Annotated in this window: 108 protein-coding genes, 6 tRNA genes and 1 pseudogene (1 of these 115 running past the window's edge); 87 read left to right on the forward strand and 28 right to left on the reverse strand. The window is 59.5% G+C overall.

Annotated elements, in window-relative coordinates:
* Positions 1 to 380 precede the first annotated feature (380 nt).
* The 3 genes from xopAW to F8N44_RS16915 form a co-directional block, all read right to left on the reverse strand.
* Entirely contained in the window at positions 381 to 1,238 is an 858-nt protein-coding gene (gene xopAW / locus F8N44_RS16900) for an EF-hand domain-containing protein (RefSeq protein WP_150651092.1), read from the reverse strand.
* A gap of 235 nt (positions 1,239 to 1,473) precedes the next feature.
* On the reverse strand, positions 1,474 to 2,523 hold the full coding sequence (locus tag F8N44_RS16910; RefSeq protein WP_150651093.1) for a sensor histidine kinase: 1,050 nt from the start codon (positions 2,521 to 2,523) through the stop codon (positions 1,474 to 1,476).
* Positions 2,523 to 3,284 (reverse strand): response regulator, encoded by a 762-nt coding sequence (locus F8N44_RS16915; protein WP_150651094.1) that lies wholly within the window; start codon positions 3,282 to 3,284, stop codon positions 2,523 to 2,525. The genes F8N44_RS16910 and F8N44_RS16915 overlap by 1 nt, the downstream gene beginning before the upstream one ends.
* 284 nt (positions 3,285 to 3,568) lie before the next feature.
* Between F8N44_RS16915 and pyrF the strand changes: the two genes are divergently transcribed.
* Positions 3,569 to 4,267 carry an orotidine-5'-phosphate decarboxylase gene (pyrF, locus tag F8N44_RS16920; protein ID WP_191630912.1) on the forward strand — a complete coding sequence of 233 codons (699 nt, stop codon included), beginning with the start codon at positions 3,569 to 3,571 and terminating at the stop codon, positions 4,265 to 4,267.
* Positions 4,268 to 4,394: 127 nt separating this feature from the next.
* On the opposite strand, the gene F8N44_RS16925 is transcribed toward pyrF, so the two are convergent.
* Complete coding sequence (locus tag F8N44_RS16925) at positions 4,395 to 5,399, reverse strand: NADP-dependent oxidoreductase (RefSeq protein ID WP_150651096.1); 1,005 nt, start codon at positions 5,397 to 5,399, stop codon at positions 4,395 to 4,397.
* 237 nt (positions 5,400 to 5,636) lie between these two features.
* Here F8N44_RS16925 and F8N44_RS16930 point away from each other — a divergent pair, with 237 nt between their 5' ends.
* The 4 genes and pseudogenes from F8N44_RS16930 to F8N44_RS32225 all read left to right on the forward strand — a co-directional run bounded on the left by F8N44_RS16930 (position 5,637) and on the right by F8N44_RS32225 (position 10,066).
* A complete protein-coding gene (locus F8N44_RS16930) occupies positions 5,637 to 6,398 on the forward strand; it encodes an SDR family oxidoreductase (RefSeq protein WP_016983635.1) in 762 nt (253 codons plus the stop codon).
* Between the two features lie 190 nt (positions 6,399 to 6,588).
* Positions 6,589 to 7,989 carry a PLP-dependent aminotransferase family protein gene (locus F8N44_RS16935; RefSeq protein ID WP_150651097.1) on the forward strand — a complete coding sequence of 467 codons (1,401 nt, stop codon included), beginning with the start codon at positions 6,589 to 6,591 and terminating at the stop codon, positions 7,987 to 7,989.
* Between the two features lie 148 nt (positions 7,990 to 8,137).
* Positions 8,138 to 9,205: pseudogene (locus F8N44_RS32220) on the forward strand (HAMP domain-containing protein); the annotation flags it as partial.
* Positions 9,203 to 10,066, forward strand: a complete 864-nt coding sequence (locus tag F8N44_RS32225; RefSeq protein ID WP_412071518.1) for a methyl-accepting chemotaxis protein — start codon at positions 9,203 to 9,205, stop codon at positions 10,064 to 10,066. The pseudogene F8N44_RS32220 and the gene F8N44_RS32225, both read left to right, overlap by 3 nt.
* A gap of 759 nt (positions 10,067 to 10,825) precedes the next feature.
* Here the strand turns inward: F8N44_RS32225 and F8N44_RS16945 are convergent.
* On the reverse strand, positions 10,826 to 11,584 hold the full coding sequence (locus F8N44_RS16945; RefSeq protein ID WP_191630905.1) for a hypothetical protein: 759 nt from the start codon (positions 11,582 to 11,584) through the stop codon (positions 10,826 to 10,828).
* 384 nt (positions 11,585 to 11,968) lie between these two features.
* On the opposite strand from F8N44_RS16945, the gene F8N44_RS16950 reads away from it, so the two are divergent.
* From F8N44_RS16950 to F8N44_RS16975, 6 genes are all read left to right on the forward strand, one after another.
* A tRNA-Glu gene (locus tag F8N44_RS16950) sits at positions 11,969 to 12,044 on the forward strand.
* Between the two features lie 2 nt (positions 12,045 to 12,046).
* Positions 12,047 to 12,122, forward strand: a tRNA-Gly gene (locus F8N44_RS16955).
* A 104-nt stretch (positions 12,123 to 12,226) separates the two neighbouring features.
* Positions 12,227 to 12,302 (forward strand) — tRNA-Glu (locus F8N44_RS16960).
* 3 nt (positions 12,303 to 12,305) lie between these two features.
* A tRNA-Gly gene (locus F8N44_RS16965) sits at positions 12,306 to 12,381 on the forward strand.
* A gap of 57 nt (positions 12,382 to 12,438) precedes the next feature.
* Positions 12,439 to 12,514: transfer RNA gene (locus F8N44_RS16970), tRNA-Glu, on the forward strand.
* 2 nt (positions 12,515 to 12,516) lie between these two features.
* Positions 12,517 to 12,592, forward strand: a tRNA-Gly gene (locus F8N44_RS16975).
* A gap of 127 nt (positions 12,593 to 12,719) precedes the next feature.
* On the opposite strand, the gene F8N44_RS16980 is transcribed toward F8N44_RS16975, so the two are convergent.
* From F8N44_RS16980 to F8N44_RS16990, 3 genes are all read right to left on the reverse strand, one after another.
* Positions 12,720 to 13,358 carry a LysE family translocator gene (locus F8N44_RS16980; RefSeq protein WP_150651100.1) on the reverse strand — a complete coding sequence of 213 codons (639 nt, stop codon included), beginning with the start codon at positions 13,356 to 13,358 and terminating at the stop codon, positions 12,720 to 12,722.
* Position 13,359: 1 nt separating this feature from the next.
* Entirely contained in the window at positions 13,360 to 14,130 is a 771-nt protein-coding gene (locus tag F8N44_RS16985) for a 2OG-Fe(II) oxygenase (protein WP_150651101.1), read from the reverse strand.
* Positions 14,131 to 14,218: 88 nt separating this feature from the next.
* Positions 14,219 to 14,845: an alanyl-tRNA editing protein gene (locus F8N44_RS16990; RefSeq protein WP_150651102.1), complete on the reverse strand. Its 627-nt coding sequence runs from the start codon at positions 14,843 to 14,845 to the stop codon at positions 14,219 to 14,221.
* Positions 14,846 to 14,935: 90 nt separating this feature from the next.
* Here F8N44_RS16990 and F8N44_RS16995 point away from each other — a divergent pair, with 90 nt between their 5' ends.
* The gene (locus F8N44_RS16995) at positions 14,936 to 15,934 is read left to right on the forward strand and encodes a LysR family transcriptional regulator (protein WP_134178203.1); all 999 of its coding nucleotides are present in this window, start codon (positions 14,936 to 14,938) and stop codon (positions 15,932 to 15,934) included.
* A gap of 109 nt (positions 15,935 to 16,043) precedes the next feature.
* On the opposite strand, the gene F8N44_RS17000 is transcribed toward F8N44_RS16995, so the two are convergent.
* Entirely contained in the window at positions 16,044 to 16,451 is a 408-nt protein-coding gene (locus tag F8N44_RS17000) for a PA2817 family protein (protein ID WP_008087850.1), read from the reverse strand.
* Positions 16,452 to 16,525: 74 nt separating this feature from the next.
* On the reverse strand, positions 16,526 to 18,973 hold the full coding sequence (locus F8N44_RS17005) for an acyl-CoA dehydrogenase (protein ID WP_150651103.1): 2,448 nt from the start codon (positions 18,971 to 18,973) through the stop codon (positions 16,526 to 16,528).
* A 248-nt stretch (positions 18,974 to 19,221) separates the two neighbouring features.
* On the opposite strand from F8N44_RS17005, the gene F8N44_RS17010 reads away from it, so the two are divergent.
* From F8N44_RS17010 to F8N44_RS17025, 4 genes are all read left to right on the forward strand, one after another.
* A complete protein-coding gene (locus tag F8N44_RS17010; RefSeq protein ID WP_127929349.1) occupies positions 19,222 to 19,881 on the forward strand; it encodes a transglutaminase-like domain-containing protein in 660 nt (219 codons plus the stop codon).
* Positions 19,882 to 19,924: 43 nt separating this feature from the next.
* Positions 19,925 to 20,548, forward strand: coding sequence for a glutathione S-transferase family protein (locus F8N44_RS17015; protein ID WP_150651104.1), 624 nt, complete (start codon positions 19,925 to 19,927; stop codon positions 20,546 to 20,548).
* 123 nt (positions 20,549 to 20,671) lie between these two features.
* Entirely contained in the window at positions 20,672 to 21,604 is a 933-nt protein-coding gene (locus F8N44_RS17020; RefSeq protein ID WP_150651105.1) for an ABC transporter ATP-binding protein, read from the forward strand.
* Positions 21,601 to 22,380 carry an ABC transporter permease gene (locus F8N44_RS17025; protein WP_007908200.1) on the forward strand — a complete coding sequence of 260 codons (780 nt, stop codon included), beginning with the start codon at positions 21,601 to 21,603 and terminating at the stop codon, positions 22,378 to 22,380. The genes F8N44_RS17020 and F8N44_RS17025 overlap by 4 nt, the downstream gene beginning before the upstream one ends.
* Positions 22,381 to 22,523: 143 nt before the next feature.
* Here the strand turns inward: F8N44_RS17025 and F8N44_RS17030 are convergent, their stop codons facing one another.
* Positions 22,524 to 23,042: a DUF2062 domain-containing protein gene (locus F8N44_RS17030; RefSeq protein WP_007908202.1), complete on the reverse strand. Its 519-nt coding sequence runs from the start codon at positions 23,040 to 23,042 to the stop codon at positions 22,524 to 22,526.
* Between the two features lie 136 nt (positions 23,043 to 23,178).
* Here F8N44_RS17030 and F8N44_RS17035 point away from each other — a divergent pair, with 136 nt between their 5' ends.
* From F8N44_RS17035 to F8N44_RS17090, 12 genes are all read left to right on the forward strand, one after another.
* On the forward strand, positions 23,179 to 25,413 hold the full coding sequence (locus F8N44_RS17035; protein ID WP_150651106.1) for a DNA internalization-related competence protein ComEC/Rec2: 2,235 nt from the start codon (positions 23,179 to 23,181) through the stop codon (positions 25,411 to 25,413).
* 100 nt (positions 25,414 to 25,513) lie between these two features.
* The gene (locus F8N44_RS17040; RefSeq protein WP_007908216.1) at positions 25,514 to 26,149 is read left to right on the forward strand and encodes a MotA/TolQ/ExbB proton channel family protein; all 636 of its coding nucleotides are present in this window, start codon (positions 25,514 to 25,516) and stop codon (positions 26,147 to 26,149) included.
* Positions 26,146 to 26,574, forward strand: coding sequence for an ExbD/TolR family protein (locus tag F8N44_RS17045; protein WP_127929345.1), 429 nt, complete (start codon positions 26,146 to 26,148; stop codon positions 26,572 to 26,574). Before F8N44_RS17040 ends, F8N44_RS17045 begins: the two co-directional genes overlap by 4 nt.
* Positions 26,574 to 27,584, forward strand: coding sequence for a tetraacyldisaccharide 4'-kinase (gene lpxK / locus F8N44_RS17050; RefSeq protein ID WP_150651107.1), 1,011 nt, complete (start codon positions 26,574 to 26,576; stop codon positions 27,582 to 27,584). Before F8N44_RS17045 ends, lpxK begins: the two co-directional genes overlap by 1 nt.
* A gap of 21 nt (positions 27,585 to 27,605) precedes the next feature.
* Positions 27,606 to 27,791 (forward strand): Trm112 family protein, encoded by a 186-nt coding sequence (locus tag F8N44_RS17055; protein ID WP_003174668.1) that lies wholly within the window; start codon positions 27,606 to 27,608, stop codon positions 27,789 to 27,791.
* Positions 27,788 to 28,552, forward strand: a complete 765-nt coding sequence (kdsB, locus tag F8N44_RS17060) for a 3-deoxy-manno-octulosonate cytidylyltransferase (RefSeq protein WP_150651108.1) — start codon at positions 27,788 to 27,790, stop codon at positions 28,550 to 28,552. Before F8N44_RS17055 ends, kdsB begins: the two co-directional genes overlap by 4 nt.
* On the forward strand, positions 28,552 to 29,016 hold the full coding sequence (locus F8N44_RS17065) for a low molecular weight protein-tyrosine-phosphatase (RefSeq protein WP_007967581.1): 465 nt from the start codon (positions 28,552 to 28,554) through the stop codon (positions 29,014 to 29,016). Before kdsB ends, F8N44_RS17065 begins: the two co-directional genes overlap by 1 nt.
* On the forward strand, positions 29,013 to 30,032 hold the full coding sequence (gene murB, locus F8N44_RS17070; protein ID WP_150651109.1) for a UDP-N-acetylmuramate dehydrogenase: 1,020 nt from the start codon (positions 29,013 to 29,015) through the stop codon (positions 30,030 to 30,032). The genes F8N44_RS17065 and murB overlap by 4 nt, the downstream gene beginning before the upstream one ends.
* Before the next feature lie 246 nt (positions 30,033 to 30,278).
* Complete coding sequence (locus tag F8N44_RS17075; RefSeq protein ID WP_008086294.1) at positions 30,279 to 30,749, forward strand: (2Fe-2S)-binding protein; 471 nt, start codon at positions 30,279 to 30,281, stop codon at positions 30,747 to 30,749.
* Positions 30,746 to 33,067 carry a xanthine dehydrogenase family protein molybdopterin-binding subunit gene (locus tag F8N44_RS17080; protein WP_150651110.1) on the forward strand — a complete coding sequence of 774 codons (2,322 nt, stop codon included), beginning with the start codon at positions 30,746 to 30,748 and terminating at the stop codon, positions 33,065 to 33,067. Before F8N44_RS17075 ends, F8N44_RS17080 begins: the two co-directional genes overlap by 4 nt.
* Positions 33,067 to 34,047 (forward strand): XdhC family protein, encoded by a 981-nt coding sequence (locus F8N44_RS17085; RefSeq protein ID WP_150651111.1) that lies wholly within the window; start codon positions 33,067 to 33,069, stop codon positions 34,045 to 34,047. The genes F8N44_RS17080 and F8N44_RS17085 overlap by 1 nt, the downstream gene beginning before the upstream one ends.
* Positions 34,044 to 34,640, forward strand: coding sequence for a nucleotidyltransferase family protein (locus F8N44_RS17090; RefSeq protein ID WP_150651112.1), 597 nt, complete (start codon positions 34,044 to 34,046; stop codon positions 34,638 to 34,640). Before F8N44_RS17085 ends, F8N44_RS17090 begins: the two co-directional genes overlap by 4 nt.
* 282 nt (positions 34,641 to 34,922) lie before the next feature.
* On the opposite strand, the gene rne is transcribed toward F8N44_RS17090, so the two are convergent.
* A complete protein-coding gene (rne, locus tag F8N44_RS17095; RefSeq protein WP_150651113.1) occupies positions 34,923 to 38,174 on the reverse strand; it encodes a ribonuclease E in 3,252 nt (1,083 codons plus the stop codon).
* Between the two features lie 699 nt (positions 38,175 to 38,873).
* Here rne and rluC point away from each other — a divergent pair.
* From rluC to sppA, 3 genes are read left to right on the forward strand one after another with little or no spacing between them, the layout of a single operon-like run.
* A complete protein-coding gene (rluC, locus tag F8N44_RS17105; RefSeq protein WP_038364486.1) occupies positions 38,874 to 39,833 on the forward strand; it encodes a 23S rRNA pseudouridine(955/2504/2580) synthase RluC in 960 nt (319 codons plus the stop codon).
* Positions 39,820 to 40,482 (forward strand): HAD-IA family hydrolase, encoded by a 663-nt coding sequence (locus F8N44_RS17110; RefSeq protein ID WP_064391511.1) that lies wholly within the window; start codon positions 39,820 to 39,822, stop codon positions 40,480 to 40,482. The genes rluC and F8N44_RS17110 overlap by 14 nt, the downstream gene beginning before the upstream one ends.
* A 24-nt stretch (positions 40,483 to 40,506) precedes the next feature.
* Positions 40,507 to 41,496, forward strand: coding sequence for a signal peptide peptidase SppA (gene sppA / locus F8N44_RS17115; protein WP_150651114.1), 990 nt, complete (start codon positions 40,507 to 40,509; stop codon positions 41,494 to 41,496).
* A gap of 86 nt (positions 41,497 to 41,582) precedes the next feature.
* On the opposite strand, the gene F8N44_RS17120 is transcribed toward sppA, so the two are convergent.
* Complete coding sequence (locus F8N44_RS17120; RefSeq protein WP_150651115.1) at positions 41,583 to 42,161, reverse strand: Maf family protein; 579 nt, start codon at positions 42,159 to 42,161, stop codon at positions 41,583 to 41,585.
* 105 nt (positions 42,162 to 42,266) lie between these two features.
* Between F8N44_RS17120 and F8N44_RS17125 the strand changes: the two genes are divergently transcribed.
* The 27 genes from F8N44_RS17125 (at position 42,267) to F8N44_RS17255 (ending at position 67,183) form a co-directional block, all read left to right on the forward strand.
* Positions 42,267 to 42,794: a YceD family protein gene (locus F8N44_RS17125; RefSeq protein ID WP_038364482.1), complete on the forward strand. Its 528-nt coding sequence runs from the start codon at positions 42,267 to 42,269 to the stop codon at positions 42,792 to 42,794.
* A gap of 13 nt (positions 42,795 to 42,807) precedes the next feature.
* Complete coding sequence (gene rpmF / locus F8N44_RS17130) at positions 42,808 to 42,990, forward strand: 50S ribosomal protein L32 (RefSeq protein WP_003179396.1); 183 nt, start codon at positions 42,808 to 42,810, stop codon at positions 42,988 to 42,990.
* A 4-nt stretch (positions 42,991 to 42,994) separates the two neighbouring features.
* Complete coding sequence (gene plsX / locus F8N44_RS17135; RefSeq protein ID WP_122597224.1) at positions 42,995 to 44,005, forward strand: phosphate acyltransferase PlsX; 1,011 nt, start codon at positions 42,995 to 42,997, stop codon at positions 44,003 to 44,005.
* Positions 44,006 to 44,128: 123 nt separating this feature from the next.
* Positions 44,129 to 45,067 (forward strand): ACP S-malonyltransferase, encoded by a 939-nt coding sequence (fabD, locus tag F8N44_RS17140; protein WP_038364480.1) that lies wholly within the window; start codon positions 44,129 to 44,131, stop codon positions 45,065 to 45,067.
* A 16-nt stretch (positions 45,068 to 45,083) separates the two neighbouring features.
* On the forward strand, positions 45,084 to 45,827 hold the full coding sequence (gene fabG, locus F8N44_RS17145) for a 3-oxoacyl-ACP reductase FabG (protein WP_038364479.1): 744 nt from the start codon (positions 45,084 to 45,086) through the stop codon (positions 45,825 to 45,827).
* Positions 45,828 to 46,023: 196 nt separating this feature from the next.
* Entirely contained in the window at positions 46,024 to 46,260 is a 237-nt protein-coding gene (gene acpP, locus F8N44_RS17150; protein WP_003175607.1) for an acyl carrier protein, read from the forward strand.
* Between the two features lie 108 nt (positions 46,261 to 46,368).
* Positions 46,369 to 47,613: a beta-ketoacyl-ACP synthase II gene (fabF, locus tag F8N44_RS17155; RefSeq protein WP_064120373.1), complete on the forward strand. Its 1,245-nt coding sequence runs from the start codon at positions 46,369 to 46,371 to the stop codon at positions 47,611 to 47,613.
* Positions 47,613 to 48,428 (forward strand): aminodeoxychorismate lyase, encoded by an 816-nt coding sequence (pabC, locus tag F8N44_RS17160; protein WP_150651116.1) that lies wholly within the window; start codon positions 47,613 to 47,615, stop codon positions 48,426 to 48,428. Before fabF ends, pabC begins: the two co-directional genes overlap by 1 nt.
* 2 nt (positions 48,429 to 48,430) lie before the next feature.
* Positions 48,431 to 49,612 (forward strand): endolytic transglycosylase MltG, encoded by a 1,182-nt coding sequence (mltG, locus tag F8N44_RS17165; RefSeq protein ID WP_150651117.1) that lies wholly within the window; start codon positions 48,431 to 48,433, stop codon positions 49,610 to 49,612.
* A 19-nt stretch (positions 49,613 to 49,631) separates the two neighbouring features.
* Positions 49,632 to 50,264: a dTMP kinase gene (gene tmk / locus F8N44_RS17170; protein WP_127929331.1), complete on the forward strand. Its 633-nt coding sequence runs from the start codon at positions 49,632 to 49,634 to the stop codon at positions 50,262 to 50,264.
* Positions 50,257 to 51,240 carry a DNA polymerase III subunit delta' gene (locus F8N44_RS17175; RefSeq protein ID WP_150651118.1) on the forward strand — a complete coding sequence of 328 codons (984 nt, stop codon included), beginning with the start codon at positions 50,257 to 50,259 and terminating at the stop codon, positions 51,238 to 51,240. Before tmk ends, F8N44_RS17175 begins: the two co-directional genes overlap by 8 nt.
* Positions 51,241 to 51,282: 42 nt before the next feature.
* Positions 51,283 to 51,639 (forward strand): PilZ domain-containing protein, encoded by a 357-nt coding sequence (locus F8N44_RS17180; protein ID WP_150651119.1) that lies wholly within the window; start codon positions 51,283 to 51,285, stop codon positions 51,637 to 51,639.
* 14 nt (positions 51,640 to 51,653) lie between these two features.
* Positions 51,654 to 52,445 (forward strand): TatD family hydrolase, encoded by a 792-nt coding sequence (locus F8N44_RS17185; protein WP_150651120.1) that lies wholly within the window; start codon positions 51,654 to 51,656, stop codon positions 52,443 to 52,445.
* A 351-nt stretch (positions 52,446 to 52,796) separates the two neighbouring features.
* Positions 52,797 to 53,435 (forward strand): TetR/AcrR family transcriptional regulator, encoded by a 639-nt coding sequence (locus F8N44_RS17190; protein ID WP_007908276.1) that lies wholly within the window; start codon positions 52,797 to 52,799, stop codon positions 53,433 to 53,435.
* A 137-nt stretch (positions 53,436 to 53,572) separates the two neighbouring features.
* A complete protein-coding gene (locus tag F8N44_RS17195; protein WP_150651121.1) occupies positions 53,573 to 54,541 on the forward strand; it encodes a GTP 3',8-cyclase MoaA in 969 nt (322 codons plus the stop codon).
* Between the two features lie 168 nt (positions 54,542 to 54,709).
* Positions 54,710 to 55,315, forward strand: a complete 606-nt coding sequence (locus tag F8N44_RS17200) for a DUF4823 domain-containing protein (RefSeq protein ID WP_007908280.1) — start codon at positions 54,710 to 54,712, stop codon at positions 55,313 to 55,315.
* A gap of 15 nt (positions 55,316 to 55,330) precedes the next feature.
* Positions 55,331 to 55,891 (forward strand): DUF1285 domain-containing protein, encoded by a 561-nt coding sequence (locus tag F8N44_RS17205; RefSeq protein WP_150651122.1) that lies wholly within the window; start codon positions 55,331 to 55,333, stop codon positions 55,889 to 55,891.
* Positions 55,892 to 56,027: 136 nt separating this feature from the next.
* A complete protein-coding gene (locus F8N44_RS17210; protein WP_127929329.1) occupies positions 56,028 to 56,744 on the forward strand; it encodes a FadR/GntR family transcriptional regulator in 717 nt (238 codons plus the stop codon).
* Positions 56,745 to 56,876: 132 nt separating this feature from the next.
* Positions 56,877 to 57,752, forward strand: a complete 876-nt coding sequence (locus F8N44_RS17215) for an SMP-30/gluconolactonase/LRE family protein (RefSeq protein WP_150651123.1) — start codon at positions 56,877 to 56,879, stop codon at positions 57,750 to 57,752.
* A 271-nt stretch (positions 57,753 to 58,023) separates the two neighbouring features.
* Entirely contained in the window at positions 58,024 to 58,842 is an 819-nt protein-coding gene (locus F8N44_RS17220) for an SDR family oxidoreductase (protein WP_150651124.1), read from the forward strand.
* A gap of 136 nt (positions 58,843 to 58,978) precedes the next feature.
* The gene (locus F8N44_RS17225) at positions 58,979 to 59,983 is read left to right on the forward strand and encodes a substrate-binding domain-containing protein (RefSeq protein ID WP_150651125.1); all 1,005 of its coding nucleotides are present in this window, start codon (positions 58,979 to 58,981) and stop codon (positions 59,981 to 59,983) included.
* Between the two features lie 52 nt (positions 59,984 to 60,035).
* Positions 60,036 to 61,580: an L-arabinose ABC transporter ATP-binding protein AraG gene (gene araG / locus F8N44_RS17230; RefSeq protein WP_150651126.1), complete on the forward strand. Its 1,545-nt coding sequence runs from the start codon at positions 60,036 to 60,038 to the stop codon at positions 61,578 to 61,580.
* A 12-nt stretch (positions 61,581 to 61,592) separates the two neighbouring features.
* Positions 61,593 to 62,561, forward strand: a complete 969-nt coding sequence (araH, locus tag F8N44_RS17235; RefSeq protein ID WP_026000669.1) for an L-arabinose ABC transporter permease AraH — start codon at positions 61,593 to 61,595, stop codon at positions 62,559 to 62,561.
* 310 nt (positions 62,562 to 62,871) lie between these two features.
* Complete coding sequence (locus F8N44_RS17240) at positions 62,872 to 63,585, forward strand: GntR family transcriptional regulator (protein ID WP_150651127.1); 714 nt, start codon at positions 62,872 to 62,874, stop codon at positions 63,583 to 63,585.
* Positions 63,582 to 64,580: an ADP-ribosylglycohydrolase family protein gene (locus tag F8N44_RS17245; RefSeq protein WP_150651128.1), complete on the forward strand. Its 999-nt coding sequence runs from the start codon at positions 63,582 to 63,584 to the stop codon at positions 64,578 to 64,580. Before F8N44_RS17240 ends, F8N44_RS17245 begins: the two co-directional genes overlap by 4 nt.
* A 214-nt stretch (positions 64,581 to 64,794) precedes the next feature.
* The gene (locus F8N44_RS17250) at positions 64,795 to 66,261 is read left to right on the forward strand and encodes a purine-cytosine permease family protein (protein ID WP_150651129.1); all 1,467 of its coding nucleotides are present in this window, start codon (positions 64,795 to 64,797) and stop codon (positions 66,259 to 66,261) included.
* Entirely contained in the window at positions 66,254 to 67,183 is a 930-nt protein-coding gene (locus F8N44_RS17255) for a PfkB family carbohydrate kinase (RefSeq protein ID WP_150651130.1), read from the forward strand. Before F8N44_RS17250 ends, F8N44_RS17255 begins: the two co-directional genes overlap by 8 nt.
* Before the next feature lie 108 nt (positions 67,184 to 67,291).
* Here F8N44_RS17255 and F8N44_RS17260 read toward each other — a convergent pair whose 3' ends face one another.
* The 5 genes from F8N44_RS17260 to F8N44_RS17280 form a co-directional block, all read right to left on the reverse strand.
* On the reverse strand, positions 67,292 to 67,672 hold the full coding sequence (locus tag F8N44_RS17260) for a Rho termination factor N-terminal domain-containing protein (RefSeq protein ID WP_150651131.1): 381 nt from the start codon (positions 67,670 to 67,672) through the stop codon (positions 67,292 to 67,294).
* A 64-nt stretch (positions 67,673 to 67,736) separates the two neighbouring features.
* A complete protein-coding gene (locus tag F8N44_RS17265) occupies positions 67,737 to 67,994 on the reverse strand; it encodes a hypothetical protein (RefSeq protein WP_016986009.1) in 258 nt (85 codons plus the stop codon).
* A gap of 44 nt (positions 67,995 to 68,038) precedes the next feature.
* A complete protein-coding gene (locus F8N44_RS17270; protein ID WP_150651132.1) occupies positions 68,039 to 68,380 on the reverse strand; it encodes a hypothetical protein in 342 nt (113 codons plus the stop codon).
* Positions 68,381 to 68,405: 25 nt separating this feature from the next.
* On the reverse strand, positions 68,406 to 69,659 hold the full coding sequence (locus F8N44_RS17275) for an MFS transporter (RefSeq protein ID WP_150651133.1): 1,254 nt from the start codon (positions 69,657 to 69,659) through the stop codon (positions 68,406 to 68,408).
* A gap of 109 nt (positions 69,660 to 69,768) precedes the next feature.
* Positions 69,769 to 70,422 (reverse strand): HD domain-containing protein, encoded by a 654-nt coding sequence (locus tag F8N44_RS17280; RefSeq protein WP_150651134.1) that lies wholly within the window; start codon positions 70,420 to 70,422, stop codon positions 69,769 to 69,771.
* 227 nt (positions 70,423 to 70,649) lie between these two features.
* Between F8N44_RS17280 and F8N44_RS17285 the strand changes: the two genes are divergently transcribed.
* From F8N44_RS17285 to F8N44_RS17330, 10 genes are all read left to right on the forward strand, one after another.
* Positions 70,650 to 71,129 carry a GNAT family N-acetyltransferase gene (locus F8N44_RS17285; protein ID WP_007908312.1) on the forward strand — a complete coding sequence of 160 codons (480 nt, stop codon included), beginning with the start codon at positions 70,650 to 70,652 and terminating at the stop codon, positions 71,127 to 71,129.
* Positions 71,130 to 71,288: 159 nt separating this feature from the next.
* Positions 71,289 to 71,951: a hypothetical protein gene (locus F8N44_RS17290; RefSeq protein WP_150651135.1), complete on the forward strand. Its 663-nt coding sequence runs from the start codon at positions 71,289 to 71,291 to the stop codon at positions 71,949 to 71,951.
* Complete coding sequence (locus F8N44_RS17295) at positions 71,948 to 72,442, forward strand: PAAR domain-containing protein (RefSeq protein WP_224794780.1); 495 nt, start codon at positions 71,948 to 71,950, stop codon at positions 72,440 to 72,442. The genes F8N44_RS17290 and F8N44_RS17295 overlap by 4 nt, the downstream gene beginning before the upstream one ends.
* 5 nt (positions 72,443 to 72,447) lie before the next feature.
* Positions 72,448 to 73,188: an alpha/beta hydrolase gene (locus tag F8N44_RS17300; RefSeq protein WP_150651136.1), complete on the forward strand. Its 741-nt coding sequence runs from the start codon at positions 72,448 to 72,450 to the stop codon at positions 73,186 to 73,188.
* The gene (locus F8N44_RS17305) at positions 73,181 to 73,675 is read left to right on the forward strand and encodes a hypothetical protein (protein ID WP_095188562.1); all 495 of its coding nucleotides are present in this window, start codon (positions 73,181 to 73,183) and stop codon (positions 73,673 to 73,675) included. The genes F8N44_RS17300 and F8N44_RS17305 overlap by 8 nt, the downstream gene beginning before the upstream one ends.
* Before the next feature lie 292 nt (positions 73,676 to 73,967).
* Positions 73,968 to 74,957: a 2-dehydro-3-deoxygalactonokinase gene (locus F8N44_RS17310; protein ID WP_150651137.1), complete on the forward strand. Its 990-nt coding sequence runs from the start codon at positions 73,968 to 73,970 to the stop codon at positions 74,955 to 74,957.
* Positions 74,958 to 74,976: 19 nt separating this feature from the next.
* The gene (locus F8N44_RS17315) at positions 74,977 to 75,597 is read left to right on the forward strand and encodes a 2-dehydro-3-deoxy-6-phosphogalactonate aldolase (RefSeq protein WP_150651138.1); all 621 of its coding nucleotides are present in this window, start codon (positions 74,977 to 74,979) and stop codon (positions 75,595 to 75,597) included.
* A gap of 61 nt (positions 75,598 to 75,658) precedes the next feature.
* Positions 75,659 to 76,807: a galactonate dehydratase gene (dgoD, locus tag F8N44_RS17320; RefSeq protein WP_150651139.1), complete on the forward strand. Its 1,149-nt coding sequence runs from the start codon at positions 75,659 to 75,661 to the stop codon at positions 76,805 to 76,807.
* A 170-nt stretch (positions 76,808 to 76,977) separates the two neighbouring features.
* Entirely contained in the window at positions 76,978 to 78,288 is a 1,311-nt protein-coding gene (locus tag F8N44_RS17325; RefSeq protein WP_150651140.1) for an MFS transporter, read from the forward strand.
* Between the two features lie 60 nt (positions 78,289 to 78,348).
* Positions 78,349 to 79,152, forward strand: coding sequence for an IclR family transcriptional regulator (locus F8N44_RS17330; protein WP_007908330.1), 804 nt, complete (start codon positions 78,349 to 78,351; stop codon positions 79,150 to 79,152).
* Here the strand turns inward: F8N44_RS17330 and F8N44_RS17335 are convergent.
* Positions 79,149 to 80,201, reverse strand: a complete 1,053-nt coding sequence (locus tag F8N44_RS17335) for an NAD(P)-dependent alcohol dehydrogenase (protein WP_007908332.1) — start codon at positions 80,199 to 80,201, stop codon at positions 79,149 to 79,151. The two genes, F8N44_RS17330 and F8N44_RS17335, sit on opposite strands and share 4 nt — an antisense overlap.
* A gap of 192 nt (positions 80,202 to 80,393) precedes the next feature.
* On the opposite strand from F8N44_RS17335, the gene F8N44_RS17340 reads away from it, so the two are divergent.
* Entirely contained in the window at positions 80,394 to 81,284 is an 891-nt protein-coding gene (locus tag F8N44_RS17340; RefSeq protein ID WP_150651141.1) for an AraC family transcriptional regulator, read from the forward strand.
* 184 nt (positions 81,285 to 81,468) lie between these two features.
* Here F8N44_RS17340 and F8N44_RS17350 read toward each other — a convergent pair whose 3' ends face one another.
* Positions 81,469 to 83,133: an electron transfer flavoprotein-ubiquinone oxidoreductase gene (locus F8N44_RS17350; RefSeq protein ID WP_016985998.1), complete on the reverse strand. Its 1,665-nt coding sequence runs from the start codon at positions 83,131 to 83,133 to the stop codon at positions 81,469 to 81,471.
* A 552-nt stretch (positions 83,134 to 83,685) separates the two neighbouring features.
* On the opposite strand from F8N44_RS17350, the gene F8N44_RS17355 reads away from it, so the two are divergent.
* From F8N44_RS17355 to F8N44_RS17400, 10 genes are all read left to right on the forward strand, one after another.
* Positions 83,686 to 84,435: an electron transfer flavoprotein subunit beta/FixA family protein gene (locus tag F8N44_RS17355; protein WP_007908338.1), complete on the forward strand. Its 750-nt coding sequence runs from the start codon at positions 83,686 to 83,688 to the stop codon at positions 84,433 to 84,435.
* Between the two features lie 2 nt (positions 84,436 to 84,437).
* The gene (locus F8N44_RS17360) at positions 84,438 to 85,367 is read left to right on the forward strand and encodes an electron transfer flavoprotein subunit alpha/FixB family protein (protein ID WP_034155324.1); all 930 of its coding nucleotides are present in this window, start codon (positions 84,438 to 84,440) and stop codon (positions 85,365 to 85,367) included.
* A gap of 80 nt (positions 85,368 to 85,447) precedes the next feature.
* Complete coding sequence (locus tag F8N44_RS17365) at positions 85,448 to 86,269, forward strand: substrate-binding periplasmic protein (RefSeq protein ID WP_150651142.1); 822 nt, start codon at positions 85,448 to 85,450, stop codon at positions 86,267 to 86,269.
* A gap of 9 nt (positions 86,270 to 86,278) precedes the next feature.
* Positions 86,279 to 86,635, forward strand: coding sequence for a DUF4398 domain-containing protein (locus F8N44_RS17370; RefSeq protein ID WP_150651143.1), 357 nt, complete (start codon positions 86,279 to 86,281; stop codon positions 86,633 to 86,635).
* A complete protein-coding gene (locus F8N44_RS17375; RefSeq protein ID WP_150651144.1) occupies positions 86,632 to 87,444 on the forward strand; it encodes an OmpA family protein in 813 nt (270 codons plus the stop codon). The genes F8N44_RS17370 and F8N44_RS17375 overlap by 4 nt, the downstream gene beginning before the upstream one ends.
* Positions 87,445 to 87,646: 202 nt before the next feature.
* Positions 87,647 to 89,086, forward strand: coding sequence for a PLP-dependent aminotransferase family protein (locus F8N44_RS17380; RefSeq protein ID WP_016985994.1), 1,440 nt, complete (start codon positions 87,647 to 87,649; stop codon positions 89,084 to 89,086).
* 78 nt (positions 89,087 to 89,164) lie between these two features.
* Entirely contained in the window at positions 89,165 to 89,635 is a 471-nt protein-coding gene (locus F8N44_RS17385) for a translation initiation factor 2 (RefSeq protein WP_150651145.1), read from the forward strand.
* 166 nt (positions 89,636 to 89,801) lie between these two features.
* Positions 89,802 to 90,056: a YkgJ family cysteine cluster protein gene (locus F8N44_RS17390; RefSeq protein WP_150651146.1), complete on the forward strand. Its 255-nt coding sequence runs from the start codon at positions 89,802 to 89,804 to the stop codon at positions 90,054 to 90,056.
* Positions 90,057 to 90,097: 41 nt separating this feature from the next.
* Entirely contained in the window at positions 90,098 to 90,703 is a 606-nt protein-coding gene (locus tag F8N44_RS17395; RefSeq protein WP_122597194.1) for an START domain-containing protein, read from the forward strand.
* A 300-nt stretch (positions 90,704 to 91,003) separates the two neighbouring features.
* Complete coding sequence (locus F8N44_RS17400; RefSeq protein WP_150651147.1) at positions 91,004 to 93,097, forward strand: LTA synthase family protein; 2,094 nt, start codon at positions 91,004 to 91,006, stop codon at positions 93,095 to 93,097.
* Between the two features lie 74 nt (positions 93,098 to 93,171).
* Here F8N44_RS17400 and F8N44_RS17405 read toward each other — a convergent pair whose 3' ends face one another.
* On the reverse strand, positions 93,172 to 93,330 hold the full coding sequence (locus F8N44_RS17405) for a DUF3309 family protein (RefSeq protein WP_169432680.1): 159 nt from the start codon (positions 93,328 to 93,330) through the stop codon (positions 93,172 to 93,174).
* Between the two features lie 300 nt (positions 93,331 to 93,630).
* Between F8N44_RS17405 and F8N44_RS17410 the strand changes: the two genes are divergently transcribed.
* The 3 genes from F8N44_RS17410 (at position 93,631) to csrA (ending at position 95,165) form a co-directional block, all read left to right on the forward strand.
* Positions 93,631 to 94,446: an SDR family oxidoreductase gene (locus tag F8N44_RS17410; protein WP_095120542.1), complete on the forward strand. Its 816-nt coding sequence runs from the start codon at positions 93,631 to 93,633 to the stop codon at positions 94,444 to 94,446.
* A 63-nt stretch (positions 94,447 to 94,509) separates the two neighbouring features.
* A complete protein-coding gene (locus F8N44_RS17415; RefSeq protein ID WP_008088571.1) occupies positions 94,510 to 94,842 on the forward strand; it encodes a YnfA family protein in 333 nt (110 codons plus the stop codon).
* Between the two features lie 137 nt (positions 94,843 to 94,979).
* Positions 94,980 to 95,165 (forward strand): carbon storage regulator CsrA, encoded by a 186-nt coding sequence (csrA, locus tag F8N44_RS17420; RefSeq protein WP_007908359.1) that lies wholly within the window; start codon positions 94,980 to 94,982, stop codon positions 95,163 to 95,165.
* Positions 95,166 to 95,171: 6 nt separating this feature from the next.
* Here the strand turns inward: csrA and F8N44_RS17425 are convergent, their stop codons facing one another.
* The 5 genes from F8N44_RS17425 to F8N44_RS17450 form a co-directional block, all read right to left on the reverse strand.
* Entirely contained in the window at positions 95,172 to 95,399 is a 228-nt protein-coding gene (locus tag F8N44_RS17425) for a YheU family protein (protein WP_003199186.1), read from the reverse strand.
* A 170-nt stretch (positions 95,400 to 95,569) separates the two neighbouring features.
* A complete protein-coding gene (locus tag F8N44_RS17430) occupies positions 95,570 to 96,760 on the reverse strand; it encodes an osmoprotectant NAGGN system M42 family peptidase (protein WP_038364408.1) in 1,191 nt (396 codons plus the stop codon).
* Between the two features lie 156 nt (positions 96,761 to 96,916).
* Complete coding sequence (gene ngg / locus F8N44_RS17440; protein WP_150651149.1) at positions 96,917 to 98,662, reverse strand: N-acetylglutaminylglutamine synthetase; 1,746 nt, start codon at positions 98,660 to 98,662, stop codon at positions 96,917 to 96,919.
* Positions 98,663 to 98,665: 3 nt separating this feature from the next.
* Positions 98,666 to 100,438 carry an N-acetylglutaminylglutamine amidotransferase gene (locus tag F8N44_RS17445; protein ID WP_150651150.1) on the reverse strand — a complete coding sequence of 591 codons (1,773 nt, stop codon included), beginning with the start codon at positions 100,436 to 100,438 and terminating at the stop codon, positions 98,666 to 98,668.
* A gap of 109 nt (positions 100,439 to 100,547) precedes the next feature.
* Entirely contained in the window at positions 100,548 to 102,032 is a 1,485-nt protein-coding gene (locus F8N44_RS17450; protein ID WP_150651151.1) for a dermonecrotic toxin domain-containing protein, read from the reverse strand.
* Positions 102,033 to 102,251: 219 nt separating this feature from the next.
* On the opposite strand from F8N44_RS17450, the gene F8N44_RS31785 reads away from it, so the two are divergent.
* Both F8N44_RS31785 and F8N44_RS17460 read left to right on the forward strand, forming a co-directional pair.
* Entirely contained in the window at positions 102,252 to 102,482 is a 231-nt protein-coding gene (locus F8N44_RS31785) for a hypothetical protein (RefSeq protein WP_224794781.1), read from the forward strand.
* 8 nt (positions 102,483 to 102,490) lie between these two features.
* Positions 102,491 to 107,179 (forward strand): NEL-type E3 ubiquitin ligase domain-containing protein, encoded by a 4,689-nt coding sequence (locus tag F8N44_RS17460; protein ID WP_224794782.1) that lies wholly within the window; start codon positions 102,491 to 102,493, stop codon positions 107,177 to 107,179.
* Positions 107,180 to 107,182: 3 nt separating this feature from the next.
* Here the strand turns inward: F8N44_RS17460 and mnmC are convergent, their stop codons facing one another.
* Positions 107,183 to 109,162, reverse strand: a complete 1,980-nt coding sequence (mnmC, locus tag F8N44_RS17465; RefSeq protein WP_150651153.1) for a bifunctional tRNA (5-methylaminomethyl-2-thiouridine)(34)-methyltransferase MnmD/FAD-dependent 5-carboxymethylaminomethyl-2-thiouridine(34) oxidoreductase MnmC — start codon at positions 109,160 to 109,162, stop codon at positions 107,183 to 107,185.
* Positions 109,163 to 109,334: 172 nt separating this feature from the next.
* Here mnmC and pap point away from each other — a divergent pair, with 172 nt between their 5' ends.
* Both pap and F8N44_RS17475 read left to right on the forward strand, forming a co-directional pair.
* Positions 109,335 to 110,849, forward strand: a complete 1,515-nt coding sequence (gene pap, locus F8N44_RS17470; RefSeq protein WP_150651154.1) for a polyphosphate:AMP phosphotransferase — start codon at positions 109,335 to 109,337, stop codon at positions 110,847 to 110,849.
* Positions 110,850 to 110,952: 103 nt separating this feature from the next.
* Positions 110,953 to 112,137 carry a thiolase family protein gene (locus F8N44_RS17475; RefSeq protein WP_150651155.1) on the forward strand — a complete coding sequence of 395 codons (1,185 nt, stop codon included), beginning with the start codon at positions 110,953 to 110,955 and terminating at the stop codon, positions 112,135 to 112,137.
* Positions 112,138 to 112,276: 139 nt separating this feature from the next.
* On the opposite strand, the gene F8N44_RS17480 is transcribed toward F8N44_RS17475, so the two are convergent.
* A complete protein-coding gene (locus F8N44_RS17480; RefSeq protein ID WP_150651156.1) occupies positions 112,277 to 112,471 on the reverse strand; it encodes a DUF6316 family protein in 195 nt (64 codons plus the stop codon).
* 210 nt (positions 112,472 to 112,681) lie between these two features.
* Between F8N44_RS17480 and F8N44_RS17485 the strand changes: the two genes are divergently transcribed.
* A protein-coding gene (locus tag F8N44_RS17485) for a DMT family transporter (protein WP_127929297.1) crosses the window boundary here: on the forward strand, positions 112,682 to 113,127 show its 5' end (the start). It continues 514 nt past the right edge of the window; 446 of the gene's 960 nt are visible here — the first part of the coding sequence; it begins with the start codon at positions 112,682 to 112,684; its stop codon lies off the right edge, out of view.

Raw genomic sequence — 113,127 nt, forward strand, 5'->3', positions numbered from 1 at the left:
TCGCTGCACCTCCTCTCGCTGTGTTTGGCTTCGCCAAACGGTCGCTGCGCTCCCACGCCCGGATCAATCCCTCCACTCAGCCTTCCGACGTCGCCTTACAGATCAAGAGCTGCAGCCGAGCTAACGCTCATCCTGTTGAGTGGTGAAGAGCATGCGGTCGGCTTTTGTTCGGTGTTGGATTCGCCCCTCATCGGAACGCTGCCCGCCCAGCCCTCTCCCGAGGGAGAGGGAGCCGATTTTCGGGCTTTTCATGATCTGAGTTCAACGCGGTATTGCACGCCGGCGTAGCTCTCCCAAACACCTCGATCAGTCCCCTCTCCCTCGGGGAGAGGGCTAGGGTGAGGGGCTTTTGATTGTCCGCGGCAAATAATGGCGTCGACTCAAGTCGCGACATTCAAATACTTGCCAACCGACGCCGTTTTTTCCAGCGAGTACTGCTTGCTCAGATTGGCAATCATGCGGTTCAGCGCTTCAGTGGTGCTCTGGGTCGAAGCGGTCTGTTCTTCGTCAGGTCGTTCACGGCCGGCCTGTAATGCCGCTTTCAGCTCATCACTGCTCACGTCGCCACTGCTGTCGCTGTCGAGTACTTTGAGCAGTGCTGCGCTGGTGTCGGTGCTGGTCGTTGCGGTGCTGTTGTTGCTGGTTTGCAATGCGCTGCTGAGTTCTGTAGCGGTCACGCTGCCGTCGCCATCGGCGTCGAGTTGGCTGAACAGTTTGTCGCTGTTGATTTGAGGTGGTGGAGGCGGTGGCGGGGTCAGGCTGGCGGTGAGTTCGTCCTGGCTGACGGTGCCGTCCTTGTTTTTGTCGAGGGCGGAGAAGAGTTCGTTGCTGTCGGCGCTGCTGCCGGCGCTGGTCAGGCCGCTGCTCAGTTCGTCGCTGCTGATGGCGCCGTCGCCGTCGGTGTCGAGGGCGCTGATCAGAGCGTCGGCGAGGTCGGTGTCCGGTGCTTGATCGCGTGGCGGTGGCGGCGGGGGCGCCATGGCGGTCATTTCTTCGGCGCTGAGGCTGCCGCTGTCGTCGCTGTCCAAGTCGCCGAACTGTTTGCTCAGGTTGACCAGCAGGCCGTCGTCGGATTTCTGTGACAGGGCGCTTTTCAGTTCGTCCTGATCCACCGCACCGTCGCTGTTGCTGTCGAGTTTGGCGAACAGTTCTTTTTGTAGTTGCTGGCTGCGCGCGTTTTGCGTGGAGGTACTGCTGGTGCTGGTATAGCTCGTGTAGTTGCTGACGCTACCGATCATCGGACTCACTCCCTGGAATGGAAAACCGGTGGGTGTACCGGCTTATGCAGGGTCAGGGCGCAAGTTGTCGGGGGTATGTGGGGTTTGTACCGGATGGTACACACGGCAGAATGAACACCGCCAAACCCTGTGGGAGCGAGCCTGCTCGCGAAGAGGCCGGTACATCCAAAAAAGATGTTGGATCAGATGACGCCTTCGCGAGCAGGCTCGCTCCCACAGTGAGTCGGCGGCGTTCTCAGGGGCGTGGCAGGCGAATGATGGCGGTAAGGCCGCCGCCCGGGGTTTCTTCAAGGTTGAGCTGGCCGCCCAAACGTTGCGCCGCCTCGCGAGCAATGGTCATCCCTAGCCCCACACCGCCGGAATTGCGATTACGCGAGCCTTCCAGCCGATAAAACGGTTCAAACACCGCTTCACGCTTGTCTTCGGCAATTCCCGGGCCGTGGTCGATCACGTGAATCAGCAGTTGTTCGCGCTGATCCTGCAGTTCAATCCGCGCTTGCCCGGCGTAACGCAGGGCGTTGTCCATGAGGTTATTGATGCACGAACGCAACGCCATCGGTTGTACCGGCAGCGGTGCGCAATGGCCGCTGACCTGCACATTGGCGCCTTGGTCTTGAGCGTTTTCACACAGTGATTCGACCAGCGCCTGCACATCCATCAACTGCAAGGCTTCGCTGGTGCGTTGTTCGTGCAGGTAGGTGAGGGTGGCGTCGAGCATGCCGATCATGTCGTCCAGGTCCTGACGCATCTGGCCTTGCAGCTTTTCGTCGCTGATATTTTCCAGGCGCAGTTTCAGCCGAGACAGCGGCGTGCGCAGATCGTGGGATACGGCACCGAGCATGCGTGCGCGTTGCTGCACCTGTTCGCGAATGCGCCGCTGCATCAGGTTGAAGGTGTGCGCCGCTTGCCGTGCTTCGCGCGGGCCAGACTCATCAAGTGGCGGGCTGTCGAGGTCTTCGCTGAGACGTTCGGCGGCGTCGCTCAGGCGCTGAATCGGGCGACTGAGCAGTTTGGCGCCGTACCACGCCGCGATCATCAGAGTGATGAACTGGAAGGTTAGCGGCACCACCGGCCCACCGAACCATGGGCGCGGGGGCCGTGGCGGGTAGCGCGGGTCCTGCGCCATCGGTTGGCCGTCGGCGCCTTGGGAGAACTCCGGAGGTGGCGGAGGCGGGGGCGGGCCGTAGAGACGGAACCAAGTGAAAGCCAGCAGGTGCGCGAGGACGATCGCCACGAACAGCACGCCAAACAGGCGCCCGAACAGCGTGTCGAAGCGCGCCCGCATCAGCCGATGTCTCGCGCGTCGAACAGATAACCCTCACCGCGCACGGTTTTGATCAACTGCGGGGCTTTCGGATCGTCGCCGAGTTTCTGTCGCAGGCGCGACACCAGCAAATCGATGCTGCGGTCGAAGGCTTCGATTGAGCGACCGCGCGCGGCGTCGAGCAATTGTTCGCGGCTGAGCACTCGACGCGGTTTTTCGATAAATACCCAGAGCAGGCGGAATTCGGCGTTGGACAGCGGCACTACGAGACCATCGTCGGCGATCAATTGGCGCAGAACGCTGTTCAGGCGCCAGTTGTCGAAACGGATGTTGGCCCGTTGTTCGGTGCGGTCATCGCGCACCCGACGCAGAATCGTTTGAATGCGGGCGACCAGTTCACGCGGTTCGAACGGCTTGGCCATGTAGTCATCGGCGCCCAGTTCCAGGCCGATGATACGGTCGGTCGGTTCACAGCGGGCGGTGAGCATCAGGATCGGGATGTCCGATTCGGCGCGCAGCCAGCGGCACAGCGACAAGCCGTCTTCGCCGGGCAGCATCAGATCCAGCACGACGACGTCGAAATGCTCGGCCAGCAGCGCCTGGCGCATGGCTGCGCCGTCGGTGACGCCGCTGGCGTGGATGTTGAAGCGCGCAAGGTAATCGATCATCAGCTCGCGGATCGGCACGTCGTCATCGACGATCAGCGCACGAATGCTCCAGCGCTTGTCGTCTTTAGGCTCATCAGTCGCGGTCATTTGGTTGTTGTGCATGAGGCTGTTCATCTGCCAGTAGGCCGCCAACCACAAAAGATGGGCTGCGAGGTGGTGGTTTCAGCATAGGCGTCCGGCCGTGAGGCGGGAAGTGCTGATGTAAGGACGTGTTGCGGCTGGCGAGGCTAGCGCGGGTGCTTGTTGCTGGCGTGTCGGTTGTGTATCGGAGTCGACACAATAGCAGCGAGCGCTATGCTGATCACGGCCGGCGCGACGATTTACCGATCATCGGGTGCCGCGCTGCCGCCGGTTCCGCTACAATGCGCGCCGATTTCGACCTGCCTGAGAGCCCATTCATGTTTGCCTGCCAGACTCCTATCATCGTCGCCCTGGATTTCCCTACCCGTGACGCCGCACTGAAGCTGGCCGACCAGTTGGACCCGAAACTGTGCCGGGTCAAAGTGGGCAAGGAACTGTTCACCAGTTGCGCCGCAGAAATTGTCGGCACCCTGCGTGACAAGGGTTTTGAAGTATTCCTCGACCTGAAATTCCATGACATTCCCAACACCACCGCGATGGCCGTGAAAGCCGCTGCCGAGATGGGCGTGTGGATGGTCAACGTGCATTGCTCCGGTGGTATGCGCATGATGGCCGCTTGCCGTGAAGAGCTGGACAAGCGCAGCGGCCCGCAGCCGTTGCTGATCGGCGTGACCGTGCTGACCAGCATGGAGCGTGAAGACCTCGCTGGTATCGGTCTGGATATCGAACCGCAGGAACAAGTGCTGCGTCTGGCTGCACTGGCCGAGAAGGCTGGCATGGACGGTCTGGTGTGCTCGGCGCTGGAAGCCACGGCACTGAAAACCGCGCATCCGTCGCTGCAACTGGTGACCCCGGGGATTCGTCCGGCTGGCAGCGCGCAGGACGATCAGCGCCGCATTCTGACCCCGCGTCAGGCACTGGATGCCGGTTCCGACTATCTGGTGATTGGCCGTCCGATCAGCCAGGCGGCTGATCCGGCGCAGGCGCTGGCGTCGGTTGTCGCCGAAATCGCCTAAGGCACACTGAAGATCCAAATGTGGGAGCGAGCCTGCTCGCGAAGAGGGTGTATCAGTCGAAGTCAATATTGACTGAACCACCGCTTTCGCGAGCAGGCTCGCTCCCACATTGGTTTTTGTGCTGGCCTTAAACCTTCAACACCAACTTGCCGAAGTTCTCACCGCTGAACAATTTCATCAGCGTCTCCGGGAACGTCTCCAGGCCTTCGACGATATCTTCCTTGCTCTTGAGCTGCCCCTTGGCCATCCAGCCGGCCATTTCCTGCGCGGCGCTGGCGTATTGCGCGGCATAGTCCATCACCACAAAACCTTCCATCCGCGCGCGATTGACCAGCAGCGACAGATAGTTGGCCGGGCCTTTGACCGCTTCCTTGTTGTTGTACTGGCTGATCGCGCCGCAGATCACTACACGCGCCTTCATGTTCAAGCGGCTCAACACCGCATCAAGGATGTCGCCACCGACGTTGTCGAAATACACGTCTACGCCTTTCGGGCATTCGCGTTTAAGTCCCGCCACGACATCTTCGGACTTGTAGTCGATGGCGCCGTCAAAGCCCAGTTCATCGATGAGGAATCTGCACTTATCGGCGCCGCCGGCAATGCCAACCACACGGCAACCTTTGATCTTGGCAATCTGCCCGGCAATGCTGCCCACCGCGCCCGCCGCACCGGACAACACCACGGTGTCGCCAGCCTTGGGTGCACCAACATCCAGCAGAGCAAAGTAAGCGGTCATGCCGGTCATGCCCAGTGCCGACAAATACACCGGCAGCGGTGCCAGTTTCGGATCGACTTTGTAGAAGCCTCTTGGCTCACCGAGGAAATAATCCTGTACGCCGATGGCGCCGTTGACGTAGTCGCCGACGGCAAAGCCCGGATTGTTCGAGGCGATGACTTTTCCTACGCCCAGTGCGCGCATGACCTCACCGATACCGACTGGCGGGATGTAGGACTTGCCTTCGTTCATCCAGCCACGCATGGCCGGGTCGAGGGACAGGTATTCGTTCTTGACCAGAATCTGGTTCGCTGCCGGTTCGCCCACCGGTACTTCCTGATAGGTGAAGGTCTCACGGTTGGCCGCACCCACCGGGCGTTTGGCGAGCAGGAACTGGCGATTGGTCTGGTTGGTCATGGCAGGCACTCGAACGGAATGAAGCCTTGTTGATAGACCCTCAGCGGTATTGGCGCAAGGTTGGCTGATGCGGCGAATGCACGCCGATCCAGTGCAGTGATGATCACCGGGACAGTTTTATCACTGCGGTGCATGGGTACATAAACAGCCATTGGATAGTGCTGACGTGCGGCAGACCTCAATGACTATGCTGCGAATCTACAAATCCCCTGCATTTATCCCTTCGAGGACATAACAATGAGCATGACGTTTTCCGGTCAGGTTGCCGTAGTCACCGGCGCGGCCAACGGCATCGGCCGTGCGACCGCGCAGGCGTTCGCCGCCGAGGGCCTGAAAGTGGTGGTCGCCGACCTGGATGCGGCAGGGGGTGAGGGCACAGTCGCGTTGATTCGTACCGCCGGTGGCGAAGCGACGTTCGTGCGTTGCAACGTGACCGTCGAAAGCGAAGTGAAAAATCTGATGGACGAGGTCATCAATACCTACGGCCGTCTCGACTATGCCTTCAACAATGCCGGCATCGAAATCGAAAAAGGCAAACTGGCCGACGGCTCGATGGATGAGTTCGACGCGATCATGGGCGTCAACGTAAAGGGCGTCTGGCTGTGCATGAAGTATCAACTGCCACTGTTGCTGGCGCAGGGCGGCGGGGCGATCGTCAATACCGCCTCGGTAGCGGGACTGGGCGCGGCGCCGAAGATGAGCATCTATGCGGCGTCGAAGCACGCGGTGATCGGTCTGACCAAATCGGCAGCCATCGAATACGCCAAGAAGAAAATCCGCGTCAACGCGGTGTGTCCGGCGGTGATCGATACCGACATGTTCCGCCGTGCCTATGAGGCCGATCCGAAGAAGGGCGAGTTCGCCAACGCCATGCACCCGGTCGGCCGTATCGGCAAAGTCGAGGAAATCGCCAGTGCCGTGTTGTATCTGTGCAGCGACGGTGCAGCATTCACCACCGGTCACTCGCTGGCCGTGGACGGCGGAGTCACCGCATTCTGAACTGAACTCAGGAAAAACAGCCCGCATTCCTTGCGGGCTTTTTTTTGAATCACGGTCAGTTCCGTGAAGCCCCTTAAACAATGTGTATCAAACCGTTAGAACGGTCGCTTTTGGCGGCGTTGTCGCACAGCCTGTCCGGCGCGGCTGTGATTTACTGCCGCCAGCAAAACGGACAGGAGTTTGCTTGCTCATGGAATTGAGAATTGATCGACAGGCAATGGTGCCGGTCGTGCAGCAGATTGTTGACGGACTGACGGAGTGGATCCTGCAAAGTGGTGTGCCGCCGGCTACTCGTTTGCCCTCGGTTCGGCAAATTGCTCGAGGCAATCTGCTCAGCCAGTCGTGTGTGGTCGAGGCGTGTGAACGGCTGGTATCGCAGGGTGTTTTGAGTTCATGCCAAGGCACCGGGTTCATTGTCGCTGCCGCGCCAGCGATGCTGGGTGCAGAGGATGAACTGGCGCCATTCGAGGGCCGGTTTGCCTGGTGCGATGCAGTCTGCGAGGCCGCAGGCGGCTTGAAACTGGGGGCCGGAGGCCTGCCGCAAAGCTGGCGCGAGCCTGACGACCTCAGCTATGCGCTGCGCGAGGTGGCTCGCACCGACATGGCCAGCCTGTTCAACTACAGCACGCCATTGGGGCTTCCAGCGTTGCGCGAGCAGATCGTCAAACGCCTCAAACTGTTCAGTATCGAGGCCCGCAGTTCGCAGTTGCTGAGTACCTGTGGCGCCAGCCATGCGCTGGACCTGATCGTGCGCACCTTGTTCAAGGCCGGTGACTGCGTGGTGGTCGAAACGCCCGGGTATGCGCCGCTGTTCGACCTGTTGCGCCTGCATGGCGTGCGCATGCTTGAGGTGCGCCGCACCCCGACCGGGCCGGACATCGAAGCGCTGGAGGCTTTGCTGCAACAGTTTCGGCCAAGTGCGTTGTTCATCAACAGCCATCATCACAACCCCACCGGCAGTTGCCTGTCGCCAAGCGTGGCGCAACGCATCCTGCAACTGAGCAAAGTCTATGATGTGCGCTTGATCGAAGACGATGTCTACGCGGACTTGCACACCGGTAACGGTACACGACTGGCGGCGCTGGACGATGAGGGGCGGGTCATCTACGTGGGCAGTTTTTCCAAGACCCTGAGCAGCTCGTTGCGGGTCGGGTTCGTCTTCGCCGACAGCGAAATTGTCAGGCGGCTGGCGCAGGTCAAGATGATCAGCGGCTTGGGCGCATCAAGGTTTTCCGAGGCGGTCCTGGCCAGCCTGATGGGCTGTGGCGCTTACCGCAAACTGGTACAGCGCCAGCGTCAACGCCTGAATGCTGATCGGGCTGCCGCGTTGCAGGCCCTGGAGGACGCCGATTGGGAGGTATTCGGCAAACCTGCAGGCGGACTGTTTATCTGGGCGCGTTCGCGTATGTCCGATCATTCTCGAATACGCCGACAGGCGCAGCGCTGTGGCGTGTTGTTGTCAGCGCCGGATGCGTTCAGCCCCAGTGGCGAGGCGGGCGACTGGCTGCGGATCAACGTCGCGTACGCCTGCGACCCGCGCGCTCGGCAGTTTTTCCGCAACACCGGTGCGGATCGACCTCCAGTGTTCTGAAAACGACGCGGGCGTAGCTTTTTGCCATTATTCCGACGCCAGAGACTTGTGCGGCTGAGTGGCCGTTGCGACTCTTCGCTCTACTGACAATGGCAGGGGACTACGCGCAATGATTTCGGCCATGCAAGGACGTTTTGCCAACCTCGGTATGGCAAAAAAACTGGGAATCGGGTTTGTACTGGTTTTGCTTCTGACCGCGCTGGTGGCGGCCATTGGCGTCTGGTCCCTGCAAACCATCAGTCATCGTTTCGATGGTCTGAAACAGATGTCCTCGCTTAACAGTGGCCTGCTCAACGTGCGCCTGCTCGAGCAGGAATATGCCTTGCGGGGCGATCCGAAGACGGCCGATGCACTGCGTAAGGGCGTCGACGAACTGGTTGCTCTGGCTGATCAGCTCAAAGCGCAGTCGGCGGCCAATGTGCCGGTCATGAATGATGTGCAACAGTCGCTCGGCGCTTATCGCAAGGCGTTCGACGAGTTTGTGTCGTTGACTCAGGCCAAGGATCTCGCGCTGGAAATGGCCAGTTGGTCGGTGTCCAGTGTGGCCAATAATCTTGATGTCTTGCAGGCCGGGCTCGCCGATGACGGTGCATATACCTTGAAGGACACCGAGGGCAAGGACGGGGCGCAGTTCATCGAACAGGCCAGTCAGGTCAGTCAGGTTTCGCGGTTGATGCTGCAGGCGATGAACGAAGCGCGGATTCGTCTGGATCAAAGCCGCAAGGGCGATGCCGACAGCGCCGGCAAGGGCAACATCGAACAGGCCGCGCAGGCCCAGACGCAGGCCGAAGAGCTGAAAACCACGGTCAAGGACGAGGGCTATCTGACCGTCCTCAATGAAGTGTCCGGGCATATCGCCGGCTTCAACGACAAACTGGCCGAATACACCGGATTGCTCGCGCAGGAAAAGACCGTCTACGAGCAATTGCACCAGCGTGCCGACCAGGTGGTCGAGCGGGTGAATCAGGCGTATGTCGCTGAAGACGGCGCGATGCAGGCCGAACTGCAGAAAAACTCGCTGTTGATCATTGGTTCATCGGCGCTGGCGTTGTTGGTCGGCTTGCTCGCGGCGTGGTTGATAACCCGACTGATCGTCGCGCCATTGCGCAGCGTGATTCAGGTCGCCCAGCAGATTGCCGCTGGTGACTTGAGTGCAACGGTGGAAGTGACCCGGCGCGACGAGATCGGTCAGTTGATGCTGGCGATGCAACAGATGGGCGCGGGTCTGAGCACCATCGTCAGTGGTTTGCAGGCGGGGATCGAGCAGTTGGCCAGTTCGGCGCAATCGTTGTCGACGGTCACTGAGCAGACCAACCTCGAGGTCAGCAGCCAGAAGGAGGAAACCGAGCAGGTCGCCACGGCGATGAACCAGATGACCGCCACCGTGCATGACGTTGCGCGCAACGCCGAAGAAGCGGCGCTGGCCGCGCAGACGGCGGATGACAAGGTCGAGAGTGGTCAGCAGGTGGTGCGCCAGAGCATGGCACGCATCGAACAGCTGGCCGACTCGGCGACATCGGCCAGTTCCAGCATCGAAAGCCTCAGTGCGGAAATCCAGAATATCGGCACGGTGCTGGGGGTGATCAAAAGTGTTGCCGAGCAGACCAATCTTTTGGCGCTAAATGCAGCGATCGAGGCGGCTCGGGCCGGGGAGCAGGGCAGGGGCTTTGCGGTGGTGGCCGATGAGGTGCGTGCATTGGCTCGGCGCACGCAGCAGTCGACTGAAGAGATTGAGCGGCTGGTCAGTGCTTTGCGCTCGGCGGCGCATTCCTCGGTGCAGCAGATTCAGAGCAGTGGGGAGTTGGTGAAGCTGGCGGTCAGTGATGCGTTGCAGACCGAGAGTGCGCTGGGGAGTATTGCGGCGGCGGTGTCGTTGATTCAGCAGATGAATCAGCAGATTGCGGCGGCGGCGGAGGAGCAGAGTTCGGTGGCGGAGGAGATCAATCGCAGTGTGACGAGTATTCGTGCGAGTGCGGATCAGTCGTCGATCGCGATGCGCGGGAATGCGGCTTCGAGTGTTGAGCTGGCGCAGTTGGGGAGTGAGTTGCGTGGGATGGTTGGGCATTTTCGGCTTTGACGCTTTGACGCTTTGACGCTTTGACGCTTTGGGCTTGGCGGCCTTTGGGCCGGCCATGCTCTTGGGGTTTGGGTGTATATCCGTTTTTTCGGGTGCTGCTGCTGGCGGTTCCGCTCTTACAGCGGGTCACTTTTGGCAAACGCCCCAAAAGTAACCAAAAGGTCTGCGCCCTGACGTTCGGCCCGCTCGCTGGGGCTCGGGGTTCCTTCGCTCCGGGATCGATCCGGGGGCATCGCCTACGGTTTGCTTCGCTGCACCTCCTCTCGATGTGTTCGACTTCGTCGAACGGTCGCTGCGCTCCCACCCCCGGATCAATCCCTCCACTCAGCCTGCCGACGGGCCTTAAGATCAAGAGCTGCAGCCGAGCTAACGCTCATCCTGTTGAGTGGTGAAAAGCGGAAGCGGTTGTGAGGTGGGCGTTGCTTTTGCTTTTCTGTGGGAGCGAGCTTGCTCCGGGCGGCGATCCGACGAAGGCGGCCTGACAGATGACCAATCTCTGCCGGATGTACTCAAACCATGTGGGAGCGAGCCTGACAGCCAACCCATCTCTGCCGGATGTACTCAATCCCATTGTAGGAGTGAGCCTGCTCGCGATGGCGGCCGGATAGCCGACCAACCTATGTCAGATGTACTCAGCCCCCTTGTGGGAGCGAGCTTGCTCGCGAAAGCGGCCTCACATTCACCGGTTTTCTATCAGGTTCACTCCCGCGAGCCCACAGAAAAGCCACCTTTCGGTGGCTTCTCTTTCAGCCTCTGCAATCAGTCGTAAATCACTTTCTTTTTCCAGTCCGCATCGGCCTCTACATCTTTGAGGCCGGCGGTCAGTTGGTTTTCTTCACCTTCAACCGGTGCAATCTTGTCCATGACCTGCGCGTTGGCGCGGGCCAGCAGTTTTTCCAGGTATTGCAGTTGTTCTGCGTAGATCTGTGGATCCTGCTGTTTGCGCAGGTATTGCACGCCGCGTTCGAAGGCGAGGCGGGCCTGGCCGGGCTGGTTTTGTTGCAGGGACTGTTGGCCGAGGTTGTTGAAGAATTCGATGTGCAACAGCACCAGAATGTGGCGGACTTCGCGAATCCAGTGTTTGGCTTCGTTCGGCGGCAGGAAGCCGTCGTGGGCAGCGCGGGTGATCTGGCCGTGGAGGGCTTCGAGCAGGAAGCGCACGTCTTTGGCTTTGGCTTCGGTCAGAATCGGCGACGGCGGGTTGTTGACCGGGATCGATTCGCCTTGGGCGACCAGGGCGCTCAGTTCGGTGATCCGCGCTTTGGTGGTGGCGCTGGTTTTTTCCAGGTTCAGCAGGCGCTGGCAGACGTTCAATTCCAGGCGCGTCAGCAGCAGCTTGAGTGCCGGGGTCATGAACTGGCCCGGGAAGGTTTCGGTCAGTTCGCCGCAGCGACGCAGGCGGTCGTTGAGTTCGACCTTGGTGCGGGCCTTCTCCAGTTTGTTGTTTTCCACCACATGGTTCATGTAGCCAATGGCGATCAGAATTGCGATCCCGGCTATGACTAGCAGGGTGATCATGAGTGGTGTCACCGGTAAGACCTCTTTATAGGGTTCGCATGCGAGTGTAGTGGCTGGGCATTTAACCGCCTAGCGCCGCTCGACTGGTTGGTTCGGCAGGTTCAATCTGTATCGGCCGCACGCTGCTTATATGAATGCTGGCGCTGCGGGTGCAGATTGCCATCACTGTGCGGTGGACTATAGCGTCTTGGCGAGTGGCGGAATATAGGCGTCAATCGTCGGGCGACGGAAAAGCCCGGTTGGCGCCGTAAAGCGGGTCGAAGTCATTGATTTAAATAAATTTATATCAAGGGGTTGACGACCTCTCAATCCATCCATAGAATGCGCGCCACTTGCAGCGTAAAGCACACAGCGAAGCGCGGCAGGGAGTGAATGTTGTAGTGTGTCCCCTTCGTCTAGTGGCCTAGGACACCGCCCTTTCACGGCGGTAACAGGGGTTCGAGTCCCCTAGGGGACGCCAATGCGGGAATAGCTCAGTTGGTAGAGCACGACCTTGCCAAGGTCGGGGTCGCGAGTTCGAGTCTCGTTTCCCGCTCCAATTTTAAACAGCAGTGCTTTCGGGCGGTGCTGAGTGAAACCAGAACCAAGTCTTCGGATGCGGATCTGGACACCGAAACACACACCATGTGTTCCGGGTAGCGTGTCCCCTTCGTCTAGTGGCCTAGGACACCGCCCTTTCACGGCGGTAACAGGGGTTCGAGTCCCCTAGGGGACGCCATTTGCGGGAATAGCTCAGTTGGTAGAGCACGACCTTGCCAAGGTCGGGGTCGCGAGTTCGAGTCTCGTTTCCCGCTCCAAATTCTAAAAACGCCGCTCAGTGAGCGGCGTTTTTATTAGTGAAAGTTGTAGCCTGTGTCCCCTTCGTCTAGTGGCCTAGGACACCGCCCTTTCACGGCGGTAACAGGGGTTCGAGTCCCCTAGGGGACGCCATTGCGGGAATAGCTCAGTTGGTAGAGCACGACCTTGCCAAGGTCGGGGTCGCGAGTTCGAGTCTCGTTTCCCGCTCCATATTCACAAAAACGCCGCTCACTAGAGCGGCGTTTTTGTATGCGCACGATTTGTGGTTGAGTTATCAGTCATAAAGAAAAAGGCCCGCCGGAGCGATTCGGCGGGCCTTTTTGCGTTTTGCGTCTGCTTACCAAGAGAGCATCAAGCGGCCGGCAAACAGAATCAGCACCACGCCCATGGTGCGCTCGAACCAATGTCCCATGCGCATGAACAGCAAGCGCACCCGATTGCTTGAGAAAAACAGCGCGACCACAACAAACCACAGCGCATTCACGAAGCACATCCACAAACCGTAAAAGGCCTGGATTTGCAGGGGTGTGCTGGCGCTGATGATCGTTGTGAAAATGGCCAGGAAAAACAGCGTGGCCTTGGGGTTGGTCGCATTGGTCAGAAACCCGGTGCTGAAGGCTTTGAACAAGGTTTGTTCAACTACCGGTTCCTCGCTGGTTTTCTCACCTTCAATGGCCGATTTGGGTTTACTGCGCAGCAGGCTGACACCCAGATACAGGATGTAGGCACCGCCAACCACTTTGGCCACGGTCAGCAACCAAGGGGTGGTGTGCATCAATGCCCCGACCCCCAGCAGTGTGTACAGCACGTGCACGGAAATCCCTGCACCGATACCCAGCGCCGTGCAGATCCCCACCAGTCGGCCGAATCGAACGCTTTGGCGAATCGTGACTGCGAAGTCCGGGCCGGGAGCCACCACGGCCAGAAAGTGAATGGTTGCCAGCGCCAGAAACTCGCCCAGATAATTCGAATACATCTCAGCTCCAGTAGGTCAGGGGTGAGGCATTGCCGCGATAGCCGACAAAAAAGGAAAGGCTCAAACGCGGATCGGCCACCCCCGGGGTCACCGAGTGCATGCGCCGCGAATTGAACATGATGAAATCGCCGGGTTGCGGTCTCACTTCGAGGGCGGGAGGGCCGAGCAGCGCCGGTTCGATGCCGTAACTGTCGCCACGCATTTCATCGAATTGATCCGGACTGATGTCGTCGTCCCACATCTGCAACGCGCCGCCCTCGGTCGGCATGTTCAGATAGACGTTGCAGGCAAACTGCGCCTCGAGACTGCGGGCCTGGAAACTGTCCGGGGCGTCCTTGGCGAAAATGTCGTGATGGGCGAGGAAGCACACCCCCGGTTTCACTACTCGTGAAAGGCCGACATACATTTTCCGGCCATAAAGATTTTCCAGATGCGCGCCGGCCGGCCAGGATTCGTCGAGCATGCAGCGCAAGGTGTCGATCGGTGAGGAGTAGGGCGCACAGCGATTGCGCAGTTCAGCGATGTTGCTGGTAGCGCGTTCGAAGTAATCCTCGATCAGCAGCGGCTGGTTTTCCGCCTCATAAAAAGCCATGCCGATGCGGCCGATACTGGGCGCGTTGATGTAACCCTCAAAGCCTGGAGCGAGAATCTTGTCGCCAATCTGAATGGCCAGCGACTCAGGCAAAAAGCCTCTGACGCGGATGGCGAGGACTTCTTCGTTGGCCAGTTTTTTTATGCACGTCTCATCGAGACGCTCGACGTCTAGCATCATTTTTTTAGGTCCATCTATCGATAGTCAACGGAACCTGCGAATGCGGTTCCCCGGCGTCGGACGTTGCGTTAGGCCGCGTCCGAAATGCTCAATCCACGCTGTAGTGGACGGACAACGTGCCTTTCTTCTGCGAAAGGGACGCGATCGTGACTGTGCCCAGATCCTTCAGGCTGCGTACATGGGTGCCGCCGCAGCCATAGGCGGGCAGTTCACCAAAACCGATTTCCCGCGCGCCTTCGCGCAGCGACGTCAGGCGCGGCAGGTCGGACTCGATCCACTGCTCGATACCGGTTTGAACGGTCTCGACGTCGACTTCCTGCGCGGCATCGCCGGGTTTGAATTGCACTCGACCTTCGTCCGGCCAGTGGTGTGCCTTGATCGGCGTCCAGCCCAGAGCTTGCACGAAATGCCCGATCAGATGCCCGGCCGAATGCATGCGTGTGTTGAAGCGACGGCGCTCTTCGTCGATGCGGATGCAGGTCATGCCGAGCGCCACCGGCCGATCGACAAAATGAACGATCCGATCCGGCTCCTGCACAACACGCAGTACCTGACTCTCGCCGATCCAGCCGGTATCACACGGCTGACCGCCACCTTGCGGATGAAACAATGTGGCGCGCAGCACCACGGAAAATTCGTTCTCTTGGGGCGTGCAGTCGAGGACTTCCACATTAGCCTTGAGGTCATCACTATGGAAAAAGAGGCGAAGCGTCATATTCCATGCCCTTATTAAAGTTTCTGTTTTTATTATATGAATCGTGCAATAACGTGATAATCCGTTCAAACATCAAAGGACTTGTGCGCTGTGAGCATCAATCTGCCGCTACCGTTACTCGGTGAAATGGCGATTTTCGTCAAGGTCGTGGAGACCGGCAGCTTCTCTGAAGCGGCTCGCCAACTGGGTTCATCGCCGTCAGCGGTGAGCCGCAGTATTTCGCGGCTGGAAAAAGCCTTGGCCACGCGGCTGTTGCAACGCACCACGCGCAAACTGCGCCTGAGTGACGGCGGCGAGGAGGTGTTCAAGCGCTGTCAGGAAATGGTCAGCGCAGCCAAGTCCGTCATGGAAATCAGCGGTCAGTTCACCCATGAAGCCGAAGGCCTGGTGCGGGTCAGCGTGCCGAAAGCGGTGGGGCGCTTTGTGATTCATCCGCACATGCCCGAGTTTCTGCGGCGTTATCCCAAGGTCGATGTCGAATTGCTGCTGGAAGATCGCCAGGTCGATTTGATCGACGATCATGTTGACCTGGCCATTCGCATCACGGATCGACCACCGGCCGGGCTGGTCGGGCGGCAGTTACTGACCATCGACCACTTGCTCTGTGCTACGCCGCAATACCTGGCCGAACACGGCACACCGACTCACCCGCATGATTTGCTCAATCACAGTTGTATCTATCTGGGTGAAACCCCGAGCGATGCACGCTGGAAATTCAAGAAGGGCAGCAAAGCGGTGACGGTGGGTGTGCGCGGTCGCTATGCCGCCAATCACACCGGTGTGCGCCTTGGCGCGGTGTTGCAGCACATCGGCATCGGCAGCCTGCCGTACTTCACCGCCCGTTACGCACTTGAGCAAAAGTTGGTGGTACAGGTGTTGCCGGACTGGACCTTCCTCGCGTCCTATCACGGCGGACTGTGGCTGCTGCATTCGCCGACGCGCTATCTACCTCCCAAGTTGCGGGTGTTTATCGATTATCTGGTGGAATGCCTGCAGAAAGAGCCGACTTTGAGCAAGCCGGGCAAATCAGTGGGGGAAAGCAACGCCGCGATGGCGTATGAGTTGCCCGAAAGCGAAGGGTTGTTGTAACGCAAAGCAAAAGATCGCAGCCTTCGGCAGCTCCTACAGAGGATTGCGTGAGTCCACTGTAGGAGCTGCCGAAGGCTGCGATCTTTTGATTTTCAACCAAACAGTTAAATCAGTGCTTGCTGTCCTGAGCGGACATCGCCAGCAGCTGTTTTTCCTGATTCCAGTCGAACGGTTCGTCGTTCTGTTCTGCTTCGTAGCGACGTTCTTCGAGGGCCTGATACATGTCGATCTCTTCATCGGACAGGTAGTGCAGGCAGTCGCCGGCGAAGAACCACAGCAGATCGCGCGGGATCAGGTGGGCGATTTGCGGGTAACGGGTAATCACTTGAGTCAGGATGTCCTGGCCCAGATATTGGCTTTCGATCGGATCGATCGGCAGCGATGCCAGCAGTTCGTCGAAGCGCTCCAGAAACAAGGCATGGCTTTCTTCGGGAACCTGTTCGGCCTCACCTACGGCGACCAGGATACTGCGCAGGTGGTCGAGCAAAACAAGATGGTCGGCAACGACGTTGGACACGAGATAAGTCCTCAAGAGCAAAACGGGCGCGGGAGTATAAAGCCCCTGCGCCCTCTTGGACATGCTTGTCAGGATCAGCGGACTTTGCCCTCTGCCTGTTTCAGTTCTTCTTTGTCGAAATCATCGACATCGATCACCTTGCGTCGCGCCGCTTCGGCATCACGCAAGCTCTGTGCTTCCACCGGTTGCAACACCCCGGCCTCCAGCGCCGCATCGATGGCGTGTTCGCCCGCGACCGGTTTCACCTGACCGCTTTTCAGCGAGGTGTGCAGTTTTTTGTGCAGCGGCTGTGCGGCGCTCAGCAAATCGCTGGCATGTTGCAATGCCCCGACGGCATCGTCTGCCGACTGTGGGCGATAGCAACCGGCAAGCAGCTCCTCCAGCGCCGGATCGCCCTTGGCGCGACCAATGACGCCAGCCACTTCGGCACCGAGTTTGTCCGACGGGCCTTTGTGACGACGACCAAACGGGAAGACGATGGCGCGCAACAGACAGCCAAACACTTTGTTCGGGAAGTTGCGCAGTAATTCATCCAGCGCCCGTTCCGATTGGCCGAGGCTTTCTTCCATCGCCCAACGGAACAGCGGCTCCATGTAGGCCGGCGAATCCAGATCGTGGTAACGCTTGAGTGCGGCAGAGGCCAGATACAGATTGCTCAGCACATCACCCAAGCGCGCCGACAGACGTTCGCGACGCTTCAGCTCGCCGCCGAGCAACATCATGCTGAAGTCGGCGAGCATGGCGAACGCCGCTGCCTGACGGTTGAGTGCGCGGAAGTATCCCTGACTGATCTTGTCGCCCGGCGCATGTTCGAAGTGGCCGAAACCGAGGTTCAACACCAGCGTACTGGCCGCATTGCTCACAGCGAAACCGATGTGTTTGAGCAGCAGGCCGTCGAACTCTTTCAGCGCCTGATCCTTGTCCTCACGACCGGCCAGAGCCATTTCCTTGAGTACGAACGGATGGCAACGAATCGCGCCCTGACCGAAGATCATCAGGTTGCGCGACAGGATGTTCGCACCCTCCACGGTGATGAAGATCGGTGCACCGTTCCAGCTGCGCCCGAGGTAGTTGTTCCGCCCCATGATGATCGCCTTGCCACCGTGCACATCCATCGCGTGGCTGATGCACTCGCGGCCGCGTTCGGTGAGGTGGTACTTGAGGATTGCCGACAGCACCGAGGGTTTTTCGCCGAGGTCCACCGCGTTGGCGGTGAGCATCCGCGCGGCATCCATCATCCACGCGTTGCCGCCGATGCGCGCCATGGCCTCCTGAATACCTTCGAACGCCGATAGCGGCACGTTGAACTGTTCACGAATCTGCGCGTATTGCCCGGTGACCAGACTGGTGAACTTGGCTGCGCCGGTACCGACTGCCGGCAACGAAATCGAACGGCCGACCGACAGGCAGTTCATCAGCATCATCCAGCCCTTGCCGAGCATTTCCTGACCGCCGATAAGGAAGTCGAGCGGAATGAACACATCCTTGCCGGAGTTCGGGCCGTTCATGAACGCCGCGCCCAGTGGCAGGTGACGACGCCCGATTTCTACGCCGGCGGTATCGGTCGGGATCAGCGCAAGGCTGATGCCAAGGTCTTCCTTGTCACCCAGCAGATGCTCCGGGTCGTAGGCCTTGAAGGCCAGGCCGAGCAGGGTCGCGACCGGGCCGAGGGTGATGTAGCGTTTTTCCCAGTTCAGGCGCAGACCAATGACTTCCTGACCATCCCATTGGCCTTTGCAGATGATCCCGGTGTCGGGCATCGCTCCTGCATCGGAACCGGCGAGCGGACCGGTGAGGGCGAAGCACGGGATGTCATCGCCACGGGCCAGGCGTGGCAGGTAGTGATTGCGTTGTTCGTCGGTGCCGTAATGCAGCAGCAGTTCGGCCGGGCCGAGGGAGTTCGGCACCATGACGGTGGAGGCGAGGTCACCGCTGCGGGTGGCCAGTTTCATTGCCACTTGCGAGTGGGCGTAGGCCGAGAACCCTTTACCGCCAAATTCTTTCGGAATGATCAGGGCAAAAAAGCCATGTTCCTTGATGTGCGTCCAGGCTTCGGCCGGCAGGTCCATCGACTGGCCGATCTGCCAGTCGGTGACCATGGCGCAGAGTTCCTCGGTCGGGCCGTCAATGAACGCTTGCTCTTCTTCGCTCAGTTGCACCTTCGGATAGGCCAGCAGTTTGTCCCAGTCCGGACGACCGCTGAACAGCTCGCCATCCCACCACACGGTGCCGGCGTCGATCGCGTCGCGTTCGGTCTGCGACATCGGCGGCAGGGTTTTCTGGAACCAGTTGAACAGCGGCGCAGTGAAATGTTTGCGGCGCAGGTCAGGTAACAGCAGCGGTGCAGCGACCACCGCCAGCAGTACCCAGAACACCAGCAACAGCCAGCCCGGTGCGTGGCTGAATATCCCCATCGCCAAGAGGTAGACGGCAACGATGCCCAGCGCTGGCAGCGGGGCGATGCGCCGGTGGGCGAGATACGCCACGCCAACGATCAAAACCAGTATCCACAACAACAGCATATTCAGTCCTCCGTGAACCAAGGCAAATCGACCCTCCAGAGCTTAGACCGCATCTGTAAAACCGGGTGGTCAGACCAAGGTGATTGAAATCGTGGGAAACCCCGGATGATTTTCGTAGGTTCGGTGGGCAACACGTGTGGGAAATCGTTCGATCAATCCGCGTCTTTGCGTCCAAGTTTGGCCGAAACGTCGTTATCTCTGTGCTGAAGCTGTCGCTAGACTCGGGACTCATCCAGGAGATTGTCGTCATGCACGAGTATCTGAGCCCCGGCCGCTTCATCGATAGTGACCATCCGGCGGTGGTGGAGTTCGCCGAACAACACCGTGGTGCCAGCCGCGATCCGCTCGCGCAGGCGATCAGTCTTTATTACGCCGTGCGTGAGGCCGTGCGCTACAACCCCTATACCTTCAGCCGTGATCCGCAGACCTTGCGCGGCAGTTATGCGCTGGCGACGGGGGAGAGTTATTGCGTACCGAAAGCCACGCTGCTGGCGGGCTGCGCGCGGCATTGCGGAATCGCGGCGCGGATCGGTCTGGCCGATGTGAAAAATCATCTGTCGACCCCGCGTCTGCTCGAGTTATTGAAAAGCGATATGTTCGCCATGCACGGCTATACCGAGTTTTTTCTAGAGGGTCGCTGGGTCAAAGCAACGCCGGCGTTCAACCAGAAGCTCTGCGAGTTGTTCAATGTCGCGCCGCTGGAGTTCGACGGTATCAACGACAGCGTTTTCCACCCGTTCAACCGCGATGGTGCACAGTTGATGGAGTATCTGGTCGATCACGGCCAATTCGCCGATGTCCCGGAAACCTTTTTCTTCGAGCATCTGCAAAAGTGCTATCCGCACCTGTTCACCGATCAGCAGCCGCCATTGCTGGGCGATATGCAGAGTGATTTGAGCCGCGTCTGATCCGGCGTATGCTGCCTGCCCACGCATTTGAAAAGAGGCGGTCATGCTGAAGATCTGGGGACGGAAAAACTCATCGAATGTCAGGAAACCATTATGGGCCGCCGAGGAACTCGGTCTGGCCTACGAGGCGATCGATGCCGGTGGCGCATTCGGCGTAGTCGACACACCCGAGTACCGGGCGATGAACCCGAACGGTCGGGTGCCGGTGATCGAGGACGACGGTTTTGTGCTGTGGGAATCCAACGCCATCGTTCGCTATCTGCTGGCCAGACATGCGCCCGACAGCCACTGGTATTCGGCGGATCCGCAAGCCCGCGCCGTCGCTGACAAGTGGATGGACTGGACCACGTCAAGTTTTGCCGGTCCCTTCCGCACGGTGTTCTGGGGCGTGTTGCGCACACCGGCGGACAAACAGGATTGGCCTGCTATCAACGCCGCGATCAAGGAATGCAACGAGTTGCTGAGCATGGCTGACCATGCCTTGGCCAGTCAGCCATACCTCTCCGGACAAGACATCGGCATGGGCGATATCCCGCTCGGCAGTTTCATTTATGCCTGGTTCGAGATGCCCATCGAACGCGCCCCGCAACCCCATCTGCAAGCCTGGTACGAGCGCCTGAAGCAGCGTCCGGCCTACCAGAAAGCGGTTATGACCGCGTTGACTTAATACCTACTATCGACACACTTGACTGTACTTGTACGGCGGCGGCAAGCACCATTGCGCACTTGCGCTGCGGTTCGATCCTTCGCCGCCGTCTCCTTTTTTCCTTCAATGGTGCGTAAATCAGATATGAGTTCCGCTCTGTCCATCCGGCAGCTAACCAAAACCTACGGCAACGGGTTCCAGGCCTTGAGTGGTATCGATCTGGACGTCGCCGAAGGTGACTTTTTCGCCTTGCTCGGCCCCAACGGTGCTGGCAAATCCACGACCATCGGCATTCTCTCGACCCTGGTGAACAAAACCAGCGGCACGGTGAATATTTTCGGTCATGACCTGGACAAAAATCCTGCGCAGCTCAAGCGCTCGATCGGCGTAGTGCCGCAGGAATTCAACTTCAACCAGTTCGAAAAGACCTTCGACATCGTCGTGACGCAGGCCGGTTACTACGGCATTCCGGCGAAGGTCGCCAAGGAACGCGCCGAGCAGTACCTCACCCAACTGGGCCTGTGGGACAAGCGCGATGTGCCGTCGCGTTCGTTGTCCGGCGGCATGAAGCGGCGCTTGATGATCGCTCGTGCGCTGGTACACGAACCACGTCTGCTGATCCTTGATGAACCGACCGCAGGCGTCGATATCGAGTTGCGTCGTTCGATGTGGACGTTCCTCACCGAGCTGAACCAGAAAGGCATCACCATCATCCTCACCACGCACTATCTGGAAGAGGCTGAGCAGTTGTGCCGCAACATCGGCATCATCGACCACGGCACCATCGTCGAGAACACCAGCATGAAACAATTGCTGGGCCAGTTGCACGTGGAAACCTTCCTGCTGGACCTGAAAAACGACTTGCACGCCGCGCCGCAATTGCTCGGCTACCCCGCCCGGTTGATCGACGGTCACACCCTCGAAGTCCAGGTCGACAAATCCATGGGCATCACGGCGTTGTTCACCCAGTTGGCGCAGCAGAACATCGAAGTGCTGAGCCTGCGTAACAAAACCAATCGCCTCGAGGAGCTGTTCGTGTCTCTGGTGGAGAAAAATCTGTCGAAGGTGGCGGTATGAGTTCCGAATTCCGTCCCAACCTTGTCGCCCTGCAGACCATTGTTTACCGCGAGGTCAAACGCTTCACGCGGATCTGGCCGCAAACGCTGCTGCCGCCGGCGATCACCATGGTTCTGTACTTTGTGATCTTCGGCAATCTGATCGGTCGGCAGATCGGCGACATGGGTGGCTTCACTTACATGGAGTACATCGTGCCGGGGCTGATCATGATGTCGGTGATCACCAACTCTTACGGCAACGTGGTGTCGAGTTTCTTCGGCAGCAAGTTCCAGCGCTCTATCGAAGAGCTGATGGTGTCGCCGGTGTCGCCGCACACGATTCTGATTGGCTTCACCATTGGCGGCGTGTTGCGTGGTCTGATGGTCGGCGTGATCGTGACGATTCTGTCGCTGTTCTTTACCCATCTGCAGGTGCACCACTTGGGCGTGACCATTTTGGTGGTGGTGCTGACGGCGACGATCTTCTCGCTGCTGGGCTTCATCAACGCGGTGTTTGCGCGCAACTTCGATGATATTTCGATCATCCCGACCTTTGTGTTGACGCCGCTGACCTATCTGGGTGGGGTATTCTACTCGATCACGTTGCTGCCACCGTTCTGGCAGACCGTGTCGCTGGCCAACCCGGTGCTGCACATGGTCAATGCCTTCCGTTACGGCATTCTGGGTGTGTCGGATATCCGCATCGGCATCGCGATCACCTTCATGCTTGTCGCGACCGTTGTGCTGTATCTCGGTTGCGCACGGTTGCTGGTGAGTGGGCGCGGGATGCGTACCTGATTCCAGACCGAGTCGTGGCCATCGCGAGCAGGCTCACTCCTACAGGGGAACGCATTCCAATGTAGGAGTGAGCCTGCTCGCGATGGGGCCAATCCAGACGCCACAAATCAAATCGGCCTCCCACTGCGGAGGCCGTTTTGCATTCAGCGCATGCGGCTTTTCTTGCGCCGCGCCCATTGCCGCGCGACCCACCAGCGCCAATACATCATCACCAGGCAATAGGCGAGGGCGCCCAGCACCAGCCCTACCACTACCGAACCGAGCAGAAACGGCTGCCACAGTGTCGACAACTCGCCGCTGATCCACTCCCAGGTCAGTTCATCCGGCAGATGCCGGGCGGGCACGTCCATCAAAAACGCCCCGGCCTGATAAGTGCAGAAGAACACCGCCGGCATGGTGATCGGGTTGGTCAGCCACACCAGGCTGACCGCAATCGGCATGTTCCCCCGCACCATGACGGCAAGGGCGGCGGCCACCAGCATTTGCGCCGGAATCGGCAGGAATGCGGCGAACAGACCGACCGCCATCGCCCGCGCGACCGAGTGGCGATTGAGGTGCCAGAGGTTCGGGTCATGCAGCAACTTGCCGAGAAAGCGTAAGGATTTGTGTTCCCTGATGCTCGTCGGATCGGGCATGTAACGTTTGAATAAGCGCCGGGGCATAAGGCTTCTCGGTCGGTTAAGGCGGCAAGTATGTCTGGATTCTACGAAGCGCCCATTCAGACTTTGTGACAATTGTTGACGACGCACGTGCCCGACACCCGCTATGCCTAAGTGCGGGACTCTCAAGGACGGGCTTATGCGCACAGGGATGATGGCGCTGGCAGTCGGTCTGCTGGCCCCGGTTTTTATGCCGGCCTTACCGCCGGTCTGGTTGATGCTGTTGTTGCCGGTGACGGCTTTGATGTTGCTGCCGTTTCGCAGCTATCCGTTGGCGTTTTTGCTGTTTGGTTTCACGTGGGCCAGCGTCGGTGCGCAATGGGCGTTGAATGATCGCTTGCCGGCCGAACTGGATGGCGAAACCCGCTGGCTCGAAGGGCGGGTGGTCGGTTTGCCGCAGAGCGCAGACGGCGTGGTGCGTTTCGAATTGGCCGACGCGCAATCACGTCACGGGAAATTACCCACGCTGATGCGTCTGGCCTGGTACGCCGGGCAGCCGGTCAACAGTGGCGAGCGTTGGCGATTGGCAGTCAAACTCAAGCGCCCCGGCGGTTTGCTCAATCCGGATGCGTTCGATTACGAGGCTTGGCTGCTGGCGCAACGCATCGGTGCGACGGGCACGATCAAGGATGGTCAACGCCTGAGCGAAGCGCGTTGGGCCTGGCGCGACAGCATTCGTCAGCGCCTGCTTGCAGTGGATGCGCACGGTCGGGCCGGTGCTCTGGCCGCGCTGGTGTTGGGCGATGGGTCCGGGCTCAGTCGCGAGGATTGGCAGATTCTTCAGGACACCGGCACCGTGCATTTGTTGGTGATTTCCGGACAGCACATCGGTTTGCTGGCGGCGGTGATGTACATGCTGGTCGCCGGCCTGGCCCGTTTTGGCCTGTGGCCGTTGCGCTGGCCGTGGCTGCCGTGGGCCTGTGGGCTGGCGTTCGCGGCAGCGTTTGGTTATGGCCTGCTCGCCGGATTCGACGTGCCGGTACAACGCGCCTGCGTGATGGTCGGGCTGGTGTTGTTGTGGCGTCTGCGCTATCGCCATCTGGGGGCATGGTGGCCGCTGCTGCTGGCGTTCAATGGCGTGCTGTTGCTGGATCCGCTCGTCAGTTTGCGTCCGGGTTTGTGGCTCTCGTTTGCGGCGGTGGCCGTGCTGATCTTTACCTTTGGCGGTCGTTTGGGCGCGTGGCGCTGGTGGCAGACCTGGACGCGGGCGCAATGGTTGATTGCGATCGGTTTGTGCCCGGTATTGCTGGCCCTGAACCTGCCGATCAGTCTCAGCGGGCCGCTGGCCAATTTGCTTGCAGTGCCTTGGGTCAGTCTTGTCGTGCTGCCGCCGGCGTTGCTCGGGACGATGTTGTTGCCCATACCCTATGTCGGCGAAGGGCTGTTGTGGCTGGCCGGTGGTTTGATCGACGGGTTGTTTCGCGCGCTGGCGATAATGGCCGGGCATTGGCCTGCATGGATCGCACCCTCGATACCCGCCTGGTTCTTGGCTGCTGGCAGCCTCGGCGCCGTGTTGTTGCTGTTGCCGCGCGGCGTGCCAATGCGCCCGCTGGGCTGGCCATTGCTGTTGCTGCTGGTGGTGCCGCCACGCGAACGGCTGGATGAGGGATTGGCCGAGATCTGGCAACTCGATGTCGGCCAAGGCCTGGCCATCCTGATCCGCACCCGCCATCACACGTTGCTCTATGACGCTGGGCCGCGCTTTGGTGATTTCGATCTCGGCGAGCGGGTGGTGCTGCCCGCGTTGCGCAAACTGAGAGTGGAAAAACTCGATCTGATGCTGCTCAGCCATGCGGATGCCGATCACGCGGGTGGCGCTCTGGCGATCACCCGTGGTTTGACCGTCGATCGCGTGATCAGCGGTGACCCGGCGGGATTGCCTGAGGTGTTGAGCGCCGAAGCCTGCGAAAGCGGCCGGCAATGGCAGTGGGACGGAGTCGCCTTTCAACTCTGGCAGTGGGCGGGCGCCCGCGACAGCAATCAGCGCTCCTGCGTCTTGCAGATCGAGGCCAATGGCGAGCGCCTGTTACTGACCGGCGATATCGACACCCACGCCGAACGCGCGCTGCTCGACAGTCCTTTGGCCGTGCCGACGCCATGGCTGCAATCGCCCCATCACGGCAGCCGCAGTTCATCGTCAATGGCGCTGCTCAAGGTGTTGCAACCCGCGGCCGTGCTGATTTCCCGTGGGCAGGGCAATTCCTTCGGCCATCCGCATCCGACCGTGCTGGCGCGTTATCGCAAACAGGGACTGCGCATTTACGACAGCGCCGAGCAGGGTGCCATTCAGGTGCAGCTGGGCACCTTCGCGCCGCCTCGCACGATGCGTCATCAGCGGCGTTTCTGGCGTGATCCGCCCGCGCTGGCCCACTGATCGGGGCATGAGCCAATGGGTATCACGGTCGTCGGGGCGGCGGGTCTTAATCGTCGATCGGTATGGTAAAGTGGCGCACTTTTTCGAGGGGACTGTCACTGTGTGGGAATTGGTCAAATCCGGCGGCTGGATGATGTTGCCGATCATTCTGAGCTCCATCGCGGCCATGGCGATCGTCGCCGAACGCCTGTGGACCCTGCGCGCCAGTCGCGTCACCCCCGAGCATCTGCTGGGCCAGGTCTGGGTCTGGATCAAGGACAAGCAGCTCAATAAAGAAAAACTCAAGGAATTGCGCGCCAATTCGCCGCTGGGGGAAATCCTCGCCGCCGGTCTGGCCAACTCCAAGCATGGTCGCGAGATCATGAAAGAGTGCATTGAAGAAGCCGCCGCCCGCGTCATCCACGAGCTCGAACGCTACGTCAATGCGCTGGGCACCATCGCCGCGATGTCGCCGCTGCTCGGTCTGCTGGGTACGGTGCTGGGCATGATCGATATCTTCAGCGCATTCACCGGTTCCGGTATGACCACCAATGCTTCGGTGCTGGCGGGTGGTATCTCCAAGGCGCTGATCACCACAGCAGCAGGCCTGATGGTCGGTATTCCGGCGGTGTTCTTCCACCGCTTCCTGCAACGCCGCATTGATGAACTGGTGGTGGGCATGGAGCAGGAAGCGATCAAACTGGTTGAAGTGGTGCAGGGTGACCGTGACGTCGACCTGGCCGAGGGCCGCGCGTGAAATTCCGTCGCAAGCCTCGGGAAACCATCGATATCAACCTCGCGTCGCTGATCGACGTGGTGTTCATTTTGCTGCTGTTTTTTGTCGTGACCACTACGTTTACCCGAGAAACCCAGTTGCGCGTTGATCTGCCGGAAGCGGTCAGCGGCTCACCGGCCGAAGATCAGCAGCTCAAGCAGATCGACGTGGCTATCAGCGCCGAAGGCGTGTTTTCGGTGAACAACAGGATTCTGCCGAAGAACGACTTGGCGACCCTGATGGAAGCCATGCAGAAAGAATCCAACGGTGACACCAACATGCCGTTGTCGATCAGTGCCGACGGCAAGACTCAGCATCAATCAGTGATCACCGCCATGGACGCGGCCGGCAAGCTCGGTTTCAGCCATCTGCGCATGACCACGGTCGAGGCGGCGCCCAAATCCTGATGAGCCTGTCCGATCGTTTGCTCGCTGCGTGGTATCAGGGGCACCCGGCCCTGACGCTGCTGCGGCCGCTGGAAATGTTGTACCGCCGCGTGGTGGTCGGTAAACGCCAGCGCTTTCTCGACGGTGAGGGCGAGATTTACCAGCCGCCAGTGCCGTTGATAGTGGTCGGCAACATCACCGTCGGCGGCACCGGCAAAACGCCGATGATTCTCTGGCTGATCGAACATTGCCGGCGCAGCGGATTGCGCGTCGGTGTGGTCAGTCGCGGTTACGGCGCCAAACCACCGCAACTGCCATGGCGCGTTGAGGCCGATCAAGCCGCTGAAATGGCCGGCGACGAGCCATTGCTGATCGTCCAGCGCACCGGCGTGCCGCTGATGATCGACCCCGATCGCAGCGCCGCGGTCAAAGCCTTGCTCGCCAGTGAGCCGCTGGATCTGATCCTCTCTGATGACGGCATGCAGCATTATCGTCTGGCGCGGGATCTGGAACTGGTGCTGATCGATGCCGCCCGTGGGCTAGGCAATAAACGTTGCTTGCCTGCCGGGCCGTTGCGCGAACCGATCGAGCGCCTGCAAAGCGTCGATGGCGTGCTGTTCAATGGTGCCACCGAAGATCGCGACGACGGTTTCGCTTTTCGTCTGCAACCCACCGCGCTGGTCAATCTGTGCAGTGGCGAGCGCAAGCCGCTCGATCATTTCTCCTCCGGCCAGGCCGTCCACGCGGTCGCCGGGATCGGCAATCCGCAACGTTTCTTCAACACCCTCGAAGCGCTAGACTGGCGAGCAATCCCCCATGCGTTTGCCGACCACGCTGAATACAGCGTCCAGGCGTTGAATTTCACACCGTCATTGCCGTTGGTGATGACTGAAAAGGACGCGGTGAAGTGCCGTGCCTTCGCTGCTGCCGACTGGTGGTATCTGGCGGTCGATGCCGTGCCGTCGCCGGCGTTCGTGGCCTGGTTCGACACACAGCTGATGCGCCTGTTGCCCGATCGGCTTTTGCCTTAGCTCTTTACTCAGGGAATGTTCATGGACACCAAATTGCTCGACATCCTCGCGTGCCCGATCTGCAAAGGCCCGCTCAAGCTCAGCGCCGACAAGACCGAACTGATCAGCAAGGGTGCCGGTCTGGCCTATCCGATCCGCGATGGCATCCCGGTGATGCTCGAAAGCGAAGCCCGCACTCTGACCACCGACGAGCGTCTGGATAAATGACCACTGCCTTCACCGTTGTCATCCCGTCGCGTTTCGCCTCGACCCGTCTGCCGGGCAAACCGCTGCTGGACATCGCCGGCAAGCCGATGATCCAGCACGTCTGGGAACAGGCGAGCAAAAGCAGCGCCTCCCGCGTGGTGGTTGCGACTGACGACGCGCGCATCGTCGAGGCGTGCAAGGCTTTTGGTGCCGAAGTGGTGCTGACCCGTGAAGACCATAACTCCGGCACCGACCGTCTGGCCGAAGTCGCGGCGAAACTGGGCCTTGAGCCTGACGCGATCGTGGTCAACGTGCAGGGTGACGAGCCGCTGATTCCACCGAGCGTGATTGATCAGGTCGCCGCCAACCTCGCCGCCCACACCGAAGCGCGCATGGCCACGTTGGCCGAGCCGATCGAGGACGTGGAAACCCTGTTCAATCCGAATGTGGTCAAGGTTGTCAGCGACCTCAACGGTCTGGCGCTGACCTTCAGCCGTTCGACCTTGCCGTGGGCGCGCGATGCCTTTGCCAAGAGCCGCGAGCAATTGCCTGAAGGCGTGCCGTACCGTCGTCACATTGGTATCTATGCCTACCGCGCCGGTTTCCTCCAGGACTTCGTCAACTGGGGCCCGTGCTGGCTGGAAAACACTGAATCCCTTGAGCAACTGCGTGCCCTGTGGCACGGCGTGCGGATTCATGTTGCCGATGCGCTGATCGCACCGCCCACCGGCGTCGATACCGTCGAAGACCTCGAGCGCGTTCGTCGCCTGCTGGGGGCCTGATGCGCGTTCTGTTTGTGTGCCTGGGCAACATTTGCCGTTCGCCCACGGCTGAAGGCGTGTTGCGCCACAAGTTGCGTGCCGCAGGGCTGGCGGATCAGGTCGAAGTGGCCTCCGCTGGCACCGGTGACTGGCACGTCGGCAACCCGCCGGACAAACGCAGCCAGGCCGCGGCCAAAGTGCGCGGCTATGACCTGTCGGCGCAACGCGCGCAACAGGTCAGCCGTGCCGACTTCGCCAGTTACGACCTGATTCTGGCGATGGACAACAGCAACCTGCGCAACCTCAAGGCGCTGCAACCGTCCACTGGCAAGGCCGAACTGGATCTGTTCCTGCGCCGCTATGCCGGGGTGGTCGATGAAGTGCCGGATCCGTATTACGACGGCGATCAGGGCTTCGAGCAGGTGCTGGATCTGATCGAAGCGGCCTGTGACCAATTGTTGATCGAAGTGAAGGGCCGGTTATGAGTTTGCAGGTGCAACCACAGGTATCCCTGAAACCGTTCAACAGTTTTGGCGTCGATGTTCGCGCGCAACTGTTCGCCGAAGCCCACAGCGATGCCGATGTCCGCGAAGCGCTGGCGTATGCCAGCGCGCACGATGTGCCGTTGCTGGTGATCGGTGGTGGGAGCAATTTGCTGCTCACGGCGGACATTCCGGCGCTGGTATTGCGCATGTCCACCCGTGGCATCCGCGTGATCAGCGATGACAATAGCCGCGTGGTGATCGAAGCTGAAGCCGGCGAGCCTTGGCACCCATTTGTGCAATACACGCTGGCGCAGGGTTTTTCCGGACTGGAAAACCTCAGCCTGATTCCCGGCACCGTCGGCGCTGCGCCAATGCAGAACATCGGTGCCTACGGTGTCGAGATCAAGGATGTGTTTGCCGGGCTCACCGCGCTGGATCGCCAGAGCGGCGAGCTGCGCGACTTCAGCCTCGAAGAGTGCAACTTTGCCTACCGCGACAGCCTGTTCAAGCAACAGCCTGGGCGTTGGTTGATTCTGCGCGTGCGCTTCAAACTGGATCGCGTCGCGCATCTGCACCTGGAATACGGCCCGGTGCGTCAGCGCCTGACCGAGCAGGGCATCGAGCAGCCGACGCCAAGTGACGTCAGCCGCGCCATCTGCAGCATCCGCAGTGAAAAACTGCCGGACCCGGCAGTGCTCGGTAATGCCGGCAGCTTCTTCAAGAATCCGCTGGTGTCGGCGGCCATTGTCGCGCAAATCAAAGTGCAGCACCCGGATGTGGTCGCCTACGCGCAACCGGACGGGCAAATGAAACTGGCTGCTGGCTGGTTGATCGAGCGCGCTGGCTGGAAGGGTTTCCGTGAGGCCGATGCCGGCGTGCATAAATTGCAGGCACTGGTGCTGGTCAATTACGGCACGGCGACCGGTCTGCAATTGCTCGATCTGGCGCAACGCATCCAGAAAGACATTGCCGAACGATTCAATGTCGAACTGGAAATGGAGCCCAACCGCTATTGAGGCTACGCTTTCAAAGCGCCATCCAAAGCCCTGCACTGATGAAAAAGTGCAGGGCTTTTTTGTTAACGCTGGGTTAACTTAGCGAGCTAACGATAACCGTCATTTGCTCCACCAAAGGCCCGGTGCAGACGTTCGCGTCGGCACAAGAGAGCCTGATTAGCCTGAGTCGATCTGCGTGAACCACCGCCGATTCAATGGCGGCAGATTGCTCGACCCCATAACCACTAAAAATATGCGGGCGTGCCCATGATTACCCTGAAACTCAACGGTCAAGACCATCCTCTCGATGTCACTGAAGATATGCCGCTGTTATGGGCGATTCGTGATGTCGCCGGTTACAACGGCACCAAATTCGGTTGCGGCATGGGCCTGTGTGGCGCCTGCACCATTCACATCGATGGCTTGCCGGCGCGCAGTTGCATCACGCCGATCGGCTCGGTGATCGGGCAGAACGTCACCACCATCGACAACCTGCATGCCGACCCGGTCGGGCAGGTGGTCCAGCAAGCCTGGCTCGACACAGCCGTCGCGCAGTGCGGTTTCTGTCAGGGCGGGCAAATCATGTCGGCCACGGCATTGCTTAAAACCAACCCGAACCCGAGCGACGAGCAGATTGAGGAAGCCATGGTCGGCAACATTTGCCGCTGCGGCACTTACAACCGGATCAAGACGGCGATCCGCCAAGCCTCCACCCATTTGAAGGAGGCCAAGGCATGAGCCGTCTTCCGAATGATTTCGCCCTGAGCAATCTCAGCCGTCGTGGTTTTCTCAAAGGCGTCGGCGCCACTGGTGCGCTGGTGCTGGCGGCAAGTTGGGGCTGGCAGGATGCGTTGGCCGAAGACAAACCGAAACAGTTCGGCGCCGATGGCATGCCCAATGGCTGGATCGATGATCCGAAGGTCTACGTCAGCATCGCCGCTGACGGCACCGTCACCGTTGTGTGCAACCGTTCGGAAATGGGTCAGGGCGTGCGCACCAGTCTGACCATGGTGGTCGCCGATGAGCTGGACGCTGATTGGGCGCACGTCAAAGTGCAGCAGGCGCCGGGCGATGAGGTGCGCTTCGGCAACCAGGACACCGACGGCTCGCGCAGCATGCGTCACTGGTACGAGCCGATGCGGCGTTGCGGCGCGGCAGCGCGAACCATGCTTGAACAGGCCGCCGCTGCGCAGTGGACAGTGCCGGTCGGCGAATGCCACGCGCAACTGCACAAAGTCATTCACAAACCGTCTGGCCGTGCGCTGGGTTATGGCGAACTCGCCGCTGCCGCCAGTGCGTTGCCGGTGCCGGCGCGTGAAAGCCTGCGCCTCAAGCAGCCGTCAGAGTTCCGTTACATCGGCAAGGAAGGTACTAAAGCCATCGACGGTGACGACATCGTCAACGGGCGTGCGGTGTATGGCGCCGACGTGCATTTCGATGGCATGTTGTACGCGACCATCGCTCGTCCGGCGGTGTACGGCGGCAAGGTCAAATCGCTGGATGACAGCGCTGCGCTGAAAGTCCCCGGCGTGCTCAAAGTGATCCAGATCGAAAGTCGCCCGTTGCCTTCAGAGTTTCAGCCGTTGGGCGGCGTGGCCGTGGTGGCCAGTAATACCTGGGCGGCCATCAAGGGGCGCGAAGCGCTGAAAATCGAATGGGACGATGGCCCGAACGCCAGTTATGACTCGATCGCCTATCGCAAGGAGCTGGAAGCCGCTTCGCTCAAGCCGGGCAAAGTGGTGCGCAACACCGGCGATATCGACAAAGCCCTGAGCGGCGCTGCCAGCACCCTTGAGGCGTCCTACTATTTACCGCATCTGGCGCAGGCGCCAATGGAACCGATGGTCGCCATTGCTCGTTACAAGGATGGCGTCTGCGAGGCGTGGGCACCGAGTCAGGCGCCGCAAGTCACCCGCGAGCGACTTGCCGAGCGTCTTGGACTGCCCTTCGACAATGTCACCTTCAATGTCACATTGCTTGGCGGTGGTTTCGGTCGCAAGTCGAAGCCAGACTTCGTTGTTGAAGCAGCGATTCTCGCCAAAGAGTTCCCCGGCAAAGCCGTGCGGGTGCAGTGGACCCGTGAAGATGACATCCATAACTCGTATTTCCACACGGTGTCCGCCGAATACCTTAAGGCGGGCGTGGGCAAGGACGGCATGCCCTCCAGCTGGTTGCATCGCACCGTGGCACCGAGCATCACCGCGCTGTTCGCGCCGGGCATGAACCATGAAGCGGCATTCGAACTGGGCATGGGCTTCACCAACATGGCCTACGCGATTCCCAATGTGCGTCTGGAAAACCCCGAAGCCACCGTGCACACGCGGGTCGGCTGGTATCGCTCGGTATCGAATATTCCCCATGGTTTCGCGATCCAGAGTTTTGTCGATGAACTGGCGCACAAGGCCGGCGAGGATCCGCTCAAATACCAGATCAAGCTGCTTGGCCCTGATCGTCAGATCGACCCGCGCACGCTGAGCGAGGAGTGGAACTACGGCGAATCTCCCGAGCGTTATCCGATCGACACCGGACGCATGCGCACTGTGCTGGAAACCGCAGCGAAAGCTGCTGGTTGGGGGCGCAAACTGCCCAAGGGACGTGGTCTTGGCCTGGCGGTGCATTACAGCTTCGTCACCTACGTGGCGGCGGTGATCGAAGTCGAGGTCAAGGACGACGGTACGCTGATCGTGCACAAGGCGGATATCGCTGTCGATTGCGGGCCGCAGATCAACCCCGAGCGCATTCGCTCGCAGTTCGAAGGCGCTTGTGTGATGGGCCTCGGTAATGCCGTGCTGGGCGAAATCAGCTTCAAGGACGGCAAGGTGCAGCAGGACAACTTCCATATGTATGAAGTGGCGCGCATGTCGCTGGCGCCGAAGGAAATTGCCGTGCATCTGGTGACGCCGCCGGGCGACGTGCCCTTGGGCGGTGTCGGCGAACCGGGCGTGCCACCGATTGCTCCGGCCTTGTGTAACGCGATCTTCGCCGCCACCGGCAAGCGCATTCGCAATCTGCCGGTGCGTTATCAGTTGCAGGGCTGGCAGAAGGCAGAGGCGTAATGGACAGCGTCGATCTCAACGTCTTGCGCAGCGTTCTCGAATGGCGCCGCGCCGGGCAGCGGGTGGTGCTGTTCAGCGTGGTGCAGACCTGGGGCACGGCGCCCCGGGCTCCCGGCGCCATGCTCGCCTTGCGCGAGGATGGCGTGGTGATCGGTTCGGTGTCGGGCGGGTGTGTCGAGGATGACTTGATCGCCCGTCTGCACGACGGCCGCATTGCCACCGATGGGCCGCCGGTGCAGTTGATTACTTATGGCGTGACCCGTGAAGAGGCGGCGCGGTTTGGCTTGCCTTGCGGTGGCACGTTGCGCCTGACCGAAGAGCGCGTCGGCGACCCTGCGTGGGTTGCCGAATTACTGGATCGTTGCGAGGCTCACGAGATCGTCGCCCGCGAGTTGAACGTCGAAACCGGCGAAGTGCTTCTGTCACCGGCGAGCAAAAGCGATGCGTTGGAGTTCGACGGTAAAACCCTGCGTGCGATCTACGGTCCGCGGTGGCGCCTGCTGTTGATCGGTGCCGGGCAGTTGTCGCGCTACGTCGCGGATATGGCACGGCTGCTGGATTTCGAAGTGCTGATTTGCGATCCGCGCACCGAGTTCGTGTATGGCTGGGAAGAGCACCACGGTCGTTTCGTCCCGGGCATGCCCGATGACGCGGTGCTGAGCATCCAGACCGATGAGCGCACGGCGATTGTCGCGCTGACTCATGATCCGCGTCTGGATGACATGGCGTTGCTGACGGCGCTGGATTCGCCAGCTTTCTATGTCGGCGCGCTCGGCTCGCGGGTCAACAGTCAGAAGCGTCGGGAGAATCTGGCTCAGCTAGGCTTGTCGGTAGAGGCGATCAATCGGCTGCACGGGCCGATCGGTCTGCACATCGGCAGTCATTCGCCGGCGGAAATTGCCTTGTCGTTGTTGGCGGAGATCGTCGCAATCAAGAACGGTGTCGAGTTGAAGCAGAAAAAAACACTGGAGGGCGCATGAGTCGATCCATTGCAGTGATTGTGCTGGCGGCGGGTGAGGGCAATCGCTTTCGCCAGGTGGCGGGTGCTGACAAGGACAAATTGCTGGCGGATTGCACCGGGCGTGATGGCGCGGTGCGTTCGGTGATCGAGCAAGTGTTGGTGAATCTGCCGGCCAGTCTTGAAAAGCGCGTATTGGTCACCACCGAAGCGCGGCCACAGGCGATGCGCATGGCGCAGGCTTATGGCTGTGACGTGGTCTCGATTGAATCGACCGGGATGGGTGACAGTATTGCCGCCGGCGTTGCGGCTTGTCCGGATGCGGATGGCTGGTTGATTGTGCTGGGGGATATGCCGTTTATCTTGCCGTCGAGTATTGAGCGGGTGGTTGCGGCGATTGCTGACGATGCGGTGAGCGTGCCGGTGCAGGAGGGCGAGTTTGGTCATCCGGTGGGGTTTGGGCGGTCGTTTGGTTTGGGGTTGCAGGCGTTGAGTGGTGATCGTGGGGCCAGGCCTTTGTTCAAGCAGGGCAGGGTGGTGGAGGTTGCCGTCGATGATCCAGGCGTTCTGTGGGATATCGATGTGCCTGAGGCTTTGGTTTTTGCCTCGTCTTGAGAGCTGCGTAATTCCTGAAAGCCTCTCACCCTAGCCCTCCCGAAACTTCGGACCGCCCAGAGGGAGAGGGGACTGACCGAGGTGTTCTTTCGAGGTACACCGACCTGAAACTTCGAGTCGAACTCCGGCCTTGAAGCACACGGAGATCGGCTCCCTTTCCCCCTCGCCCCGTGGGGAGAGGGCTGGGGTGAGGGGGTTGGATCTAGAATCCACCACAAAAAATCGAGGCATAAAAAAGCCCCGCTTGAATAATCAGGCGGGGCTTTTTAACGGCTTCGGGAATTACACGAGTGGTTTAGGCTCGTGCTCTTTTTCCTCAGCCTCTTGGTGCTGCTCGACCGCGTCCTGAACGGAGCGTGGTGCTTCAGCAATCACCGCTTCGACAACCGCTTCTTCAGCGACCGGGGCAGGCGCTGCCTCGACCACTTCAGCAACAGGAGCAGGCGCTGCCTCGACCACTTCAGCAACAGGAGCAGCAGCGGCAGCCAGTTCGGCTTCCTTCTGCAGACGCTCTTCTTCACGCTTGCGACGACGCACTTCACGTGGGTCGTTTGGCGCGCGGCCGCTTGGCGTCAGGGCGCTGACTGGAGCTGGCGCTTCAACCACCGGGGCTGGGGCTTCGGCAACCACTGGCGCTTCGACGACCGGAGCTTCAACGACAGGTGCTGGTTCGGCAGCCTTACGTTCTTCAAACACCGGGGTTTCGACCACTGGTGCTTCAACAACCGGTGCTTCAACCACTGGTGCTGGAGTTTCAGCAACAGTCGGCTCGGCAACCCAGTTGAAAGCGGTCTGTTCTTCACGAACTTCACGCACGGTTTCGGTCACGGTTTCAGCGACGGTTTCAACCACCGGCTCGGCAGCCACAAATGGCGCTGGCTCGACCTGAGGCAGGGTTTCCTGAACCGGTGCCACTTCGACTTCCGGAGCAGCAACCACTTCCACAGGCGTGGTGGCTTCAACAGCCGGCGCTTCCACTGCAGCGGTTTCCTGAACAGCAGCGGTGGCGCGTTCGGCTTGCTCGTGAGCTTGTGCTTCGGCCGGAGCGCTGATCACGGTGCTGGCAACGGCGGCGGTGACAGCCAGACCAGCAGCCAGATCGGCAGTGCTTGGCTCTTCAGCGTTTTCGCCGGACTCGGATTCTTCCGAACCTTCGATCACGTTGCCGTTGGCATCACGCTGACGCTCACGACGGTTGCTGCGACGACGCTGGCCGCGCGAGCGACGACGTGGGCGATCGCCCTCGGCGTTCTCCGAACCGTCTTCCGGCAGTTGCTCTTCGTTGATGTTCACTTCTTCTTCAGCGACGGCAGCAGCGGCCTGCTCGGCACGCGGTTGACGCTCTTCACGCGGCGGACGCGGTGCGCGCTCTTCACGTGGCTGACGGGCGGGACGCTCTTCAGCGGCAACGGCTGCGGTGGCTGCAGCTACTGGAGCGGCGTCCAGTGGCTCGCGCAGTTCACGTACACGCTCTTCACGCTCGCCACGTGGCTTGCGGTCTTCGCGCGGTGCACGAGGGGCACGTTCTTCACGCGGAGCACGAGGTGCGCGTTCTTCACGGGCTGCCGGTGCTTCGGTACGGGCTTCACGAGGCTCGCGGACTTCACGGGCTTCGCGTGGCTGACGCTCTTCGCGCGGCTCACGTGGGGCGCGCTCTTCACGCGGAGCACGTTCTTCGCGCGGCTTGCGCTCTTCATCGCGACGACCGTTACGGTTGCGGCTCTGCTGACGACCGTTGCGACGCTCTTCGTTACGGGCCGGACGTTCGGCAGCCGGTTTTTCAACCACGGCCGGAGCAACTGGCTCTTCTTTGGTAGCAAACAGGCTGACCAGCGATTTCACCAGGCCTTTGAACAGGCTTGGCTCTGGTGCGGCAACGGGAGCCGGTGCTGGAGCGGCAGGTGCGGCGGCTTCGGTCGGAACCGGAGCGTTGGCGCGGGCCGGGGCAGTCTTGACCGCAGCTTCCTGGCGAACCAGGGTGCGGGTCGCGGCGGCTGGCTGGACCTCTTCGACTTCGGCAGCGGCAGCAGCGATTTCGTAGCTGGACTGGTTGGTCGCGGCTTCCGGGCTGTCATCACGCAGACGCTGAACTTCGAAATGCGGGGTTTCGAGGTGGTCGTTCGGCAGAATGATGATGCGAGCACGGGTGCGCAGTTCGATCTTGGTGATCGAGTTGCGTTTTTCGTTGAGCAGGAACGCAGCGACCGGGATCGGCACTTGAGCGCGCACTTCGGCAGTGCGGTCTTTCAGGGCTTCTTCTTCGATCAGGCGCAGGATCGCCAGCGACAGCGATTCAACGTCACGGATGATGCCGGTGCCGTTGCAACGCGGGCAGACGATGCCGCTGCTTTCGCCCAGCGATGGACGCAGGCGCTGACGGGACATTTCCAGCAGGCCGAAGCGCGAGATGCGGCCGATCTGCACGCGAGCGCGGTCGGCTTCCAGGCATTCGCGGACTTTTTCTTCCACGGCGCGCTGGTTCTTGGCTGGGGTCATGTCGATGAAGTCGATGACGATCAGGCCGCCGATGTCGCGCAGGCGCAACTGACGGGCGATTTCTTCGGCGGCTTCAAGGTTGGTCTGCAGGGCGGTTTCTTCGATGTCGCTGCCTTTGGTGGCGCGCGCCGAGTTGATGTCGATGGACACCAGGGCTTCGGTCGGATCGATGACGATGGAGCCGCCGGAAGGCAGTTCAACGACGCGCTGGAAAGCGGTCTCGATCTGGCTTTCGATCTGGAAACGGTTGAACAGCGGAACGCTGTCTTCGTACAGCTTGATCTTGCTGGCGTACTGCGGCATCACCTGGCGGATGAAGGTCAGGGCTTCGTCCTGGGCTTCAACGCTGTCGATCAGCACTTCGCCGATGTCCTGGCGCAGGTAATCACGGATGGCGCGGATGATCACGTTGCTTTCCTGGTAGATCAGGAATGGCGCGGAGCGATCCAGCGAGGCTTCTTTAATAGCAGTCCACAGTTGCAGCAGGTAATCGAGGTCCCACTGCATTTCTTCGCTGCTGCGGCCAAGGCCTGCAGTGCGCACGATCAGACCCATGTCGGCCGGTGCAACCAGACCGTTCAACGCTTCACGCAGTTCGTTGCGCTCTTCGCCTTCGATGCGACGGGAGATACCGCCGGCACGCGGGTTGTTCGGCATCAGCACGAGGTAACGACCGGCCAGGCTGATGAAAGTGGTCAGGGCTGCGCCCTTGTTGCCACGTTCTTCTTTTTCGACCTGAACGATGACTTCCTGGCCTTCGCTCAGGACGTCCTTGATGTTGACGCGGCCTTCAGGGGCTTTCTTGAAGTATTCGCGGGAGATTTCTTTGAGGGGCAGGAAGCCGTGGCGCTCGGAGCCGAAATCGACAAAGGCAGCCTCAAGGCTTGGTTCGATGCGAGTGATACGGCCTTTATAGATGTTGGCCTTCTTCTGCTCGCGTGCACCGGATTCGATGTCCAGGTCGTAGAGGCGTTGGCCATCTACCAGTGCAACACGCAACTCTTCGGGTTGAGTTGCGTTAATCAGCATTCTTTTCATGTAGTACCGTCGGTTTCCGGGCTGCCGGAAACGGCGTTCGGCACACACGACTTCTCACGGTCGGTGTCAGGTGCGTCGGGAGTGGTTGGCCATTCCCGTGTCCAGCGATATGCGGCCAATTGGGCCGATATAGCGACGTACGCGTCCTGCTTGCTGTGGCTACTTAAGCACTCAGTCAGGAGGAGGAATCAACCAGCGGCTGTGGACGAGATGAAGCGTCTTGATAAAGCCTATTGCTACACAGTCCAGCGGTTGTGCATCTCCACCCTACACGTATCCCTGATAATTCGGGTGCTGCAGCGCGCAGAATCCGCAGCGGGTTGGCATTTACCGTGAGCTCCGAAAGGGGAGGTCACGCATCATGGCTAATTCAGGCGTTGTTTCCGAAGCATTCGCTCGGGGTCATCTGCTGCTGACTGCACTTTGTGAACTGGCCTTGAATGTGTGCCTGCCAGGCGAGTAAAAACTCTGCTCGGCGGTGTAATTCAGGCCTCATGTCACCTGCGCTTGTTACAACTGCAAACTCCACCGTTACGTAGCGAAAGCCCCGTAGGACGGCCTCGCGTCCTGGTGAATTGCGTTGGTCAGGGCCGGTTTTTGACCGTGGTTCCTCTGTCCAGGCCGCTTTTGGCGGCGTTCGCGACTATAGCAGCAATGATTAAGTGCTTCAATTCCATAAAAATTGTTATCATCCGCGGCATGACAACTACTGCCCCTTCGACTCCAGGCGTTCAATTGCTTGAAGTCTCGCCGGAGTATGCCGGCCAACGAATCGACAACTTTCTCCTCGCCCGGCTCAAAGGCGTGCCCAAGACCTTGATTTACCGCATTTTGCGTAAAGGCGAAGTGCGCGTGAACAAAGGTCGGATCAAGCCCGAATACAAGCTGCAGGCCGGTGATATCGTGCGCGTGCCGCCCGTTCGCGTGCCTGAACGCGATGAGCCGGTGCCACTCGCCCAAGGCCTGTTGCAGCGCCTGGAAGCCTCGATTGTCTTCGAAGACAAAGCCCTGATCGTGATCAATAAGCCCGCCGGTATTGCGGTTCACGGTGGCAGCGGCCTGAATTTCGGCGTGATCGAAGCCTTTCGTCAGTTGCGTCCCGATGCCAAAGAGCTGGAACTGGTTCACCGTCTCGACCGCGACACCTCCGGCCTGCTGATGATCGCCAAAAAGCGCAGCATGTTGCGCCACTTGCATGAGCAATTGCGTGGTGACGGCGTCGACAAGCGCTATATGGCGCTTGTGCGTGGTAACTGGGCGACCTCGATCAAGAAGGTCAGCGCGCCATTGCTCAAGAGCAATCTGCGTTCCGGCGAGCGCATGGTCGAAGTCAATGAAGAGGGCAAAGAAGCCCTGACGATGTTCAAGGTGCTGCGCCGTTTCGGTGATTTTGCCACCATGGTCGAGGCTAAACCGGTTACCGGCCGCACCCACCAGATTCGCGTGCACACTTTGCATGCCGGCCATTGCATTGCGGGTGACAGCAAGTATGGCGACGAGGATTTCACCAAGGAGATCCGCGATCTGGGCGGTAAGCGTCTGTTCCTGCACGCCTACATGCTGACCGTGCCGCTGCCCGATGGCGGCAAGCTGACCTTGCAAGCGCCGGTCGATGAAATGTGGGCCAAGACCGTGGAGCGATTGAGTGCGCCCATCTGATTACAAACTGCTGATTTTCGATTGGGACGGCACGCTGGCTGATTCCATTCACCGGATTGTCGAGGCGATGCATTCGGCGTCCGGGCGTTCCGGTTTCGAGTTGCGCGATGATTTCGCCGTCAAAGGCATCATCGGTCTGGGTTTGCCTGAGGCGATCCGTACGCTGTATCCCGAAATCAGTGATGCCGAAATGACCTTGTTTCGCGAGTATTACGCCGATCACTACATCGCCGCAGAAGCCGTGCCTTCGCCGCTGTTCGAAGGTGTAGTCGAGTCGATGGCGTCCTTTCGCGAGCAGGGTTATCACCTGGCCGTCGCCACCGGCAAGAATCGTCGCGGGCTGGATCGGGTGCTCAAGGCCAATGGCTGGGAAGATTATTTCGATATCACCCGTGCTGCCGATGAAACTGCGAGCAAGCCGCACCCTCTGATGCTGGAGCAGATCCTTGCGCATTGTGGTGTGCGTGCGGAGCAGGCGCTGATGGTCGGGGATTCGTCCTTTGATCTGCTGATGGCGCGCAATGCGGGGATGGATTCGGTGGCGGTCAGTTATGGCGCGCAATCGATCGAATCGCTGCAACAGTTCGAGCCACGTTTGTCGATCGATCGTTTTTCCGAATTGCACGCCTGGCTGGGGCAGCAGGCTTAATACGTTTTTGCTGGGGTGGATGGCATGACCGACGAATGGAAAGCACCGGCCAAGGCAAGTGCCGACGGCGGTGACGAAAAAAGCTGGAAGCTGTTGGAAAAGACGCTGCTGGCCGGTGTTCAGGAGCAGCGTCGTTCGCGCCGCTGGGGGATTTTCTTCAAGCTGCTGACCTTTGTTTATCTATTTGTGGCGCTGATCCTGTTCACGCCGCTGATGGACATGGAAAAGAGCGCTACACGCGGCCCGAACTACACCGCGTTGATCGACGTCACCGGCATGATCGCCGACAAGGAGCCGGCCAGTGCCGACAATATTGTTGGCAGTCTGCGGGCGGCGTTTGAGGACAAGAAGGTCAAGGGTGTGATCCTGCGCATCAACAGTCCGGGCGGTAGTCCGGTGCAGTCGGGTTATGTGTATGACGAGATCAAGCGTCTGCGCGGCCTGCATCCGGAGATCAAGCTGTATGCGGTGATTTCCGATCTGGGTGCCTCCGGTGCCTATTACATCGCCAGTGCGGCGGATCAGATCTATGCCGACAAGGCGAGTCTGGTCGGTTCGATTGGTGTGACGGCGGCCGGTTACGGTTTTGTTGGCACCATGGAGAAGCTGGGTGTTGAGCGTCGCACTTACACCTCGGGTGAGCACAAGTCGTTCCTCGACCCGTTCCAGCCACAGAAGCCTGAAGAAACGGCGTTCTGGCAGAGCGTGCTCGACACGACGCACAAGCAGTTCATCAATAGCGTCAAGCAGGGTCGTGGCGATCGTCTGAAGGATAAAGAGCATCCAGAGTTGTTCTCCGGGCTGGTCTGGTCGGGCGAGCAGGCGTTGCCGCTGGGTCTGATCGATGGTCTGGGCAATGCCAGTTCGGTTGCGCGTGATGTGATTGGCGAAAAAGAGCTGGTCGACTTCACTGTGCAGGAGTCGCCGTTCGATCGCTTCTCGAAGAAGCTCGGTGCCAGCGTGGCTGAGCAATTGGCGATGTGGATGGGTTTCCACGGGCCTTCGTTGCGCTGATTCGTTGTAAAGATCAAAAGATCGCAGCCTGCGGCAGCTCCTACACAGATCGGTGTAGGAGCTGCCGCAGGCTGCGATCTTTTGCTTTAAGGGATCTGCACGCCTTCAGCCAGTAACATGTCGATCAGGCGAATCAGTGGCAGGCCGATCAGGCTGGTGGCATCTGGGCCTTCGGTAGATTGAAACAGGCTCACACCGAGGCCTTCAGCTTTGAAGCTGCCGGCGCAATCGTAGGGCTGCTCGAGACGCAGATAGCGCTCGATGCGCGCTTGGTCGAGTGGGCGCATGTGTACGGTGAACGGCACGCAGTCAACCTGGCATTGGCCGGTCTGGCTATTGAGCAGGGCCAGGCCGGTCAGGAAGGTCACGCTGGCGCCACTGGCAGCCATCAGTTGCTCACGGGCCCTCTCGAAGGTATGCGGCTTGCCGATGATCTGTTCGCCGAGGACGGCTATCTGGTCCGAGCCGATAATCAGATGAGCGGGATGGCTGTCAGCCAGCGCCCGGGCTTTTTGCTCGGCAAGGCGTTTGACCAGTTCGATGGCAGACTCGCCCGGGCGATGACTTTCATCGATATCCGGCGAGCTGCAGACGAACGGCAGGTGCAGGCGGGCGAGTAGTTCCCGACGATAGGTCGAGCTTGAAGCGAGTAATAAAGGCAGCATTCGCGTCTCCTGAGGCAGGTGCGAATTCTAGCGGAGGCACGCAAGTGACGGACAGGGCACAATTTCCTTTGACATGGGTGGGTGCATCCCTATAATGCTGCGCCTATGTTGAATGACCCGATTCCACCTCACGTTGACCCGCGCAAATTGGCTGACCGTGGCACCACCCTTCAAGGTGAACTGCTGCTGGCCGATTTGAAGAGACTCTGCGACCCGCTTTCCGACGATGTCGGTACGGTGCAGGCGAAATTCGTTTTTGAACGAGATGAACGTAAATCTGTGGTGATCCACAGCTTTATCGACACCGAGGTCAAAATGGTTTGCCAGCGTTGTCTTGAGCTGGTCACCCTGCCGATCCACAGCGAATGCAGTTACGCTGTAGTGAAGGAGGGTGCGAATACCCAGTCGTTACCGAAAGGTTATGACGTGCTGGAACTGGGCGAAGATCCATTGGATCTGCAGTCACTGGTCGAAGAAGAGCTTTTGCTCGCTTTGCCTATTGTGCCTGCTCATCATCCGGAAGAATGCCAGCAGCCGGCGGGAGCAGATGAGCCCGAACCGAGCGAGGACGAGGTAACGCGGTCCAACCCGTTCAGTGTATTGGCGCAGTTAAAGCGTGACCCAAACGTTTAGGAGTTAATCAATTATGGCTGTTCAGCAGAACAAAAAATCCCGCTCTGCCCGTGACATGCGCCGTTCGCACGACGCTCTCGAGGCTAGCACCCTGTCTGTAGAAAAAACCACTGGTGAAGTTCACCTGCGTCACCACGTATCGCCAGAAGGCGTATACCGTGGCCGTAAAGTGATCGACAAGGGCGCTGACGAGTAATCACTTGTCCGCTCAAGTCATCGCGATTGACGCAATGGGCGGGGACTTCGGTCCCCGCAGCATTGTTCAGGCCAGCCTTGCTTGCCTGTCTGCTACGCCCTCGCTACACCTGACCCTCGTCGGTCAACCCTCCCTTCTTGAAGAATTGATCAACGGCCAATCGGCTGCCGATCGCGCGCGCCTGACGATTGTCCCGGCCAGCGAAGTCATCACCATGGACGAAAAGCCGACCCAGGCCTTGCGCGGCAAGCCGGACTCGTCGATGCGTGTCGCCCTGGAGCTGGTGCGTGATGGCAAGGCGCAAGCGTGCGTCAGTGCCGGCAATACCGGTGCGTTGATGGCGCTGTCGCGGTTTGTGCTGAAGACGTTGCCGGGTATCGATCGCCCGGCGATGGTGGCGGCGATTCCGACGCAAAAGGGTTTTTGTCAGTTGCTCGATCTGGGTGCCAATGTCGATTGCAGCGCCGAGCATCTGCTGCAGTTTGCGGTGATGGGTTCTGTGGCGGCGCAGACGCTGGGCATCCATCGCCCGCGCGTGGCGCTGTTGAACATCGGCACCGAAGACATCAAGGGTAATCAGCAGGTCAAGCTCGCGGCGACGTTGTTGCAGGCTGCCCGGGGCATCAACTACATCGGTTTTATCGAAGGCGACGGCTTGTATCGTGGCGAGGCCGATGTCGTGGTGTGTGACGGTTTCGTCGGCAACATCCTGCTCAAGTCCAGCGAAGGCCTGGCGACGATGATTGCGGCGCGCATCGAGGCGCTGTTCAAAAAGAATCTGGCCTCCCGTGCAGTGGGGGCGTTGGCGTTGCCGCTGATGAAGCGCTTGCAGGCTGATCTGGCGCCGGCGCGACATAACGGCGCAAGCTTTCTCGGCTTGCAGGGCATCGTGGTGAAAAGTCATGGATCGGCGGGGGTTCAAGGCTTTCAGAGTGCTATTTCGCGTGCCTTGATTGAGATCCAGGAAAATCTTCCTGAGCGCCTCCACGGTCGTCTGGAGGATTTGTTGTCTTAGGCGTTTTCGTCGGACAATGCTTAAATGTGACCGCCCGGTTCAAAGGGCCATCCAACTGTCAGTTTCTTGCGTCCCCCAATGGGACGTCATTTTCCGACGACAAGATCATTAGGGGCTTGTTACATGTCTGCTTCCCTCGCATTCGTCTTTCCAGGACAAGGTTCGCAGTCCCTCGGCATGCTGGCCGAGCTGGGCGCGGAATATCCGTTGATCCTCGAAACTTTCAAAGAAGCCTCTGAGGCTCTGGGTTATGACCTGTGGGCACTGACCCAGCAGGGCCCGGAAGAGCAGCTTAATCAAACCGATAAAACCCAACCGGCCATTCTGACCGCTTCGATCGCCCTGTGGCGTCTGTGGCTGGCTGAAGGCGGCGCGCGTCCGGCCTTTGTTGCCGGTCACAGCCTGGGTGAATACAGCGCGCTGGTCGCTGCCGGTAGCCTGACACTGGCTGACGCAGTCAAGCTCGTTGAGCGCCGCGGTCAGTTGATGCAGGAAGCGGTTCCGGCCGGGCAGGGCGGCATGGCTGCCATTCTCGGTCTGGAAGATGCTGACGTGCTGGCAGCCTGCGCGGAAGCTGCGCAAGGCGAAGTGGTTAGCGCTGTTAACTTCAACTCCCCGGGTCAGGTAGTCATCGCCGGCGCCAAGGCCGCCGTTGAGCGCGCGATCGAAGGTTGCAAGGCGCGTGGTGCCAAGCGTGCCATGCCGTTGCCGGTGAGCGTGCCGTCGCACTGTGAGCTGATGCGTCCGGCCGCCGAGCGTTTTGCCGAATCCATCGCCGCCATCGACTGGCAGGCGCCGCAGATCCCGGTCGTACAGAACGTCAGCGCGCAAGTGCCGGCTGATCTGGAAACCCTCAAGCGTGATCTGCTCGAACAACTGTACAAGCCCGTGCGCTGGGTCGAGTCGGTACAGACTCTGGCCGCCAAAGGCGCGACCAATCTGGTCGAATGCGGCCCGGGTAAAGTCCTGGCCGGTCTGAACAAGCGTTGCGCCGAAGGCGTGGCGACTTCCAACCTCAATACCCCAGACGCTTTCGCTGCCGCTCGCGCAGCGCAAGCCTGAATCAGGAGAAACTTGCATGAGTCTGCAAGGTAAAGTTGCACTGGTTACCGGTGCAAGCCGTGGCATTGGTCAGGCTATCGCGCTGGAACTGGGTCGTCAGGGCGCCATCGTCATTGGTACCGCGACTTCCGCTTCGGGCGCTGAGCGTATTGCTGCCACCCTGAAAGAAAACGGTATTCAGGGCACAGGTTTCGAACTCAACGTCACCAGCGACGAATCGGTCAGCGCCGTGCTGGCGGGTATTCAGGAGCAGTTCGGTGCGCCAGTGGCGATCCTGGTCAATAATGCCGGCATCACCCGCGATAACCTGATGATGCGCATGAAAGACGACGAATGGTACGACGTGATCGATACCAACCTGAACAGTCTGTATCGCCTGTCCAAGGGCGTTCTGCGCGGCATGACCAAGGCGCGTTGGGGTCGAATTATCAGTATTGGCTCGGTGGTGGGTGCCATGGGCAACGCAGGCCAAGTAAACTATGCAGCCGCCAAGGCCGGTCTGGAAGGTTTCAGCCGTGCAATGGCGCGTGAAGTCGGTTCGCGTTCGATTACGGTCAACTCGGTAACCCCAGGGTTTATCGACACCGATATGACGCGCGAGCTGCCTGAAGCACAGCGTGAAGCCTTGCAGACGCAGATTCCGCTGGGTCGTCTGGGACAAGCTCAAGAGATCGCGTCTGTGGTCGCTTTTCTTGCATCCGACGGTGCGGCATACGTCACTGGGGCTACAATCCCGGTGAACGGTGGGATGTACATGTAAGTAAAATGTGACGGATTGCTTCAAAAAAATGTCATACGAGCTGTCTAAAATCCGTTATAAAGCTGCAATCTATTTATAGGCAGAGGGCTGCAGGGTTTGAGGAGTGAAGCTTTCAGTTGAAAAACTGAAAAGTCTTTCTATACACTTACCCACTGGCCAGCTGCCTGAATTTGTCCATTAGGAGTGAAAACAAGGTATGAGCACCATCGAAGAGCGCGTCAAGAAAATCGTTGCCGAGCAACTGGGTGTTAAAGAAGAAGAAGTGGTCAACACCGCTTCCTTCGTAGAAGACCTGGGTGCCGACTCCCTTGACACCGTTGAGCTGGTGATGGCTCTGGAAGAGGAATTCGAGACCGAAATCCCTGACGAAGAAGCTGAGAAGATCACTACTGTACAAGCTGCAATCGACTACGTTACTAGCCACCAGGCGTAATAGTTTGTAATCGTTGTTTGCTGTCATGGAAAAACCGCACTGCCATCATGGCGTGCGGTTTTTTCTTTAGGCCTGATGCAAAATCGTCATTTGAAAAAGGAGAGTGCTGTGTCGCGTAGACGCGTCGTAGTCACCGGTATGGGTATGTTGTCGCCACTGGGCACGGATGTGCCGAGCAGTTGGCAGGGCATTCTGGCTGGCCGCAGTGGCATTGGTCTGATCGAACACACCGACCTTTCTGCCTATTCCACCCGCTTTGGCGGCTCGGTAAAGGGCTTCAATGTCGAGGAATACCTGTCGGTCAAGGAAGCGCGCAAGCTCGACCTGTTCATTCAGTACGGTCTTGCCGCAGGCTTTCAAGCCGTGCGCAACGCTGGCCTGGAAGTTACCGACGCCAACCGTGAACGCATTGGCGTGGCCATGGGTTCGGGCATTGGCGGTCTGACCAACATCGAAGAAACCAGTCGTACCCTGCATGAGACGGGCCCGCGTCGTATCTCGCCATTCTTCGTGCCAGGCTCGATCATCAATATGATTTCCGGTTTCCTGTCCATCCACCTGGGAGCACAGGGACCTAACTACGCCATCGCCACCGCTTGTACCACCGGTACGCACTGCATCGGCATGGCGGCGCGCAACATCATGTACGACGAAGCCGACGTGATGATTGCCGGCGGTGCCGAAATGGCCGCGTGCGGTCTGGGCATGGGCGGCTTCGGCGCGTCCCGTGCGCTGTCGACCCGCAACGATGAGCCGACTCGCGCCAGCCGACCATGGGACAAGGGCCGTGATGGCTTTGTATTGTCCGACGGTGCCGGCGCACTGGTTCTCGAAGAGCTGGAACACGCCAAGGCACGCGGTGCGACCATCTACGCCGAGCTGATCGGCTTCGGTACCAGCGGCGATGCGTTCCACATGACCTCGCCTCCTGCCGACGGCGCCGGTGCTGCACGCTGCATCACCAATGCGTTGCGCGATGCGAAGATCAACGTCGATCAAGTGCAGTACATCAACGCCCACGGTACTTCGACCCCGGCCGGCGACCTCGCCGAAGCCAACGCGATCAAGTCGGTGTTCGGCGAGCACGCCTACAAACTGGCAGTCAGCTCGACCAAATCGATGACCGGTCACCTGTTAGGTGCGGCGGGCGCGGTTGAAGCGATCTTCAGCGTTCTTGCGATCAACAGCCAGGTTGCGCCGCCGACCATCAACCTCGATGAGCCGGACGAAGGCTGCGATCTCGATTTCGTGCCGCACACCGCGCGCAACATGGACATCGATGTCGTGCTGTCGAACTCCTTCGGTTTTGGCGGCACCAACGGCACTCTGGCGTTCCGTCGGTTCGCAGGCTGATGGACAGCTGGGTCGACGGTCAACCGGCTGACGCTCTGTCGCTGAAAGATCGCGGCCTGGCTTACGGCGATGGTCTGTTCGAGACTATCGCCGTGCGTGGCGGCCAGCCGATCCTGCTGGATCGACACCTGGCGCGTCTGGCCGATGGCTGTTTGCGTCTGGTCATCGCGGCCGATATCGAACTGATCCGTCATGAGCTGCTGAGCTACGCGGCAGCGATGGGCGAGGGCGTGCTCAAGCTCATCCTCACCCGAGGCGACGGTTTGCGCGGTTATGCTCCCGATCCGGCGGCGCCGGGCCGACGCATTCTGCAAGGCAATCCTCCGGCGGCTTATCCCGCTGTTCATGCTGAACAAGGCGTTCGCCTGTTCCCGTGCAGCACCCGACTGGCCAGGCAGCCGCTACTCGCCGGGCTCAAACACCTCAATCGCCTTGAACAGGTTCTCGCCCGTGCCGAATGGCAGGACAGCGAGCACGCTGAAGGCTTGATGCTCGATCAGGCCGGTCGCGTCATTGAAGGGGTGTTCAGTAATGTGTTTCTGGTGCGCGACGGTGTGTTGATTACGCCTGATCTGAAACGCTGCGGCGTCGCCGGTGTGATGCGCGCCGAAATATTGTTTCAGGCCGAGTCATTGGCTATCCCCACGCAAATCGTCGACATCAGCCTCGAACAGTTGCAATGGGCCGACGAAGTCTTTATCTGCAACAGCGTTTATGGCGTCTGGCCGGTACGCGCCTACGCTGCACTGAGCTGGCCGGTTGGCCCGCTCACCCGTAAACTGCAAACCATTGCCCGCGCCCTATTGGATGCCTGATTTTGAGACGTAAACTTTTGCTGCTGCTGGAAACCGGACTGGTTCTGGCAGGGCTGTTGATGGCCGCCAGTGCCTGGAAGATTCACAGTGCACTGGAACAGCCTTTGAACATCACGCAGGAAGAACTGCTGGATGTGCCGAAGGGCTCTACACCAACCCGAACTTTCCTTTCACTCGAAACCGATGGCGTCATCAAGGACGCGTTCTGGTTGCGAGTCTATTGGCGCTTCAATCTCGCCGGTACACCGATCCACAGCGGTGAATACCGCATGCAGCCGGGCATGACCGTCAACGGTCTGATCGATTTGTGGAAGCGTGGCGATGTGGTTCAGTACAGCCTGACTCTGGTTGAAGGCTGGAACTTCCATCAAGTGCGTGCGGCGTTGGCCAAGGATGACAAGGTCGAGCAGACCCTGAACGGTTTGAGCGACAGCGACGTCATGGCGAAGATTGGTCATAAAGGGTTGTTCCCGGAAGGCCGTTTCTTCCCCGATACCTACCGCTTCGTGCGTGGCATGTCTGATGCCGAGTTGCTGAAGAAAGCCTTTGACCGCCTCGATGAAGTTCTGGCGAAAGAATGGGAAAGTCGTTCTGCCGATGTGCCGTACACCGAACCTTATCAAGCGCTGATCATGGCTTCGCTGGTCGAGAAGGAAACCGGCGTGCCACAGGAGCGCGGGCAGATTGCCGGTGTCTTCGTGCGTCGCATGGCCCTGGGCATGCAGCTGCAGACCGATCCGACCGTCATCTATGGTCTGGGTGATCGCTACACCGGCAAGTTGACCCGCGCGCATTTGAAAGAGCCGACGGCGTATAACACTTACGTGATTCCTGGCTTGCCGCCGACGCCGATCGCGATGGTTGGCCGCGAAGCGATTCACGCGGCATTGAACCCGGTGGACGGCACCAGCCTGTACTTTGTTGCGCGTGGCGACGGCAGCCATGTCTTCTCTGATGATCTCGATGCGCATAACAATGCAGTGCGTGAGTATCAGCTCAAGCGCCGCGCGGATTACCGTTCCAGCCCAGCGCCGGCGGTAGCGCCTGAAGCGGCTCCGGCGACGGAAGAAGCGATTCCAGGTGCATCACCGGATACGGCGCCGGAAGCGTTGCCGCAGGTTCCGGCTCAGGAGCCTGCGCCGACCCCGGCACCGGAAGCCGCCGCCCCACAAAACACGCAATGACGTTGATTAAGGACTGCCTGTGACTGGCTTGTTTATTACGCTGGAAGGCCCGGAAGGCGCCGGCAAAAGCACCAATCGCGAATACCTCGCCGAGCGCCTGCGCGCCGCCGGTATCGAAGTGGTGCTGACTCGTGAGCCTGGCGGTACGCCGCTGGCCGAGCGGATCCGTGACGTGCTGCTGGCCCCGGCCGACGAAGTCATGAACCCGGATGCCGAGCTGTTGCTGGTGTTCGCTGCACGCGCCCAGCATCTGGCCGAAGTGATTCGCCCGGCGCTGGCCCGTGGTGCGGTGGTGCTGTGTGACCGCTTCACCGATTCCACTTACGCCTACCAGGGCGGTGGTCGCGGTTTGTCGCTGGAGCGTATCGCCACGCTGGAAACCTTTGTACAGGGTGACCTGCGTCCGGACCTGACGCTGATTTTCGATCTGCCGGTGGAAATCGGCCTGGCCCGCGCTAGTGCCCGTGGTCGTCTGGATCGTTTCGAGCTGGAAGGCCGGGCATTTTTCGAGGCCGTGCGTAGCGCGTTCCTCAAGCGTGCTGAAGCGGATCCTGCGCGTTATGTGCGCATCGATGCCGGTCAGCCATTGGTCAAGGTTCAACAATCGCTGGATACCCTGATTCCGAATTTGCTGGAGCTGGCCCGTGGCTGAGGCCTACCCGTGGCAGGACAGCCTCTGGCAGCAACTGGCCGGGCGTAAGCAGCACGCGCACGCCTATCTGCTGCACGGCCCGGCGGGCATTGGCAAGCGCGCGTTGGCCGAGCGTTTGATGGCCAGCCTGCTTTGCCAGCGGCCGACGCCTGACGCGTGCGGTGAGTGCAAGTCCTGCCTGCTGCTCAAGGCTGGCAGCCACCCGGATAATTACATCCTCGAGCCGGAAGAAGCCGACAAGGCCATCAAGGTTGATCAGGTGCGCGATCTGGTCAGCTTCGTGGTGCAGACCGCGCAACTGGGCGGGCGCAAAGTGGTGCTGATCGAGCCGGTCGAGGCGATGAACATCAACGCTGCCAACGCCTTGTTGAAAAGCCTTGAAGAGCCGTCCGGCGATACGGTTTTGCTGTTGGTCAGCCATCAGACCAGCCGTTTGCTGCCGACCATCAAGAGCCGCTGCGTGCAGCAGGCCTGCCCGCTGCCGGGCGAGGCAATGAGTCTGCAATGGCTGGCTAAAGCGTTGCCCGATTGCTCAGAAGAAGAACGTGTCGAATTGCTGACGTTGGCGGCCGGCTCGCCGTTGATGGCGGTCAGCCTGCAGTCTCAGGGCGTGCGCGAGCAGCGTGCGCAAGTGGTCGAAGGCGTAAAGAAGTTGCTCAAACAGCAGCAATCGCCGACGCAATTGGCCGAAGAATGGAAAAACATTCCGATGCTGCGTCTGTTTGACTGGTTCTGCGATTGGTCGAGCCTGATCTTGCGATATCAATTGACGCAGGATGAAGCGGGTCTTGGTCTGACCGATATGCGCAAAGTCGTGCAGTACCTGGCGCAGAAAAGTGCGCAAGGCAAAGTTCTCGAGATTCAGGACTGGATACTCGCCCAGCGGCAGAAGGTCATGAGCAAGGCCAACCTCAATCCGGCGCTGCTGCTTGAAGCATTGTTGGTGCAATGGGCGGGATTGCCTGGTCAAAGATAAGAATGTGTACCTAGACTCTGAACATCAGCAGTGGAGGTCAACATGAATGAACCCGTCAGCCCGGGCCCGCGCAACGGCATTTTGTCTCTGACCATCAAAGACAAGTCGGTGCTTTATGCCGCTTACATGCCGTTCATCAAGAACGGTGGCTTGTTCATCCCTACCAACAAGAGCTACAAGTTGGGCGACGAGGTGTTCATGCTGCTCAACCTGATGGACGAGGCCGAAAAGATTCCGGTGGCCGGCAAGGTCGCCTGGATCACCCCAAAAGGGGCGCAAGGCAATCGCGCTGCCGGTGTCGGCGTCCAGTTCAACGAGGGCGACAACACGGCGCGCAGTCGCATCGAAACCCATCTGGCCGGAGCGCTTAAATCCGACCGTCCCACTCATACGATGTAAGTAGCCGTCTTTTTATGCTTGTAGATTCCCATTGTCACCTTGATCGCCTCGACCTCGCCGCCCATGACGGTTCGCTGGATGCCGCACTTGATGCAGCCCGGCAGCGCGGAGTAGGGCACTTCCTGTGCATCGGCGTCAGCGCCGACAACGCCGCCGACGTCAAAGCCCTGGCTGAGCGTTATGACGACGTTGATTGTTCGGTTGGTGTGCATCCGCTGGATGTACAGCCGGGTGCTGCGCCGGCACTGGACTGGCTGTTGCACGAACTCAATCACCCGAAAGTGGTGGCGATCGGTGAAACCGGCCTCGACTATCACTACGAGCCCGAAGCCGCCGAATTGCAGCAGGATTCGTTCCGCTTGCATCTGCAAGCGGCGCAGCAGACCGGCAAACCGGTGATCATCCACACCCGTGGCGCCCGAGCCGATACCCTTGAATTGCTGCGCGAAGCGGCGTTGCCTCAGGCCGGTGTGCTGCATTGCTTTACGGAAGATTGGGACATGGCCAAGGCTGCGCTGGACATGGGTTATTACATTTCCCTGTCGGGCATCGTCACCTTCCGCAATGCCGATGCGTTGCGTGATGTCGCGAGCAAGGTCCCGGCGGATCGTTTGCTGGTGGAAACCGACTCGCCGTATCTGGCGCCGATTCCTTATCGCGGTAAGCCGAACCTGCCGCAGTACGTGCGCGAAGTGGCGGAATTCCTGGCGATGCTGCGCGGTGAGAACTACGAACGCTTTGCCGAGCAGACCACCGAGAACTTCAAGCGACTGTTCCCGCTGGCGAGTGTTAAATCTGCCCTGTAGCCGATGGTCAAATCGCAGGCAAAAAAAACCCGGGTTCTGGGGGGTGAATCCGGGTTAAGACCATTAGGAGTAAAACAAAGGCACGCGGTCCCTTGGTACCTTTATCGGCGCGACACTTGGGGGAGATGTCGCCCGACAGTTCAAGTATTGATCAGTCTGGCGTGCAGTCCAGTTAGCCGGTCGGGGTTTTTAAACAAATTTGGAATACGTTCGCTTCAGTTGAGTTCTCATTGCGCCCAAAACGTTCTCAAAATGAACAAGAAACACAGATATGGTCGGATGATCCGTGCATTTTTGCGCAAGTTAGGCATAATACGCGGCTTCGAATTTTGACCCTTCAGACCTTTTCTTATGCACAAAGAACCTCGTAAGGTCCGTGAGTTTCGTCGCCGCGAGCAAGAAATTCTCGATACCGCGCTCAAGCTGTTCCTCGACCAAGGTGAAGACAGTGTCACCGTCGAGATGATTGCTGATGCCGTGGGTATCGGCAAAGGCACGATCTACAAGCACTTCAAATCCAAGGCCGAGATTTATCTGCGCCTGATGCTCGATTACGAGCGCGATTTGAACGAGCTGCTGCATTCGGCCGATGTCGACAAGGACAAGGAAGCGCTGTCCCGCGCCTACTTCGAATTCCGCATGCGCGACCCACAGCGTTATCGCCTGTTCGACCGCCTCGAAGAGAAGGTGGTCAAGGGCAATCAGGTGCCGGAAATGGTCGAGGAGCTGCACAAGATCCGTGCCTCGAACTTCGAACGCCTGACCCTGCTGATCAAGGGCCGCATCAGCGAAGGCAAGCTCGAAGACGTGCCGCCGTACTTCCACTACTGCGCGTCCTGGGCGTTGGTGCACGGCGCTGTGGCGCTGTATCACTCGCCGTTCTGGAGCAATGTGCTGGAAGATCAGGAAGGTTTCTTCCAGTTCCTGATGGACATCGGCGTGCGCATGGGCAACAAGCGCAAGCGCGACCCGGAAACGCCAAGCAGCTGAGCCATTCAGCTGCCTTATTGCGCCATGATTTCGCTACATGTCGCAGTACCGCAGGAATATACTCAGGCATAGGGCTTGCTAAAACTTGATTTGTGAGTCAAGTTTTAGCGGCTCGAAATTCTTTCGCCGGAGTGATCATGATCGTTGACCGTCAAGGCAGGCGTTTTCGCAATTTGCGGATCAGTCTGACTTCAGCCTGCAATTACGCGTGTACTTACTGCGTGCCCAACGGCAAGCGGTTGGTGGCTGCGCAGGATGAATTGTCGGCCGACGCCATGGCGCGTGGCGTGGCGTATCTGATCGAGGCTGCCGGCATCGAACGGTTGCGTATCACCGGCGGCGAACCGCTGGTCAGTCCCAAACTTGAATCGTTCATGACCGCCGTCGGCAAGATGGGCCTGGACGACATCAGCCTGACCACCAACGGTCAACTCCTCGCGAAAAAACTGCCGCTGCTGGTGGATGCCGGTCTGCGCCGCATCAACGTGTCCCTCGATACCCTCGACGCCGCTGCGTTCCGTAGCATTGCCCGTGGCGGCGACCTGGCCACCGTGCTCGACGGCATGGATCAGGCGAAAGCCGCGGGGATGAAGATCAAGGTCAATATGGTCCCGTTGCGCGGGCAGAACCTCGATCAAGTCATGCCGTTGCTGGATTACTGCCTGGAACGTGGATACGAATTGCGCTTCATCGAGCTAATGCGCATGGGGCATCTGGCCAAGGACAACAATGCGTTCCTGCAACAGTTCGTCAGCCTGCAGCAGTTGCTGGAGTTGATTGGCGAACGCTACGAGTACGCGCAAACCGATGCCCCCGTAGACGCCACCGCCGTGCGCTATGCGATTCCCGGCCTGGGCAACTTTGGTGTGATCGCCAACGAAAGCGTACCGTTCTGCCGGACGTGCTCACGGTTGCGCTTGTCGTCGACTGGTTGGCTGCATGGCTGCCTGTCGTCGAGCAACCGCCACTATGTCGGCGATCTACTCGACAAGCCGCGTCATCAGGCGTTGCCGGCGCTCCAGCGATTGCTGGTCAAGGCGTTGGGCGACAAGCAGGAAGTGGCCTTCTCGGGCGGCGCAACAGTCATGAAAATCATCGGCGGCTGAACAACCACTTTCGCGAGCAAGCCCGCTCTCACCTTGGAATGTGTTCCCTGTGGGAGCGAGCCTGCTCGCGAATACGATTTAACAATCAATGAAGAACCAGAGCTGGCGCAAAAGCTGCATCCAACGGCCATTCGCCGGTTTTCCGTCACCGGCCTCTGGAGGAATAGGATGCGTAGCCTGGTTTTGCTGCTGGCCGTTTTGGCGCTTGGCGGCTGTATGACTGTCAGCGATATGGCCGAAGGCACTCGCTATCAGATGAGCGACGCGGGCTTGCTGGATCACAGCGACAGCCGTCGCGTGAACAATTTCCGCATTCAGCCGGACTCGTTCATCTACATCGCCCAAGGCGCGTTCGCACCGCCGGGTGGTTCTTATCCGCGCCCGAACGTGGTGGCCGAAGAAGCCTTCAAAGGTTTTGTCGAATACTTCCCGATGGTTCGCCGTGCCCGTGCGCCGGAAGGTCTCGATCAGGCGATGGGCGAAGCTCGTGACGCCGGCGCGCACTATTTGTTGTACACGCGTTTCGCCAAGGCTGACGATCGAATCGGCAACTCCGATGAGTGGCTTGATGAAGAGGCGGTTGATCGCCTTGGCATCGACGGCGGCGTGATTCAGATCATGTTGATCGAGACCAGCACCCAGTATTTGATTGATACTGCACGGATCAAGAGTCGTGGCGGTTTACTGACGTTCCACGACAGCAAGCCCGAAGACCTGATCGGCCCGCCGCTGGCACAGTACGCGCGCAGCCTGTTGGGAGTCGGCGACCAATAATTCAAGGAGAACGCCATGAGTGGCCCGCAAAAAGCCAATGACCTGTTGGGACAAATCCCAAAAACCAAAGGCCTTCCGCCGGTGCATTTGTGGAACCCGGACTTCTGCGGCGACATCGACATGCGCATCGCCCGCGACGGCACCTGGTACTACCTGGGCACGCCGATCGGGCGCAAGCCGATGGTCAAATTGTTCTCCACGATCATGCGCCGCGATGGCGATGATTATTTCCTGATCACCCCGGTCGAGAAGGTCGGGATCAAGGTCGACGATGCGCCGTTTGTGGCGATTGCGGTCGAGGCGGAAGGCGAGGGGGAGGCGCAGTTGTTGCGCTTTACCACCAACGTTGATGAAACCGCCGAGGCCGGGCCGGAGCATCCGATCCGGGTCGAGATTGATCCCGCCACGCAAGAGCCTGCGCCCTACGTGCATGTGCGCACCAATCTTGAAGCGCTGATACATCGCAACGTGTTCTATCAACTGGTGGAACTGGCGGTCAGCCGTGAAATCGATGGCCAGCGCTGGCTCGGGGTGTGGAGCGGCGGCGAATTCTTCCGCATCGGCCTCGAACCTTAAAAGATCGCAGCCTTCGGCAGCTCCTACATGGCGTACACCTGTAGGAGCTGCCGAAGGCTGCGATCTTTTTTGTCGTTGACAGCTAATCATATGATGATTAGCTTGTTCACCCATCGCGATCCGCTTTGAGGTGTTCATGTCCAGCAGCTTTCACGCATCCACGGTCGACTGGCTGGGCAGCTGGATCGCCGCTGGCCAGGTCAAACCGGGGCAGACCATCAAGGTCGAGGCCGATCTGGGCGAACAGCTCGGTGTTAGCCGCACCGTGATCCGCGAAGCAATCAAAACTCTCGTCGCCAAAGGCATGCTCGAAGTCGGGCCGAAAGTCGGCACCCGCGTGTTGCCGGTGCGGCGCTGGAACCTGTTCGATCCGCAAGTCGTCGGTTGGCTGTCGCGTAATGGCTTGCCGGAAAATTTCGTCGATGACTTGCTCGACCTGCGCCGCACCATCGAACCGATGGCCGTGCGCTGGGCCTGTGAGCGGGCAACCCTCGAACAGATCGAAGCCGTGCAACTGGCTTACAACGCTCTTGAGCGCGCGGTCGACAGCGGCATCGATTACAACCGCGCCGATCAGGTCTTCCACGAATGCATTCTCGCCGCCAGCCACAATCAATTTATCGAACAAATGGTTCCGGCCCTCGGCGCATTGCTGGCGGTGTCGTTCGAAGTCTCCGCCGCTGACCCCGATGAACTGCGCCGTACCTTGCCGATCCACAAGGACATGGCCGACGCCATCGCCGCCCGGGATTCGGCGCGCGGCGTGTGGGCGTGCATGACCCTGATCGATAACGCCGACCTGGCAATAAAGCGCTTTTACCCGAAAGTCATGGCCGACAAAAAAGCCAGTTAATACAAATTTCCCTGTGGGAGCGAGCCTGCTCGCGAAGGCTGTGTATCAGGTAACTCATGCATCGACTGACACGACGCTTTCGCGAGCAGGCTCGCTCCCACATTAAATAACAACAAGATCCGAGGAGTTGATATGCCGTGGACCGCCCTGACCCAACACCGCGCCCAACTCGGTGAAGGCCCGTTCTGGGACGCGCCAACCCAGGCGCTGTACTGGGTCGATATCGCCGGCAAACAAGCGCTGCGCTTGATCGGCCAGAACGTGCAGATCTGGCAAATGCCCGAGCACGTCTCCGCATTCATCCCCTGCGCCAGCGGCGATGCCTTGGTGACCCTGAGCAGTGGCGTCTACCGCCTCGATCTCGACTCGCCCGGTCTCGAACCGCGCCTGACGCTGTTCTGCGTCACTGACCCGCAACCGGGCAATCGCCCCAATGAAGCGCGTTGCGATGCTCAAGGCCGACTGTGGCTCGGCACCATGCAAAACAACATCGGCGAGAACGGCGAAGATCTGCCGATCACCCGTCGCTCCGGTGGCCTGTTCAGGATCGATCCGGATAAACGCGTCACACCCTTACTGCGCAATCTGGGAATTCCCAACACCTTGCTGTGGAGTGACGACGGCACCACGCTACTGTTTGGCGACAGTCTCGACAGCACGCTGCACCGCTATTTCATTCACACCGACGGCAATCTCGATGTTGCACAAGTCTGGTACGGCCCCGACCAGCAGGGCGGGCCGGACGGTTCTGCGATGGACGCCGAAGGCTACATCTGGAATGCCCGCTGGGACGGTAGTTGCCTGCTGCGATTAACGCCTGAAGGCAAAGTCGAGCGCAAAATCGACCTGCCAGTCAGTCGCCCGACCAGTTGCGTTTTCGGTGGCGAAGACCTGAAAACCCTGTTTGTCACCAGCGCAAAAAGCCCACACAACCACCCACTGGATGGCGCCGTACTGTCGATGCGCGTGGATGTCGCAGGAAAACTCTGTACGCGCTTTGCGGATTAAATCCCAAAATATGGGATGCAAAATTATATATTGAGATTATTTGGCGGTCGGGTTTATAGTCGGCTCCAGCAGTAACACGCACTCACACTTAAAAAGAACAAAACAGGTGAAGTGATGCAGCGAATATCTATCGCACTCCCGTGTGGAGTCCGCGTCTCGCAACGGCCCCAGGCTGTGGGCCGCGCCTGCCTGTTTCGTTCCAACCGCCTTCCAGACCAGACATCGGCAGATGCCCGGTTTTTTTGTGCTTGCGAAACAGGAGTCCTGATCCATGGCTGAACCTCTTTCCCTGCCGCCGGTGCTTGCGCCGCCGAAGGGCGAGCGTCTGAAAAACAAGGTCGTGCTGCTGACCGGTGCTGCGCAAGGCATCGGTGAAGCCATTGTTGCGGCGTTCGCCTCACAGCAAGCGAAACTGGTCATCAGTGATATCCAGGCCGAGAAGGTCGAGCAGGTCGCCGCGCACTGGCGTGAGCAGGGTTTTGATGTGCAGGCGCTGAAGGCAGATGTCTCGTGTCAGCACGATCTGCACGCCATGGCCAAACGCGCCGTTGAGCTGCACGGGCGCATTGATGTGCTGGTCAATTGCGCCGGGGTCAACGTGTTCCGTGATCCGCTGCAAATGACCGAAGAAGACTGGCATCGCTGCTTCGCCATTGACCTCGATGGCGCCTGGTTCGGCTGCAAAGCGGTACTGCCGCAGATGATCGAGCAGGGCGTCGGCAGCATCATCAACATTGCCTCGACCCATTCCAGTCACATCATTCCCGGCTGCTTCCCGTACCCGGTGGCCAAACACGGCTTGCTCGGCCTGACCCGCGCGCTCGGCATCGAGTACGCGGCGAAAGGCATTCGCGTTAACGCCATCGCGCCGGGCTACATTGAAACGCAACTGAACGTCGACTACTGGAACGGTTTCGCCGACCCGCATGCCGAGCGTCAGCGCGCCTTCGATCTGCACCCGCCGAAACGCATCGGTCAGCCGCTTGAGGTGGCAATGACAGCGGTATTTCTGGCCAGCGACGAAGCGCCGTTCATCAATGCTTCATGCATCACCATCGATGGTGGGCGCTCGGTGATGTACCACGACTGAGCGCAGTGGCTTTCACACGGATAAACCCGTTTGCAATCCAATCATCATACGATATGACTATTGTCAGAAGATTTTGCAGGAACACGCTTTAACGCTTTTCAAACATTGCTCAAAAAAAATAACAAGGAGTCAGCTTATGAAACGTCGTTTCGGGATTCGTACCCTGTGCAGTACCGCTTTGGCGGTTACCGCGTTCAGCCTGAGCAGTGCGCTGCTCGCTGCCGACACCGTGAAAATCGGTTTCCTGGTCAAGCAGGCAGAAGAACCGTGGTTCCAGACCGAGTGGGCCTTCGCCGAGAAAGCCGCCAAGGACAAGGGCTTCGAACTGATCAAGATCGCCGTGCCGGACGGCGAGAAAACCCTTTCGGCCATCGACAGCCTCGCCGCCAATGGTGCTAAAGGCTTCGTGATCTGCCCGCCGGATGTCTCGCTCGGCCCGGCGATCATGGCCAAAGCCAAACTCAATGACCTGAAAGTGATTGCCGTCGACGACCGTTTTGTCGACGCCAATGGCAAGTTCATGGAAGACGTGCCGTACCTCGGCATGGCCGCGTTCGAAGTCGGCCAGAAGCAGGGCAATGCCATGGTCGCCGAAGCGAAGAAGCGTAACTGGGACTGGAAAGACACCTACGCGGTCGTCAACACCTACAACGAACTCGACACCGGCAAGAAACGCACCGACGGCTCGGTGAAATCCCTTGAAGACGCCGGGATGCCCAAAGACCACATCCTCTTCGCCGCACTGAAAACCCTCGACGTGCCGGGCAGCATGGACGCCACCAACTCGGCGCTGGTGAAACTGCCAGCCGCAGCGAAAAACCTGATCATCGGCGGCATGAACGACAACACCGTACTCGGCGGCGTGCGCGCCACCGAAGCGGCCGGTTTTGCCGCGACCAACGTGATCGGCATCGGCATCAACGGCACCGACGCCATCGGCGAACTGAAAAAGCCTAACAGCGGCTTCTTTGGCTCGATGCTGCCAAGCCCGCACATCGAAGGCTACAAGACCGCCGAGATGATGTACGAGTGGGTCACCACCGGCAAAGAGCCGCCGAAGTACACCGCGATGGACGACGTCACCCTGATCACCCGCGAGAACTTCAAGCAAGAGCTGGAAAAAATCGGCCTGTGGAACTGATGCCGCGACGGCCCGGGCAGCCGGGCCGGTTTTGGTGTGAAGAGGTGGCTTTATGCACGCGCAAGTACAAACACAACAACACAGCTCAAGCGGCAGCCTGCGCTTCAACGGGATCGGTAAAACCTTTCCCGGGGTGAAGGCGCTGGACGCGATCAGCTTCGTCGCGCATCCGGGCCAGGTTCATGCCTTGATGGGCGAGAACGGCGCCGGCAAATCGACCCTGCTGAAAATCCTCGGCGGTGCTTATATCCCGAGCAGCGGCGAGTTGCAGATCGGCGAGCAGACCATGGCGTTCAAGTCGACCGCTGACAGCATCGGCAGCGGCGTCGCGGTGATTCACCAGGAACTGCATCTGGTGCCGGAAATGACCGTCGCCGAAAACCTGTTTCTCGGCCACTTGCCGGCCAGTTTCGGTTTGATCAATCGCGGTGTCCTGCGTCAGCAAGCGTTGAACTGCCTCAAAGGCCTGGCCGATGAAATCGATCCGCAAACCAAGGTCGGGCGCTTGTCCCTCGGCCAGCGGCAATTGGTGGAAATCGCCAAGGCGCTGTCGCGCGGCGCCCACGTCATCGCTTTCGACGAACCGACCAGCAGCCTTTCGGCCCGTGAGATCGACCGCTTGATGGCGATCATCGGACGCCTGCGTGACGAGGGCAAAGTCGTGCTCTACGTTTCCCACCGCATGGAAGAAGTGTTCCGCATCTGTGACGCCGTGACGGTGTTCAAGGACGGTCGCTACGTGCGCACCTTCGACGACATGAGCCAGTTGAGCCACGATCAACTGGTGACCTGCATGGTCGGCCGCGACATTCAGGACATCTACGATTATCGCCATCGTCCACGCGGCGCCGTCGCGCTGAAGGTCGACGGCTTACTCGGCCCGGGTCTGCGCGAGCCGATCAGTTTCGAGGCGCACAAAGGTGAAATCCTTGGCCTGTTCGGGCTGGTCGGGGCAGGGCGCACCGAGCTGTTTCGCCTGCTCAGCGGGCTGGAGCGCAACACCGCCGGACGCCTCGAATTGCGCGGTCACGAACTGAAGCTGCGTTCACCGCGTGACGCGATTGCGGCGGGGATTCTGCTGTGTCCGGAGGATCGCAAGAAGGAAGGCATCATCCCGCTGGCCAGCGTTGCCGAGAACATCAATATCAGTGCACGCGGTGCCCATTCAGGGCTTGGTTGCCTGATTCGCGGTCTGTGGGAAAAGGGTAACGCCGAGAAACAGATCAAAGCGCTGAAAGTGAAAACCCCGCACGCCGGCCAGCAGATCAAATTCCTTTCCGGCGGTAATCAGCAAAAGGCCATTCTCGGTCGTTGGTTGTCGATGCCGATGAAGGTCTTGCTGCTCGACGAACCCACTCGCGGCATCGACATCGGCGCCAAGGCCGAGATTTACCAGATCATCCATAACCTCGCCGCCGACGGCATTTCGGTGATCGTGGTGTCCAGCGATCTGATGGAGGTGATGGGTATTTCCGATCGCATTCTGGTGCTTTGCGAAGGCGCCCTGCGCGGCGAAATCAGCCGCGACCAGGCCAATGAATCCAACCTGCTGCAACTGGCTTTGCCGCGCCACCGCGCTGACGGCGTGGCGAACTGAGAGGTGACTATGATGACAACCCAAAACGAAACCCTGCCCAAAGAGCGCAAACCTCTGGACATGCGCCGCTTCCTTGACGACTGGGTCATGCTGCTGGCGGCTGTGGGCATTTTCGTAGCCTGTACGCTGCTGATCGATAACTTCCTGTCACCGCTGAACATGCGTGGTCTGGGCCTGGCGATTTCCACCACCGGGATTGCCGCGTGCACGATGTTGTATTGCCTGGCGTCGGGGCATTTCGACCTGTCGGTGGGCTCGGTGATTGCCTGCGCCGGGGTGGTCGCGGCGGTGGTGATGCGTGACACCAACAGTGTGTTTCTCGGTGTCAGTGCAGCGTTGGTGATGGGCCTGATTGTCGGGCTGATCAACGGGATTGTGATTGCCAAGCTGCGGGTCAATGCCTTGATCACGACGTTGGCGACCATGCAGATCGTTCGCGGTCTGGCGTACATTTTTGCCAATGGCAAAGCGGTGGGCGTGTCGCAGGAATCGTTCTTTGTCTTCGGCAACGGCCAGTTGTTCGGCGTGCCGGTGCCTATTCTGATCACCATCGTCTGCTTTCTGTTTTTTGGCTGGCTGCTGAATTACACCACCTACGGGCGCAACACCATGGCCATCGGTGGCAACCAGGAAGCAGCGTTGCTGGCGGGTGTGAACGTTGATCGGACCAAGATCATTATCTTTGCCGTGCATGGGGTGATTGGTGCGCTGGCCGGGGTGATTCTGGCGTCGCGGATGACCTCGGGGCAGCCGATGATTGGTCAGGGGTTTGAGCTGACGGTGATCTCTGCCTGCGTGTTGGGCGGGGTATCGTTGAGCGGCGGGATCGGCATGATCCGGCATGTGATTGCCGGGGTGTTGATTTTGGCGATCATTGAGAATGCGATGAATCTGAAGAATATCGACACGTTTTATCAGTATGTGATTCGTGGTTCGATTCTGCTGCTGGCCGTCGTGATTGACCGTCTGAAGCAACGCTAAGATCAAGAGCCCCTCATCGGAACGCCGCCCGCCCAGCCCTCTCCCAGAGGGAGAGGGGGCCGACCGAGGTGTCTTGTGTAATCCGTCCACCTGAAAGTTCTCGTCGACTATGGATTCGGAAAGCATTTTCGGGTGGATTGTGGATTCGGCGAAGCACTTTCAGGTCGGCGTACCTCTTGAGCATCCCCCATTCAGTCCCCTCTCCCTCCGGGAGAGGGCTAGGGTGAGGGGCTTTTGATTCTCCCGCCTTTCGTCTCTATCCCCAAATATTCCTTGCTCGCCCGCACCCGTTTCGGGTATCAATTTGTACATGATTAGACAGGTACGATTTGACAAGAAACAACGGGTGGTCGACGAACTCGTCCGGCGCATCGAAAGCGGCCTCATGGAGGACGGCTTTCTGTTGCCCGGCGAGCATCAGTTGGCTGAAGAATTCAAAGTCAGCCGAGGCACGCTGCGCGAAGCGCTGGCCGAACTGAAACGGCGCAAATACATCGCCACGCAAAGCGGCGTCGGTTCCATTGTCACCTTCGACGGTGTGGCACTCGACCAGCGCAGCGGCTGGGCGCAGGCACTGGCCGACAGCGGCGCACTGATCAACACCGAAGTGCTGCGTCTGGAAGCCGTGACCCGTCCCGAGCTGCTCTCGCGTTTCGGCACTGACCAATTCATCACCCTCGACCGTCGCCGCCGCTCCAGCGAAGGCACGCTGGTCTCCCTCGAACGCTCTTTGATGCCGGCCACCGGCGGCCTGGAAAGCCTGCCGCGCGTTGGTCTGATCGACAATTCCCTGACCATTACTTTGGCCGCCTACGGTTACATCGGCGAACGCGGCGATCAATGGATCGGCGCCGAACCGTTGAATGCCGAAGACGCCGCACTGCTTGGCCGCCCTGAGGGCACGGTGTTCCTCAAAGCCCTGCGTACCACCTACGACCGCCAGAACCGTTTCATGGAGCTGGTCGAAAGCCTGCTCGACCCGGTGCATTTCCGTCTGCACCTGCAATTTGGAGAATCGAAATGACCGCGCTCAACCGTGCCCTCGGCGCTTTCTATGGCCTGGCCCTCGGTGACGCGCTGGGCATGCCGACGCAATCGCTGAACCGTGAAACCATCAAGACCCGCTTCGGCCAGATCACCGATCTGCAGGACGCCGGCCCCTTGCAGCCGATCGCCGCGAACATGCCCAAAGGCTCGATCACTGATGACACTGAACAGGCGATTCTGGTCGGCGAGTTGCTGGTCGAAGGCAAGGGCCGTATCGAGCCAGCAATCCTCGCGCAACGTTTGATCGAGTGGGAAGCCGAGATGCAGGCCAAGGGCTCGCAGGACTTGCTCGGGCCGTCGACCAAACGCGCTATCGAGATGATCCTCGCCGGCCATTCGCCGGAAGAAGCCGGGCGCTACGGCACCACCAACGGTGCGGCGATGCGCATTACGCCGGTGGGGATTGCAGCGGATGTGACCAACCCTGAGCGTTTTATCGCGGCGGTGGTGCAGGCCTGTCAGGTCACGCACAACACCACGCTGGGGATTTCCAGTGCGGCGGCGGTGGCAGCGGTGGTATCCGCTGGCATCAATGGCATGGACCTGGGTGAGGCGTTGAACCTCGGTCAGCACATCGCTCAGCAAGCCGAGGCGCACGGGCACTGGGTCGCCGGTGGACGTATTGCCTCGCGCATCAGTTGGGCGCGCACCATCAGTGTCGATAGCGACAAGGCTTTACTGGCGGATCTGCTCTACGACGTGATCGGCACTTCGGTGGCGTCGCAGGAATCGGTGGTGGTCTCGTTCGCGCTGGCGCAGCAAGTGGCCGTCGGTGAGATGAGCGCGTTTGATGCGCTGTGCATGGCCGCCAGCCTTGGCGGCGACACTGACACCATCGCGGCGATTCTTGGCGCGATGCTGGGGGCCTGCCTGGGCCTTGAGAGTTGGCCTGTCGAGATGATTGATACGGTGAAGGCCGTTAATCATCTGGAGCTTGAACCGTTGGTGCAGGGGCTGTTGGCCTTACGCTGACTGGGCTAACGCTTTCGCGAGCAGGCTCGCTCCCACAGGGGGTATGTGAACGCCACAAATCCAGTGTGGGAGCGAGCCTGCTCGCGAAGGCCGCACCGCAAATTTCGAATTTTCAACCCGCAATGGATCGCGCAGACAGGCCGAGGACGGCCGCGATGTCTTGTCGTTTTGCATCATTGCCACAACCACAAAAAAGGCAAACAGGAGCACCTTCATGAGTTCATCAAACGCCGGGCAAAGCGCCGGGCAACTGGAAACCCGCGGCATCGAACCGGTGCCGGAAGCCGAGTGTAACGGCCATCCGCTGCAACTGTTCTGGGTCTGGTTCGCTGCCAACATCTCCATCCTCGGTCTGCCGCTGGGTGCCACGCTGGTGGCGTTTCGCGGGCTGGCGATCTGGCAGGCGATCATCGTCGCGATCATTGGCGCCGCCGGTTCGTTTGCCGTGGTCGGGATCATCTCGATTGCCGGCCGCCGTGGTCGTGCGCCGAGCCTGACCTTGTCGCGAGCGATCTTCGGCGTGCGCGGCAATATCGGCCCGACGCTGGTCTCGCTGATGTCGCGTCTGGGTTGGGAAACCGTTAACACCACCACCGCCGCGTTCGTGTTGCTATCGCTGTGCTCGATCCTGTTTGGCTCGCCGGTGGAAGCGAAAAGCGCGCCGATACTGACGCTGATCTTCATCGCCATTTTCGTTCTGCTGACCTTGTCAGTATCCGGCCTCGGCCACGCGACGTTGTTGGTGATCCAGAAGTGGGCGACCTACGTGTTCGGCGCGCTGAACATTCTCGTCGGCGGCTTCCTCTGCGCGACCATCGACTGGAGCGCGGTGTTCAACGCCACGCCAGCACCGATGAGCGCGATGATCATCGGCATCGGCACCATGGCCGCCGGCACCGGGATTGGCTGGGCCAACGCTGGCGCTGACATGTCGCGCTATCAGCATCGCAGCGTCAAGGCTGTGCGTCTGGTCGCGTCCGCCGCATTCGGCGCGGGTATTCCGCTGGTGTTGTTGATCACCCTTGGCGGGCTGCTGTCGGTCGGCAACAACGATCTGGCGTCGGCGACTGACCCGATCGTGGCAATCCGCGACATGCTGCCAACGTGGATGGCCGTGCCGTACCTGATCACCGCGTTCGGTGGCCTGCTGCTGTCGAACAACCTGTCGGTGTACTCCGCCGGTTTGACCACGCTGACCCTCGGCCTCAAAGTCAAACGCGTCTACGCGGTGGTGGTCGATATCGTCGCGATCTTCGCCGGTTCGATTTACTTCATGCTGATCGCCGACAGCTTCTACGGTCCGTTCATTACCTTCATTTCCCTGCTGGCGGTGCCAATCACCGCATGGGTCGGGATCTTCGTCGTCGACCTGATTCATCGTCACTACTACAGCCCGAAGGACCTGCTCGACGTCAGCCCGAGCAGCGCTTACTGGTATCGCGGCGGTATCGAATGGCGTGCGTTCGGTGCATGGGCGATTGCCATTGTCCTCGGCTTCAGCTTCACCACCATCGGCACCACTGCCGAGAACGTCTGGTTCAAGGGTTTTCTGTCCGACTCGTGGCTGGGCCACAACGGCCTCGGCTGGATCGTGACCTTCGTCGTCGCTGGTGGCATTTACTTCGTTCTCGGCGGGGCGAAAGATCGCCGCGCCGCGCAAACCGGGAATGCTCATGCCTAAGATGTTGCACACCGGCCAGGTCATCATCGACCTGGTCATGGCCGTAGATAAGCTGCCGCAGATTGGCGGTGACGTGCTGGCGCAGTCGGCGGATTTCGAAGCGGGTGGCGGGTTCAACGTGATGGCGGCGGCGGTGCGAAATGGCCTGCCGGTGGTGTATCTCGGTCGCCATGGCACTGGGTGTTTCGGCGATCTCGCGCGTCAGGCGATGAATGCCGAGGGAATTCACATCGGCATCACCGAACCCGCACCGAAAGACACCGGTTTGTGTGTGGCATTGACCGATGCGTCGGCGGAGCGCAGTTTCATTTCCTATATCGGCGCTGAAGGTGAAGTGACCGAGGGCGATCTGAACAGTGTTGCGGCTGAGGCCGGTGATTACGTTTATCTCAGCGGCTACAGCCTGCTCCACGAAGGCAAGGCGCAGGCGTTGCTCGACTGGACACTGGCGTTGCCGAAGTCGATCAATGTGGTGTTCGATCCGGGCCCGCTGGTGGAGTCGCCGGATTCACCGATGATGCAGGCGCTGCTGCCGCGCATTGATGTGTGGACCAGCAACAGTGTCGAAGCGCTGCGGTTTACCGGGGCTGAGGATATTGGCGTGGCGCTGGATCGTCTCGCTGAACATCTGCCCAAAAAGGTTTTGATGGTGGTGCGTGACGGGCCGCAAGGCTGCTGGATTCATCAGGCCAACGAGCGTCGGCATGTGCCAGGGTTTGCCGTAAAAGCCGTGGACAGTAACGGTGCGGGTGATGCCCATGCCGGGGTGTTTGTCGCCGGGTTGGCGCAGGGTTTGTCTGCCCATGAAGCTGCACGGCGGGCGAATGCGGCAGCGGCGTTGGCCGTGACGCGTTGGGGGCCTGCTACTTCGCCAGCGGCGGCTGAAGTGGATGCGTTTATCCGCGATTCCGGCGGCGCCTGATCTACCGCTTTCGCGAGCAGGCTCGCTCCCACAAGGGATGTGTGAACGACATCAATCCTGTGTGGGAGCGAGCTTGCTCGCGAAGAGGCCATCAGCCTCACACATTACTCAACTGGCTTTACGCAACGCCTCAATCAACTCCTGCTTGCGCATCGAAGAGCGCCCCGGAATCTTCTTCGCCCGGGCCTCTGTCATCAAACTATCAACCGTCTGCGTATCCTTCGAAGCCTTGCTGTTACGCGAATGCCCCTCGCGACTGGCCACCGCGCGCCGTGACGATTCCTGGCGATCTTCGGACTTGGCACTCGCCGGTTTCTTGCGTCCCGATCCGCCGCTCTTCTCGCCGCCGCCCGATTGCTTGTTGACCGTCGCCCAGGCGCGTGCTTCAGCCTCATCCTTCGACAGGCCTTTTTTCTCGTAGCTGTCTTCGATGTGCTCGGCCTTGCGCTTCTGTTCGGCGGTGTATTTGTCTTTGCTTCCACGAGGCATGGGATTTCTCCTCTTGTTTGCAGATTCGGCCGCTCGCCGCAGCGACAGCGAGCGACCGCAGGACTTACTGCAGATCCAGCTTGCGCGCCGCCTCAACGCCAGCGGCACTGAGCTTGATCGGCAGGTTCAGCGAATGTTCGCCAGCCTCATTGCAGGTCACATGCCCGTGGTGAATCAGTCCACGATCCTGCAAAGCGGCGAGGGCGCTGGCCACGACCTTCTCGCCCCGGTAATTGTCCAGCACCTCTTTGCCCAGACCACTCGGGTGGGCGTGCAACAGACGGGTGAGGACTTCTTTTTCCAGGTTTTTATCGACGTTCATGGTTACCTCTTCATTGGTTTGAATAGGACGCTCGCGTCGGCGAACTACTGGCCGGATCCTTCGGAACCGGAGCCACCGGTGGTGGTTTTGGAACCGACGCCGGGGCCCGCGTTGTCTGGCGTGGCGGGGGCGTCGGGGGTGTTCATGCCGCCCTGACGACCCGGGTCACTGCCCTGAGTGCGCGGATCGGTGCCGGTGGCGGGAGGCTGATTTATCAACGGCACGCCCGAGCCATCGGTGTTCATGCCGGGGGCACTGTTGATGGCGGGTGCGCGTGGTGGGGTCGGGTCGGTAGGGCCGGTGCCCGCAGCGGTGGCGGATGCGGCGAAAACCGCAGGGCAGAGCAGGGCGCTGAATACGAAAGCGGTCAACCTTGACGAGATCATAGGGCTTCTCCAGTGATTGGAATCCTTACCTGTCGTTGGTCTGCCCTCTGCGCGGATTGGTGCCTGATGAACGACGAACGGTCTGGATCGCTGGCGCCGGTTTGATGATCAGTCGACGCCAGAGCAAACGACCGAGCGTGATCAGCCAGTTGGCCGACGCTACCGCCAGCACCGTCAGCAACAGTGTGGTCATGTCGTGCTCAACGATGATTTTCCCGGCCAATAGCGGGAAACCAAATACACCGATGAAGTACGAAAGACTGAACAGCAACAACGCCTGCGATGTAGTGCCGGCCGGCGCTTCGTTGGCGGCGAGGCCGTTGATCACCGAATAGGTCAGCCCATAGCCGACGCCGAGCATCACCGCCGCCAGCAGATAATTGAACCCGCTGTGCACACCGAATGCGAACAGCACAATCGAAGCCAGCATCAGTCCCGACAGCAGGCACGATGCGCGTAATGGATCACGCTTGACGACATATCCCGAGATCAGCATCCGACTGCTGATCGCGGCACTCATGAAGCCGAGAAAGAACAACGAATAATCCAGCGAAAGGGCGGCGGCATAACTTGTCTGAAAACTCGACAGGCCACCGAATACGCAACCGCCGAGACCGACCATGATGATTGGAAACAGGGCGCGTGAACCGAGCACTTGAGTGGTCGTCTGCCAGGTGATTCTTGCAGCGGTTGTGGCTTGGGTACTTTTCAGTTTTGCGCCAAGCTGCCAGAACAGCAGCACCCCGATCAGGCTTGCCAGCGCCGCCAGATAAAATGCCGAGGTCACTGGCAAACCCAATGCACTCGCCGCACGACCCAGCAATGGCCCGCTGCCGATGCCGGTCATCATGCTGCCGGACAGCAAGGCGAAATATCTGGCGCGCTGCGCCGGCGTCACCAGACTGGCAACGATAATCGGCCCCAAGGTGTAAAAAACGCCCCAGCCCAATCCCAACAACAAACCGAAAAACAGCAGCAAATGACCGAACCCCGGCGTCAGCGCAAAACCCAGGCTCGCCGCCACCAGCAACAGCCCGAACACGGCAATCGAACGCGCCGCGCCGAGCCAGTCCGACAGATGCCCAGACACCAGCACCGCGACAAATGTACTGACCATCGCCGCCGAAATCACACTGCCAGCATCGTGCTCATTGCCGCCGCGAGAGCCGATCAGCAGCGACAACAAAAACGTCGAGCCATAGGACAGCGACAGCAGATAACTGGCGAGACAGAACAGGCCGAACAGCTTGCCTGAAACCTTGGGTGTTGCTGGCGACATGACGCGGTTCCTTGAGCGGAAAATTCAGCGTCATCTGTTTAACACGGCAGGCTGGCGGATTAGGTCTGAGGTTGGCGAAGTCAGGATCGTTGTGCGCCGGAGTAACGCATCAGGTGATGCCGATCTCTTCCTTGAACTGTTCCATGAAACCTTTCAGGCGTTGATGACGGACCTGCGCCAGACGCTGGCCGGCGGCGGTCTGGAAACCGTCGGCGAGGTGCAGCAGTTTGGTCTGGAAATGATCGAGGCAAAAACGCGTGTCATCGTAATCGCGTTGTTTCGCTTCGGGATCCTGCGGATCGTACAGCGCCGAACCCATGCGCCCGGCGATGTAGAACGTACGGGCGACGCCGAGCATGCCCAGCGAGTCGAGGCGGTCGGCGTCCTGGACGATTTTCGCTTCGAGGGTGCGCGGAGTGATGTTGGCGGAGAAGCTGTGGGCTTCGATGGCGTGGGCGACGGCCGTGATTTTTTCGCTGGGCCAATTCATTTCGGCGAGCACCGATGAAGCTTTTTCCGCCGCCAGTCGCGAGGCTTGCGCGCGCAGTGGCGAGTTTTTCTCGACAGCCACGCAATCGTGCAGCAGCACGGCGGCCAGCAACACCTCCAGATCACCGCCTTCTTCTGCTTGCAGCGTACGCACGTTATGCCAGACACGTTGCAGGTGGGCGAGGTCGTGAGCGCCGTCGTCTGATGGCTCCAGCGCATGCGGCAGTAACTCTGCTGCCAGTGCCGCCACGGGTGTAAAAAACTCAAGATTCATAAGCATCCTTTCAGATTGTCTCAGTTCCTGTGGGAGCGAGCCTGCTCGCGAATGCTGTCTGTCAATCAACAACGCAGATGACTGAAAGGACGCATTCGCGAGCAGGCTCGCTCCCACAGGGAACTGCAATGTTTGCAACATTGCGCAGGGTAGTGTGTGTTTTGCCATGTGACGAGCGCCGCTCACCGCCTTAGTATGGCGTTTTCCTTTTCCGACAAGGCCCGTCCATGACGATCGAAATCCGCCCGGCGACCCCCAGCGATGCTCCGCAAATCCTCGCCTTCATCACTGAACTCGCCGATTTCGAAAAGGCCCGCCACGAGGTCATCGCCAGCGTCGCCGACATCGAACGCAGCCTGTTCGGCGAAGGCGCCACCGCCCACGGCCTGATCTGCCTGCGCGACGGTCTACCAATCGGTTTCGCGGTGTTCTTCTTCAGCTATTCGACCTGGCTCGGCAGCAACTGCCTGTACCTTGAAGACCTCTACATCACCCCGGAGCAACGCGGTGGCGGTGCCGGCAAAACCTTGTTGCGCCACCTGGCGAAAATCGCCTGCGACAACGACTGCGGCCGCTTTGAATGGAGCGTGCTCGACTGGAACACCCCGGCGATCGAATTCTACAAATCCCTCGGTGCGCAACCTCAGGAAGAGTGGGTACGCTATCGCATGGATGGCCAGGTCCTGCGTGAGTTTGCCGAGGGTTGAACATGATGATGGCAATCCGGCAGTAATTCGATTGTCGCCAGCGCTCTAGTCCGGCATTCTACGCGCCATTTTTGCGCGCTCACGGACGACACCTGCAATGCCTCTGGCACAACTTCTCCACGCCCGTGGAGCCTTCGCCGCGTCAACGAGTGACCGGCGATGAGCGGACTACGGGCGTCAATGCGTCTGTACGGCCTGGTGAAAAACTCAGGCTCGAGCGACAACCCCCAGCGCCAACCGGTCGAGATTCTGTGCATGACAAATCGTGCGGGCGGCAGCGCCATTCGTGCGTTCGTGTCACGTCTTGATGCCGAGTTGATGAGGCGCAGCGCCGGTCTTGCCGATTACCGCGTGATACCGCTGCGCACCTTCGATCCGACGGCGTTTATCGACGCCCATCAAGGCTGGCTGATGCTGCACATTTGCTGTGGTTTCGTCGCCCCTGCCGGGCATTCGCTGCTCAAGGACGGCGGGCTGATGCCGATGGGCTGGTACGTCTATTCCGAGATCGGCCAGTGGACGGCCCAGCATCATCTCGACCTCGGCGCACAAATGGCCGAACTGCTGCAATCGACTTATGAGCGCAATCACCTGCGCAACTACAACGCCTGGCTCAACGAACTCGACGACGCCTCGCCGGCTGAACTGGCCTGGCAAACCGACGAAGCCTGGCGGCATCTGCAATTCGCTACACCCCCCGACAGCCGTGAGCATTGCCACGCGCTCTTCGACCCCGTCGACAACCGCTGGCGCTTCGCCGCGACCGACGTCGATCTCCACCCGCCGCACCCGGAATCCCTGAAGCAAGGAGCTTTGAATTGAGTGGTAAACCTGCTGCACGCGTCACCGACCCGACCGCCTGCCCACTGCCAGGGCATGGCACCAACCCGATTGCCTCCGGCTCGCCCGACGTCTTCTTCGACGGCCTCGCCGCCGCGCGCATGACCGATAAATCGGCGTGCGGCAGTCCGATTACCGGAGCCGTTTCCGGCACCGTATTCATCAACGGCCTGAACGCGGCCACGCTCGATAGCACCGGAGGCCACGGCAATGTCGTGGTTGGTGGTTCGGGGACTGTGATCATTGGCCAGAGCGGCGGAGGGGCAGCGTTTAGCGGGCTGTTGCCGATGCCGGTGCATTTCAATGATCGGATGCAGGTGGTCAACGAGATAACGGGAGAACCCATGCCCAATCACCCTTACGCGATTCAACGCGGCGACGGACGTGTCGAGCACGGCATTACAAATGACGCGGGTTTCACTCATACGGTGAGCTCGCACATACCCGAATCCATCAAGTTGTTCGTGGAGTAGGTTTGATGACTGCTGAAAACCCTGATTTGAAAGGATGCCAAAGGCTGGTCGTGACACATGACTTGACCTGTAAAACCGATGGAACGGTTAAGCAGGCTACGGTCGCTCCGAAAAAGATTGTGCTGTTTTTTGTGGGTGGAGCGGGCGATAAAGAAAGTTATTACGGAACCGGGCCTAACAATAACGTTGCCGAAGCACTGAAAATCTTTGTGAAGAATATGGATGCGGAGGAGCTCTGCGCGGATACGTACGACGCACACCATATTGGCTATAACGCGTTCGTCAGTGAAGACGGGCTCAAGGCAAGCGTACTGGATAAAATTTCAGACCTTACGACACCGGTCTACATTATCGGACACAGTCTGGGAGGGTGGAACGGGGCTCACTTGTCAAAAGTCCTGGCCGACAAGGGGTACCGAATTCCGGTACTGGTAACTCTTGATCCGGTCGGAGAAGGACAGATTGTATGGGGTATTTCAAATATCTATCAGAAAGAACCTACGCCTAAAGCTGAATATTGGGTGAATGCAAGAGCCGACGCCAGGGACTGGAATTTTTCTGACCTTGTGGCAGATTTCGGAGAGCAGTGGGATATGAAAAGCGGTCCGAACATGAATGGCAGAGTTGACGTGAACCATGCGGATGCCTGGGCCATTTATATTGCCGATCTTGGGACGGGGATGTCAGCCAGAGATGTTTTGATGGAGTCGGTGGTGTTGCATTTTAAAGGGAGGAAATGTGCGTAATCTAATTCTGTTTTTGATGTTTTCGCTGTGTGCTTCATGTGCGATCAGCCACGGAAAACCTACTGCCAAAATCGAATATCTGGGAGTCGAGCGATACCTGGACCGAAACATCTATCAAGTCAGATTTTCATCCGATGTCGATGTCGACAAACTATTCAAGTCAAAAATAAGCCAGTCTTTGCTCTGCTCTTTGGGTGAGGGGATGGATTTCTCGCAACCGCGCAATCTGAATCAGTATGGTGAGGGCTGGATTGAAACCGTTGCGCCTGCTGACGGAACAGCCTTCAAAGCGGATCTGATGTTTCGCAGAGTGAAAGACTCATCGAGTGACACGCTGATGAGCAGCGAGGATTTACGCACTGTGTTAGCGGGCCGACAGTCAATCGCATGCAAAGTCAGAATCAACTCCTACTCTTACAAAATTTACTATTCAGACGTGATGAACATTCCTGTTGCTGATCTGTTAAAGGAAATCAACAAGTACTGAGAAGGGGCTTCCTGCCTGATCGCAGGAAGCCTTGATCCGGTTTAACACGCCTCTGTCGTTCCCAGTTGCCACTGAGCAACCCATCAAGCGCCTTTCGCACGGAAACCTTGAAAGCTCCGGCCTTCTTTTTATCGAAGGCCGCTTTCCAGTAGGCGTAACCCTGACTGAAATCCGCAGCCTGCTCGCTCTTGTTTATCTCATAATATGGGATTGATATTTATATATTGAGATATGACAGCTCGTGGGTTTATAGTCCGTCGCACTCACTGCCAAAAACAAAACAGGTGAAGCGATGCTGGCGCAATTGATCGCGCTCGATTGGGGGACGACCTCATTACGTGCTTACAAACTCGCGGCGGGCGGTGTGGTGCTGGAGCAGCGCGCGCTGTCGTCCGGGATCATGCAACTGCCGAAGACTCCGCGAGTCATCAACGGTGGCGAATGCACCGATGGTTTTGAATTGGCCTTCGACGAGGCGTGCGGCGACTGGCTCGATGCGCAGCCGAATCTGCCAGTGATTGCCTGCGGCATGGTTGGCAGCGCACAGGGCTGGCGTGAAGCGGCCTACTGCGAGACGCCGGCGAACGTCGCCAATCTCGGAAAATCCCTACAAACAGTGATCAGTCTGCGCGGCACCGTGGTGCATATCGTGCCAGGCGTGATTCAGCGTTCGCGTCTGCCGAACGTAATGCGCGGCGAGGAAACCCAGGTCCTTGGCGTGCTGCAGAATCTGCCGGTCGAGGCGGGTGCTGATCTGTTGATAGGGCTGCCGGGCAGTCACTCGAAATGGGTCGACGTGGTCGATGGCTGCATCACTCATTTCGATACCTTCATGACCGGCGAAGTGTTCGCCGTGCTCAGTGAACACAGCATTCTCGGTCGTACCCTGAAGCAAGGCGCGACGTTCGATGCTCTGGCGTTTGACCGCGGTGTGCAGGTTGCGCAGTCGGCGGACGGTGAACTCGGCGTGCTGTCGACGTTGTTCAGTGCCCGTACCTTGGGTCTGACCGGCGAACTCAGCCCGACCGCGCAGGCGGATTATCTGTCCGGCCTGATGATCGGCCATGAACTGGCGGCCCTCGCCAAGGTTCAGCGACGTCGTCGCAACAATCCGAATCTTCCTTCGATCATCCTCATCGGCAACGCGCAACTCTGCGCGCGCTACAGCCGTGCCCTCGATGCCTGTGGTTTCGCCAACGTGACCCTGGCCGAACAGGCCACCGAGCGTGGCTTGTGGCAACTGGCGCTGGCCGCCGGACTGATCGATTCCTCATCCCGTTAACCCTGACTGGAGGCCTGACATGCTCAAGCAAGCATTGGCGCAAAACGGTCTGATCGCGATTCTGCGTGGCCTGCATCCGCAGGAAGCCGCCGCTGTCGGAGAAGTCCTGTATGCGGCCGGATTTCGCGTCATCGAAGTACCGCTCAATTCCCCTTCGCCGTACGAAAGTATCCGCATCCTGCGCAAGACCTTGCCCGCCGATTGCCTGATCGGTGCCGGCACGGTTCTGACGCCGGAGCAGGTCGAGTTGGTCAAAGAGGCCGGCGGCCAGGTGATCGTCATGCCGCACAGCGACGCCAAGGTGTTGCGCGCGGCAAAGGCGGCGGGGCTGTTTCTGTCGCCGGGCGTTGCCACGCCGACCGAAGCGTTCGCGGCGCTGGAGGAGGGCGCGGACATTCTCAAGCTGTTCCCGGCCGAGCAGATGGGCCCGGCGGTCGTCAAAGCCTGGCTCGCGGTGTTGCCGGCGGGAACGGTGCTGGCGCCGGTCGGCGGTATCACGCCGGACAACATGCAGGCGTTTATCGATGCTGGTGTGAAAGGTTTCGGCCTCGGCTCCGGCCTGTTCAAACCGGGCATGACGCCGGAGCAGGTGGCGGTAAATGCCAAGGCCTACGTGGCCGCGTGGAAGGCCCTTCGCTAAGACTTTCTGGCGCTGCGTGCGCTGCATCTAATAAGAGCTGCATTTACAAAAGAGAGCAGAGATGAAAATCACCAAACTCACCACCTTCATCGTCCCGCCGCGCTGGTGTTTCCTCAAGGTCGAAACCGACGAGGGCGTAACCGGTTGGGGCGAACCCGTGGTTGAAGGGCGCGCGCATACCGTCGCGGCTGCCGTTGAAGAATTGTCCGACTACCTGATCGGCAAAGACCCACGCAACATCGAAGACATCTGGACTGTGCTCTATCGCGGCGGCTTCTACCGTGGCGGTGCGATTCACATGAGCGCACTGGCCGGTATTGATCAGGCGCTGTGGGACATCAAGGGCAAGGCCCTCGGGGTGTCGGTGAGCGACCTGCTCGGTGGCCAGGTGCGCGACAAGATTCGTGTGTATTCGTGGATTGGCGGCGACCGTCCGGCCGACACCGCGCGTGCGGCGAAAGAGGCGGTGAGCCGTGGTTTTACTGCGGTGAAAATGAATGGCACCGAAGAACTGCAATTCCTCGATACCTTCGAGAAAGTCGATCTGGCGCTGGCCAACGTTGCCGCTGTGCGTGATGCCGTAGGGCCGAACGTCGGCATCGGCGTCGACTTCCATGGCCGCGTGCACAAGCCGATGGCCAAGGTGCTGATGAAGGAACTCGATCCGTACAAACTGATGTTTATCGAAGAGCCGGTGCTCAGCGAAAACTATGAAGCGTTGAAAGAGCTGGCGCCGTTGACCAGCACTCCGATTGCCCTCGGCGAGCGGCTGTTCTCGCGTTGGGACTTTAAACGCGTGTTGAGCGAAGGCTACGTCGACATCATTCAGCCGGATGCTTCCCACGCCGGCGGCATCACTGAAACCCGCAAGATCGCCAACATGGCCGAAGCCTACGACGTGGCTTTGGCGCTGCACTGCCCGCTGGGGCCGATTGCGCTGGCGGCGTGTTTACAACTGGACGCGGCTTGTTACAACGCGTTTATCCAGGAGCAGAGCCTGGGCATCCATTACAACGAGAGCAATGACTTGCTCGACTACGTGAAAGATCCACGCGTGTTCGATTACGACAAAGGCTTCGTGAAGATTCCGAACAGCCCGGGGTTGGGTATCGAGATCAACGAGGAATATGTGATCGAGCGCGCGGCGGTCGGGCATCGCTGGCGCAACCCGATCTGGCGTCATGCCGATGGCAGCTTTGCCGAGTGGTGAGGACTGCCTGACACACCACAAAACCCTGTGGGAGCGAGCTTGCTCGCGAATGCGGCAGGTCAGTCACATCGATGTCGGATGTGCCGCCGTCTTCGCGAGCAAGCTCGCTCCCACAGGGGCCGGTACAGATTTACGACTGTCCTCAATAAACATAAAAAGAGGCTCTCCCCATGCAACCGCAAACCCTCACCGGGCAGGCGTCTTTAGTCACGCCCAGCCGTAAGCGGTTTTTCATCATGGTGTTGCTGTTCATCACCGTGGTCATCAACTACCTCGACCGCAGCAATCTGTCTATTGCCGCGCCGGCGCTGACCAGTGATCTGGGCATCGACCCGATTCACGTCGGCCTGATTTTCTCCGCGTTCGGCTGGACCTACGCCGCCATGCAGATTCCCGGCGGCTGGCTGGTCGATCGCGTGCCGCCGCGCATCCTCTATAGCGTCGCGTTGCTGCTGTGGTCGCTGGCCACGGTGATGCTCGGTTTCGCCGCCAGTTTCATCGCGCTGTTCGTGCTGCGCATGGCGGTCGGCGCGCTGGAAGCACCGGCCTATCCGATCAACAGTCGCGTGGTGACGACGTGGTTTCCCGAGCGTGAACGCGCCACGGCCATCGGTTTCTACACCTCCGGGCAGTTCGTCGGCCTGGCATTTCTGACCCCGGTGCTGGCCTGGCTGCAACACGAATTCGGCTGGCACATGGTGTTCGTCGCGACCGGTGCCGTCGGCATCATTTGGGCAGCGATCTGGTACGCGGTGTATCGCGAGCCGCGGGATTTCAACGGCGCCAACGAAGCTGAAATCGACCTGATCCGCGAGGGCGGTGGTCTGGTCGATATTCAGCAGGAATCGGCCAAGGTCAAAGCCAAATTCAGCTGGACCGATCTCGGCATCGTCCTGACCAAGCGCAAGTTGTGGGGCATCTACCTCGGCCAGTTTTGCCTGAACTCGACGCTGTGGTTTTTCCTGACGTGGTTCCCGACCTATCTGGTGAAGTATCGCGGCATGGACTTCATCAAGTCCGGCCTGCTGGCGTCGCTGCCGTTTCTCGCCGCGTTTATTGGCGTGCTGTGTTCCGGGTTCTTTTCCGATTTCCTGATCCGTCGCGGCTGCACCGTGGGATTTGCGCGCAAGTTGCCAATCATCGGCGGACTGCTGATTTCCACTTCGATCATCGGCGCCAACTTCGTTGAGTCGACGCCGTTGGTGATTGCCTTTCTGGCGCTGGCGTTCTTTGGCAACGGTCTGGCTTCGATCACCTGGTCGCTGGTGTCGACGCTGGCGCCGGCGCGGTTGTTGGGGCTGACCGGAGGAGTGTTCAACTTCATCGGCAACCTGTCGGCGATTGCCACGCCGATCGTCATTGGCTTCCTCGCCAGTGGCGATTCTTTCGCGCCGGCGATCACCTATATCGCGGTTCTCGCATTGATCGGTGCCTTGTCCTACGTGCTGCTGGTCGGCAAGGTCGAGCGTATCGAGTTGTAGTGGTCTGCGTCGGGCGACCATAATGCCGCCCGTTCCCTCGCTCAACGGTAAAGGCTGGATATGCAGGAAGACGCTCCGGAAAAAACCAAGGACGCCGCGCCCACCGGCACGCAGACGCTATTGCGCGGCCTCGGCGTGGTGCAAGCGGTGGCCAGTGGCGCCCGCGATCTCAAGGAAATTGCCCGGCTGATCGGCACCACGCGCAGCACCACCCATCGTCTGGCCAGTTGCTTGGTTGATGAGCGTTACCTGCGCGTGGTGCCGCAAGTCGGTTACCTGCTCGGGCCGAAGTTGATCGAACTGGGTTTTCAGGCCCGCGAAGAGTTGCCGCTGGTGACGCTGGCCGGGCCCTATCTGGACGAGTTGTCGGCGCTGACCGGCGATACGGTGCACTTGGGCATTCGTGAAGGCGACGAAGTGCTGTATCTGCTGAAGAACCCGGGACGCAATGGCCCGGAAATGCGTTCGCGGGTCGGCCATCGCATGCCGCTGGCACGCACCGGGATTGGCAAGGCGTTGATGCTCGATGACTCGCCGAAAGATTGGCAGCGGCTGTACGACATCAGCCTGCCGGCCGGTGGGAAAAGTCAGTTCTGGCCGCAGCATCCCCAGCAGTCGTGGGAACAGCTTGAACAGCGCATGACCGAGTACGTCGCCGGGGGCTACGCGTTCGATCTGGAAGACAACGAACCGTCGATCCGCTGTGTGGCGGCGCCGATTCGCGATGCGAGCAAGGGCATTGTTGCGGCGATCAGTATCGCCAGCACCGTGCCATACATGCCGCTGGAAAAAATGGCCGAGCTGATTCCCCTGATCAAAGGGGTCACAGCCCGGCTCTCGGCGGAACTCGGCCTAAAGATTTAAACCTTGAGCGTCGCCATGTCGATCACGAAACGGTACTTCACGTCGCCGGCGATCATCCGGGCGTAAGCTTCGTTGATCTGGCGGATGTCGAGCATTTCGATGTCGCAGGTGATGTTGTGTTCGGCGCAGAAATCCAGCACTTCCTGGGTTTCGGCAACGCCACCGATCAACGAACCGGCCAGCACGCGACGGCTCATTACCAGTTTGCCGGCATGTACCGGTGGATCAATCGGCTCGATCAAACCGACCAGAATGTGCACACCGTCGAAACGCAGGGTGTCGAGGTACGGGTTCAGATCGTGCTGCACCGGAATGGTGTCCAGCAGGAAGTCGAAGTAACCGGCCGCGGCTTTCATCTGCTCGGCGTCGGTGGAGACGATCACATGATCGGCACCCTGACGGCGGCCTTCCTCAGCCTTGCTTGCCGAGCGGGTGAACAGCGTGACTTCGGCGCCCATGGCCTTGGCGAACTTGATGCCCATGTGGCCGAGGCCGCCCATGCCGAGAATCCCGACCTTGTCGCCGGCCTTGACGCCGTAGTGCTTGAGCGGCGAGTAGGTGGTGATGCCGGCACAGAGAATCGGCGCGGCGCTGGCGAGGGCCAGTTTTTCCGGGATGCGCACCACGAAGTGCTCGCTGACGACGATGCTGTCCGAATAGCCGCCCATGGTGTTGCTGCCGTCGACCCGATCCGGGGTGGCGTAGGTCATGGTCGGACCTTCGAGGCAATATTGCTCAAGGTTCGACTGGCAGGCTTCACAGGTGCGGCACGAGTCGACCATGCAGCCAACGCCGACCAGATCGCCTACCTTGTGTTGAGTGACATTCGCACCGATCGCGGTGACTTTTCCGACGATCTCATGGCCAGGCATCAACGGGTAAACGGCGATGCCCCATTCGTTGCGCGCCTGGTGGATGTCGGAGTGGCAGACGCCACAGTAGAGAATCTCGATGGCAACGTCGTCGGCGCGCGGGCTGCGACGTTCGAACTTCATCGGGGCGAGGGGGGTGGTGGCCGATTGGGCGGCATAACCGATGGCGGTGTACATGTGAAACCTCGCAAAAGCTGGAACAAGTGAGGCGGCGCATTTTGGGCATCGACTGACCGGTCGGCCATGACGATTCCTCCGGGTCTCATGCCTAATCCTCCGGCATACGGGTTTGATCGGTCGCATTGGCAAAAGGATCTGCGATGATGCTTTCATCCCTTATTTTCGTGATTTTTTGTGAAGAACAATTCGATGCAATTGACCCGTCATCTTGATGCCAATGCGCGGCTGGTTTCGCTGATCGAACCGTTGGCGCTGCGCGATGGTTACAGTCAGACCGGATTGCCCGGTGTGCAGGTGTTGCGCGCCAGTTGTGACGTCGCCCGTGGCCCGCACATTTATGAGCCGAGCCTGATGATCATCGCCCAGGGCAGCAAACTGGCGTTTCTCGGGCCGCGCACCATGGAGTACGGCGCCGGGCATTATCTGATTCAGGCGCTGCCGGTGCCGTTCGAGTGCGAGACGTTTGCCTTGCCGGATGCGCCGTTGCTCGGCGTTTCCGTGGCGATTGATCGGGTGTTGCTCGGTGAGTTGGTGCTGGCCATGGGGCTGGCGCCGGGGCGGCATATTCCGGCGCAGACACCGGAGTCGATGACCTCGGTGGTGCTCGACGATGACATGCGTGGCTGTGTCGAACGTTTGCTCAGTTGCCTGCACGATCCGCTGGAACGCCAGATTCTTGGGCCGGCGCGGGTGCGCGAGTTGTTGTTCGTGGCGTTGCGTGGGCCGCAGGCCGATGTGTTGCGGGCGCTGGTCGAGCAGCAGGGGCAATTCGCGCGGGTGGCGGCGTCGATCAGTCATCTGCATGCGCATTACACCGAGCCGTTGAATGTCGAGACCCTGGCCGGTTGCGCGAACATGAGCGTGTCGACCTTTCATGAGCATTTCAAACGCAGCACGTTGTTGTCGCCGGTGCAGTATCTGAAGCGTTTGCGCTTGTTGAAGGCGCAGACGTTGCTGGTGGCGGAAGGGCTGGGTGTGGCGCAGGTGGCGCATCGGGTGGGGTATCAGAGTACGTCGCAGTTCAGTCGCGAGTACAAGCGCTATTTCGAGCGTAGTCCGGGTGACGAGCGCGCTGCCTGATCCGACGAAGATCCCTTGTGGGAGCGAGCCTGCTCGCGAATGCGCTGTATCAATCGACATCATCTTTATATGACACACCGCTTTCGCGAGCAGGCTCGCTCCCACAGTTGTTTTGTGGTGTCAGAGGAATTTTGGGCAACAAAAAGGCCCCCGATTCGGGAGCCTTGTTGTTCAGCGGTTCGACTTACATATTCGGATAAGTCGGGCCGCCAGCGCCTTCCGGCGTGACCCAGGTGATGTTCTGCGAAGGGTCCTTGATGTCACAGGTCTTGCAGTGCACGCAGTTCTGGGCGTTGATCTGGAAGCGCTTCTCGCCGTCTTCCTTGGTGATCACTTCGTACACGCCGGCCGGGCAGTAGCGCTGCGCCGGTTCGTCGTACAGCGGCAGGTTCTTGCTGATCGGAATGCTCGGGTCGGTCAGCTTCAGGTGGCAAGGCTGTTCTTCTTCGTGGTTGGTACCGGAGATGAACACCGAGCTGAGTTTGTCGAAGCTGAGTTTGCCGTCCGGTTTCGGATAGTCGATCTTCTTGCAGTCGGCCGCGAGCTTGAGGCAAGCGTAGTCCGGCTTGGTGTCGTGCAGGGTGAACGGCAGTTTGCCGCCGAAGATGTTCTGGTCCAGCCAGTTGAAACCGCCACCGACGATGGCGCCGAACTTGTGGATCGCCGGACCGAAGTTACGGCTGGCGAACAGTTCGTCGTAAAGCCAGCTCTTCTTGAACGCGTCGACGTAAGTGGTCAGTTCTTCAGTGCCGTCCTTTTCCGCGAACAGCGCGTCAGCTACCGATTCAGCGGCGAGCATGCCCGACTTCATCGCGGTGTGGCTGCCTTTGATCTTGGCGAAGTTCAGGGTGCCGAGGTCGCAACCGATCAGCGCGCCGCCCTTGAAGACCATTTTCGGCAGCGAGTTCAGGCCACCTTTGCAGATCGCGCGAGCGCCGTAGCTGATGCGCTTGCCGCCTTCAAGGTACTGAGCCAGCACCGGGTGATGCTTGAGGCGCTGGAACTCGTCGAACGGCGACAGGTAGGTGTTGCTGTAGGAAAGGTCAACGATCAGACCAACCACCACCTGGTTGTTTTCCAGGTGATAGAGGAACGAGCCACCGGTGTTTTCGGTGCCCATGATGTCCAGCGGCCAACCAGCGGTGTGCACCACCAAGCCTGGCTGATGTTTGGCCGGGTCGATCTCCCAGATTTCTTTCAGGCCGATGCCGTAGTGCTGAGCGTCGGCATCGCTGTCGAGGTTGTAGCGCTTGATCAGTTGCTTGCCGATGTGGCCACGGCAGCCTTCGGCGAACAGCGTGTACTTGCCACGCAGTTCCATGCCCGGGGTGTACAGGCCTTCTTTCGGATTGCCTTCGCGGTCGACGCCCAGATCACCGGTGATGATCCCGCGCACCACGCCTTGCTCGTCGATCAGCGCTTCCTGAGCGGCGAAGCCTGGGTAGATTTCTACGCCAAGGTTCTCGGCCTGCTGAGCGAGCCAGCGGCACAGGTTGCCGAGGGAGATAATGTAGTTGCCTTCGTTGTGCATGGTCTTGGGCACAAAGAAGTCTGGAATCTTCTGCGCGTTTTCGGCGTTTTTCAGCACGAAAATATCGTCGCGGGTCACTGGCGTATTCAGCGGTGCGCCGAGTTCTTTCCAGTCCGGGAACAGTTCGTTCAGAGCGCGTGGTTCGAACACGGCACCGGAGAGGATGTGTGCGCCGACTTCGGAGCCTTTTTCGACCACGCAGACGCTGATTTCCTTACCGGCTTCGGCGGCCTTCTGCTTCAGACGGCAGGCGGCGGACAGGCCAGCGGGGCCGGCACCGACGATGACCACGTCGAATTCCATGTATTCGCGTTCCACAGGCTATCTCCTACTCAAGGCTCAACAGTTTTTTTTTCTAATTTGGAGGTTTGATGTCGCATCCGCTATTCCTTTACGTTAACGTCAAGGGGAATATTGGAGACCGACCTTTCTCTCTAGGCGGCGCATTATATCTACACCACTCCGAGCGTCCAATACAAACGTTTGTTTGAATCGGCTCCAGCCCAGAGAAATCAAAGAAGCGCGGCTTATGAATGGTCATTTTGCTGTATTGACCGGAATAGGCGTTCCGGTCAAGATACGGGCGGTTTTGCGCTCGTCGTAGGCAGACTGGCGGTTTCAAGAGCACGTCTAAAGACAGGGCACAGGCGGTTGAGAGTGATGCGCAGCGCAGTCTGGCGCGCAGTTTACACAGCGTGAGGATCAATGACTTGTCGGTCACCACTGACGAACGGTCGCACCCCCCCTCACATCGTGGAATCACTTCGCACCCCGGTCGGCGTTTTTAGAGGTGCCCTTTTAGCCTGATGAGCATCAACCGCCAGGTTCGCCTAGGCGACTTTCTTTTCACCGGAGAGTAACGAGGAATCCATGAAGGTTCTTGTAGCTGTCAAACGCGTTGTGGATTACAACGTCAAGGTTCGCGTCAAGGCGGACAATTCCGGCGTCGATCTCGCCAACGTCAAGATGTCGATGAACCCGTTCTGCGAAATCGCAGTGGAAGAAGCCGTACGCCTGAAAGAGAAAGGTGTTGCGACTGAAATCGTCGTCGTCTCCATCGGCCCGACCACCGCTCAGGAGCAGCTGCGTACCGCACTGGCTCTGGGTGCCGACCGTGCCATCCTCGTCGAATCCGCTGAAGATCTGACCTCGCTCGCCGTGGCCAAGCTGCTCAAGGCTGTGGTCGACAAGGAACAGCCGCAACTGGTGATCCTCGGCAAACAGGCCATCGACAGCGACAACAACCAGACCGGCCAGATGCTCGCTGCATTGAGCGGCTACGGTCAGGGCACGTTCGCATCGAAAGTCGAAGTCTCGGGTGACAGCGTTGCCGTGACCCGCGAAATCGACGGCGGCGCGCAGACTGTTTCCCTGAAACTGCCGGCAATCGTCACCACCGACCTGCGTTTGAACGAGCCGCGCTACGCGTCCCTGCCAAACATCATGAAAGCCAAGAAGAAGCCTCTCGAAGTGCTGACTCCGGACGCTTTGGGCGTTTCCACCGCCTCCACCAACAAGACCCTGAAAGTCGAAGCGCCGGCTGCACGCAGCGCAGGCATCAAGGTCAAGTCGGTGGCTGAACTGGTCGAGAAACTGAAAAACGAAGCGAAGGTAATCTGATCATGACTATCTTGGTAATCGCTGAACACGACAACAAAGTGCTGGCCCCGGCCACACTGAACACCGTGGCTGCTGCTGCCAAAATCGGCGGCGACATCCACGTTCTGGTTGCCGGCCAAGGCGCTGGCGCCGTGGCTGAAGCCGCAGCGAAAATCGCTGGCGTGAGCAAAGTCCTCAACGCTGACAACGCCGCTTACGCGCATCAGCTGCCGGAAAACGTCGCTCCGCTGGTAGCCGAGCTGGGCGCTGGTTACAGCCACATCCTGGCTGCCGCGACCTCCAACGGCAAAAACATCCTGCCGCGCGTTGCTGCGCAGCTGGACGTTGACCAGATCTCCGAGATCATCTCGGTCGAAAGCGCTGACACGTTCAAGCGTCCGATCTACGCCGGTAACGCCATCGCTACCGTACAGTCGACCGCTGCGATCAAAGTGATCACCGTGCGTGCCACCGGTTTCGACCCGGTTGCTGCTGAAGGTGGTTCGGCTGCCGTTGAAGCGGTTGCTGCTGCGCACAACGCTGGCACTTCGAGCTTCGTAGGCGAAGAACTGGCCAAGTCCGATCGTCCGGAACTGACCGCTGCCAAGATCGTCGTTTCCGGCGGCCGCGGCATGCAGAACGGCGACAACTTCAAACACCTGTACGCCCTGGCCGACAAGCTGGGCGCTGCCGTCGGCGCTTCGCGTGCTGCGGTCGACGCAGGTTTCGTTCCGAACGACATGCAGGTCGGTCAGACCGGCAAGATCGTTGCGCCACAGCTGTACATCGCCGTCGGTATCTCCGGCGCGATCCAGCACCTGGCCGGCATGAAAGACTCCAAAGTGATCGTTGCGATCAACAAGGACGAAGAAGCGCCGATCTTCCAGGTGGCCGATTACGGTCTCGTGGCGGATCTGTTCGAAGCCGTCCCTGAGCTGGAGAAGCTGGTCTAATCCAGCCGCTTCACTTATAAAGAGCCCGACCTGTTGGTCGGGCTTTTTTTTGTCTCGGATTTGAGTGGGAGCGTTTTGCCATGGATCTGCGCTGCGGATGGTTGTTGGGATTGGCCCTGTTGCCAGGTTTGGCCATGGCCGCTGGCAAATGCGAGCGCCTTGTCGTGACTGGTAGCCCGGATGCACCGCCGTATCTGTGGCAGGACCCGCAGAATCCGAAACAGTTGATCGGTGCCAGCGCCGACCTGCTGCAACAAGTCGCCAAGGACTTGGGCATCAAAGTCGAGTTGCTCTACGCCGGCAAACGCTCGCAAGCCCTCGACGAAGTGCGCAGCGGGCGCATGGACATGCTGGCCGACGCGCCGCTGACCTTCACTGAGCTGGAAAACCTCGACTACATCTATCCGCCATTGCTGGAAAACGACTACCTGGTGTGGACGCGCAAAGGCTCGACCCTGGTCTACGGCGAAGCCAAAGACCTGCACGGCCACGCAGGTGCGCTGTCGGAAAAGTCTCGAATCACCCAGGCATTCGGCACTTTCGCCGAGCAGAATCTGACCCTCACCCGGACAGCCAACCTCACTCAGGCCTTTCAGAAACTGCTCCTCGGCGAAGTGGAATATGTACTCGCCGGCCGCTACTCAGGGCTGGCCGCCGCGCAGGCATTGGGCATGACCAATGACTTGCAGGCGTTCGAGCAACCCATCGACCGCCCGGGCCTGTTCCTCGCGGTTTCCCACAACTCGGCGTGCAACGATCCGTGGTTGCGCGGACAGCTAGCCAAAAAGATGACAGAATTGCCCGCGTCCGGACTGACGGAAGCCGCGCTGCAACGCAACATCGAGCGCTGGAAGGCGCAGCAGCAACAGCCGCAACAACCTGTCAGTGCCCCAAAACAGTAGGGATTCTTAGTGAGTATTCGACCTCTTTTCGCGGCTGTGGCCGTTCTGGCTCTGGCCGGTTGCGCAACCGATCCGGCACCCGTTGAACAAATGCGCCTGACCGAGCAAGCCATAATCCAGGCCAAGGCTGTTGGCGCCACCGCCGACGAAGTGCCGGAAATGAAACTGGCCGAAACCAAGTACAACCGCGCCAAAGGCAACATGGCGGACGAGTCCTACCGCAACGCGCGTATGCGTTCGGAACAAGCTGAACTGGATGCTCGTCTGGCCGAAGCCAAAGTGCTGACGCAAAAAAGTGAAGAACAGGTGAATGTGCTCAATACCCGCATCGTCCGACTGCGCAAGCAACTGGGAGATGCCCAATGAGCCTCAAGTCGAAAGTTTTCGGCGGTCTGATCCTCGCCGGTTGCGCCAGCCTTTACGGCTGTGCCGGGCAACACAGCGAGTCTGCTCTGCAAGAAGCCAGCGCTGACTTCCAGAAGGTCAAGGAAGACTCCAACGTGCTGCGTATCGCGCCGAAAGACGTCATCCGTGCCGGTGAGTCGCTGGCCCGTGCCGATCGCCTGTCGACCTACTGGGGCAGCGGTTCGGACGTGGTGCATTACGCCTACCTGAGCCAGCGCTACAGCGAGATCGCACGCGAGCACACCAATCAGGTGCTCAACGAAGAGCGCGCGGCGAAGCTCGAACTGGAACGTCAGCGCCTGCAACTGGCCCTGCGTGAGTCGAAACTGCTGAGCGTGCAGCAGCAGGGCAAATGGCTCGAAGAGCAAATCGTCGCACTGGCCACCACGCAGACTGATCGTGGTCTGGTGATGACCCTTGGCGATGTGCTGTTCGACACCGGTGAAGCCGAACTGAAAAACTCGGCCAACCGCGTGGTACTGAAGATTGTGCAGTTCCTGCAACTGAACCCGAAACGCGTGGTGCGCATCGAGGGTTACACCGACAGCACCGGCGGCAAACAGGAAAACCTCAAACTGTCCCGTGACCGCGCACAATCGGTGGCGGACGTGCTGATGGACCTGGGTATCGACGACAAGCGCATTCAGGTTGAAGGCTACGGCGACGAATATCCGGTGGACGCCAACGCTTCCGAGCGCGGGCGGGCACAGAACCGGCGGGTGGAGATTGTCTTCTCCGACGAAAAAGGCCAGCTCGGCGCCGCCCGTTAAGGGTTGCGTCTCTGGAAAGCCCGGACTGTCATGCAGTGCCGGGCTTTTTTACGTCTGTCGATCAGGTCGCAAATCAGTACAGCGAGGGGCAGACACCGCACTGTATGGTCGAGTAATGTGGCAACTGTCCCAGTACACTTCTAAACTGTTCCGGTATTGTTTCACACAAGAATAAAATGCCCGTGAAATCGAGTGCTGCGTCATGACCAATCTCTTGCTCTACCAACGTATTGCTCAGCAACTGGCCGAAGACATCCGCCGTGGTGTCTATCAACCGGGGGAGCGCGTGCCTTCGGTACGCAAGATGAGTTCGCAGCTCAATGTCAGCCATGCGACGGTGTTGCAGGCGTACGCCAATCTCGAAGATCAGGGCTTGATTCGGGCGCGCCCGCAGTCCGGTTATTACGTGCACCAGACCCCCGCGCTGACTGCGCCGACGCCGGATATTGCCCGGGTCGAGCGTCCTGGTCTGGTCACGCGCAGCAGCATCATTCAACAGGTTCTGGTCGAATCGCGCCGCGAAGGCGTGTTCCCGCTTGGTGCCGCCGTGCCGAGTGTCGATTACTTGCCGGTGCGCGCACTGCATCAGCAACTGGCCAAGGTCACCCGTTTCCATAGCCCGCGAGCCTTCAGCTACATGTTCAGCCCGGGTTTTGAACCGTTGCGCCGGCAAGTGGCAATCCGTATGCGCGATGCCGGTGTGGTGGTCGATCCGTCGGAAGTGGTGATCACCCACGGTTGCGTCGATGCCCTGCAGATGTCGTTGCGTGTGCTGACCCGCCCGGGCGATCTGATCGCCGCTGAGTCGCCGACGTATTACGGCCTGCTGCAACTGGCCGATCTTCTCGGCTTGAAGGTCATCGAAATCCCTAGTGATCCCGCCACCGGCATGAGCCTCGAAGCCCTGCAACTGGCGGCCAACCAATGGTCTATCAAAGCGCTGGTGCTGACCACGCGCCTGAGCAATCCGCTGGGCGGTACCATGCCCGAAGAGCGGCAGAAGCAGTTGCTGCGTCTTGCCTCGGATTTCGATATCCAGATCGTCGAAGACGATATCTATGGCGAACTGATGTTCGAGCAAGGCAAAACCAAAGCGCTCAAGGCCTATGACCGACTGGATCGGGTGATCTACTGCTCGAGCTTCTCTAAAACCTTGTCCCCCGGCGTACGCATCGGCTGGATGATTGCGGGCAAGTATCAGCAGGAAATCCAGCGCTTGCAGACCTTCAGCACCCATTCGGCGTGCAGCGTGACGCAGATGGCGATTGCCGCTTATCTGGAAAACGGCGGTTATGACCGGCATTTACGGTACATCCGCCAGGAATACCGGAAAAACCTCAGCGCCTTCCAGTTGGCGGTGCAGCAGTACTTCCCCGAAGGCACGCAAATGACCCGGCCCACGGGCGGTTTCATCCTTTGGGTGAGTCTGCCGGGCAGGGTCAATACACAAGAATTGCATGTGCGTGCGTTGCAGCAGGGCATCAGCATTGCCCCGGGGCTGATCTTCAGCAATACCGAGCAGTTCAACCACTGTATCCGCCTGAACTGCGGGATTCCGTGGAACCGTGAGGCGGAGCGGGCGTTGATGACGCTGGGTCTGTTGGCGACTCAACTGTGTCAGGAAACGGCTGGCGGATTCTGAACGGGCGGCGGGTGATGCTTGTCTTGTGGCGTCCAACAAGCGAGCATATGGCCCTCTGCCGTTAGTGTCGTTGGGTCCATGAAAGCGATTGCTCCTGCTGCTTGGGTTTTGCTGGGTTTGCTGATGATCGGTCAGGCGCCTGGCGTTGTGGCCGCTGCGGTTCAGGAAAAACCGGCTGCGACGAGCCCCGCGAAAAAAAATCCGCCCGCGCAGAAGACCGCTACGGCGAAGAAAACCCAGCAAAAAGTCATCAAGAAGCGCAAGCCGGTCGCCTCGAAATCAAAACCCGCCAGTGAAGTGGTAAAAACCAGGTTACCGTCGGCCAGACTCGATTTGAGCCTGCCCAAGGACATGGTCGAGGAACTGAAGCCCAAGGGCACGGTTGAATTGCCCAAGCGCGAGCCGATCCTGCCGCAGATGTTTGGCGAGAAAAACAACGGAGTCCAGCTCAATGGCCGCTTGCTCAGCAACGAAATGCAGTTGCAACTGCGCAACGAAGAGCGCCGGGAAGTCGAAGGCGCGGCGCTGGATTTCGAATTCAAACAGTAAAACCAACCCATCTGTGACCCGCAGACCAGACGCTTTGTCGCAGACTGGTCAGTCACATTGAGTTATCGCTAAAAACCCCGGTTCCGGCAATTTGAAACAGCCGTTTTAGCGGTTACTCTGTTCCGCGTCCCTTTTACACATCGCCCGTCGCGAGGAATTGTTCGTCATGAAATGCCGTGAAGGCTGTGGCGCTTGCTGCATTGCCCCTTCCATCAGTTCGCCGATTCCCGGCATGCCTGATGGCAAACCTGCCGGCGAACGTTGCGTGCAGCTTTCGGTCGAAAACCTGTGCAGCATTTTCGGCCGCCCGGAGCGCCCGGCAGTCTGTTCCGGCTTCTCTGCCGATATCGAAGTCTGCGGCAGCAGCTCGGAAGAAGCGATCAGGCTGATCGGCTGGTGGGAGCAAATGACCGCGGCGTGATGTGTCAAACGAACGGAACTTCAACAATAAGGAATAAGACTATGGGTTCGCTGCATCGTATCGCTGTGTTGTGTGGTTTGACCGCTGTGCTGGCCACGTCCGTCGCTCAGGCTGAAGACTGGAAAGTCGCCAAGAACGAGGACGGCATCAAGGTTTCCCTCAGTGAAGTGCCGGGTTCGGACTACAAGTCTTACCAAGGCGTTGCGCTGATGAAAACCACCGTCGCCAAACTGCGCGCACTTCAGGAAGACGTCGCTGGTGCCTGCGCCTGGATTCACGAGTGCAAGACCCAGAAACTGCTCAAGCACGAGGGCGACAAGAGCTGGACCTATAGCCAGTTCAATACGCCCTGGCCGGTAACTCCGCGTGACTCGGTGATTGAAGTCACCACCGTCGAAGGCGCCGACGGCAGCCTGACCCGCAACCTCAAAGGTCTGCCGACCTACGTTCCTGAAGAAAAAGGCTTTGTCCGCGTGCAGCAGGTCAAAGGCTTCTGGAAGTTCGTACCGAAGGGCGACCAGGTTGAAGTGACCTATCAAGTGCACACCGAGCCAGGCGGCAGCGTGCCGGCGATGGTTGCCAACAAGTTCGTCGTCGATGCGCCGTTCAACACCTTGAAAGCTCTGAAAGAACGCGCCGAGAAGTAATCGGCCCGCGTTCAGCAAAACGCCCCGAACAAGTCGGGGCGTTTTGTTTTGTATCTATATTGTGTTTCCAGATATGCGTTGCACGAAATTTTCACAAAGTGTTCCTGACAATTCGCCCGCGCTGTTTGCCCTCTGCCTTAAATGAAAGTGTCTGGCGGCGGGGCAGTAATCAATGGCAATGGTGCGGGTGATCGTGCAACATTTGCGCACCGCGCAAGCCCCGGGGTCTGGAATGACCAATAGAGGGCATGGCGCCGCTGTATTTTTGCAACTTCAACTTCCAATGGGTCCTAAAACGACATGGCAAACCCGGACGCCCTGAATCAGCAGCGATCTTCTGCTCGCCTGCTGCAACCGACCGTCAAATCGCATCTGGCCTACACGCTGCTGTGTGCACTGGTCATGATGGTGATGTTTTCCGTGCTGCGCCTCGCGCTGCTGGTCTACAACCGCGAGATGATCCTCGACACTCCGGCTTCGACCTTCCTCGAAGCCTTCGCCAATGGCCTGCGTTTCGACCTGCGCCTGGTGGTTTACCTGTGCATTCCGCTGGTGCTGGCACTGTTCAGTGCCCGCGCCATGGCCGCACGCGGTTTCTTCCGTCTGTGGCTGACCATCGCTTCGAGCATCGCGCTGTTCCTCGGCCTGATGGAGATGGACTTCTACCGCGAGTTCCACCAGCGCCTCAACGGTCTGGTGTTTCAGTACGTGAAGGAAGACCCGAAAACCGTGATGAGCATGCTCTGGTACGGTTTTCCGGTGGTGCGTTACCTGCTGGCGTGGGTCATCGGCACTGTCATTCTGACCCTCGCGTTCAAAGGTGCCGATCGTGCCACGCGTCCGCGCGGGCCTTTCAGCGGCGGTAGCGTCAGCAGCCGTCAGGTCGCGCCGTGGTACACCCGGCTGGCGGTGTTCGTGGTCTGCCTGCTGATCTGCGTGGTTGCCGCTCGTGGCACCCTGCGTCAGGGCCCGCCAATGCGTTGGGGTGACGTGTACACCACCGATTCCAACTTCGCCAACCAGCTCGGCCTCAACGCCACGCTGTCGCTGATCGAGGCCGCCAAGTCGCGCATGGGCGAGGATCGCGACAACATCTGGAAAGCCACGTTGCCGCAAGAGCAGGCGCAGAAAGTCGTGCGCGACATGCTGCTGATGCCAGACGACAAACTGGTCGATGCCGATATTGCCGCTGTACGCCGTGATTACACGCCGCCGGCCGACAAGACCCTGCCGATCAAGAACGTTGTGGTGATCCTGATGGAAAGCATGGCCGGTCACTCGGTCGGTGCATTGGGCGCGCCAGGCAACATCACGCCATACCTGGACAAACTGTCCAAGGAAGGCCTGCTGTTCGACCGCTTCTTCTCCAACGGTACGCACACCCACCAGGGCATGTTCGCGACCATGGCCTGCTTCCCCAACCTGCCAGGTTTCGAATACCTGATGCAGACCCCGGAAGGCAGCCACAAGCTGTCCGGCCTGCCGCAGGTGCTCAGCGCCCGTGACTACGACGACGTGTACGTCTACAACGGTGACTTCGCCTGGGACAACCAGTCGGGCTTCTTCAGCAACCAGGGCATGACCAACTTCGTTGGCCGTAACGACTTCGTCAACCCGGTGTTCTCCGATCCGACCTGGGGCGTGTCCGACCAAGACATGTTCGACCGTGGCCTGCAGGAGCTGAAAGCGCGCGAAAACGGCAAGCCGTTCTATGCGCTGCTGCAAACCCTGTCCAACCACACGCCATACGCCTTGCCGACGCCATTGCCGGTCGAGCGCGTGACCGATCGTGGCAGCCTCAACGAACACTTGACCGCCATGCGCTACTCCGACTGGGCGCTGGGTCAGTTCTTCGAGAAGGCGCGCAAAGAGCCGTACTTCAAGGAAACCCTGTTCGTCATCGTCGGCGACCACGGCTTCGGCAACGAGCGCCAGATCACCGAAATGGACCTGGGTCGCTTCAACGTGCCGATGCTGATGATCGCACCGGGCATTCAGGAGAAGTTCGGTAGCCGTGACCACACCGTGGGCACGCAGATCGACATCGTGCCGACCATCATGGGCCGTCTGGGCGGCGAAGTGCGCCATCAGTGCTGGGGCCGCGACTTGCTCAACCTGCCGGAAGGCGACACCGGTTTCGGTGTGATCAAGCCATCGGGCAGTGAGCAGACCACCGCTATTGTCACGGCCGACCAGATTCTGGTGTTGCCGAGAGACAAGGACATGGGTCCGAAAATGTGGCAGTACCAGCTGGGTGCCAACCCGCATGCCGAAGTCGTTCCGAATGCACCGCGCACTGCCGAGTTGAGGCTCAAACTCGAAGCGTTCCTGCAAACGGCAACCAAGAGCCTGATGGACAACACCGCCGGTGTCATCCACGGCAAGCCGGATTGATCGCTTGCCGACAGTAAAATCCGCGCAATAAAAAAGAGGCCCTGAACAGGGCCTCTTTTTTTGCGCTTGAAGCGTTATATCCGACCGAGTAACAGCAGGACCAACAGCACCACCAACACCACGCCGATAATGCCTGAAGGACCATAACCCCAACTTCTGGAGTGCGGGAAGACCGGCAGACCACCGATCAGCAACAGGATCAGGATAATGATTAGAATTGTGCCCATGTCGATTTCCTTGTTGATAGCGTGCGAGAAGTCTTGTGTTCAGGGGGCGACTGGAGACTAAGTAATTCCAGCCGGCTTACAAGTTCCGACTGGCGCGCATGAAAGAAAATTCAATGTTTTTTTAATGTATTTGGATTGCTCGTTTATTTCCTTTTTCCGCTCGGCTAGTTGAGAACTCACGCCGTTTGATGAAATCCAGCCCGCCACGGTTTGCCCTCACCATTCAGCAATCTGATGGAGCGTGGGCGCGCGCCGATCCTTCGCTACACTCCGCGCATCTTCCCCGGAACAACAAGGCTGTCTGCTATGCAAAATCGCATGATGATCACTGGTGCGGGCTCGGGCCTGGGTCGCGAAATCGCGCTGCGCTGGGCGCGTGAAGGCTGGCAACTGGCCTTGTCCGACGTCAGCGAACCCGGCCTGCAAGAAACCCTGAAAATGGTCCGCGAGGCGGGCGGTGACGGTTTCACTCAGCGCTGCGATGTGCGTGATTACAGCCAGCTCACCGCATTCGCTCAGGCCTGCGAAGAGAAGCTCGGTGGCATCGATATCATCGTCAACAACGCCGGTGTCGCCTCGGGCGGGTTCTTCAGCGAACTGTCGCTGGAAGACTGGGACTGGCAGATCGCGATCAACCTGATGGGCGTGGTCAAGGGCTGCAAGGCGTTCCTGCCGCTGCTCGAACAAAGCAAAGGCAAGATCATCAACATCGCCTCCATGGCCGCACTGATGCAGGGGCCGGCGATGAGCAACTACAACGTGGCCAAGGCCGGCGTGGTTGCACTCTCGGAAAGCCTGCTGATCGAACTGGCGCAGCAGGAAGTCGGCGTGCATGTGGTGTGCCCGTCGTTCTTCCAGACCAACTTGCTCGACTCGTTCCGTGGCCCGACCCCGGCGATGAAAGCGCAGGTCGGCAAGTTGCTGGAAAGTTCGCCGATTACGGCGGCGGACATCGCCGACTACATCTATCAGCAAGTGGCGGCTGGCGAATTCATGATTCTGCCCCACGAGCAGGGCCGGATGGCCTGGGCGATCAAGCAGAAGAACCCGCAACTGCTCTATAACGAAATGACCTCCATGGCGGAAAAAATGCGCGCTAAGGCCAAGCAGAACAACGGCTGACCTTGCCCGTTGCAGGCGGCGTCGTTAGGGTGACCGCAATGGTCACCCTGTCGAGACGCGTCAATGCTCAATTACTTGTGGTTCTTTCTCGCGGCGCTGTTTGAAATCGCCGGTTGTTTCGCATTCTTCATGTGGCTGCGTCAGGGCAAAAGTGCCTTGTGGGTAATTCCTGCGCTGCTCAGTCTGACCTTGTTCGCGCTGTTGCTGACCCGTGTCGAAGCCAACTACGCCGGTCGTGCCTATGCCGCTTACGGCGGGATTTACATCGTCGCGTCGATAGGCTGGCTGATGGTGGTCGAGCGCGTTCGTCCATTGGGTTCGGACTGGATCGGCGTGGCGTTGTGCGTAATCGGCGCCAGCGTGATTCTGTTCGGGCCACGGTTTTCCGCTGCCTGAATGGGTCATTTGTGGGAAACGTCTTACGTCTCGGTGTTAGTGGGTCTGTAAGGCAAAACTGATTTGCCTGCCGCGCATTGTAGAGCTGCCTCAAGCCGCGCATCTTCAGGGTTCGCTAACCCTGAAGGACGAATCTCATGCTTGTACTCAGCCGTGTCGTTGGTGAGTTGATTTCAATCGGTGACGACATTTCCCTGCGCGTGCTGTCGGTGAACGGTTCCAGCGTGCGCTTCGGCGTCGAAGCGCCACAAAAGGTCAATGTGCATCGCGCAGAGGTCTATGACCGGATCAAGCGCAAGCAGGCCACCGAAAAGCTCCGCTGAGAAATTTCAGTCGAACAGATGCTTGGGCACATCGTGCTTGAGCATCAACTGGCACTGCTCGCTTTCCGGGTCGAAGACGATCAGTGCCTGGCCTTTGGTCAGTGCTTGACGTACGCGCAGCACACGGGTTTCCAGCGGCGTGTCATCGCCATTGTCGGTGCCGTCGCGGGTGACGAAATCCTCGATGAGGCGGGTGAGGGTGTCGACTTCAAGTTGGTCGTGGGGAATGAGCATGGGCACCTCGGTCAAATCAATGTCGGGATGCTACGGCGATTGCTGGTTGCCTGCCAGTTTTGTGTTGCCTGGGCCGGCCCTTTCGCGAGCAGGCTCGCTCCCACATTTGGAATGCGTCCCCATGTGGGAGCGAGCTTGCTCGCGAAGGCGATGGTTCTGCCAACAAAGAGTTAACTGTCGGAGCGCTGCCCCACCAGGCTGTCCACCGACGGTACCCGCGTATCGCTCTCCATCTGCGTGTCATGTTCAATCTGATGACTGAAGCGATCCAGCGAAGCATTCGCTGGCGCCGCATCGCTGGCAAACACCGGCGGGCTCAGAATATAAGCGCCGAGCAAGCGACTGAGCGCCGCCAGACTGTCGATGTGCGTGCGCTCATAACCATGGGTCGCATCACAACCAAAAGCGAGCAGGGCAGTGCGGATATCGTGGCCCGCCGTCACTGCCGAATGCGCATCGCTGAAGTAATAGCGGAACAGGTCGCGGCGCACCGGCAATTCGTTCTCGCTGGCCAGTTTCAGCAGGTGCCGCGACAGATGATAGTCATAAGGCCCGCCGGAATCCTGCATCGCCACACTCACCGCGTGTTCGCTGGAATGCTGGCCCGGCGCGACTGGTGCGATGTCGATGCCGACAAATTCACTGACGTCCCAAGGCAACGCCGCCGCCGCACCGCTACCGGTTTCCTCGGTGATGGTGAACAGCGGATGGCAGTCGATCATCAGTTCCTGACCGCTGTCGACAATGGCTTTGAGTGATGCCAGCAGCGCCGCAACGCCGGCCTTGTCATCCAGGTGACGAGCGCTGATGTGGCCGCTTTCGGTGAATTCCGGCAGCGGGTCGAATGCCACCACGTCACCGACGCTGATGCCCAGCGAATCGCAGTCTGCTTTGGTCGCACAGTAGGCGTCCAGACGCAGCTCAACGTGATCCCAACTGATCGGCATCTCATCCACGGCGGTATTGAATGCATGCCCGGAGGCCATCAGTGGCAGGACACTGCCGCGAATCACACCATTGTCGGTAAACAGGCTGACGCGGCTGCCCTCGGCAAAACGGCTCGACCAGCAGCCGACCGGGGCGAGGGTCAGGCGACCGTTGTCTTTGATCGCACGGACGGCCGCGCCGATGGTATCGAGGTGGGCGGAAACGGCACGGTCGGGGCTGTTTTTCTTGCCCTTGAGCGTGGCGCGGATGGTACCGCGCCGGGTCATTTCGAACGGGATGCCGAGCTCCTCCAGACGCTCGGCGACGTAGCGCACGATGGTGTCGGTGAATCCGGTAGGGCTGGGAATGGCGAGCATTTCCAGGAGGACTTTTTGCAGGTAGTTGAGATCCGGTTCGGGGATTTGCGTGGTCATGGAAACTCCTGATGGGTTGAGCACTGATCGTTCCCACGCTCTGCGTGAGAATGCAGCAGGGGACGCTCTGCGTCCCAAGAGTGGACGCAGAGCGTCCGGTGAGGCGTTCCCACGCAGACGGTTCGACGCCTCGACGTGGGAACGATCAGGAAAGGGTTAAATAGCCGGCTGACTGTGCGGAAACAACAAATCGACAAACCGCTCCGCCGTCGGCTGCGGCTCATGGTTGGCCAACCCGGCGCGTTCGTTGGCCTCGATAAACACGTACTCGGGCTGATCCGCCGCCGGCACCATCAAGTCGAGCCCGACCATCGGGATATCCAGCGCCCGCGCCGCCCGCACCGCCGCATCAACCAATGTCGGATGCAAAATTGCGGTGACATCCTCCAGCGTGCCGCCGGTGTGCAGATTTGCCGTACGGCGGACAAACAGATGCTCGCCGGCCGGCAGAATGCTGCTGTAGTCATAGCCCGCCGCGTGCAGGGTGCGCTGGGTTTCGTGGTCCAGCGGGATCTTGCTTTCGCCGCTGGTCGCCGCTTGCCGCCGCCGACTCTGCGCCTCGATCAATGCGCCGATCGAATGCTGCCCATCGCCAACCACTTCCGCCGGTTTGCGAATCGCCGCCGCAACCACTTCAAAACCGATCACCAGAATCCGCAGATCGAGACCTTCGTGGAAGCTTTCCAACAGCACGCGGCTATCAAATTGCTTTGCCGTTTCGATGGCCTGTTGCACCTCTTCGATGCTCTGCAAATCCACCGCCACGCCTTGGCCCTGTTCACCGTCGAGCGGCTTGACCACCACCCGTTGATGCTCATCGAGAAAGGCCAGATTGTCGTCGGCATTGCCCGCCAGTTGTTGTGACGGCAAATTCAGACCGGCCGCTTTCAGCACTTTGTGCGTCAGGCTCTTGTCCTGACACAGGCTCATGCTGATCGCGCTGGTCAGGTCGCTCAGCGATTCGCGGCAACGCACGCGACGGCCGCCATGGCTGAGGGTGAACAGGCCGGCATCGGCGTCGTCCACTTGCACATCAATACCGCGCCGATGCGCTTCTTCAACGATGATCCGCGCATACGGATTGAACTGCGCCTCCGGCCCCGGGCCGAGAAACAGCGGCTGGTTGATGCCGTTTTTGCGCTTGATGGCGAAGGTCGACAGGTTGCGGAAACCGAGCTTGGCGTAGAGGTTTTTCGCCTGACGATTGTCGTGCAACACCGACAGGTCGAGATAGCTCAAACCGCGACTCATGAAGTGTTCGATCAAGTGCCGCACCAGCACTTCGCCGACACCCGGTCGTGAGCACTGCGGATCCACCGCCAGGCACCACAAGCTGCTGCCGTTTTCCGGGTCGTTGAAGGCCTTGTGATGATTCAGGCCCATGACGCTGCCGATTACCGCGCCGCTGTCCTCATCTTCGGCCAGCCAGTACACCGGGCCGCCCTGATGATGCGGAGTGAGCAGGGTGGCATCGATCGGCAACATGCCGCGCGCTTGATACAACTGATTGATCGCCTGCCAGTCCGCCTCACTTTGCGCCCGACGAATACGGAAGCCGCGAAATACGCGGGTGGCCTGACGGTAATCGCTGAACCACAGGCGCAAAGTATCGGAAGGGTCGAGGAACAACTGCGTCGGCTCCAGGCCGAGAATCTGCTGCGGCGCGGCGACGTACAAGGCAATGTCGCGCTCACCGGGCTGCTCTTTGAGCAACTCCTGCGCCAGCGACGCCGGATCGGGAAAGGTGTGGCCGATCAGCAAGCGGCCCCAGCCGCAATGCACCGCGATCGGCTCGGCTGCCAGCGTGCTGCCGTCTTCAGCGAGGCGTGCCTGCAGGCGTTCATAGGACGGCGTCTGACCGCGTAGCAGCCGTTGGTTGATGGCCGTGGCGTGGGGTTTCATCAATCAGATTCCTTGTTCACTGAGCCACAGGTTCAGGGCTGCCAGTTGCCACAGCTTCGAACCGCGCAACGGCGTCAACTGGCCTTGCGGATCAGTCAGCAGTTTGTCGAGCATGGCCGGGTTGAACAGGCCGCGATCCTGACTCGGATCCAGCAGCAGTTCGCGCACCCAGTTCAGCGTATCGCCCTGCAAGTGCTTGAGGCCGGGCACCGGGAAGTAGCCTTTTTTGCGGTCGATTACTTCACTTGGAATGACTCGGCGCGCGGCTTCTTTCAAGACCTGTTTGCCGCCATCCGGCAGCTTGAATTTGCCCGGAACGCGGGCAGAAAGTTCGACCAGTCGATAATCGAGAAACGGCGTACGCGCCTCCAGGCCCCAGGCCATGGTCATGTTGTCGACACGTTTGACCGGGTCATCGACCAGCATCACCGTGCTGTCCAGACGCAGGGCTTTGTCGACTGCGGCCTCGGCGCCGGGCTGGGCGAAATGTTCCTTGACGAAGTCGCCTGCGGCATCGTTCGCGGTCAGCCATTTCGGCTGCACGGTGGCGGCGTAGTCGTCGTAGCTGCGGTCGAAGAACGCGTTGCGATAGGCTGCATAAGGATCGGCCGCGCCGTCGACTTGCGGGTACCAGTGATAACCGGCGAACAGCTCATCAGCGCCCTGGCCGCTCTGCACAACCTTGCAGTGTTTGGCCACTTCACGGGACAGCAGATAGAAGGCGATGCAGTCATGGCTGACCATCGGTTCGCTCATCGCGCGGAACGCGGCGGGCAGTTGCTCGATGATTTCTTTCTCGTCGATACGCAGCTGATGATGCTGAGTGCCGTAGTGTTTGGCGATCAGATCGGAATACTGGAATTCATCGCCGCGCTCACCGCCGGCATCCTGGAAACCGATGGAAAAGGTCGACAGGTTTTCCACACCGACTTCACGCAACAGGCCGACGAGCATGCTCGAATCGACACCGCCGGACAGCAGCACACCGACGTCCACAGCGGCGCGTTGACGAATCGCCACTGCTTCGCGGGTGCTGTCGAGGACGCGGTCGACCCAGTCTTCGAGGGTCAGGTTTTTCTCGTCGTCGTGTGGGCCGTAAGGCAGCGTCCACCAGGTTTTCTGCTCGGTGCTGCCATCGGCTTCAACGCGCATCCACGTTGCTGACGGCAGCTTTTCAATGCCGGCCAGCAGGGTACGCGGCGCCGGGACCACCGCATGGAAATTCAGGTAGTGATTGAGCGCCACCGGGTCGAGAATCGGGTTGATGTCGCCGCCCTTGAGCAGTGCCGGCAATGCCGAGGCAAAGCGCAGGCGCTGGCCGGTACGCGACAGGTACAACGGCTTCACGCCGAGACGGTCGCGGGCGATGAACAGGCGCTTGGCGTCGCGTTCCCAAATGGCAAACGCGAACATGCCGTTGAGTTTCGGCAGCAGCGCTTCGCCCCAGGCGTGGTAGCCCTTGAGCAGCACCTCGGTGTCGCCACCGGAATAGAAGGCATAACCCAGCGCTTCAAGCTCGGCGCGCAGTTCCGGGAAGTTGTAGATCGCACCGTTGAAGGCCAGGGACAGGCCGAGTTGGCTGTCGATCATCGGCTGCGCCGAGCCATCCGACAGGTCCATGATTTTCAGGCGACGATGACCCAGGGCAATCGGCCCTTGGGCATGGAAGCCCCACGCGTCGGGGCCGCGAGGGGCCAGGTGATGGGTGATTCTCTCGATCGCTGCAAGGTCTGCAGGTTGTTGATCAAAACGTAACTCGCCAGCTAATCCGCACATAAAATCCTTACCGGTTTTTCCGTTGGGGAGGGGTCAAGCCATACCTCGCCAGAAGGGCGGGTACTCAGAAACTGACCCGCCCCGGTAAGTGGAGTTTTAGAACGATAAGTTATAAGTCGGCAGGTTCAAGCTTGTGCAGCAGAGCGCCCGGTTGTTCGCGCGAATGTTTTTGCACCTCGAATTGTCCGAAGTAGTCGTCAGCCATTTCGCTGTTTATGGGTGTACCGGGCTTAGCGGAGTCTGTTGCGGCCAGGCGTTTTTTCAGATCCAGCAGACGAGACAGCGCATCGTGTTTTTCGATGGCGGTCCAACGATCGAGGCCGGCGAAAACGAGGGCTAGCAATTCATCCGTGGCATAAACACGCAAGCGTCTGGTGAAGTCCTCGTTCGGGCTGTTGAGATGGGCTTCGCCTGCAAGTGACGCCTGATTCTCTCGGCGATTGGCGTAGGCGGCCTCGTTGACATTGGCAACCGCCACGGCGAGCTCCCCGGCATCGGCTGTCAACTTGTCGAGATGGCGTTCGAAAAGGTGTTTGTACAGGCCTGTCTCCAGCGGGATGAACGCGATGTTTTCTACGAACGAAATGCTTTGCAGGTTCAATGTCCGGAATTCACTTTGTTCGCGGTGGGTCAATTGCGAAATGAACAGTTCCTGCAGTTCTTTACTTGCAACGAAGTTGACGGCCAGGCGATACCTGCACTGGTCTTCACTGTCGTCCTGGTAAAAGCTGTCGCCAGGATCATTGGGGATGTATACGTAGTAACTGTCTTTGGTCGAGTGATCGGTCTGGCGACAGGTTATCAATACGGCGTCTGTCTTGTATTTGCCAAATAGCTTTATCGAATAAAGCTTGATGCTGGCGTTGTTGAACAGGTCACCATAAACAATGTCTTCGTTGCCTTTGGCAAGGTTCAACAGGGTGAAAAGCCGATAAAGAGGAAAGTTCGATTTGCTGAAATACTTTTCGTAGGCGGCGAGCTTCGTGTTTATTTTGTGCATTCGCAAGCTGATCAATTCAATACTTGAGACTCTGAACGTTCTGGAAATGTGTTTCTGGTATTCGCCCCCGAGATCAAGCTGGCGACTCAACAGCGCAAACGCTTGTGCGCTTATCTGAGTAGGCGTTGAGTCGTCGGGCGCTTGTTCGTCGAATTTGGGTAAGGTCTCGCTGTCGTCCGAGAAGTAACCGGCAGCCGCTTCCTGTTGCGTAAAATTCAGCATCGCTGCCTGCAGCAAGGTGTAGGTGTGGGAGTCGTCGTCCACGGCTGTCGCGGGTTGGAGCCTGATGCTGTCATCGACACTGAACCGCCCTCCATACTGTTGCTGCAGCGCCAATCCCAGCTTTCGCTTGCAGAAATCCTCGAGCGTTTCCAGTTTGCTCAACAATTTATCAATGTAGTTCTGGTAGGGCAGCGCCTCATCGAGTAACGCGCGGAATTCGCCAAGCCTGACCGGGTCGGCTTTGAGCAATCCGTCGCTGATGAAATGGGCAACGACGGTTGCCTTGTCCCGGTCGCCCATTTCATTGAACAGTTTTTTCAGCGTGGCTTCATTTGTCAAAACGCTTGCTTGTTGTTCTGGCTGAATAATCATGTGGAAGTCTCGTGTTGAAGAAGAGACTTGATCCTAGGCCGTCGAGACGGAAAAGAATAACGTGTTTAGTTGATCGCTTGAGCCATGAAGTTAGCGGTATTTTGATTGAAAGATATAAATATCTATCGCCACGGAAAGATCTGAATGTGTGTGTGGTATTTGCAGGAAAGATGGCGCTCGGGGCACCTGAAGTTGCCGGAAATATGGTGGTAGATATCTATGTTGTTGATGAAATTTGCTGTGGTTTTATGCGTGCAGGAACATGAGATTACGGAAGGTTTATTGCTCTTCGATTTCGATATGTTCAAACCTCCATTTCGCAATAAAGGACTATTGCCGATGTCAACCAAAGTAAAGGTTCCACAAACAATCCTCAGCACATTGCTCGATGCCACAGAGGATCTCGATACCGCTCGGACTCTGCAAAAAGCCTGCCGGCGCATTTATTGAAAGCGACGGTGACCGCTTTGTCGGCCATTGATCAGACAAGCCGTGATCTGCACCAGATTCAGGCGACCGTGGCGGCCGACCTGCTCGCATTGAAGCCCTTGCAGACTTTCTGCATCAATGAACTGAGCGATGCCTTGAGTCGCAAATGGTCGGTAGTTTTTGATGTCGAGAAAGACTTTCTGAGTTTGCCGGGCGTTGATTGCGGTTGCCCTGCGACTTCAACCGACGAGAACGGAATTCAGACGTTCCCGCACGCCACAATGACGCTGCTGCAAGCGGCGATGCAGAACTTCAGCGAAGACGAGGCGCAAGAGAGCTTTCCGCAAGGCAGTTTTATTCGAGTGCACAGTGCCCGGGACGGTGTCACCGGGCTGACCCCGGCGACGTTTGCCGCTTTTTGCCGAGAGCTGGATTTGGGCAAGCGCTACCAAGAGCATTTCCAGCAGGTGTTCGGCTTGCGCGACAGCGATGACAAGGTGATCGCCACCAGCACCATGACCGCTGATATCGCGCAAATGAAAAAGCTGCTGTTGCAATTCGACCTGCACCAGGCCGCGCTTAAAAGCCATATCACCCCGGCCGGTCAGCAAATGCTGCAGAAGCTGATCGACGTCGATGGCGTGGTGTCAGCGCAAACCCTGCGCTATGGCAACCGAACGCTGATCATGCAAGGCATTGAGATTTTCGACAGTTGTGTCTGGGGCGTGGTGGTGTTTTCTGCCCGTTCGGTGGAGTTGTACCCCGATGAGTGGTGCCTGGTGTACATGGCGGGTGAGCCCGAGCGACCGCTGTACGAATACAGCAGTTTTACCGCGTTCAAGCAGTACCTGACGCAGCAGTTGAAGTTAACGAGTTACAAGGATTACTTCGCCAGCAGCATTGTTGAAGACGACAAGGCCGACTTTTTCAGATCCGTCGCTGATAGCGCTGAACTGGGCCACATCAAGCAGTTGGCGATCACCGTGGCGCTCTTTGAATTCATGGTGCAAAGCCACGTCGGCAAGGTGCAACTCGATGCGCGCAAGCTGGCCGTGCCGACCGCCGATATTGATGAGGAGGTGCGCCAGAAGCGCTTGCTGGATTTTCTTCAGTTGGGTGTGACCATCGTTTCCGTGGCTGGCCTCGTGGTGCCCGTGCTTGGCCAGTTGATGATGGGCGTTGCAGTCGGACAGTTGCTCGGCGAGGTTTATGAAGGTGTCGAGGACTGGCGTCATGGCGATCATCAGCAAGCGCTGTCGCATCTGTTGAGCGTGGCGGAAAATATCGCGCTGATGGGCGTCTTTGCCGGCGGGCAAAAAACCTTGGGCGCGCTTGGCAAAAAACTGCTGCGCTCACACCCGGAGTTCTTCGGTGAATTCAGTGCCATTCTCAACAGTGCCGGCAAGCCGCGACTGTGGAAACCTGAACTCTCACGCTATGAGCATTTCCTCCCGGCGGGTTTGACGGTCGCGCCGAGCTCCACCGAGTTTTATCAGATCGGCGCGAAAACCATGGCCCGCGTCGATCACCGGTTCTTCGCCGGACCTTATGATTCCGCTGCGAAAGTCTGGCGTCTGGAACACGCCGAGCGTGCGCAGGCTTATGTTCCAGAGCTTGTCCGGCATGTCGAAGGTGGCTGGCGGCTGCCCGCCGAAGAACCGCAAAAATGGGGCAGTTCGGCGTACACGCTCAAGCGTATCGATCCGCAGTTGAACGAATTCGTCGATACCGATCTGGACATGATGCGCCGCCTCAGCGACACCTCGCACGAAGGCTTGCAACAGGCCTTTACCGACAATCTGAGCTTGCCTGTACGCTTGCGTGAAACCGTGGAGCGCGCGCGTATCGTGCGCCAGTTGCGGCAATTGACCCTCGAACTGCAGAGCGGCGAAGTCCATTCCGGCCAGCCTGTCGAAGAGCAGTTGCAGGCCTTGCCGAAAATGCCCGGCTGGCCGACCGACCGCTACATCGAGGTGACCGACGCCGAAGGCAGCGTGACGGCAACCTATCCCCTGACCAAGGCCCTCGACGAATCGCTGGGTGTGGTAGTCAGCGAACAGCAACTGGCGCGCGGGCAGTTGTTGCAAACCGTGCTTGATGGCCTGTACCAGAACGAAGTCGACGCCTTGCTGGGCAGCAAAGTCGCGAAAAGCGCCAAAGAATCGATCCTGGCAAAGAAACTGGGCGCGGCGCTCAAGGCAGATCATCGCGCAGCTTTCGAGCGTATGTATCAGCGCGCCGATCAGAGTGACGTTGGCGATGTTGTGAAGTTGCGCCGCGTGTTTGCCGACATCCCGGCACGCTATGCGAAAGCGCTCATCGATCGCGCGCCGAGTGCGCAGCGCCTGCATCTGCGCTCGACCGGTCGAGTGCCGCTGAGGCTCGGGCAGCAAGTCAGGGTGGGGATCGAACAGGTGCGTCTGGATCGCGCCCTGGCGGGGTTTCATTGGCCGCGGCTCGCCAATGCCGACACCGACAGTCTGGCGATTGAGTTGCTGCCCCGTCTGAGTGGTTGGGATTCCCTGCGTCTGGAGCTACGCGACAAGACGCTCAGCGGGCCGATTCTGCAAGCCGTTGGCGACGCGTCGGCGACTCCCGCCGATACTTGTTCGCTGGTGAAAACCGCCGAGGGCTATGAAGCGTTTGGCGGCGATGGCAAAAGCCTCGGCACGGTTGCTTCCGGCCCTGACGCCCTGTACGCCGCCATCCTCAAGGCACTGCCGCCACGCCAACGAATAGCCGCCGGATTTCCCGAGCCGGTGCCGGCCGACACCACACGGCTGCGCAAACAGTTGCTCAACATTGCACTGGATGAGCGTGAGGCCACGGCACGCACGCTGATCCGCGGCAAATCCGAACCACTGGTCGTCGAACCTGCCTGTATCCAGGGCGATCAGCCGCCGGCGGTGAAGCATCCGCCCGCGCTGATGCGCAAAGTCCGCAAGCTCTATCCGCGCCTGAGTGAAGCGCAGGCCAGTAAATTCATTGAGAGTCTGGGAGAAGACCTGTTGACCCGTGCGACACGGGTCAATGACTTGCGCCGGGATCTGCAGAGCCTGCGTGAAGCGCTGTTTCTCTGGAGCGAGGATACCGCCGCCATGAGCACGCTGGGAGGGGATCTGGCTGATGTGCGGCACAGCCGCAAGACCATGACCGAGCTGATCGAAAACGGATTCCGTCGGTTCTACTCCGTCAACAATGAAAATGGAAAATCGGTCGGTGTCTTGCGTCTTGATGGCATGCGCGTCGGCAAGTTGCCGACGCTGCCACCGGGGATCAGTTTTGACCACCTCCAGCAATTGTCCATGAAGGACATGGAGCTGGACGATGATGTGGCGTACTTCCTCAAGTCATTCACAAAACTCGAGTCGCTGGAGCTCGACCAGAACGCCATGACTCGTTTTCCTGAAGTGCTGTCGCATATGCCCGATCTGGCCCACTTGAGTCTGGCGCAGAACAAGATCCAGTTGACCGCGCAGACGCTGACAAAGCTCAACGGTATGCGATCGCTGCACTATCTGAATCTCAATAAAAATCCGCTGGGTGCCACACCGGATGTCAGTCAGATGTTCAATCTGCGCCGTCTGTTGCTGCAAGAAACTGGCCTCACGGAAATGCCCAAGGGGCTTGCGCGTCTGCTGTATCTGGATTGGGTGGACTTGCGCAGCAATGCCATAACAAGCCTGCCTGACTGGCTGTTCAAGACTCCGCGACGTTTCAGCCAGGCGCTGGACCTGGGCCTCAATCCTCTGGTCGAGCCGAGCAAAACCCACCTTGAGAATTATCGCGACAATTTCGGCGTCGGCATGGGCTATCTGGAAAACGATATCGCGCGACTCGACGAGCAACAGGCACGCTCGCTTTGGCTTTCTGAGGAGACGGGTGAGGTTTGGGCCAGGCGTGAACGGATCTGGAACGCATTCAAGGATGATTCACGCGCCGAGGGCCTGTTTCATTTGCTTTCTGAACTGGGCAATACCGCCGATTCGGAGAAGGTCAGCAAGGACATGCAGCGGCGGGTCTGGGCCGTGCTGGAGGCAGCCGAGTCCGACAGCGCGCTGTGTGATCAGGTACTCAGCGCGGCCGCCAACCCGATCAATTGCACCGACACGGCGGCGATCAATTTCAGTTATCTGGAGGTCGCTGTGGAAGTCGATCGCGTGACCCGGGGCGCGGGTGGCCGGATCAACAGCGCCAAGCCGCTGCTCGAACTGGGGCGCGGTCTGTTCCGCCTGGAACAACTGAACGAAATTGCTCAGGAACATGCCGCCAAGGCCCCGACAGTCGATCCGCTGGAGGTGAATCTGGCCTATCGCATTGGCCTCGCCAAGGCGCTGGATTTGCCAGGCCAGCCGCAAAACATGCGTTTTGGCATACTGGGTGGGGTAACCGCAGCCGATCTGGAGGTGGCGAAACACCAGGTCGCCACAGCGGAACTCTCGCCAAAATGGTTGAAGTTCATGAGTGAACGGTCATTCTGGAGAGCCTACCTGCAACGCACATTTGCGCGAAAATTTTCCCCTCTCGAGGATGTGTATGCGCCGCGCATGAGTGCTTTGGACGCGCAGCAGGACGAGTTGTCCGATGCCGACTATTTGAGCCAGGCGGAAGTCATCAAGGCCGAACGGCAAAGCGCCATAGACGATGTGGTGACGCTTCTGACCACCGATGCGCTGCGCGTTGCCGACCTGGGTCTTTGCACCCTGAGCGACGTATGAGCACTACTTGCCACGAATCAGTTTGCGCAACACGAAACGGTTGGGATGACAGGCTTCGGCGACGCTTCTGGGCAGCGGCAGTGGTTCGTTGTCCAGCCAGGCAGCCAGCAGCTCGCCCGATAGCGGCGCGGTGATCAGTCCTCGCGAACCATGGCCGCTGTTGATGTACAGGCCGTCGAGCCACGGGCAGACGATGGCCGGCACCTGACGGGCGTCTTTGCTCAGCGCCGCATAAGCGTCGAGGAATGCTTCGCGATCGGCCAGCGGGCCGACAATCGGCAAATAGTCAGGGCTGGTGCAGCGAAAGGCTGCACGGCCCTGCAGGTTTTCGACAGGCTGTTCACTGATCTGCAGACGCGCGACGAGGTCAGTGGAAATTTCTTCGAGCATCGCCAGATTGCCGGCGTGTTCGGCGGTGGTCGGCGTCAGGTCATCGCTGTTGAAATCGAAACTGGCGCCGAGGGTGTGCTCGCCCAAACGGGCAGGCGCGACGTAGCCTTCGGCACAGACCACCGTGGCCAGCGTCTGACTTTCTGCGGTTTCGGCGAGACGCGTGATCTGCCCGCGAATGCGTTTGAGCGGTAACTCGGCACTCTGGGGGAAGCGTTTGATCTCGGCGGCACCGGCCAGCACCACGACCGGCGCGCTGGCGAGCAGACGGTCACCGTCCAGCGCTTGCCACTGACCATCGACTTTGCGCAGTTGTAGCGCTTCGCAATGGCTGAGCAGTTCGATGTTTGGCTGCGCCGCTTGCGCCTGACACAGCGCTGGCGGATGCACCCAACCCCCTTCGGGATAGTACAAACCGCCATGGCTCACGCCGACCCCGGCGCGGGCCTGCGCCTCGGGCTGATCCAGCCACTGCAACAGGTCTTGCGGGAAGGCTTCAGCCAACTGCGCGTGACGCTCGGCTTCCTTGGCATTGAACGCCAGTTGCAGCACGCCACAATCGTCCCAGTCAGTGCCGCGTTGCAGAGTTTCCAGCAGGCGCCGGGTGTAACCGAAACCGCTGACGATCAGCTGCGACAGCGCCGTGCCGTGGGCCGACAATTTCAGGTACAGCACGCCCTGCGGATTGCCCGAGGCTTCCTGCGCCACGGCTGCATGGCGTTCGAGCAACGTCACCTGCCAGCCGCGTGCGGCCAGGCTGGACGCCGTGGCACATCCGGCGAGACCGGCGCCAATCACCAGTGCTCGACGGTCATTGGTGATCGGGGCAGGGCGAGCAAACCAGGGTTTTTCCGGCGTCGGCGGTGTCACCTCTGCCGGCCAGCCGAGGAATTCGCCACGGAGGATTTCCCACTTGTGGCCGATGCCCGGCGTGCGCTTCATTTTGAACCCGGCGGCATTCAGCAAACGCCGTACCCAACCGGTGCTGGTGAAGGTGCTGATGGTCGAGCCGGGGGCTGCCAGTCGCGCCAGTTCGACAAACAGTTCGGCGGTCCACATGTCGGGGTTTTTCGCCGGGGCGAAACCGTCGAGAAACCACGCGTCGATCTGTGCGTCGAGCTGCGGCAGTTGCTCCAGTGCATCGCCGATCAACAGCGTCAATGTCACGCGGCCGTTGGCCAGGGTGATGCGCTGAAAGCCTGCGTGAATGGCCACGTAATGCGTCAGCAACTGATCGGCCAGCGGCTTGAGTTCTGGCCAGAGTGCCAAGGCACGCTTCAGATCGGCCGGGCTCAGCGGATATTTTTCGACGCTGACGAAATGCAGCCGCGCACCGGCGACGGCGTGTTGCTCGAACAACTGCCAGGCACAGAGAAAATTCAGCCCGGTGCCAAAACCGGTTTCACCAATAACCAGACGACCAGTTGCCGGCAGTGCGGCAAAACGCTCGGCCAGACGGTTTTGTTCGAGGAACACATAACGGGTTTCATCCAGACCTGATTTGTCGGAAAAATACACGTCATCGAACACCCGCGAACGCGGGCGTCCCTGGTCATCCCAGTCGAGTTGGGCGTGGGGCAATTCGGCTTTCATGGCAGGCTCGGCAACGACAAGGCGGCCATTCTAGCCGATCGCGCAGGCGCTGCTTGATCCATGGCAAGGCTTGCGCCCGACGACTCGCGGACAATCCGCCACCCGCGGGAATTTCTGCGCCGTTGCTGTGCCCAATCCGCTAGTCTTGCTGAATCCTGGAAGGAGCCGTCCCATGTTTGAATCCGCTGAAATCGGTCACGCCATCGACAAAGATACCTATGAGGCGGCCGTCCCGGCATTGCGCGAAGCCTTGCTCGAAGCCCAGTTCGAATTGCAGCAGCAGAAGCGTTTCCCGGTGATCGTCTTGATCAACGGTATCGAAGGTGCGGGCAAGGGCGAGACGGTCAAGTTGCTCAACGAGTGGATGGATCCGCGCCTGATCGAAGTGCGCACTTTCGATCAGCAGACCGATGAAGAACTGGCGCGGCCACCGGCCTGGCGTTACTGGCGGATGCTCCCGGCCAAGGGGCGCATGGGGATTTTCTTCGGCAACTGGTACAGCCAGATGCTGCAGGGCAGGGTGCATGGCTTGTTCAAGGATCCGCGTCTGGATCAGGCGATTGCCGGCGCCGAGCGTCTGGAAAAGATGCTCTGCGACGAAGGCGCGCTGATCTTCAAGTTCTGGTTTCACCTGTCCAAGAAGCAGATGAAGGCGCGGCTCAAGGCGCTGGCCGATGATCCGCTGCACAGTTGGCGCATCAGCCCGCTTGACTGGCAGCAATCGCAAACCTACGACAAATTCGTCAAATACGGCGAGCGCGTGCTGCGCCGTACCAGTCGTGACTACGCGCCATGGCATGTGATCGAGGGCGCCGACGCCAATTACCGCAGCCTGGCGGTCGGCAAGATACTCCTCGAAGGTTTGCAGAGCGCGCTGAAACGCCCGGACGTACATCCCCACGATGTCAGCGCCGCACCGCTGGGCACGCCGGTCGATCAGTTGAACCTGCTCGACAGCCTCGACCTGACTCAGCGTCTGGAGAAGAAAGATTACGAAGAACAACTGATCACCGAGCAGGCGCGCCTGTCCGGGTTGATGCGCGACAAACGCATGCGCCGCCACGCGTTGGTGGCGGTGTTCGAAGGCAACGACGCGGCGGGCAAGGGCGGGGCGATCCGTCGGGTCGCGGCGGCGCTCGATCCGCGCCAGTACAACATCGTGCCGATTGCCGCACCGACCGAAGAAGAAAGAGCGCAGCCGTACTTGTGGCGTTTCTGGCGGCACATCCCGGCGCGTGGCAAGTTCACCGTGTTCGACCGCTCCTGGTACGGCCGGGTGTTGGTGGAGCGGGTCGAAGGTTTCTGCACGCCGGCCGACTGGTTGCGCGCCTATGGCGAAATCAACGACTTTGAAGAGCAACTGGCCGACGCCGGAGTTATTGTGGTCAAGTTCTGGCTGGCCATTGATAAAGACACGCAGATGGAGCGCTTCCAGGCGCGCGAAGAGATTCCGTTCAAACGCTTCAAGATCACCGAGGACGACTGGCGTAACCGCGACAAGTGGGACGCCTATAGGGCCGCCGTGGGCGATATGGTCGACCGCACCAGTTCCGAGATCTCGCCGTGGACCCTGGTCGAGGCCAATGACAAGCGCTGGGCGCGGGTCAAAGTGTTGCGCACGATCAACCGTGCACTGGAAGAAGCTTTCGAGAAATCCGACAAACACGCGAAGAAACACAAGGACTGAGCCGATGGACACGCATACGCGGGGTGAATGATTGTCGCGGTCGTTGATGCGGTGGACTTATGCTCAAGTCCACTCTCAACTGACAACAACAATGAGGTATGCCATGCGTGAAGTGGTGATCGTCGACAGCGTGCGGACTGGCCTGGCCAAATCCTTTCGCGGCAAGTTCAACCAGACCCGTCCCGATGACATGGCGGCTCATTGTGTCAACGCCCTGCTTGAGCGCAACGACATCGACCCGGCCACCGTCGAGGATTGCATCGTCGGCGCCGGCTCCAACGAAGGTGCGCAGGGCTACAACATCGGCCGCAATGTCGCGGTGCTCTCGCGTTTGGGCACTGGCACCGCCGGCATGACCCTCAACCGTTTCTGCTCGTCGGGCTTGCAGGCGATTGCGATTGCCGCCAACCAGATTGCCTCGGGTTGCAGCGACATCATCGTCGCTGGCGGTGTCGAGTCGATCAGCCTGACGATGAAAAGCGTCAACACCGATCACCTGATCAACCCTCTGCTCAAGCAACAGTCGCCGGGCATCTATTACACGATGGGCCAGACTGCCGAAGTAGTGGCGCGGCGTTATGGCGTCAGCCGAGAAGCGCAGGACCGCTACTCGCTGCAAAGTCAGACTCGCACGGCGCAGGCGCAGGCGGCCGGCTTGTTCAACGATGAAATCGTGCCGATGGCAGTGAAGTATCGCGTCGAGGACAAAAACACTGGCGAGGTGCAGATTCTCGACGGCTTGGTCGATCGCGATGATTGCAATCGTCCGGACACCACTTATGAAAGCCTTGCTGGATTGAAACCGGTGTTTGCTGAAGACGGTTCGGTGACAGCGGGCAACTCGTCGCAACTGTCCGACGGTGCGTCGATGACCTTGGTGATGAGCCTGGAAAAAGCCCTGCAATTGGGCCTCAAGCCGAAAGCGTTTTTCCGTGGTTTTACCGTGGCCGGATGCGAGCCGGACGAGATGGGCATCGGCCCGGTGTTCTCGGTGCCGAAATTGCTCAAGGCCAAGGGCTTGCAAGTGGCGGATATCGACTTGTGGGAGTTGAACGAGGCATTTGCTTCGCAGTGCCTGTACAGCCGTGATCGGCTGGAAATCGACAACGACAAGTACAACGTCAACGGCGGCTCGATTTCCATTGGGCACCCGTTTGGCATGACCGGGTCGCGGCAGGTCGGGCATCTGGTGCGGGAGTTGCAGCGGCGTAATTTGCGTTACGGCATCGTGACCATGTGTGTGGGCGGCGGGATGGGTGCGACGGGGCTGTTTGAAGCGGTGCGTTGATCCTCAAGTTATTAGTTGTCTGTTCTGGCCTCTTCGCGAGCAGGCTCGCTCCCACAGTGGATCTTCAGTGAACACCTATTTTGGGTAGACCAGAGATCCAGTGTGGGAGCGAGCCTGCTCGCGAAGGCATCGACCGGATTTACCGGTTCGAATCTTGTAGCTGCATCCGCGCGATATAAGCTTTTATCTCCAGCTCAGCCTTTTCGGCACTGTCGAACGGCCCCTCAAGGGTATTTTCCCGAGTGCTGAAATACAGTTCGCCATTGACCCGGCACACCCGGTCGCTGCGAAAGCGCGTGGCGGGGGCGCTGTCCTGCGCGCGCATTGCTAACATGATCGGTCTCCTTGGCTGATGCGCTGAAAGGGATCCAATGAGCTTATGCCTGAAGCACTTGGCGCGCCCGCCCAGCCGATCAACGGCACCGCGTCAATTTAATGCTGCGACCTGCACAGTTTCATTCGCGTCCTGACCGCAACTGTCCCTGTGTCGCGACCAGTGGCAGGCCTAGAATGGGCGCACTTGTCAGCAGGCTTTGGGGTTCGCATGCACATTTCATCCGGTCGCTGGGTCTACGGTCTGTTCCTGGCGCTGCTGACCGCGTTTCTGTGGGGCATCCTGCCGATCAAACTCAAACAGGTATTGCTGGTGATGGACCCGGTGACGGTGACCTGGTTTCGTCTGCTGGTGTCCGGCGGCTGTCTGTTCATCTATCTGGCGGCGGTAAAACGCCTGCCCAGCCGCAAAGTGCTCGGGCCCAAGGGCGGCTGGCTGGTGTTGATGGCGGTGCTCGGGTTGGTCGGCAACTATGTGTTGTATTTGATGGGCCTCAATCTGCTCAGCCCCGGCACCGCACAACTGGTGGTGCAAATGGGCCCGATCATGTTGCTGATCGCCAGTCTGTTCGTATTCAAGGAGCGTTTCAGCATTGGCCAGGGGATCGGGCTGGCGGTGCTGTTGATCGGTTTTGTACTGTTTTTCAATCAACGCCT

This window comes from Pseudomonas fluorescens (assembly GCF_902497745.1).
Classification (GTDB): Bacteria; Pseudomonadota; Gammaproteobacteria; order Pseudomonadales; family Pseudomonadaceae; genus Aquipseudomonas; species Aquipseudomonas fluorescens_BM.

Bases quoted from the DNA above. Each gene is read 5' to 3' on its own strand.
- F8N44_RS16910 (WP_150651093.1), bottom strand. From the start codon at position 2,523: ATGCGGGCGCGCTTCGACACGCTGTTCGGGCGCCTGTTTGGCGTGCTG.
- F8N44_RS17030 (WP_007908202.1), bottom strand. From the start codon at position 23,042: ATGCCCCGGCGCTTATTCAAACGTTACATGCCCGATCCGACGAGCATC.
- F8N44_RS17335 (WP_007908332.1), bottom strand. From the start codon at position 80,201: ATGTACACCGCCATCGGTTATGCCGCCCAATCGGCCACCACCCCCCTC.
- xopAW (WP_150651092.1), bottom strand. From the start codon at position 1,238: ATGATCGGTAGCGTCAGCAACTACACGAGCTATACCAGCACCAGCAGT.
- F8N44_RS17475 (WP_150651155.1), top strand. From the start codon at position 110,953: ATGCGTGAAGTGGTGATCGTCGACAGCGTGCGGACTGGCCTGGCCAAA.
- F8N44_RS17190 (WP_007908276.1), top strand. From the start codon at position 52,797: ATGCACAAAGAACCTCGTAAGGTCCGTGAGTTTCGTCGCCGCGAGCAA.
- F8N44_RS17360 (WP_034155324.1), top strand. From the start codon at position 84,438: ATGACTATCTTGGTAATCGCTGAACACGACAACAAAGTGCTGGCCCCG.
- F8N44_RS16930 (WP_016983635.1), top strand. From the start codon at position 5,637: ATGAGCATGACGTTTTCCGGTCAGGTTGCCGTAGTCACCGGCGCGGCC.
- F8N44_RS16980 (WP_150651100.1), bottom strand. From the start codon at position 13,358: ATGTATTCGAATTATCTGGGCGAGTTTCTGGCGCTGGCAACCATTCAC.
- F8N44_RS17325 (WP_150651140.1), top strand. From the start codon at position 76,978: ATGCAACCGCAAACCCTCACCGGGCAGGCGTCTTTAGTCACGCCCAGC.
- F8N44_RS17415 (WP_008088571.1), top strand. From the start codon at position 94,510: ATGCTCAATTACTTGTGGTTCTTTCTCGCGGCGCTGTTTGAAATCGCC.
- F8N44_RS17430 (WP_038364408.1), bottom strand. From the start codon at position 96,760: ATGACCACGCAAATCCCCGAACCGGATCTCAACTACCTGCAAAAAGTC.
- F8N44_RS16985 (WP_150651101.1), bottom strand. From the start codon at position 14,130: ATGATGCTAGACGTCGAGCGTCTCGATGAGACGTGCATAAAAAAACTG.
- F8N44_RS17285 (WP_007908312.1), top strand. From the start codon at position 70,650: ATGACGATCGAAATCCGCCCGGCGACCCCCAGCGATGCTCCGCAAATC.
- F8N44_RS17410 (WP_095120542.1), top strand. From the start codon at position 93,631: ATGCAAAATCGCATGATGATCACTGGTGCGGGCTCGGGCCTGGGTCGC.
- fabG (WP_038364479.1), top strand. From the start codon at position 45,084: ATGAGTCTGCAAGGTAAAGTTGCACTGGTTACCGGTGCAAGCCGTGGC.
- F8N44_RS17015 (WP_150651104.1), top strand. From the start codon at position 19,925: ATGCTGAAGATCTGGGGACGGAAAAACTCATCGAATGTCAGGAAACCA.
- F8N44_RS17340 (WP_150651141.1), top strand. From the start codon at position 80,394: ATGCAATTGACCCGTCATCTTGATGCCAATGCGCGGCTGGTTTCGCTG.
- F8N44_RS17225 (WP_150651125.1), top strand. From the start codon at position 58,979: ATGAAACGTCGTTTCGGGATTCGTACCCTGTGCAGTACCGCTTTGGCG.
- fabD (WP_038364480.1), top strand. From the start codon at position 44,129: ATGTCTGCTTCCCTCGCATTCGTCTTTCCAGGACAAGGTTCGCAGTCC.
- rluC (WP_038364486.1), top strand. From the start codon at position 38,874: ATGACAACTACTGCCCCTTCGACTCCAGGCGTTCAATTGCTTGAAGTC.
- F8N44_RS17055 (WP_003174668.1), top strand. From the start codon at position 27,606: ATGGACACCAAATTGCTCGACATCCTCGCGTGCCCGATCTGCAAAGGC.
- F8N44_RS17255 (WP_150651130.1), top strand. From the start codon at position 66,254: ATGCCTAAGATGTTGCACACCGGCCAGGTCATCATCGACCTGGTCATG.
- F8N44_RS17245 (WP_150651128.1), top strand. From the start codon at position 63,582: ATGACCGCGCTCAACCGTGCCCTCGGCGCTTTCTATGGCCTGGCCCTC.
- F8N44_RS17400 (WP_150651147.1), top strand. From the start codon at position 91,004: ATGGCAAACCCGGACGCCCTGAATCAGCAGCGATCTTCTGCTCGCCTG.
- murB (WP_150651109.1), top strand. From the start codon at position 29,013: ATGAGTTTGCAGGTGCAACCACAGGTATCCCTGAAACCGTTCAACAGT.
- mnmC (WP_150651153.1), bottom strand. From the start codon at position 109,162: ATGAAAGCCGAATTGCCCCACGCCCAACTCGACTGGGATGACCAGGGA.
- sppA (WP_150651114.1), top strand. From the start codon at position 40,507: ATGACCGACGAATGGAAAGCACCGGCCAAGGCAAGTGCCGACGGCGGT.
- araG (WP_150651126.1), top strand. From the start codon at position 60,036: ATGCACGCGCAAGTACAAACACAACAACACAGCTCAAGCGGCAGCCTG.
- pap (WP_150651154.1), top strand. From the start codon at position 109,335: ATGTTTGAATCCGCTGAAATCGGTCACGCCATCGACAAAGATACCTAT.
- F8N44_RS31785 (WP_224794781.1), top strand. From the start codon at position 102,252: ATGTTGTTGATGAAATTTGCTGTGGTTTTATGCGTGCAGGAACATGAG.
- F8N44_RS17125 (WP_038364482.1), top strand. From the start codon at position 42,267: ATGTTGAATGACCCGATTCCACCTCACGTTGACCCGCGCAAATTGGCT.
- F8N44_RS17085 (WP_150651111.1), top strand. From the start codon at position 33,067: ATGGACAGCGTCGATCTCAACGTCTTGCGCAGCGTTCTCGAATGGCGC.
- F8N44_RS17280 (WP_150651134.1), bottom strand. From the start codon at position 70,422: ATGAATCTTGAGTTTTTTACACCCGTGGCGGCACTGGCAGCAGAGTTA.
- F8N44_RS17375 (WP_150651144.1), top strand. From the start codon at position 86,632: ATGAGCCTCAAGTCGAAAGTTTTCGGCGGTCTGATCCTCGCCGGTTGC.
- F8N44_RS17365 (WP_150651142.1), top strand. From the start codon at position 85,448: ATGGATCTGCGCTGCGGATGGTTGTTGGGATTGGCCCTGTTGCCAGGT.
- F8N44_RS17195 (WP_150651121.1), top strand. From the start codon at position 53,573: ATGATCGTTGACCGTCAAGGCAGGCGTTTTCGCAATTTGCGGATCAGT.
- F8N44_RS17380 (WP_016985994.1), top strand. From the start codon at position 87,647: ATGACCAATCTCTTGCTCTACCAACGTATTGCTCAGCAACTGGCCGAA.
- F8N44_RS17025 (WP_007908200.1), top strand. From the start codon at position 21,601: ATGAGTTCCGAATTCCGTCCCAACCTTGTCGCCCTGCAGACCATTGTT.
- ngg (WP_150651149.1), bottom strand. From the start codon at position 98,662: ATGAAACCCCACGCCACGGCCATCAACCAACGGCTGCTACGCGGTCAG.
- F8N44_RS16945 (WP_191630905.1), bottom strand. From the start codon at position 11,584: ATGATCACCCTGCTAGTCATAGCCGGGATCGCAATTCTGATCGCCATT.
- dgoD (WP_150651139.1), top strand. From the start codon at position 75,659: ATGAAAATCACCAAACTCACCACCTTCATCGTCCCGCCGCGCTGGTGT.
- F8N44_RS17205 (WP_150651122.1), top strand. From the start codon at position 55,331: ATGAGTGGCCCGCAAAAAGCCAATGACCTGTTGGGACAAATCCCAAAA.
- F8N44_RS17445 (WP_150651150.1), bottom strand. From the start codon at position 100,438: ATGTGCGGATTAGCTGGCGAGTTACGTTTTGATCAACAACCTGCAGAC.
- pabC (WP_150651116.1), top strand. From the start codon at position 47,613: ATGGACAGCTGGGTCGACGGTCAACCGGCTGACGCTCTGTCGCTGAAA.
- F8N44_RS17395 (WP_122597194.1), top strand. From the start codon at position 90,098: ATGGGTTCGCTGCATCGTATCGCTGTGTTGTGTGGTTTGACCGCTGTG.
- F8N44_RS17260 (WP_150651131.1), bottom strand. From the start codon at position 67,672: ATGCCTCGTGGAAGCAAAGACAAATACACCGCCGAACAGAAGCGCAAG.
- F8N44_RS17450 (WP_150651151.1), bottom strand. From the start codon at position 102,032: ATGATTATTCAGCCAGAACAACAAGCAAGCGTTTTGACAAATGAAGCC.
- araH (WP_026000669.1), top strand. From the start codon at position 61,593: ATGACAACCCAAAACGAAACCCTGCCCAAAGAGCGCAAACCTCTGGAC.
- F8N44_RS17270 (WP_150651132.1), bottom strand. From the start codon at position 68,380: ATGATCTCGTCAAGGTTGACCGCTTTCGTATTCAGCGCCCTGCTCTGC.
- F8N44_RS17220 (WP_150651124.1), top strand. From the start codon at position 58,024: ATGGCTGAACCTCTTTCCCTGCCGCCGGTGCTTGCGCCGCCGAAGGGC.
- F8N44_RS17215 (WP_150651123.1), top strand. From the start codon at position 56,877: ATGCCGTGGACCGCCCTGACCCAACACCGCGCCCAACTCGGTGAAGGC.
- F8N44_RS17250 (WP_150651129.1), top strand. From the start codon at position 64,795: ATGAGTTCATCAAACGCCGGGCAAAGCGCCGGGCAACTGGAAACCCGC.
- F8N44_RS17480 (WP_150651156.1), bottom strand. From the start codon at position 112,471: ATGTTAGCAATGCGCGCGCAGGACAGCGCCCCCGCCACGCGCTTTCGC.
- F8N44_RS17185 (WP_150651120.1), top strand. From the start codon at position 51,654: ATGCTTGTAGATTCCCATTGTCACCTTGATCGCCTCGACCTCGCCGCC.
- F8N44_RS17065 (WP_007967581.1), top strand. From the start codon at position 28,552: ATGCGCGTTCTGTTTGTGTGCCTGGGCAACATTTGCCGTTCGCCCACG.
- F8N44_RS17010 (WP_127929349.1), top strand. From the start codon at position 19,222: ATGCACGAGTATCTGAGCCCCGGCCGCTTCATCGATAGTGACCATCCG.
- F8N44_RS17390 (WP_150651146.1), top strand. From the start codon at position 89,802: ATGAAATGCCGTGAAGGCTGTGGCGCTTGCTGCATTGCCCCTTCCATC.
- F8N44_RS17035 (WP_150651106.1), top strand. From the start codon at position 23,179: ATGCGCACAGGGATGATGGCGCTGGCAGTCGGTCTGCTGGCCCCGGTT.
- F8N44_RS17330 (WP_007908330.1), top strand. From the start codon at position 78,349: ATGCAGGAAGACGCTCCGGAAAAAACCAAGGACGCCGCGCCCACCGGC.
- F8N44_RS16925 (WP_150651096.1), bottom strand. From the start codon at position 5,399: ATGACCAACCAGACCAATCGCCAGTTCCTGCTCGCCAAACGCCCGGTG.
- pyrF (WP_191630912.1), top strand. From the start codon at position 3,569: ATGTTTGCCTGCCAGACTCCTATCATCGTCGCCCTGGATTTCCCTACC.
- rpmF (WP_003179396.1), top strand. From the start codon at position 42,808: ATGGCTGTTCAGCAGAACAAAAAATCCCGCTCTGCCCGTGACATGCGC.
- F8N44_RS17080 (WP_150651110.1), top strand. From the start codon at position 30,746: ATGAGCCGTCTTCCGAATGATTTCGCCCTGAGCAATCTCAGCCGTCGT.
- F8N44_RS17240 (WP_150651127.1), top strand. From the start codon at position 62,872: ATGATTAGACAGGTACGATTTGACAAGAAACAACGGGTGGTCGACGAA.
- acpP (WP_003175607.1), top strand. From the start codon at position 46,024: ATGAGCACCATCGAAGAGCGCGTCAAGAAAATCGTTGCCGAGCAACTG.
- F8N44_RS17180 (WP_150651119.1), top strand. From the start codon at position 51,283: ATGAATGAACCCGTCAGCCCGGGCCCGCGCAACGGCATTTTGTCTCTG.
- F8N44_RS16935 (WP_150651097.1), top strand. From the start codon at position 6,589: ATGGAATTGAGAATTGATCGACAGGCAATGGTGCCGGTCGTGCAGCAG.
- F8N44_RS17210 (WP_127929329.1), top strand. From the start codon at position 56,028: ATGTCCAGCAGCTTTCACGCATCCACGGTCGACTGGCTGGGCAGCTGG.
- F8N44_RS17300 (WP_150651136.1), top strand. From the start codon at position 72,448: ATGACTGCTGAAAACCCTGATTTGAAAGGATGCCAAAGGCTGGTCGTG.
- F8N44_RS17200 (WP_007908280.1), top strand. From the start codon at position 54,710: ATGCGTAGCCTGGTTTTGCTGCTGGCCGTTTTGGCGCTTGGCGGCTGT.
- kdsB (WP_150651108.1), top strand. From the start codon at position 27,788: ATGACCACTGCCTTCACCGTTGTCATCCCGTCGCGTTTCGCCTCGACC.
- F8N44_RS17310 (WP_150651137.1), top strand. From the start codon at position 73,968: ATGCTGGCGCAATTGATCGCGCTCGATTGGGGGACGACCTCATTACGT.
- F8N44_RS17425 (WP_003199186.1), bottom strand. From the start codon at position 95,399: ATGCTCATTCCCCACGACCAACTTGAAGTCGACACCCTCACCCGCCTC.
- F8N44_RS17355 (WP_007908338.1), top strand. From the start codon at position 83,686: ATGAAGGTTCTTGTAGCTGTCAAACGCGTTGTGGATTACAACGTCAAG.
- rne (WP_150651113.1), bottom strand. From the start codon at position 38,174: ATGAAAAGAATGCTGATTAACGCAACTCAACCCGAAGAGTTGCGTGTT.
- F8N44_RS17290 (WP_150651135.1), top strand. From the start codon at position 71,289: ATGAGCGGACTACGGGCGTCAATGCGTCTGTACGGCCTGGTGAAAAAC.
- F8N44_RS17120 (WP_150651115.1), bottom strand. From the start codon at position 42,161: ATGCTGCCTTTATTACTCGCTTCAAGCTCGACCTATCGTCGGGAACTA.
- F8N44_RS17275 (WP_150651133.1), bottom strand. From the start codon at position 69,659: ATGTCGCCAGCAACACCCAAGGTTTCAGGCAAGCTGTTCGGCCTGTTC.
- F8N44_RS32225 (WP_412071518.1), top strand. From the start codon at position 9,203: ATGGGCGCGGGTCTGAGCACCATCGTCAGTGGTTTGCAGGCGGGGATC.
- csrA (WP_007908359.1), top strand. From the start codon at position 94,980: ATGCTTGTACTCAGCCGTGTCGTTGGTGAGTTGATTTCAATCGGTGAC.
- lpxK (WP_150651107.1), top strand. From the start codon at position 26,574: ATGAGCCTGTCCGATCGTTTGCTCGCTGCGTGGTATCAGGGGCACCCG.
- F8N44_RS17075 (WP_008086294.1), top strand. From the start codon at position 30,279: ATGATTACCCTGAAACTCAACGGTCAAGACCATCCTCTCGATGTCACT.
- F8N44_RS16990 (WP_150651102.1), bottom strand. From the start codon at position 14,845: ATGACGCTTCGCCTCTTTTTCCATAGTGATGACCTCAAGGCTAATGTG.
- F8N44_RS17090 (WP_150651112.1), top strand. From the start codon at position 34,044: ATGAGTCGATCCATTGCAGTGATTGTGCTGGCGGCGGGTGAGGGCAAT.
- F8N44_RS17265 (WP_016986009.1), bottom strand. From the start codon at position 67,994: ATGAACGTCGATAAAAACCTGGAAAAAGAAGTCCTCACCCGTCTGTTG.
- F8N44_RS17385 (WP_150651145.1), top strand. From the start codon at position 89,165: ATGAAAGCGATTGCTCCTGCTGCTTGGGTTTTGCTGGGTTTGCTGATG.
- F8N44_RS17005 (WP_150651103.1), bottom strand. From the start codon at position 18,973: ATGCTGTTGTTGTGGATACTGGTTTTGATCGTTGGCGTGGCGTATCTC.
- F8N44_RS17020 (WP_150651105.1), top strand. From the start codon at position 20,672: ATGAGTTCCGCTCTGTCCATCCGGCAGCTAACCAAAACCTACGGCAAC.
- F8N44_RS16915 (WP_150651094.1), bottom strand. From the start codon at position 3,284: ATGAACAGCCTCATGCACAACAACCAAATGACCGCGACTGATGAGCCT.
- F8N44_RS17315 (WP_150651138.1), top strand. From the start codon at position 74,977: ATGCTCAAGCAAGCATTGGCGCAAAACGGTCTGATCGCGATTCTGCGT.